Origin of the sequence: Desulfovibrio sp. SGI.102 (assembly GCF_050314315.1) — a bacterium.
Lineage (GTDB): Bacteria > Desulfobacterota > Desulfovibrionia > Desulfovibrionales > Desulfovibrionaceae > Desulfovibrio.
Genome location: NZ_JBNPNC010000004.1, coordinates 1 through 101,720, shown reverse-complemented (window position 1 = coordinate 101,720; position 101,720 = coordinate 1). Strand labels below are relative to the sequence as shown.

Here is a 101,720-nt window from a genome sequence, read left to right as displayed (position 1 = left end):
GACCAGCAGGGCCCGGTGCTGGCCGTGCAGCCGCAAAAGGCCATCGGCATGAGCCCCGAAAGCGCCAAACGCCTGGCCGCCGCGCTGGTGCAGACCATCCAGCAGTATGAAGCCCAGTACGGCGAAATCGCCCTGTACTAAGGCTCACGGAAACGCCCGGGATACAAAAGGCCGGAGAGGATAAAACCTCTTCGGCCTTTGTTGCGTCATCACGACCGTTCCGCCTTGCCGGGCAGCACCACCTGTTCCGTCTTCGGTACAACCGCTCCAGGAACAGACAGGCTAAAAATAATCCTTCACGGCCGCGCGGAATTGCTCGAGAAAGAGCTGCTTGAAATAGCTGACGTTGTTCTGCTCATAAAAAAGGATCATCGCTTTTTTGTATTCGACTTCATCCACACTTCTGTAGGATAGCGGACAGTAATCTGCCGCAACCAGCAAGGCGTTGCCAAGGATGCGTGACGTGCGCTTGTTGCCGTCTTCGAACGGCTGGATGTAGGAGATCATCAAAATGGCGAGCAGAGCCTTTTCCACGGCGTGCCGCGTCCTGTTGATCATATCTGACAACTTCTCAAGAGCATCACGTATTTGGAATTTGTTATCCAAAGGACGGTAGTTCGTCCCGACGATACCGACCATGCCGGAGCGTATTCCGGGAGCGACGTGCAGTCCTTCCGTCAGGAGGCTGTGGATCTCTTCCATCTTGCGGACGGTGATCTCTCTGTAGTACTCCGGCGCGGACAGGACATATTCCAGCGCCTGTTTGTGGTTGAGCAGCATGCGCGACTCTTCCACCGTCTTTCCGGCCGCGGTCACGTTGTCCCTGAGCAGCCGTTCCGTATCAAGAAGCGTATAGGTATTGCCTTCGATCCTTGAGGACTTCCATGCAAGCTCCACGGTGAGCCGTTCGTACTCCTTTCGCAAAAGGCCTGGAGATAACGTGGCTTTTTTCTGGCGGAACACGGCATTCAGGGCGTCCAGTCCGGCGATCTCGTCCTGCGTCAAAAGATGCTGCAATTCGTCGAACAGATCGAAATTGAAGTATTCGCTGCGCACAGAACGTTCGTCCGCGTCTTTTGAAAAATACGCGGCGACATCTACAGGCATGGTCTGTGCCGAATTCCGGCTGCGCGCATAGCGCACGCCCTTGCCGGTGCCGGATCTTTCCACCAGCCCGAGACCGGACAGGGCATGCAGCTCCCGTACCAGCGTCGTTTTTGAACAGGCGCTCCCCATCTGTTCCAGATAGCGCCCGATATCCTCCCGCCGTACGCCGTCCTGATGACGCAGGCAGGCCAGGATCGCATCCCGCCGTTTCGTTGTCATGGCCATCCTCCGTTTGCGACTCATCGTCATGCCGTTTGCGATTCATCGTCATGCCGTTTGCGTACCACTTCAGGAACGCGAACACAAACAGCGGCTCTGAACCGCCCCCGGCATACCGGTCAATCTTTCCGCATGGAAAGCATCGCCGCGCACACCGGTCACCCCGAATATTTCAGTACAGCCACGGTCATCACCGCCAATCCAGCCACCCTCACCTGCGACATCCTGAAGACGAAGGGCGGCATGCTCTACGGCGTGCCCATCCTCAACACCACGGGCGGCCTGCAGAGCAATGACGCCTCCTGGGCAAGCAACCTGCGCGGTGCCGTGGTCTTCTATACCTATCTCGACGGCCAGCCCTACATCATGGGCACCATCCCCGTGGCGGCAAAGCCGGGCGTGCCCACATCGACCAGCAGCACGTCCACGGACTCAGGGGGCGACAACAAGCTCACCTACGGCGCGACACGCCGCGACTCCTACACCTGCGGCCGCCCGGCCTCCTACATGCCCGGAGACAAAGTCTTCTCCACCGACGGCGGCGCGGAGCTCGCCCTGCTGTCCGAAGGCGGCATCGTCCTCAAAGCCTCCCCCATGAGCCAGATCATCATGGGCGCCCTTATGGACTTCGTGAAGATCGTCGCCCGTGAGCTGACCATCAGCACGGACTTCGGCGACATCAGCTTTTCCCACGGCAGTTCCGGCCGCACGGGCATGTCCATCGTAGGCGGCGCCAAATACGGCGACGAGGCACAGCCCGGCAGCGGGACGCCCACGACCCATTTTTACCTCGGCGATACCCCGGATGCCCCGGATTCCCGCTTCGGCGTGCGCGTCAACAGCGTGGACGGCGGAGACTACGGCGCCATCGTCATGGGCACTGACGGCAAGCTCGTCCTGGCCACCTCGCGGGACGCCCTGCTTTCGGTGGGCAAGGACAACGAAGTCCGCGTCATGGGCGATGATTACTACCAGGTGGACGGCAAGCGCTCCGTCGAAGTGGGCGGCGACGAGACGCGGGCCATTTTCGGCAAGCTCGATTTCACTGTCGGCAACAGGGAGAACCACTCCGTCGGCTCCGATCTCGACCTTCAGGTGGGGGGCGCCCTGCGCGTCGGCGCGGAAAGCATCACGCTCGTGTCCCGGTCGAACAGCGTGGGACCGGTGGACGTTACCTGCTCGTCCCTCAATATCAGGAAGGCATAGCCTCATGGCGACTCCCACGGCGAAAAACGGCAAATGCCCTGAAGGATACACGCATGTCTTCGGCCCCCTGTGCGTGGAGAAGACGACGCTCGACAAGGTCAGTGACACGCTCCCCGACATACCGGACGTGGACTTCACCTCCCCGGACTGCGAGATGGCCCTCGGCGCCCTGCAGCAAGTCCACAAGGCCGTGGAAAAGCTGATCCAGCTCCCAAAGCGCATCATGTCCATGGCAAAGAAGCTCCTTGACTATCCCTTCGACAAGGCCCGGGAGCTCATGGACGGCGCCTTGAAAGCCTTCGACGACGTTTCCGAAGCCATTGACGCTTTCCTGGACGGCCCCCAAAGCGCCGTTGCCGACCTCAAGCGGGCTTTGGAAAAGGCACTGGATTGCCCGTACATAGCGCGTACCGAACTCGGACAGCTCATCGAGGAAGTGCTGGATATGCTGGATGCCGGCAAAAAGGTCGATGCCCTTGTCAACCGGCTGAAAAACGCCCTGAGCTCCAAGGCCAATTCCGCCCTCGACGCTCTGGAGGAAACGCCCGCCGAAGCGCTCAGCAACGCGTCGAAACTCTTCAACGACGCCCTGGACCGCCTTGGGGTCAAGGACTGGCTGGACAAGCTGGAAGAGCTCGAACGCTGCGTGGAGGCCGCCTGCGCCATGTACGACGTGGCCAAACGTCTTCCCGGGACCAGCGCGAAACAGCTTTGGGAATCACTGAACGGCGCCGTCGACGAGGCCGGGAATCGTCTGGAGGCGGCCGTGGCCCGTCCGGTAGGCGCGGCCCAGGAGACAGCCATGAAGGTCGCGGAAGATTTCAAGCTGGCCAAAGCGAAGGTCACGACAACGACATAGTGAAGACACATAAGGAGCACGGCATGCCACAGCCTGTTTGCTGCGTTGGCGACCGTTTTGAGGGCTTTTGCCGGGTCTGCGACCATACGGTGCAGGGGACCATGATGACAGGTGAGTTCCCGCGTATTGAGGACAGGAACGTCTGCGTCACGGGCAGCCTTGGGCGCGGGGACTGCGGTCATAGCTGCACGTCCGTGGGGCGATCACAAGTTCTGTTTATCGAAGGCAAGCCCGTCGTCCGCGTCGGTGACCCCGTCACCGGTGAGATAGAGGGCCGGCTTGTCACCGGCTCGGATTTCGTTTTTTCAGACTGAGCATAAGGAGAGAGATCATGGATATTCGCCAAGCATCGCGAGGTCTTCACGGCACGGAAGCACGCGGCACCATCCCCCCAGCGGCCATCGCCGAGGAAAAAACGCCCCGGCCCGTACCTGAAGTGGACGGAGACGCCACCCTCAAAAGCCCGCTGGAGGAGTTCGGCCCGGAGTCCGTCATCAAAAGCTACCGGGACTTTCTCCACGCGCGGGACATCTCCGATGACGACATCCGTGACGTCCTGGAATACCTGATCACGTCCGGGAACGTTTCCTGGAAGTTCGAGCTGTTCGACCGTATCCCGGCGGAGTTCCGCATCCGCCCCTCCTGGGTCGACGACTACATCCTGGAGACCATCGACAGGGAGACCGCCGGTGACGAACGCCTGTCCATGATGCGTTACAACAACCTGGTGGCCGTCTGCAACCTGGCGGCGTCCCTGGTCTCCTTCAAGGACGAGACATACCGCGTCGAGACGAAAGAGGACTTCGACAGGGCCCGGAAGCGCGTCCAGGACATGCCGTACATCATCCAGAACGCCCTGGTGAACAAGCTGGCGGTGTTCGACAGGACCATCGCCGTGGCCACGTCCGACTGGGCCATCAAAAATTTTATGCGACCCCGGAAGGAAAAGTAAGGGCTGAGGTCCTCAGGCATTCCGGGGTGCAGTATGACAGGCGCAGCGTGGAGTTCCGCCTGCTGCGCGAGCATGTCACAGCCACACAGGCGTACAGGCACGGGCTGGGCCAGTGGTTCGGCGGGCGCATGCTCGATGTCTTCCTCCTCCTGTCCGTATCGTCCGGCCTGCGGGACGGGGCCCGGGACGACTACCTGAAGAACATGCGCGAGTACCTGGACGCCGTGTCCGCCCTCGTCTCTCCCTTCAACAAACAGGATGCCGGCCTCCCCCAACGCCGGGACATGCCTGGACGCAGGCAGGCGACCGATGAAGACAGAACCCGGTATCTCGGCCTTATGGCGGCCGGCATGCACAGCGCCGGGAAACAGGGCTTCACCTCGCTGAAGGAATTGCGGCAGGCCATGGACGCCCTGAAGGAAACCATCAACCACATCAGCAGCGCCACGGCAGGTGACAGCAAGTGATCACGCAGGAACAAGCACCTATCTTCACGAATTACGGCCCTCTCGCCACCCAGTACCTGACCGGCGGCCAAATGGGCTACATGCCGCAGGCGCAGTATCTTACTCCTGCCGAGTACGGCGCTTTCCGTACGCTGCCGGGGCCAACGCCGACCGGCTACCAGAACCAGATGCCCGGCCTGCTCCAGTCATGGATGATCCGCAACTACGGCGCGCCCTTCGGCCTGCCCAAGTACACGTTCAACACCTACAACCCGGCTGTGAACCAGCAGCAGTACATGAGCAACATCCGGCGCCATTCCGGTGACCAGATGCTGGCTCTCGGCGGCACGGTACTGGATTTTGGCGTGTCGTCGCTGGCCTTCGGCGCTCTGGGGGGTATCCCCGGCGCCCTCGCCGGTCTGGCCATGCCCAGTCTTGCCGAGCCCGTCGTCGACCGTGTCCGCGACCTGCGTGCGATCCAGAACCTTACCATGCCCAGGATCACCAGCGGACGCGACGTGAACCTCGCCACCGGCATGGGCTTCAACGCGGCATCCGCGCGAAGCATCGACAGCTTCACCCGTGCGAGCGCGGCCGGCGACGTCCTGTTCAAGGAAGGCGACTACCGGCGCATGCTCCAGCTCGGCGTCGAGAACGGCATGTTCGACTACGCGGGCAGTGCCGCCCAGTACAAGGACATCATCAAGAAGCTGCGCGATACCATGACGACGGTCATGGAGGTCGCCGGTTCGACGGACTTCAAGGACTTGATGAAGGAGTTCAAGCGCCTTCAGACCATGGGCGCGGACATCTCGCAGTTCCGGGACATCATGCGCAAGGAGAACATGTTCTCCCGCATGGCCGGCATGAGCCACAGTGACATGGTGAACACCTACGGGCAGCAGGGGGCCTTCCTGTTCTCGTCCATGGGCCTGAACAACTACCAGGGCTCCATCCAGGCCATGGGCAACGCGGCCATGATCACCCAGGCGCAACGCATGGGTCTTATCAACCCGGCCATGGTGGCCCGGCACGGAGGCGTGTCGGGCATGGTCCAGACCATGACGCAGCAGGATGCCGTGGCCCAGACGAAGATACAGGATCTGCTCCTGTCATATCTGGCGAACGATTCCATGACCGGGCTCGACAGGAACGTCAGTCCCATGGACATCCTCAACAGCAAAAATCCCATGAATCTCCTGGTGTCCCGCTCCGGCCGCCTGAACCATCTGGACTCCATGATGGCTTTCCAGCGCAACAAACCCGACCTCTGGGGCGAAGCCGTGGACAAATACGGCGGCGACGTACTGGGCGGCATCATGGCACATGCCGTAGGCAAGCAGGTGGGCAGGTCGGGCATGGCCGCCACGGAATTCGGCTATCGAATGGAAGGCTACTCACCCGAGATCGCCCGCATCAAGGCGCAGCAGCTCCACAGCGACGACTTCCGGGAGCAGGTGGCACGCGAAGCGCACCTTGCCCGGCAAAAGCGCCGTGAGGAAGAGGACCTTGCCGCCACCCCCTTCCGCCGCCTCGCCCGCGACTTCGACAAGACGCTCACCAAATTCAGTGAGGCCACCTTTGGCCGTATCGCGGGTGCCTACGCCGGGTATGTCGAGCGTAACGATGCTTTGGCCAATGGCTACATCCCGGACATCAATGGCGTAAACAGCGATGTGGGGCCTACCTCGTCCGCCCTTGCCGACGAGAAGACGCTCAGAAAGGCCGCGAAGGCCGCGCAGGGAATGTCTCTGTCCAGGGATGAATCCATATGGACGACCGGGGCTCTGGACCCTGACGAATGGGAACGACGTAATCCTGTCATGCTTTCCGAGGAGACAAGCGGCGAAGGGATGAAAAAAGTCAGCTTCCGGGTAAAAGGCGGGCAGGTCTCTGGGCGTGCGAAGAAAAACAAGAAAACGAGGGTCTGGCACGGCTACGCCGATACCGGAGGCTCGTCGTTCGGCTCCCACCAGTTCACGACGCAAAACCTGATCAGTTTTCTTAACAAACCGGAAAACAGGGACCTGCTCGAAGCTTTCCGGGCTGAGGGCATCGACCTTGCGAAAGACAGCGCTGATGTCGACGTGCTGGAGCGTGCCCGTAAAAAGCTTGGAGACAAGCGTTTGCGGAAAATCACCGGTAGTACCGAGAGCGAGGTCAACAAAAAAATAGAAGCCGCCGGTTTGGGGCTGACAGCTGCGGAAACTGAAAAACTCGGTCTGCTGCAGGGCGCCTGGGACAACGTCCTGAAGTCCGGCAAGAAAGACAGGCTGCGGCAGGCGTATTATGAGGAAGCGCGTGAACAATATACACACAGCCTTTACAGGAAGGCTGGCGGAAAGGAATCCTGGAGCCAGATCCTCGGCTTGATGCTCAAGGACGAGGGTTTCCGGCGCGTCCTGACGGACCAGGCCAATAACCGTGGTCCCGGAGGATGGAACAGGAAATACCAAAAATATACGGGCGCCGAGGCTGATTACCGTGTCCTTGCCAAAAATGTTTCCGTGGAGGAAGCCCGCAAGCTCCTGTCCTCGACGGAAGGCAAAAAGCAGCTCCTCGACCGCCTCTATGCGGCCGTTCGCAACAACCTGTCGCCTTCCAACGGCGCCTACGGACGTTACGAAGCCAACAGCAGGCAGACGCTGGCCTACAAGGCCGCGTTCGACATGCTCGACGGCAAGGCTCCGACCACAAGCCAGGCCGCCGTGAACAACAACCTCGACGAAGACATCAAGCGCCTTACAAGCGAGCTGTCCGCGGCCCAGTTCGCTCTGGACCCCCAGGGGGTGGACGGGACGGTCTACGATGCCATGAGCATGAATGCCTACTTCGGCTCGAATGTCCTCAGCCGGAAGCTGTCCGGAGGCTCCCTCAAGGATGATGCCGAACTGCTCTCGAAAAAGCTCGGGATGGATATCGGCCAGGACGCGCTCGATACCGCCTTGCGTGATACGAACGCCTTCGATGTCGACTACCGAGCCCTGAACGCCCCCGTGAGCCGCCGGAAAGAGGCCCGTAAAGCCCTGGACCGGCTCATCGCGCAGCAGCGTCCGGATCTGAATGAAAAGGCCCGTGGTGAGCTTGTAGACGCGCTTTCAGGGGATATGGAAGTCCAGGGCCTGCTGGCGACCGCATCCGTGCGAAGGGGCGACCTGGGCAAAGACGATGACGTGAGTCGCAGGCTCATCGACTGGAAGAGGGCGGAAGAGGACGCCGTAAAACTGCGCAGCAGGAAGCTGAACGAATTCTACGCCGGACGGTCTGAAAAAGCGTGGGAGGATTACTCGGGCAAAGCCCTGCGCGGTCTCGGCAAGGATGACCTGGCTACCGTGCAGGCAGCCATGTCCGCCGATCCCCGTTATGGCCAGCTTGTGTCCCTGCGTGCGCTCACCAAGTTCTACAACTCTTCGGCCAACGAAAAAGAGCGCGGGAACATCCGCACGGAGATCGACCGCATCGCCGGGCTCTACGGCATGGACGGTCAGGCGGTCGGACGCATGCTTCGCGACGGCACGTTGCGGGCGGACGAGATACGGAGCTTCTCCGCGGACCAGAAAACACTTGATGCCCTTGGCGACGTCGGCGCACGGCTCTGGGAAGAGAACAAGGTGTCCTCACGGCTGTTCATGACCCGTAACCGGGACGCGATGGGCGGAGCGGCAGGGAGCGTCGCGCTGGGGATACTCGCGCCCAACGTGGCACGCCGCTCTGCCGGCCTGAATGAGCTCGCGAAGAAGAACCGCTTCAACTCCGCGCAGGATGCCCTGTCGAATTTCGAGGAGTTCCAGCGTCGTGTCGCCATGTTCGGCACACCGGCCGACAAGGCCCTTGTCGCCCGAATGGCCGAGGAGAGGAAGCGTACCGGCTCCATCGATCCCGGCAAATACGGGGCCGATGCCTACACGGCAGGCGCCACCACGACGTTCGATGAGGCGTCGGCATCCGCCCAGACCGATCCCGGCATGGCGCAGGCCAACGCGCTTCGCGAGATACAGAAGCAGCAGGCGGACTACTTCGCGGGCCATAAAGCCGGAACCGCGTCCGGCACCATGACAGACACCATGCAGGGCCTTACAGGTACGCTCAACACTCTTAACGAGACGCTGAAAGGCGATCTTGTCACCACGTTGAACGGCGTCAGGCAGACGCTGGCCGGCCTGCAGAAAAAGCTGTAGGAGGCGCCCGATGGCTTTTGATATTCAGAGATCTTTCGATATCCAGGGATTCTACGACGAGGTCTACGGCTACAATACAGACGGACGCGACACTCCGGTGGATACGGTCTCCGTCTTCGATGCGGGGTACATCTCCTCGAGCAAGGCGGCGTCCCTCACCAAGGCCAGGACGGGGTATTTCGCGCTGGGCACCGGCGGTTCAGGAGGGCTGTCTGCTTCTGGAGGGCTGTCTGCTTCTGGAGGGCTGTCCGCTTCTGGAGGGCTGTCCGCTTCTGGAGGGCTGTTTAGCCCGGAAAGCGGGGGACCGGCGGCGAACTTCTGGCAGATCATCATCACAAGCATCACGGAAGGACACTCGGAGAAATCCCTTGTCCACAATACCCTGTCGGAGAACGTGTCCGTCTTCGCCGCCGGTGCCCTGCCGGTGCAGATCAACATTACGGGCAAGTTGCTCCGGACAGCGTCCAACGATCACCATTTCGAGTTCCTGCGGCGCTACGTCGATGAACTGCGCGCCAGAAAGCTGGACCTGGAGGAGCGCACCTGCACCTTCGTCAGCAAGGACACGACCTTCAGGATCATCATCGAAGCCCTCGTCCTCGAATCATCCGTGGAGAACGAGAGCTACGTCGATATCAGCATCCAGGGGCATGCCTATGGCTACAGGATGACGGGCAGCCGTGACCCCCTGAAGCTCGGCTATTACGGTACGGAGCCGTCGGTGGCGACGTCGGCTGCCGGGAAAGGTGAGCAGGATGTTCAACAAAAGGAAGACGGTCCCGAAGCCCTGCGGTCGTCCTCCGACCCGGAAACGAGTCTGAAACCTGTCGGGAGCGGTGCGCCGGCGTCCTCCAAACCTCGCGAAAATATTGCGGTCTAGCCATATGCCAGCAGAAGAACTTTCCACATCGATCGGGACATCGACCACAGACGCCTTTGACTGGCGCAAGCCGACCACTCCGGAAGACACGCTTTCGGCGCTCGATTCGCTGTACAGTCCGGACGATTTCACAGGCCGTGCGGCTTTTTACGAATCGGCGACGGCCACGTCCCCCCTCGACATCGATCTCCTCGTCCAGAGCGTCCAGTTCAATCTTGAAGAGCACCTGCAGCTTTCCCACTATGTCGGGGACATCTTCGGGGCGATATGTTTCGGCAAGAAACCGCTCCACATGACGGTCAGCTGCGTCCTCGTGGATGGCCCGGAGAATTACGGAAAGCAATACCTCGTTGACTGCTACAAAAACAGGCTGCGCCTTTCCGCCGTGGCCAGGACGGGCAATGTTCCCGTCCTGCGATGTCTGGACTCCGTTTACACCGGTCCGGTAACGGGCATGCAGCTGAGTGAGAGCGGAGCACAGGAAGACGTTCTTATCGTCACGTTCACCATGCTTGTCCTGTCACTCAATGTGTCCCACAACGGCAGCCTCGTGACGTTCGACTATCTGCACGGCACGGATGGCGTAGCTGACAGCGTATCGAGCAGCGCCACTGATGGCGGCGAGACGTCGAAGGCGGACGACGAAGTCCGGTTGCTGATGGTGTGATGGCTGAAACTGGTCCGGCAAATCAGTCGCCACCGCTTGACTGACCGGCAGCGCTCACGTCCCGGAGTACACGAATCTCCTCTTCGGGAAACAAGGTGAAGTCTCCGATGTACTCTGTCTCGGCACCTGTATTGTATTCGTCGCTAATGGTTATTTTCGTACACTCTCTTCCTCCGCGCAATTCAGGGAACGGAGTATTGTGTACAAGCTGCCGGGCATCTGAGATCCGGTCAGCATACACACTGAATTCTTCAATCTTTATAGTGTGCACCTTGACAAAATATTTTTCTTTACCGCCGCTTCGATAGGCCAAACCGTACTCCTGTGTCTTCTGTCAAACAGGTTTGTGTAAATATTGCGCAGTATTTTGTAGCACGAGCAGTTTTGGTACCACTCCAGCCTGCTGACTGTCTGATGGCTAAAAAATCGCCGCAACATCGCGGCGCCTTTTTGCAATATTTAGGCGAAAAAACGGGGCCGAAGATTTTAACCTGCCAACATTTCAAAATCCGGAATCCAGAAGAGGCATTCGCCGATGGCCGATCTCGATCAGACACCGCAAAACGGTACATTGTCCGCGGAGAACGCAAACATAAACCTTCTCCAGTGCCGGGTCTACATCGCCGGCATATTGCTGCCGACGATCTCGGTGAACATCCGCTGTGTCTTCAATGAACCTCCCACAGCGGAGATCGCCCTCCCGGCGTACCCGGAACTCTTCTCCCTTGGGGAGGCGGACCGCGTGCCCGTGCACGTTTTCGTGCAGGAGACCATGGTGGAGTCGCCGCACTTCATCCTGCTTTTCGAGGGATTCATCGAATCCAAGGTCTACATGAACAGCCCTCTCGAGCGCAGTGTCACCATCAACGCCATCTCGTACTTCGACATCCTCGGCGACTGCAAGGTGCGCTTCATGACGCAGCTCGACGACATGTTCCTCATGTCCGGTGCCGGCAACCAGGAACAGGCCGCCTACGTTGCCACGTCGGACATCACCTTCCCGCACTGCCTGTTCCGCTACGGGCTCAATCCCCTGGACAATGGCCTGCCCATCAAATACCCGTCGCAGTACCTGGAAAACATCTACGCCTTCATGCAGATGGCCGGGCAGACGGACCCGAAAACGGGCGAGGAGTACCACCCCCCGCTCGGGCAGCTCCACGCGTCGAAGCTGTCACAGTATTTCCGCGACCAGGCGGAAGCGCTCAGGCTGCTCGACCGTTTCGAATACCTCCCCTACTTCGACAAAGCCGGGAATGACGGGACCGCCTGGAAGATCGCCGGGCTGCCGGAAACGGACGATATGGCTACAGCTTTCCCGATGATCTATGGCATGCAAACGTTCCATGCCATGGAATTGCTGGTGCGTGGCGCCGTGAACGCTTCCGAGGAGCAGACGCTGCGCGAGCTGCTGACCTTCCTTGTGGACGAGATGGAATATGAATACCTCTACATCGCCAATCCGGCCTACCACGCGGCCATTCCCGCCGACGCGGGCTCCGGCACCGGGGAGAAAAACGGTGCGGAGCAGGCCCAAACCGGTATGAAAAACGGTGCGGAGCAGGCCCAAACCGGTATGGAGAAAGACACCGGCACGCAAGAAAAGGACATCCCGGCCAGGCTGGTGTCGTCCTGCATGAAACCGCTGCTGACGGATTCCCTTCCGCCACAGTGCAACGTCCTGCACCGTACCCTGGTGACGAGCATCCAGACCAGCCAGAAGTACAAAGGCTCCCCTACCCGCATCCAGATCCGCAACCTGTTCGGCCCCCTCGCCCAGCTGGTCAGCGGGAATACCAGCAGCAAGCTCGCCCAGACCGGCCTGCTGGATTTCTACCCTTCCGAGACATACCAGAACTTCGAGGTTCCGGACGCTCTGCTGAAAAACGGCATCCGGGCCCTGAGCAACGAGCTCCTGAAGGTCGAGGAATTCACGGGGCCGTGGGTAAGACAGGTCGGTACCCCGCGCTGGTTCCACTACATCCCCTTCATGAACAGCGGGGTACAGGACAACACCGGTTCGACACTGGCGACGGAGAAGATCTTCAAGGAGCGCTTCTGCCGGCGGCAGCTGCTCAACCTCAAGTACGCCCCGCGACAGCTCACGGCGACCTGCCAGTTCGCTCCTTACGTCACACCCGGGTTCCCCGGTGTCGTCTTCGACAACAACGATACCCACTTCGCCTTCGCCGGGCACGTCCTGGCTGTCGAGCACAGCATCTCCGGCACCGAGGTCAGGACGAGCATCAGCATGAACTTCGCCAGGCTGCTCAAGGAAGCCGCGACGATCCCCATCAACCACCCGCTGACGGCGGTGGACAACATCACGCAGTCCCAAAGCCGGATGACGGAGATCTACCAGACCATCCTCGGTACGCCGGGCGCTCCGGGAGTGCCTGGTGCCGATGCCGTGTCCTACGAAACCCTTCTCTCGGAACTGACGTCACCGGACACCTCCACGGCATCGCCCCACAGCAACCCGCGTGAAGCCTACAGGTACATGCGAAGGAACATCGTCACTTTCGAAGACTACTGCGCATTCATGGGTTTCACGGCGACGTACGGGAACGGTCCGGAGGGCCCGCAGACACCTCTTCAGTTGAATGGCGATTTCCTTGAAAAAAGACGTCCTCTGAAGATCTTCAGGACTGTCACGGGAAAGGAAACTGGAAAGGAAACTGGAAAGGAAGAGGAAAAGAGAGAAAAAAGCGGGAACGGTATGGAGGACGGTTCTTCCAACATGCCGGAAAAAGAGCAGGTAGGTTCTTTTGAGGAAGGTTCGAATGATTCCGGTACAGGCTCCATGATTGATTCCCGTATTGGACCCATAAACGGAACAGCTAATGACACAGCTTCCGGTACTGCTGACGGAACACAGGGAACAGGTGAAAAGGGGGCCGCGGACAAGATCATGGACAAGATCATGGAGAAAGCCCGGGACAAAGGCCGGGAAGGCACCAAAAAGGATGGAGCACAGACACTTGATGCCGGTGAGGCTATTACCGAGGTGGAATCCGATGTGCGTTCCCTGCTGCTTCAGATACAGGCGAAGGAGTTCGCGATGATGGTTTATGAGTAGTGCCGATCCTCGCGTGCAAACAGGCGTGCCCGGTCAAGCTGCAGTTACCTAGCGCGCTGTAAAGCCTCGCCCTTCAGGGCGGGGATATAAGGCGCGCTGGGTAAAACCATGTGGTTGAACTATATTATTCAGTGTACCTGAACCGCCTTCCCACCTGTATCCCCCCAACCTCCGCGGACAATCTTTCCGCGGAGGTTTTTTATGCCCGCAGTCCGACCCGTCCCTGTCAACGCCGCCTTCGTCGACGAAGACATGCGTCTCTGGAACGCATACAAGCGCGTCCCGTCGCCCGACAACCTCGGCAAGCTGCTGGACAGGTTCAGCGGCGTCATCAACAACCAGGTCAACAAATGGGCCGGGCCCATCCCGCGCGACGTGCTGCTCAACGAGGCGAAGCTGCTCACGAAAAAGGCCCTGGACAGCTACAACCCGCATTCCGGCGCCGCGCTGGCCACATGGGTGACCAACTCCCTGCTCCCCCTCAGCCGTATCGTCTATACGCACCAGAACACGGTCAGGATGCCCGAGAACATCACCATGAAGGTCAACACCTATAACATGGCCGTAGACCAGCTCACGACGGTCCTGGGCCGGGAACCGACCACGGACGAACTGCATGACGAACTCGGTTGGACTGCTTCGGAGATAACCCGTTTCCGGGACTACAACCGGCGTGACCTGCTGGAATCCGGCCCTGCCGTTTCCGGCGACTTTTTCTCCGCCAGTGACGATGCTGATGACGACATGCTGCTGTCCGGCATCTACATGGAGCTGACCCCGGACGAGAAGCGTCTTTTCGAACACACGACAGGCTTCAACGGCGCCGCCGTGCTCTCCAACGCGGAGCTCCAGAAAAAGCTCGGCATCACGCTCTCGCAGCTCTCCTACCGCAAAAACCTCCTGCGCAGGAAGATCGAGGGCATCATGGCCCGCCCCGGCATCCGCCGCAAATTCGCCTGACCCGGAGCCATACATGTTTCAATCCACAGTCGGCCTGTTCTAACCGTTCCGCCGACTGACTCCGCAGCCGACGGACAGGGGTCGTGCGGATTGCCTCTTCCTGAAGGGGGAGGTTTCAAACCACTGAGGAATTTTTGATGAGCATCGCCTCAGCCACAGACATAATCAAGTACCTGGGCTCCATGAGCTCCATGCTGTCCAAAGGGGACAGGACGGCCTCGGGGGAAACGGACGACAAGACGCCGGAAGAGCTCCCCCAGAAGGAAGGCATGACCGCCCTCTCCACGGACGGGAGGGCCATCGCCAACGCCGTCTTCACCTCCGTCCACGCCAAGATGCCCGCCGAACTGCTGGCCATGTCCGACGCCTACGACGCCACGCAGGCCTGCACCCGCATGGCCAAACTGTATAACCGGGACCGCAAGGATTTTTATGACCTTGCCTCCAGGGACCTCGATACGCGCAAGTCGCGTCTCGCCTACAAGCAGGGGCTGATCCTGGCCATGCTGTCCGGGACGAAGGAAGCCAAAGCGGCCCAGACCACGACGGAGGGATAGGCCGTGCTCGACCTCAGATTGTACAACCCCACGGGCAACTACACCGACCAGACGAATTCCAGCGAGTACATGCAGCTCGTGCGACCTGAGGACCCATCCGCCTCCGGCATCGAAGTCATTGCCGGCAAGGTCGTGAAATACCTGCTCACCGGCCGGGGCTCGGACGCCTTTGACCCCGGATACGGCGGCGTTTCCATGCACCATACCCAGATCTCCCAGGCGTTCATCCCGCAACTGACGCTCGAAGTCCATGACGACGTACGACGTTGTACCGAATTCATCAAAAGGACCGACGGGAACGACCAGGAGCGCCTGCTGCGCATCAACGTTCTTGACATCCGCTACAACGCCCGTCTGTCCCCGGACAGGGTGGACGTCTACCTGGAGATACTGACCACGAAGAACAACCGCGCCGTCGTGGCCCTCACGACAGACCGGCGCCGTAACTGAGGCTTCCTCATGAGCGATCTTATCCTTTCCAGAGAGCGGTTCGATTCCGCGGTCAACACCATCGTCCAGTTCCTTCGTGACTCCGGCTACTCCGGCTCCCTCGAGGACGGTACCGGCCTGCATGACGCCGTCATCAAGCCCAATGCCGTCATCTACGGCCTGTTCGCCCAGATGGTGGACAGGGCCAGCGCCTACCAGAGCCTCCAGAAAGCCCTGGAGCTGAAGGACACCATCGGTCAGGAGGACTACGACGACGCCGTGGACGGCATCCTGTCGAACTGGTTCGTGACGCGCAACGACGGCAAGCCTTCCTACGGTCATGTCCGCCTCTGGTTCCTGCAACCGGTCGACTTTTTGCAGTACAAAGACGGCCAGCCGGTCGGCACGGCTACAAAACCGGCCACCGCGCCGGTGGTCCCGGCCGCCCCCCTCTCCCTTGTGGCCGACGGTGAACAGGTCTTTACGGAAGACAGCTTCGGCTGCCTGTACAACTCCACGGACAACATCAACGAATACTATATCGACGTCGCCGTGCGCTCGGACGGGAACTCCGACCTTGCCCCGGACGTGACGGATACCGTATCCGCGACCGTCGGCGACATCTACTTCCTGCGCGCTTCGATACCGTCCAAATTCGTCGCCGGTGTCCTGGTGGAAAGCAGCGAGGATTTCATCCGCCGCGCGGAAAAAGCCATCACCACCCGGGAGCTTATCACGGACAGGGCCATCAACACCGTGCTGCGCGAGGAGTTTGACGAGATCATCGACCTCTATGTGGCCGGGCACGGGAAAAAGGAACAGCTCCGGGACATCGTGGATTTTCAGGGTGTGCGCGTCCATGTCGGCAACAAGGCCGACATCTGGATAGCCACGGAGCTCACACGCCAGATGTACGACGTGGCAGCGGACGCCGAAGGATATGTCAGCACCGGCCAGTTTCCTGGGGACGTCTCTGTCGCCGGGTTCTCGGGCGCGTATATCGACGGGACCCCCACCGGTCTTGAGGTCGCCTGCGAGGAGACGCTCTTCGGGAGCGGGAACTACCTGCCGGAATCCATCAGGGTCTCCGGAACGTCCGGCCTGGACAAGGTCACCCTGGAGATCCTTACCGACCCCGTGCTCAACCGGGTGAGCGACTTCGTCCGGGCCGGCGGGCAGCGTGTCGTCTGCTACGACCCCCTGGTGAAGCACAAGATCCCCCTGGTGCTGCGCCCCGTGCTCGATGTGACGCTCGTCCCCCTGCAGTCAGGCTACTCCGAAGAAGAGCTGGCTGATATTTCGACCCGCATCCGGCTGGCGGCCACGGACTACGTCTCCAACCTGGTGAAGACCGGCGCTCCCTGGGTCGCATCCGAACTGGTGGCCGCCGTCCACGACGCTGTGGATGCCGTCCACAAGATCAGGCTGCCTGTGGTCTGCAAGGGCTCTCTCTTCGATCCGCTCAACGGCAAAGTCCTCCGGTTCGACATGCCGGACAAGTTCTCCGTCGCCGATATCACGGAAACCCATTCGGCGCAGCTTTCAGACAACACGGTGCAGCTCTACACCGATGAGGGGCTCGTGACCGTGAATTTCTCCAAATCGTAAGGGGGCCGGCGTATGGCGATCATCCCGTACAAGGCGGAAGGTATCTCCCCGGATGTGGCCACCCACCTGCTGGAGATCAGCGACCACTCCCTTCAGGCCAGATCCATGCTTACGGCCCTGGGCGACTACTGGACGGCCTACTACCGGGACCTTGTCCCGGTCTCGCTTGCCGCGTCCGGGAGCATGGCCGCTGTTTCGAAGGAATATACGCGGCTGCTGGATCTCGTTCGGGCCTCGAACATCCTGGACGTGCCCATCACGGATGCAAGCCAGTTCGAACTGCTCGTCATCGACGCGGCGGACCTGCGTGCGGTATACACGGACGAGTACAGGACGGAGGTGGCCTGCTACGAGGTCGATTTCCCCGGTGTCGTCGACACGGCGTACCTGACCACCTCCCTGTTCGAGGCTCCTGTCGTCCTGGAGCGCGGCAGGCACTTCGATGTCATCCCCGGCAAGGGCTACCGCTTTTATGTCGACCTCTTCGGTGACAGGGGCATCGCCGATTACTCGTACGAGCTTGACATCAGCGGCCGGAAAAAGATCCTGCTCTGGGCCTGTGACCTGGCCCTGTCCAGCACGGTCATCTACAACCGTTACGGGCGGTTCCTGTACCGGAAGTCGAATGACGGCGAGCAGTACAAGTGGTTCGTCTCGGCGCTCATGCGCTTCTATGCCAACGCGAAGACGACAAAGAGCATCTCGGATGTCCTCAACATCATGTACGGTGTCCCCTATACCCGGTACAGGGATGAGACCATCGTCGACAGCTACTACGTCAATGCCGACCTTGAACGCGGCATCATCGACGAGGCTCCGTACATCTGCATCGAAACGGACAAGTCCAAATATTACACCTATGCCTTTTCGAAGCTGACGGCAAAGCCTGGCGATACCGTGCCGCAGTTCACGCTGCTGGCCACGTTCAACGAGGTACTCGACTACGTCAACGCACCGGGATGGTGGGAACACTCGATATTCCCCGATGCCCTGCTCGATGGGAACAGCGGGCTGAGCCATGAGCAAAAGATGGAGCTCATGGACAAGGTGCTCAAGTACAACACCGTCTATGTGAAGATCGGTGTCTCTTTCGAGACGTACCAGACATATCTCAGACAGGTCCGGGAATTCCACAAGATCATTGAGTCCGGATTCCCCGTCTATCTCTATCCTCTTGTCGAGCCCCTGTTCCGGGCCCTGTTCGTCGACACGGAGAAGGCCGAGGATGGCGACAACGACATGAATGCCGACATGGTCATGGCGTCGGCATACGACTACGGGCACTCGCGACGCTTCGACGGCGTCTATTATTACTACATGGATCCCCACATGGCGCATGGCAGGGACGCCGTCGCCGTCCCGATGCGCTTCGACGGCGGGCAGTCGTATACCTGCGCGCCGGAAAAGCAGCTTCGCCACCAGGAGACCATCACGGGCGCGGCCTTCCTCAACGGGACGATCCCTTACGATACAGGCTGGGACCTGTCCCACGACAACACGAGCGACATCCTCGAGATACTCGCCCGGCACAGGACCATTGAGGATACCTACTCCTGGGATACGTCTCCCTACCTCGACCGGTACGTCGTCCTGACCTACTCGGGCATGACCCATGCCGACGGTACATACCGCTTCGGCGAGAACCACATGCTGTTCGGCAATGACATACTGGACGGCGGGCATGTGTCGTTCGGCGCATACGCGGATGCATGCATGCCAACGCATGACGACTTCCGTGTGACAGTCACCAGAAGACCTTAAGGGGAAGGCATCACCCGCCCAATATTTAGCAACGTGAATCCACCATAGAGGCTACCATGTCTGCTAAATTTTCCATCCTGGACAAAACGGCCCCCCTCCGGGGCGTCTTTTCCATGCGGGTCATCGACCGCTCGGGGAAGGTCATCCGCGAGTACAGCGATCACAACATGATCGTGAACACGGCACGGGAAGCCCTTGCCAGGCTGGTGAGCGAGGGCGACCAGTCCAAACGCATCACCCGTTTCGCCGTCGGCGTCAACGACGAAACGCCTACCCCTGCGGATACCGTCATCACGGGCATGTATCGCAACGCCATCGTGGGGCATGATTTTCCGGAACCGGGCGTCGTACGGTTCAGGTGGCAGCTTGGCTATGAGGAGGCCAACGGCATGAATATCGTCGAGTACGGCCTGCTGTGCGACGACGACAGCCTGTTCGCGAGGAAGACGCGCGAGGCCATCTACAAGGCGAATGACATCGCCGTGGACGGCGAGTGGTCCATCATCTTCTAGGGGGCCCAATGGACGTTCTGAAAGAGTCGCCGGTCTGGGTCACGCCGGTCTACGCCATCGAGCGCACCGACCCCGTCATGGGCGGGGAATTCGGTATCAACAACGTGCAGGCACGCCAGCTTGCCTGGCGTACCCAGTATCTGCGCGCCCTGCTGGCCATGGACCACCAGCCGGACGGATCCCACCTGCTTTGCGAGCACCACATCGCCCGTCTGGCGGCCATCGCCGAAAGCAAGCTGCGCCTCTCCGTGCCTACCGGACGGATACGGGAGGGCATCGACAGGCTGGATGTCATCCTGGCCGGTATCAAACAGGGCCTGGACAGCATCTCGGGCACCATGGGCACACCGCTCAGGGCCATCTATGACGCCCTGATGATGTCCTGGGAGTACGGCTACACCCGCTACGCTTTCGAGCTGTTCACGGACAATTTCTCCCTGCGCGACGCATTCCAGGATGTACGGGTCATCGAGACCATCGCCGGTGACGATTCCATCGACCTGGAAAACACGGCCACCATCGCTTCCGGGGAAGCCTACCTCATCATCGACCGCACGACCGGCATGCAACAGCAGGTGACCATCAAGGAGATCCTGACCGAGCGGCGTGTGCTGCTGCACGAGATCATGCAGTTCTCCACGAACGATACGGCCGTTCTCACCAAGAGCGCATGGAGATATGCCGGGAACAAGGCGGAAGCTGATGCCGGTGCCACGTACATGACCGTGCTGACGACGCTGCTCGACGGCATCGAACAGGGCAGCCTCATCATCAGCCACAAGGAAGACGTTCGCTTCATGGTCGAATACCACCGGGAAAGCGACAGCCCCACCGACTGGACGGAAGTGCCCTGTACCCGAACCTATATGGATCAGGTCAGTGGCGATTACCGTTCCATATACGACGTCCCCGGCGGGCGCCTGGCTTTCCGCATCACCGCGCTGGGAGACACCGGCGTCGACCACATCGTCTTGATGTCCACCACGACGGGCGTGCTGCCCAGTACCGTGCGCACCCCTGTGGTGATCGCGCCCGACTTCAGGCTGCAGCGCTTCGGCGCCCTGTACGACGCGAAGCATGCCGGCACGGAGATCCAGTTCGCGCCGGACAACTACTTCGCCGACTCCGTCGAGACCGTGACGCTCCCGGCCTCGAGCGACCCAGCGCCTGTCTGGGGCCTGGAGGACACCGTGCTCGCCGCGCATCCCGTGGCCCCCGGGGAGTCCGTATGGTGGCGCGCCCGCTACAGGGCGGACGATGGTAATGTGTCCCTCTGGTCGGAAAGCGCCCAGTACAGCCGCGGAAACATGGAGGGCGGCGATGCCTGAAAAGAGAGCAATGCCTGAGAAAGCGATGCCTGAGCCTCAGATCTCATTCGCCGTTCCCTGCGAGCCGGTGTGGGATGAATACATCCGCCAGCTGGCCATCACGGACAGGGTGCTGGGCTACGACCCCCTTACAGGCGAGGACGGACCATCGAACATCCAGTGGCTCCAGCTTGGCAACCGTACGCTGTATCTGAGGAAGTTCCTGGAGACCGGACACAGCCTTGAGGGGCATCATGCCCTGAAGGACAAGGACTTCAAGCCGGGCATCAACATCCCGGAAGACCGTCTCGCCCTGGACCACGGCACGAAGGATCTGTATACGGCCATCGGCAAAGTCATGCTCACCGCCGAAGAGCTTCGTACCCGCGCCGACATGATGCAGGACGTGAGCCTGTCCTTCTCCGGTGCCATGATACGCCTCATCCCGCTGAGCCAGGAATACTCCGGGAACCGCAGTGCGTACGAGCTGTTCACGGACAGCGTGACTTCCATGCACTTCATGTCCACGAAACTGCTGGGAGAGATCGATGGCGACGAATCCCTGGACGTTGAAAGCACGGCCGGTCTCGAAACCGGCAAGTCGTACGTCGTATGCGACGAGGATGGCGGCAGGCCCGAAGAAGTCGTCATCATGTCCATCCTTACCGACAGGCGCATCCGCTGCACGGAGCGCCTGCACATCACCCGCGATCGTGGCATCTTCGCATCAACCAACCTGCTGGCGGATCCGGATAGCCTGACCGGCGCCGTGGCCAACGGTGACTTCACCTACATCTCGAAAGAGCTGGACGTGCTGGCGGACGCCTCTTCGGGCAGGCTGATCGTCTGCCGTGACAGCGGTGAGATAACGGCAACGGCGGAATACCGCCTGGCGGGAAGCTCCGTATGGCGCACCGCCGAGCCTCTCCCCGGACGTGAATACTCCGACGGGACGGTGGACGACAATTTCGCCCTGCCGCAGGGCACGATGACCATCCGCCTGCGCTACACAGGCGGGACGTATCCTTTCAAAGTCCGGTACATCGTCGTGCGCCCCGTGGTCGCTGTGACCTGGATCGAGGACATCAGGCAGCCGGAGATCTTTTCCGCCTCATGTCACGACGGAAATATAACCATCAGGGGAAGCAAATACGGAACCCTGTATGGAATCCCTATAGCGTACATGGAAGCCACCGTGTCCGCATCCGTGTACATGGGCGATGACGATTACAGCGTCACCATCCCGGCGGAAGACATGGAAGACGGGAGCATCACCTTTCCCCTGCCTCCTGAGCTGGCTGATGCGCCTGCTCTGTACCTGCGCATCCGGCATGCCGACACGGAAGGCAGCGTCTCCCGCTGGTCCGATATCTACATCCACATGGATCCCACGGTGTAACTCATGGCAGAGATTCGAGAAAAAGCCCGCTGGGTGGATGACATCTACCGCATCCAGAAGACGGATGCCATCCTCGGTGGCGAGGACGGTGTCATCAACATCCAGCCGACGCAGATAGTCCAGCGTACCGCTTTCCTGAAACAGAGCGCCGAGGCCGAGCACACGGAAGGCGGACGGCATCAGGTGACCAACGACATGGTCGCTGACGACGCGGCCATCGACGAGAGCAAGCTGCTGTTCGAGGTGCCGCTGAAGACGGTCACCCTGGCGCTGGAAGGAGCCACGAAAGAAGTCGGGGAGCTGAAAAAGGACGTCGTCGACGTCATCGGCAATGACGGCATCCTCATCCACGGCCTGACGAAGACGGTCCTGCTGGACTGGAAGTACGCGGACTTCGGCTTCGAATTCGAGATGTGGACCGGTGACCTCATCATGCGGGACATCGAAAACCGCACGGTCACCTGCGCGGTCGCCGACGACGACAGCGTCGATGTGACGGATTCGTCCGGTCTGCGCCGGGGCATGCGCCTGCTCATCTCCGACGGCGCCAGCGCCGAGGAAGTCGAGATCAGGGAGCTGCTGGACAAGGGCCGCATCATCCTCAAGGACGTGCTGAAGAATACCTACCGGACACCGGCGATCCTCGGCTACACGGACTGGGAGATCGCGGAAGGACTGGCTACGGGCGCCCCGGGAGCCGTGTACTACTCCAAGATCACGACCGTGCTGGAACAGTCGCCGCGCGGCACGCTCGTCATACGCCGTGACACCGGTTCCGGAAAGCTGGCCGTCCAGTACCGTGACGGCCGCGTTTCCGGCGCGTGGAAGGACGCCACGCTGCACAAGGTCTCCATGACGGCCGATGAGCAGTGGTTCGACGAATATTACCTTGTCGACGGCGGATTCACGCAGCTGCGTGTGGCCGTCACGAAAAATGCTCCCGGCGTGCGGGTGAAGCACATGGCCCTGTTCTCCACCCCGGTGAAACAGAGCGTGCGCACCATCAGGACGCCGGACATCACGAGCCCCACCCCCAACCAGCAGGTGTTCCGCGACCTGCTGGTGCTGGACAACACCGGGTACTTCAATGCCTATCGCGACCCGTTCACAAAGACGGAATACCGCATCTCTGACAAGGCCACGGGCACGCCTGTGGTCACGTTCACTACCGGCAGACAGGCACCAATAGACCTGATCGATCAGGGCACGCTGCCGGTCAACGGCGCATACACGGTCGCCTGCCGGCACCAGTCCGATATCGGTGAGTGGTCTGCCTGGTCGGAGCCCACAGACTTCAGCCTCGTCCCGATCGAGGTCTTTTTCGGCTTCCTGGGCGCCCTGCGGGCGACAGGCTTCAATGATGCAAGCTTCAACACCCTGGCGGCCGACCGTATACGGTTCGGCTTCTACGGCGCGGAGAGATCCGCTGGTTTCGGCGCCGCGTTGTTCACATCAAAACTTGAGGATTAGACATGCAGGCAAATGTCATCTGGGCGTCCGAAGCCCCGAAAAACAACGTGGCCGCCCCCAGCACCGACAAGCAGAAACAGGGCTGGATCAAGGAAGTCCCGCCCCACGAGTGGTTCAACTGGTACATGAACCGTACCGACAGCCGTCTGACACAGCTGGAAGAGCCGTGGACGGCGCATATCTTCACGTCCGCGGCCGGCTCACGCGAAGAGGCCATCCCGGCGAACGAAAAGTTCCAGCTGCCTGCGAAATACATCGTGGGCGCCGGTCAGATCCGCGTCTTCCTTGACGGCATCCTCTGCGAGGCCGGGGAACGGGAACAGTATGTCGAGGCCGGACAAGCCGGAGACCTTTCGGACTACATCCGCTTCAACGACACCATCGACCCGTCCCACGACATACGGATCGAGATCCCGGTAAGCGGGCTCCAGAACGCGGGCATCCTCGACGGGACCATCGTGACCGTCAAGGACCTCATGCGGCTGATCGTCCAGTCCGCCATGCTTGATTACGGCCTGGGCGTGATCACGGAACGCGCCGATTCCCTGCCGGGTACCCGTCTGAAAGAATACGCGGATGGCGATACGTATACCGTTCCCCAATACCTTGTCGGCGGGAACGGCCTGCAGGTGTTCGTGGACGGCCTGCTGTGCGTGCGCGGCGTCGATTACGACGAGGCCTCCGGCAGCGACGGCGACAGGGCCACGACCATCACCTGGCGCCGGGCCGTGCCCGTCACGTCCACCGTCTCCGTCATCTGCCGGGACGTCCGCGCCACCGTCATCCAATAGGACTTTCGTATGGCCACCTGGTCGACCTCCGATATGAAAAAAGACGGGCAAACCGGCTGGCTTGTCCGTCTTTACGAAAAAAGTGTCAACGGCGTGCGGGAGTTCGGTCTGCCTTCGGAGCACTCCCGGGGAACTATCGCCGTGCGCCTGCCAACTCTGGCCGAACAGGCGCGAACCATGCGTTACCGTGACCCGCTGCCGCCCGGGAACAATGTGCCCAGTGGAGTGATCGACTTTCTGGATTGAGCTGACAATCCGGCACCATCGCGTTAAGGTTTGCTGGTTTTCCGTTCTGCCTAATGCACAGGCACAGTGAAAAAGTCCCCGTACATCCTTGCCAGCTCGCAGGCCGAGTCGGCGGGGAAGGTGACGGTATACGCCACACAGTCCGAAGGGATCTCCACGACTGTCTCCGTATACGCCAGGTCGATCATGCCCTTCGGGACGTGCAGGTCGTCCAGACGCTCAAGGACGAGCTTCTCACCGTAGGCGAGCACCAGGGCGTTGCGCAACCGGACGTTTCCGGAATACGGCCTGGGGAGCTCCTCGCCTATGAAGTCGAACGCCCCCTTCTTCATGTCGCACATGACCAGCACGAGCTTCGTGCGGGAGTCCTGACATTCCTCACCGTATCCTTCCCGGGATGAACCATGCGTATGTCCGTTCAAAGACATTTATTTTTCTCCTTATACAGTTCCCTGTTTGGTTCCGGTTTCAATTTTCTTTAAATATCCCGTATTTTTCCCTGACGGATGCCGCGATCTCCAGCCGTGTCCTGAGCAGATCACTGCCGAAATCCGCTTTCGCGGCCTTTTCCGGCCCGACAACATACCAGGCGAGTTTCGCCAATGACCACGCGTCACAAACGTCTGACGTCAGCTGTTTTTCAGGCAGCTTCAGCAAGTCCGGGCACTCTTTTCCAGCGCGTTCCATGACGCTTTCCTTCCCTGCCCTGCCGTCTCCCGTGCCGAATTTTTTGTTCACGGTGGGGGCCACAAAAATTGGGATACCGCCAAAGACATCGAGCAGGCCGGCCTTGAGGATGCCGTTGAACTCGGCAAGCGTGTAGGCACGGTGGACGCTCCCGAAGGAGTAGTCCTCGTAGGCTATGGCGGCTATGGAGAACGCCGACAGGAAATCGCGGATGCCGGACGCCTGGGCAACGTGGCGCCAGATGTCGTAGGCCTCTTTCCCGGGGCTAAAAAAATCACGTCCGTTGACCGCGGCCACCAGCCGCCCATCCCCGTCCAGACAGACGACGCCGGTATTGCGTGACGAGGGGTCGATGCCGACAAATATCCGATTGGCATCAGGCTCCATGCGCGCCCCCCTGTACGAACTCACGTTTCGCACCGGCGCCGTGCCAGTAGCCGCGATTCCCGCACCGGAAGCAGTACCAGTCATCGTAGGCCTGTTCCCAGGCCATGGCACCACACTTGCGGCATGCGGCATACGGCGTGCGGTCATGCACCTTCCGCGCCGTGTGCCGTCTGTGTATGCGCTGGAAGACACCTGCGAGCCTTTCACGGTTTTCTACCTCTCCATCAGCTAAAATGTCTCCAGGCTCGCATGTATCCCTACACACTGTCTCGCACTGTTCTATGCACGAATTTGCATATTGTGCGGCAACTGTTTTCTCTTCCAACGCAAAGCTCCTAAACAAGTATGGCGAAGTCAGACAGAGATTGTCCGCCATCCGTTACTTGTTTAGGAGCTTTGCAACAATATAAGTATATTAACCTGTGATCGAGGTGATGCCGGCCATGAAGTCATCGTAGGACTCGTTGCAGTCCTTGTACTTTTTCACGCGCCGGAACATTTCCTCATTGGCGCAGGCAGGCATGCCTTTTTCGTCAAGATACAACGCAGCGCCCAGGAGCTTGTCGAGCCATAAGCCATGTTTGCTGTTGATGCGCTTCACATAGTTGATATGCCCGCGCATGATCTGCCGGAGCTTTCCTACTTTCATGCCGTCGAACATGAAGTCCCTGAGCTGGATACCCTCCTCGGACATGAACCGGTCGGCCGTGCACTGCCCCCCGAACAGGCACCAGTTGAACAGGATGGCCCGCAGCCTGTCGACGACGACCAATTCCACGCGGGCTTCGGCATTGAGGACGACGCCGAGGAACTTCTGGTTCTTCACCGGATTGGAGTCCGTGATGCAGTTCCATTTGTGCGTACGGAACCCGCCGCTCCTGAACGTCTCCCTGACGAATGACTTGAATTTGTCCGTGAATCCTTCCGGAACCCCGTCATGCAGGAAAAGCGCGATATTGTCACAGTAGCGGACATAGGTCGCACGCACATCCGGGAACTCCGATCCAAGCCATGCCCTGATCGGTGTATCGAAATAAAAATGCCCGACGATGTTCGAGATCGCCGGGCTCACGGGGCTTCCCTGCTGAAGCGTACAGCGCCCTTCCCTCCTGACAACACAGTATCTGCCGACCAGCCTGGCTCCGAGCGTGCGGAACCCGCATCCACGCAGGCACTCCTCGATGTGCCGGAGCGTCACGTTGTCGTAATACTTCCTGATGTCAAAGGTCACGAGCATCCTCGCATGGGGGATCTCCCGTATCCGGTCCGTCGCCGAGACTCCGGTGCGGTATGCGAGGGCGCATTCGTTGCCTGGAAGCGCATCGAAGAGCGGCTCCACAAGCGTGGTCAGCCTGCTCTGGATGACTTTCAATGCCCTTCCTGATTTGTACACGGTACGGTCACCGAGCCTTATCTTCGTCTGAAGTTTGTCCCTCTCCCGCAAGGCATACGACAAGGTCCCCGTTTTCAGACCAAGCACAGCGGCAAGATCGTACCAGTTTTCAATGTGGCTGACGGGATTGGCCGCCCCACCGGTGATATGGGTTCTCGTTATTTCCACGACGTTTTCCCTCACAGGATGGAATGTTTTTCCGAAGTGTTCGCACTGATAGCCCGTTCGATATCCGGCATCTTGATATCCAGATTACCGAGTACCGAATGTAATCTTCTCTGATTCTCCATCTTCGGAATTATCTTGCCGAAATAGATGAGATCAATAATCTCAAGATCATGTATTGATATTTTTGGTTTTCTACTCCTTGAGTATGTCACACCATCAAATTCAATTCCGTATGGTTTAAATCTGTATCCGTCGAAATTAAGCGGAATTACAAGATACTTGTCCATAGAAAAAATTATGAATCTGTCTCTGACTTCATCTTTCAATGACCTTACAAATCTCCATGTCACACCTTTCGCCACGGTAAAAACAGGACTAAAATCAAGAACGCTGTCCTTGTTTTTTTCATACATATCAACATCTATGAATGTAAGTGTTATTTTCTTTCTATTTATCCTTCCTTCAAAATCGTCTGCATTAAATGTCACTTTTGTGTAGAGCACATTCCTTTCATCATTTGATGTTGTTCCCAAAAATATATTTCTGCACGATTCGAACCTTACAAGCCTCGTCTCAGGCTGTTGTTCATCAAGACATATGTCGATTGACTGGAGCATGGGATCACCTCCGTTTAGTATTTTGTTGTACAAGCCCATTGCCATCACTTGCTTATAACAAGCAATCGTTGAAAAGACGGATTCCCGACGGACAATCTTTCCCCAAATATCTCCAAAAATCCGGGAGTTGCCATGTCCACAGCAAAACAGCATTCCGCAGTAAAACAGCATCCCATCGTTGACCAGCGCACGGACCGGTCAGGCGCGGCGTTTGTCAAGATCGCCAAACGTCTGGATGACCAGGATCTGGCCGAAGCCGCCATGAACACCCTTTTCAGCATGGAGCGTCCGGAGCCGCTGGACAAAACGGCGAGCTTCCCGACAGACACGCCTGAAGACACCATACTGAGCCGCATCTATTTCGAGGGGCAACGCGAGAAGATCGCAGCCGACCTGGCCGGGAAGATCGATGAACGTCTCAGGACCTTCGAGATCCTGCACGGTGTGAGCGTCAACGCCGCCATGCGCCCCCTGGAGAAGAAGGCCGCCGCCGTCTCCGTGATCCATGAACTCCTGCCCCAGTGCAAAGTTGCCTGTGAAAGCGAGCTGGTTCAGGCCGGCAAGGATTTTTCCACCGGATACCGGCAGCTCTCCGGGCGTGACAGGGTGGCGTTCGCCCAAAATTTCCTGAAGGTGGCGTCCGAAATGGGAGCTGACGTTCCTGACGAGGTCAGGCTGTACACCGGAGTACATGTCGTCCCGCGTGAGGACATGGCCGAACAGATCCTGCTGCGAAAGGTGGCCATGGACAGGATGGGTGAGGACAGCTCCGGCTATGCCGTCCTTGCCTCAGAACTGCGTTCCTGTGATGTGACGGCGTTTTCCAGGGACGACCTCATGAAACTGGCCGGGGCTGTCTGCCTGGCCGACGAAGCATGCGGTCTTGAGCGGGGAAGGTTCAGCCGGAGCATCCCCGATGCCTGGCACAGCGTCATGCGCCTGAAGACGGCCGGGGAACTCGCGTCTGAAGCGAAGATGGCCGCCGATGACGGACGCAAAGCCGAGGATGTGGCCAGGGCCATGGACAAATCCGACATCATCGGCCGCTTCGGCCCCGGAGTGCTGGAAGAGGTTGAAGATGGGGATGGGCGGATAGATACGGAGCGCCTTGCGGAACTCCTCGAGCTCTTCGGCGGCGCGCGCCCGACGGAGACCGAAGAGACGGAACGGGAGAGGAACGGCGATGCCCAGTGAGACCACGGCCCTCATGCGGGAACGCGACCCCCTGCTGGCCGCGCATCCCTTCGACATCTACCTGGCATGCGACCACGTCTTCGAGAGTGACGCCTGGCTCTCGTGGGAGCCGGAGACCCTGCTGCTTGAGCTGCGCTCCGATGTTTCCGACGCCGCCGTCGACAAGCTTCTTGCCGTGCAGGCCGTGGCCGCCAACAGCGGGGCCGTGTTCGAGTCAGCCGCCGCCTTCGAGAAGACCGTCAACGCCTTCGCCAACAACATCTGCGTGATGGACGTCATCCAGCCGCCGGAAGTGGAAGAGATGTGTTACGCCGTCGACCAGATCATGAAGATCTTCCACGCCGTCCACGGTGACATGGCTTGCGGTTTCACGGGCGAGGTGCCCGGCTATGTGGCGAGCGTCGCCCGCTTCCGCGACTGGACCATCCTGCCCAAAAACCTGGCCTTCGCCCAGGACATGCTCGACGAGCTCACAGGGTTGCGGAAAGATTCCAGATTACGGAAGGAGCACGGACACATCCTCGACGTCATCAGCGATTTCGCGAAGAATACGAACAAGGCCGACGCCGAGAGTTTCCTTGCCGACGACAGTATCAGGATGCTGGAAACCGACACGGAAGCCACGCTGCTCGTACGCCGCATGATCGGCGCCCTGCTCTACGATCCTACACTGCCTTACGCCCGGACGGATAATGCGACAGGTACAGACTGATTACACGGTCGCCGAGATGGCGCAGAAACTGCTGCGCCTTCAGGGGGAGCCGTATTCCCTGCGCAACTACCCCATGTTCGTGCGGGTATTCGATTCACCACACCCCAGGCGCGTCATGCGCTCCGGGCGCCAGGTGTCGAAAACGACAGTGATCGCTTCCGACATCATCACGCGCGTCACGACGTCCCCCTACAAGCAGGTCATCTACTGCAATTCGTCCGCGGCACAGACGGCCTCGTTCTCGACATCGAAGCTGAACCCCATGCTGCAGCAAAGCCCCTATGTGTACCACAACCTGCTGAAGGGGAAGGGGATCATCGACAACGTCTACAACAAGTTCCTGTCCAACTACGCCGAGATCATCATGAGCTATTTCTCGGAATCGGCCGACCGTGTCCGCGGACGTTCCGGGCAGGACATGTACCTCGACGAAGTCCAGGACATGCTCTGGGACGCCATGATCGACGCCGAGGAATGCCTGTCTGCGGCCCCAAGTCCGCGCTTCACCTATGCCGGGACGAGCAAGAGCCTGAACACGCCTCTGGAGTTCCTCTGGGGGGAATCAACGCAGAATACCTGGTGCATCAAGTGCGAGGGCTGCAATACATGGAACAGGCCCTCGCACGAGAACATCGGCCTGAGGGGGCTCATCTGCAAGAAATGCGGCCACGCGCTCGACACGTTCTCAGGCGTATGGATACCGTTCAATCCAGGCACGGAGGACAGGAAACCTTTCGCCGACGGCTACTGGATACCGCAGATCATCATGCCCATGCACTGCAACTCCGAAGAGAAGTGGAAGCGCCTTCTGGAAAAGCGCGAGGTCTACTCGGAGGTCAAGTTCGACAACGAAGTCATGGGCCTGCCCAACGGCGAGGGCACATCGCCCATCACGCCGGAGATGGTACGGGCCATGTGCATCCCCTCCCTGCCCCTTATGGACAGGTTGTGCCCCGAGAACGGGAGCGGCGCCAGGTTCATCGTCGCCGGCATCGACTGGGGTGGGGGTGGCGTCCTGGGCGTGAGCCGCACCGTCCTCAGCATCTATGCCTGCTACCCTGAGCAGCCCCTTTACAAAAAGATCTTCGGAAAGATCTACGGCGAGGGGGAGCCGGCCAACCATGTGGACGACATCGCCATGTGGCTTGTACGGTTCGGCGTCCACATGGTCTGTGGCGACCACGGCGGCGGCAACTTCGCCATGTCGGCCCTGTCCGGCAAGATACCGGCCCACATGCGCCTTATCCCGATCATGTATTCCGATGCCTCGGCCCCCTACAAATGGGATGAGAGGTCCATGCGCTATACCGTCAACAGGACGGCGATCATCGACGCCTTCTTCATGGATATGAAAGCGGGCTATGTCCGTACGTTCCGCTGGGAGGAGTTCGAGCCGTTCGCCAGGGACATCCTGAATATACGGCAGGAGGTCATCGGGGAAGATCGCGGCGTGAGCAAGCGTGTCTGGCGGCATGGTCCGGCGAATCCTGACGACTCGCTCCACAGCATGGTCTTCGGCTGGTTCGGATGCAGGGTGTTGAGCGGTCGCATGGGATTCACGGCCACCGTCTGACGACCGGCTAAAAACAAAAGACCTCGACGTATTTGGGGCCGGTACGACAGTATTGTCGTACCGGCCCCTCTGATTTTCGGACCGTTCTGTATCCTCTTGGGATCACAGAGGCGCCAGGGCGAAGGCTGTGAAGCCGGAGCCTGGTCGCCGTCGTGATCCGAAGGCCGGCAGGTGTCGCGGTTTCCGCGACCATGGTATGGCAGTACCAAAGCAACGATCCGAAAGCCTGTTCACGGACATTTCCTGTGTGCGCATGCACCCCGGCCGTATAAGCTCGCGCAGATGTCCCGCAGGGACTCGGAGCGGCTTATTCAGGCCTGGACTGAACATTGACCGGGTTTCCCGGCCCGCACGTTCCCGAAGGATCCGTACTTGCGAAATGCCGTTGATGTATTCCATGTTTCCTGTGCTCCATCCAGGTCGGAGGATCTGAAGTTCCCGATCGCTCCGCGATCAGGGACCTTGTGTGGACAGGTTTCCTGTCCAGGCCGAACGGCTTGCGAAACATTGGATTACATACGGGAGATGGAGATCACATGGTTGAGGTTGCACAACGAGCTTTTGCCGCTGCGTACCTCGGTGACTTCCACCCACCCGTCCTTGAAAGTGATGCGACCGGAAAGGATCGCACCATTCGCCAGGTAGACACGCACCTCTTTGCCCTCGAACTTTTCAGCCAGACGGGAAAAGGTGTCTTCTGATGTTTGTGCTCGCACATTCACCTCATTTGTCCACCATGCCACGAACGTGGAATGACCGGCAGGCTTCCTGCCATTCCGTCTTCTTATAACATGGATACGACGATTTTTTGACTATTCGACGTTGCCATGCGTATCCCCGTAATTGGGGCCCTTGCCGACATCGTACTTCCACTGCACGGGTAACCAGGGAGCACGCTGTGCCGTATTCTCCATGATGATCCTGTCCAGCTCCTTCTTGACCCCGTCGTTCCCCTTGGGAAGCTGGAAAGGAAGCGAGTCGTGGACAGTAAGCAAGACACGTCCGCCAAGCGGAAGGAGCCATTTTTGCAAGTCGATCAAGTTCGACATGACGAGGTCTGAAGACGTCGTCTGGATACGGGCATTGACGCCCTGCCGTTCGAACCGTGACATCTGCGACCGGCTGAACGCCGCGATGGCGAAACGTCTGAGCCTGCCTGTGTACGTCCAGGTGAATCCGTACCTGCGGATCATCCTTTTTGTCTCTTCGATATACTGACGCACGCCTGGATACGTCTCGAAGAACTTGTCCAGATACTCCTGGCATTGCTCAATTGATTCATCAATACGGAGCTCACTCCATAATTGCTGTTTGAGCCTGTCAGGACTCATACAATAGATTGTCAACCTATTCCCGTGTTACCACAGGGGTTGGACTATACCTTGTATGGCTGTCACCATACCGCACCGTATTGCGCCTTACGACGCCGCAGCCGCTTCCGGTCTGGAAACGCTGTCAGTCTCTGAACCATTTGAAGGTGTTCCCACCAACTCTGGCTGCTGATTGCCCTTCTTTGTCCATACAAAGTTAGGGTTTCCAGCAATTGAGTGCGTTTTACTTCGGCAACCGTTTACCGAAATTGCAATATGTTCACGCCGGTTCGTTACGCCGACGCCGCCCTTTCGAGCAGCTGCATGTTGCCATGCAGATCAGACTATATCTTTGCGCCATGACGGCGCACCCTGCGTTTCGAGCCACTTGGCCCTACGCCTTTCGGCTAGTCGTTGAACCTTTTTGCCCTTCTGGAGCAAACTTGGCTGCTGATTGTCGCTGTTCGATGTCCCAGCAATTAACAGGGTTTAGAGAAGGCCAATTCATTAACCTTCTTCGCAAGCTGACGCTTGCGATACTGGTCAGTCGTTTTGTCTTCCTTGTGCTCCTTGATATCATCATATGTATATTCGGAAATACCCGCAGCAGTAAGACAGTGCAGGTCTTTCCCGTGATTGAAAGCTCCAGTGAGAGCTTCATCTTTACTGTACCCCGTCAGCACACGCATCTCCGCGTTGCTGATATCAAGGTCATAGAGTTCATAACCATCACTGTCAGGTATAAACAATGCCTTGAGGTTCAGATTCGCTTCCTTGAGTGCGAACGGGACGTTTTGCAGGTTCCTTTGTGTTCGATACGGGTCGTTACTCCGTACCCGCCTTTTTCAAGGCTGCCGGACATTCCTGCCCGGAGCAGACTATATCATCAAGGGTCTATCTTTTCCGCACCCTTGCGACGCGCTTCCACCCACTTGAGTGTACTCTCTTTCGAGATAGTCGTTACACCTTTTCGCCGTCAGCTTGTTACTGCCAGCAAACTTGGCTCGGTGTTAACCGGTCTGGTCCTTCACCGAATTCACGTCGTTTTACAACCCCTAGCAGGGCAGAGGGTTGGAACTGCTCAGACGATACGTCGCCGTGCCTATCTGGTTGAACTTCGCATGGATGCGTCCATCATACCGGCTCATGTCGAGCCAGTTGTTGATGTACGTATGCAGGCATTTGTCCAGCTTGCGGTAAACCAGCAGGCTGCCCAGAAACGGCAGGTCGAACCGGTCCGACAGTTCTTTGATGGTCTCGGCGTCCGTGCTGGGCGCCCCGGAGTCCGTACTTTTCAGTACGGGCAGTTTCATTTCGTTGAAGAGGATCTTCCCCAGATCAGGCGCGCTCGAACTCGGGTTGAACTTCCGCCCGACCTCCGTGAACATGACGTCCTTTGCTTCGGCTATCTTCTCCACCAGGATGTCCCGGTAAGACTTCGCCTTCTCACGATCCAGCCGTACGCCGTGGTATTCCATGTGGGCGATGCACTCGCACAGCGGAATTGTGATCCTGTCCATGGCCTGGCGGCATGTCAGCGCCGGTACCTTGCGGCCCAGGGATGCCTCCATGTTTCGTACGCGGACGATGTCCCGGACGAAGTCACCATTCTGTGCCTCGCAGATCATGCGCGTCGTCAGGGCGTCGATGGCGGCATATCGCAGCAGGATACCGATATCGGCATCCTCGTACGAGTGCACGCGCAGGTCGTCCGGTATCTCCGGCGCCGGGATGCGGGCCTCTTCCGGCAACTCCTCCTGTGGGACGTTCGCGAGCAGCTTCGCGACGGCCTGCTGGTACTTTTTGGGGATGACCATCTCCCCCCTGAACTTGCGACGTTTCACCTCATGCAGCCCTGTGGTGTCGGCAAGAGCGAGATACCCTTCCGTCACCCAGTCGCTGAGCAGGGAAAGCCGCCGCTCCCGGTCAAGGCCGACCCACCAGTCGACGACCGCCTTGTCGGAGCGCCGCTTGTGCTCCGCGAGCAGCTCGTCCACCCCGGCATCCTTGGCGCCCCAGACTTCCTGAAGATGGGCCTTCAGCTCTTCCTCGTACTTGCCCATGCTCGGGAAGCGGTCACGGGTGATGTCCTTCAGGCTGTACTCCCCCTTCTTGTCCTCATCGAGAACATGCTCGGCGAGCATAACGTCGTATCGGAGCGGGCCGACATCCAGCCCATAGTGGTATTTGAGCCACTGGATATCGAACTTGGCATTGGCGTAGATCAGCGCCACGTCGGGGCTGGAAAGCACTTCCTCCGTCTTCTTCCGGATCGCTTCGGACTCGTCCGCGGTGAACGGGACGGCCCGGTGTTCGAAGGGATACGCGAGGCCGGTATTCCTGGCCCAGGACATGGACACGGCGATGACCCTGTCCTCCTGCACATGGGGCGTGAGGGACGTCGTTTCCGTATCCACCGACAGGCCCAGGGGACGCCCCGTCTCCTTCCGCCGCGCAGCCGCGACCTTCAGGACACCGTCCAGAGCTTCAAGGATCGCTCCAACCGTCGTGGGCGTGCTGATGTCCATTTCCGCATCGGTCATGCCATCCCTGGCCAGAGTAAAGGCTTTTTCAAGGTCCTTCTGGAAGGTCGGCACCAGGCCTGGGGATTTGGCCACTTCGACCACATGGTAGGTGGCGACGACCGGCACCCTGGCGCCGTCGCCGCGTGTGAAGTGGTAGATCCCGCCGCGCATGTCCCGCTGGTTTCCCTTGAATTCCAGGGCCCTGAGGGCATCAGCGCCCATGGCCACGATGACCGCGGGAAGCGTGCGGTCGATGCGTTCACGCAGGTACCTTGAGCAGCGTTTTATTTCCTCGGCCGATATCTGGAATTTCTTCTTTTCGTAGTCATAGGCCGGGCTGCACTGGCACGCATAGGCGTAATCGATGAGCAGCTGGTCTCCCGGGCTCCTTTTGCTTTGCATCGTCTGGATGAGCTTCCTCAGCAGACTGCTGTTTTTCCCCATGAAGGCCCCGTTTTTCACGTCGGTCTCCAGGGGATATCCCCCCACGAAGAGGACATCCGGTTTCTGGAAATGCGCGGCCGCCATCCGCGGCCTGCCGCATAGGGGACATTCCTGACAAAGTGCTGGTACAGACATGAATTTCCTCCTGTCTTCGCAAGAATTGTCCTTCGGTGGACAAAAGTTTAGCGCCCGGATTTCGCCGGGCGCTTCGTATGGTCACAGGGAAAACTGAAGGTCCTCCGATGGCGCGGCTCCCGGCCGCATCCGTGTGTTCCTGACATCATTACCGGAACCATTTAGGGAACCATACATGGAATTGCTTACGTCACATTCTGGTGTACTTTCATAGGCATCAACAGGTATTTCCTGACTGGCATAATCAAAGCTTCCATTATCATTTCCTTTCCCTCTACCGTTTCCATTTCCTTTTTTAGCATCGTTTCCGGCTCCTCCATTATTTCCCCTATTATTTCCACCATTATTTCCTCCAGAGAATCCGGAAAGCATTCTTTCTTGCTGCTCATCAGTAAGAAGATATGCGGAGTTTATGACAGAATACCCGGAGGAATGCTTTATGTCTCCACGTCCTAATGTTTCTACGATATATTTGTGGTCATCAGGTGTGATATCCGTGATGACATACACATTCTTTGCGATGGATTCCCTCAAGGCGGCTTCCGACATGTTTCTGTAGACGGTCGTACGAAGGAGTGTCTGTTTGGCATCACGCCAGAATATGACTATCCATTTCTTTTCGGGAAGGATCTTCACACCACAGCCGGAGTTGTTCAGGATGTGGAAATCCCCGCTCATGATGAGAGCCTTGGGCGAAGAGAAGCCGGCGATATTGTCGTCCAGCATCGTCTTCACTCCCTCCGAATAGAGTACGGCGTTGAGGATCTCGGACTGGAAATCCTGGTAGTTCAGGCTTTCCAGAAGCGCCCGGTTGTTGTCGACCATGCAGCGGAACATGTTCACGGCGTCGAACCCAAGGAAGTCGTACACCACGAGCGCAGGCAGCAGCGAGTTCACATACCGGCTCGTCACCTTCGTGGACGTCTCGACCCGGGAAAGCTTGCCACGCAGGTCGAGCATCCTCCGGCAGAGTTCCGGAAGGTGGGAGAGCATGCCTGTGGTTATCCCCGTCCTGATGCGCTGTATCTGGGTGTCCGTGAACCTGTCGGCGATGTAGTCGCCGATGTTCCGCCGCTGGAGGTCCTTCTGCGTGTAGATGACCACCACACGGGTCAGGAACACCGGGTCTGACGACATGTTGATGGCCGCCATGATGACGGGCATCTGCAGGAAGTAGTCCGCCCGCTGGTCCGCCGATGAGCCGCCTCTGGACATGCGTGCGCCGCCTGTGGGTATCGAGAACATCATTTGCTGGATGTCCGCCACCCTCGAGCTGTGCGCGTTGTCCTGCCTGGCCTCCGCCTCGTCGAGACTGAGGAGCAGGGCGGTCTGGTCCATTTCCTGGTAGATCCACGCCGCCGTCGCGTCGGAAGAGTACTTGGCGGACTCCACGATGTACGGGACATCGTAGCCGGAGCTGCCGTAACCGCCCAGAAGGCCGCGTACGAGGCTCGTTTTGCCCGATGTCGACTCACCGGTCAGGAAGGTGATGTTCACCATCCCCATGGCTCTCTGGATCGGCAGGGAGAGTATCCACGCCGCCAGGTAATCGCGCATCACGTCATGATGCTCGAATTTCCAGCCATCCAGGATATCCCGTACCTGTCCGAAGAGGGAGCGCAGGTCCACCTGCGTACCGGCGTAGAGCTCGGCCACGTCCTCCACCTCGGACCACTTCTTGCCGGGGTGCAGCGTGAAGAGCAGGTTGCCGTCCACAGCGCTGTTCACGAACTCCCATTCGATGGGTGCCCCTGACGAGGGGTTGAACTCCCCGCGGAACACCCGCGTCCCGTTGACGAAGTAGACATGCCTGTCCGCCTTGGCCCCGGGAAGGTCCGCGTAGTGGATACCCTGCCCGACGATCCGCAGCTTGCTGATCTGCCTGCTCTCCGACACCATGCTGAGCATGGTCCGCCGGAGCAGGAAGAGGATGTTCTGCTGGATGCGCTTCTGGTCGGTTATCTCGTCTCCCGAGCTCTTGCCGAGAAGCAGCGGGCTGCCGTTGAGAAGCTGCTTGGCCCAGACAAGCACGTCCTTTCCCAGATACTGGGAGAGAACGAGTTCCATGCCGGAATCGTTCATGGGGATGGACGCTGTCTCGAACTCCGTGCGGGACCAGAGGGTGAACTGACTCCCGGTCTTCGTGGATTCGTAGTACACGATTTCGATATGCTCGCGCAGGGCATCCCTGAGCCGGGCCACGGCCCCGTCCACCGTATCCAGGGCGTAGATGGACGTGTTCACCTCCTGCAGCTTCTCGAAGTCGATGCCTTCCGACATCGTGTACTTCTGGATGAAGGTGAGCCTGTCCACCTGCTCGTGAACACAGCCGAACCAGTTCTTGACGGTTGCCGCCACGCCGGCGGTCAGCGAGTTCTCAAGGTTCTCTTTTCTGTTCCTGTCCTCCAGGGTATCTTCCAGGGCCTTGCACTGGTTCTCGACGTCCAGCCGCATGGCGGCTATCTCGGCGTCGCATTTGCGCAAGACCCAGTTGTAGGAGTTGATGAAGAAAGACGACCGCTCGTTGTACAGGTAATTGAACACACGGTCGTACCCCATGAGCTGTATGGCTTCATCGAGGTCGCCGCCAAGCATCTCCGCCGTCCAGCAGAAGATCTTGTAAGCGAGCGGCCGGTTGATGGAGTCGCCTATGAAGTTCTTTTTGTTGAGGAGAAGACGCTTGGCGACGTCATCGCCATTTTTGTGCGGCGCGTCCTGAACGAACCAGAGTGTGCGTATGCCGAGCTCACGCAGGAAGGACAGTCCGCTGTTGCCATTCCCGCCGATGGCGAAGATCATGAAGTCGTCACGGCCTTCCTTGAGCTGTGAAGCCATCACCGCTATGGCGTCGAACTCTCCTTCGGTGATGTAGGCGTTGGCGTCAGCCGAGCCTATCATCCGGTTGTAGTGGTGCAGGCCGAACACGCCGAGCTCCGCTATGAACGGGTCGTCGACGATGACGAATGCCTTGTCCGCAAGGTTCCTGACAACGTCATACGGCATGTCGGAACCTTTCGCGTATTTCGAGCAGACTTCTTCAGCATCCAGTTGCATCTTCCGTATCTTGAACCTTGAGATGCACCCCGGAGCGTTGTTGTAGTGAAAACACACGCCGCCATAGAACGCCGGGCCGGAAACCCTGTCGAAGTAGGTGTCGTACAGCGCATGGTTTTCCTGCTTCATGTACTTCTTCACATGCTCCGGCTTGGCGAAGATCCCCAGCGGCAGGCTGTACAGGCAGTCCAGAGGGATCTTCCGGCCGTGCACGAGATAGCGCATGGCGGGGAGCAGGTAGTCAAGGTGCCTCGGCTTGTCACGCACGAACTCCTGCATGACCTTGCGCATGGCTTCAGCCGCATCCTTTTTCATTTCCTGCTGGGCATTGTATTCGACAAGGTCGTCGGCTCCGTCCCCTATGATCTCCTGGATATTCAGCTCGGTGTTCAGCCAGGTGAGGGCGGCCACATAGGAGCTTTTCTGGAGCCTGGCCACAAGCTGCACGAGGTCGGTGACGACCTTGCCGCAGGATCCGAAGCACTTCCCGATGCATTTGTCGAAATTCAGGAAGAAGCTCGGTGTCTTGTCGTCATGGTACGGGCAGCAGCCCTTGATGGTATGTCCGTTGATGGACCATTTTCCGTCACGATTTATCCGCTGCAGAAGCGTGAGCCATTCCTGGGGCGTCACCTTCCGCCACAACTGCTTTATGTCCTCCGGTTTGAGTGCTTTTCCCTGCTTCGTCTTCTTCGTCGCTTTTCGTGCCATCAGTCTCTCCAAGCGCCGGACAGTCTTTCGCGAACCCGCAATATTTGCAGTATCGCGACGGCCGCGGCTCCGCCGTCCCGCTTTCCAGCAAGTCCAGATACCTTGAGAACAGCCCGTGGACCTGCCGGCGCAGGACAGGGAACTCTTCTCTCCTGAAGGGCTCGTCAAGCCTGATGTCGTTGGACATCAGGTAAGCGCAGCCTGTCACGACCTCCCTGAGCTCCGGCCGCCGCAACATCTCCGCGTACGCGTACATCCCGGTCTGGAGCCTGGTCGCCCTCTCCCTTTCTTCCGAGTACGCCTCGGATTTGTAGTCCAGTATCAGCAGTGTATCCCGGCGTTCTATCTCCAGATCGACGACGCCGTTCCATCCCGTGCCCGCCCAGGAGCAGTTTGGTACGGCATTTCCCGAACGGGTGATGCGCAGCCTCTTTTCCGTGTGAAACGTCGTGGACGCTCCTGCGAAGGCCATGACCCTCCGCAACACCTGAAGGGATGGTTCGCGCAGCATGTCCAGCCGCTCCAGCACGCGTGCGTCCTCTTCCACCTCATGTACATGGTTGAAAAAAACGTCGTAGCAGGATCGCCCGTCCCGTCCGAGATCGGCGCTGCTCCTGACGCTCTTCTCGAGCACCCAGTGGATGGCTTTGCCCGCACGAGTGTTCGTCAGGTCGGTGATGCCGGCCGCGGGCATGTCCTGTTCCTTGAGGCCCTTTCGGTAACGCAGGTCCCACTGTCGCGGGCAACGTTCGAGCATGGCCATGCGCGACCACGACGCGGGCAACGCGCCCTTATATTTTTCGAGCTGCCTGAACAGCCCGCCCAAGAGTTTGTCTCGCACTGTGGCTTCCTTCAGTGGCTTCCTTCAGCCCGCCGGGATTTCCGTTGTTTCGTCAAAAAGGCCGCGTCCTCATACCCTGGGGACGCGGCCTCGATAGAGTACCTGGCCTGCGCCTAGATGGCTTTTCGGTAGACCACGTAGGACTTCTCGGGCACGTTCACGTCCTCACCTGTGCGCGGATTGCGGCAGACACGGGCCTTTCGTGTGACCCGCTTGAAGATGTGCTTGCCCATGCGGCTGATGCCGTCCCGGGCCGTGCCTTCATGAATGCCCTCGATAACGGCGATGATGACTCCCTCGGCCGCCTTCTTCGTCAAATCGAAGCTCTCGGCCAGTCTGTCGACAAGTTCTTTTTTGGTCATTGTCTTTTCTCTCAATGGGTTATGGATTTAGATGGTCATGAAAGAACGCTCGGAGGCGTCCTCCTCTTCAGCGGAAGCGACGACGGCTTCCTGGGCCTGCGTCACAACGGCACCGGAGGAGGAAGCCGCCGGGGTCTCCTCAGGCGCACGCATGAAGAGCTTCTCCATGTAGTACTTGCAGATCCGCGTGTAATCAGAGGACTTGCCGGTCTCAGCGGTCCCTTCCTTGAGGGTGAACACCGGAGTCACATAGGTACCGCTGTAGTCGACGGTCAGTTCGATGAAGTAGTCACCGATGGACTTGCGCTTCAGACGGGCGACGTTCTTGGCGGTACGGTAACTGCGCTGCAGGGCGTTCCATGCGCCGATGGCCGTGCCGTGCAGGCGCATGAGGATGGGGATCTTGCGGTCCATGTCGAAGAAGGCCACGGTCACTTCCTCGCGGCAGCAGGGTTTGTTGCCGTCCTTCCACACGGCCTCCGGGCACACGACCTTGCGCTGGGGCCCGTTTTTTCCCATGACGATCTCGGCGCAGCAGGGGTTGAGCGGCACTTCAACGCGATCCGCCGGGACGATGCCGTCATTGGAGTAGCAGAGCAGCTTCTTGTCGGACGATGCCGAGTCGAAGTTACCGAAATTGCGCATGGACGTCCCGACGATGGTGATGGGGGCGAGGTTGAGATGATCCGTGGATTCCTGGGTGGGGTCATTCTCGTCATAGATGACCAGGATCTTAGCCACATGGTCCTTCAGGACCTTGTTTTCCGTTACATGGCCGGGCTGGACGATCTTGATGTTGAAGGCGACGTCCAGCAGCGGAATCTCCTGACCGTCGATGACGGCAATGTCACCATCATCATCCTGCCGGATATCAAGGCCGCTGTAGTCCACATTCTTCAAAAAGCGGCCCTGCTGCGCTTTGACGAGAAGTTCTTTGCCCTGATCCTGTCCGGACACGGTTGCGGGTACATACATGGTGGTTTCTCCATTCAGTAAGTTTGTTGTTAAATAATGGCGCGACTCTCTAAAATATTCAGGATGGCGCGCATTCACCGCACATCTCTCACTTATAACATTAAATAAACTTATATTTTTTCGAATATAAGTTTATTTCTGTAGCAATTAAATCCTGAGTTTGCTAATGTTGCAGGTATTCGGTGATACTTTTCATCAAAAATTCCTTTGTGGTTTGAGACCTCCCCCCTTCAGGGAGGGCCGATCCGCACGACCCCTGTTCGTCGGCCGCGGAGTCAGTCAGCGGACGGGGCGACTGTGGATTGAAACGGAGGGTACATGCAGGAAACACACGCCACTGAATCTGGCATTACGAAAAGAGCGGCCATTTTTTCTGAAGAAAATGGCTATATGCCGGATGACGGGAATACCTCCGCATGCGGGGATGGTGAAGGATACGAAGAAGGATACGAAGAAGGATACGAAGAAGGATACGAAGAAGAATACGAAGAACTGGACGAATGTCCGGAGAATGTGAGGACTGACGAAGGATACACCTGTGATGATGCGGACGATTTCAATGATTATGAAGTCTCAAAAGATGCCGTAAGCTCCGTCAGCATCTACAAAAAAATCCGTGAACGGCATTGCCGGTATCCGGAATACAACGGTCTTTCCGTGGACAGACTGCTGTATATCTATCATATCGTGGAAACTGACAGGAAAAAACGCGCCTGGCTGCGCGACGAGATCTTCCTGCGTACGTATTTCCTCATTCCGTACACCATCAAGAAAAGTTATTTCATGACCGCTGACCTGTTCAACGATGCCTCGCAAAACATGGCGATAAGCATCCTGCAGGCCATAGAAGCATTCCAGCCGGGCATCGGCTTCTCATTCACCAACTACCTCGTGGGGTATTTCCGTGGCGCCATCGCACAGTCGTTTCGTGAAACAAACATTGTCTCGATACCTTCGGCACGCCGCAAGATGCTACGTTCCGTCACTGAGAACAGCGGCGGGACTCCTGCTCATGAAACTGTCAGCCTTTCCGGTATTGAAAATCCCGTCGCTGACGACGAGAGCGGCACTGCGGATGCCGGGGACGAGCCCAAAAGCGTAGATGTGGAGATGCGGGACAGCGGTTATGCGGCGCTGGGGAACACGCCTGCCACAGCGACGCTGTTCGACGACAGCCTCGCCTACCACACACAGCGCGAAGCCAACTCTCACACCATTGACTTCGACGCGCTGCTGCATGACATCCAGCTCGTCGAATTCCTGGAAGATGCCATAAGCCCTGAAGCCGGCGTCCTGACCGACGACGAGCGACGTGTACTTGTCCTGCACAACGGACTGTTCGGGAACAAGGAGACGGTCTACAAGGACATCGCGAAATTGCGCAAAGCGGAAGGAAAGGGATGCGCCCCGAGCCGCATATCGCAGATACACACCTCGGCGATCTCGAAACTCAGGGGGTACTTCAATTTGTGCGGACTTGAGGAATACTAGACAAATATAGGGAAATGGCATTCGTGCAAGATACAGGTATCCGGAACTACCATTCCGCGCAAAAGTGTGCTATCCTATGTCGTATTCCGGCTGGGGCACATCATGAAGGATGGCATAGCCGAATGGTTCAAGGACTTCGTCCGTCAATATGCTCGGAAAGGAGACATTATATAGACCACTGTCCGCGTTGCCGTGGACTCCGGAATTTGTTTGGCAGACGAGGAAGATAGGTAGGGCAAAAACAATAAAGGCCTGCATGGTTGGTATCCATGCAGGCCTTATTCTTAATCTGTGTGTTTAGCTGTCTCTTTTCAGTCCTTCCAGCAAGCCGTACTGGAAGTTGTCGAAGAACAGCACATGACACTTCGGGCATACCTGTATCAACGCCGAATGCGCCGCAAGCCGTTCCTGCGGCGTGGCCGTCGCCCGCGTCATGAGCATGGCCACAGCGTCGTCAGCATTGAAAACAGTCCCGCATACGGGGCACTTTCCCGGCTCGTCCTCCATCTTTTCAGCGCAGGGGAAGCACAGCTCTCCAGCCCCGAACCGGACTGACTCCACACGGGCCAGGTCGACCCCGCACCGGTCGCATTTCCGGCTTTTTTCCATGGTTACCTCCTGCCACGACACAGCCCCCAATAACCGCACCACTCGGGCGTACACGCCCAGGATGTCGGGTCGCACGGTACGAACACACCGGTAGTGATCAAACGTGCCGCTGATTCTACCAGCTGTTCGAAGTGGCCCGCCTGGCTCCCGTCGAAATGGTGCCTGAGCACACGCAGATTGGTGGCGTAGTCGGTAATGCCGGGATCCGTGCTCGGGCGCTTCATGGCCCTGCCGGATTCCTTGAGCAGATTATGGATCTCGATATCCCCGATCCCCGTCATAAGGGAGTAGAGGTTAAACTGCAAGGAGTTGCGCAGCCGCCCTGCATCCCAGCGCTTGCTGGTCACCTTGTAGTCCGCGATGCCTTCGCCGGCCTCTCCCGTCCCCGCATCGAACTTCTCGTGCCGAAGGTCGATGTACGCGAGCAGGGGGACACCGTCGCTGGTCTCGAACCGCACTTCCTGTTCGACTGCCAGCGGTTTTATGTGTCTGCCCACATTCTCCACATACAGGGACGTCATGCCGGGCAGGATGGCATGTGCTTCCTTTTTGTCAGCGTCGGTAAGTGTGTTTTCATTCCCGTCCAGCCACTCTTCGAATACGTCTCCGGTCAGTTCGGCCACCTGTGACGGCGTGAGCCTTGATGAACTCGACATGGCATCGGAATAGTACGTCTCGAACACCTTGTGGACGGATGACCCGAGGACAAGAGCTTTTCCCGGAGGAATGACGATATTCTTCACATACCGGAACTCGAACTGCTTCGGGCATGTCTGCAACATGCCGATGGAGCTCGCGGAAAGGTACCCGCGAGGAAGTTCGTACTTCATATTACAGCCACACTCCTTTCTTCGTCTCGGCGTTCTTCCTTTCCCCGAAATGGACACAGCCTTTTTTCAGGTATTCTATCCCTTCCTTCAGGCACAGCATGCAATGTTCACATGTTGGACAGCGGATGTCCTTTTGCATGAATTCCTTTACATCTTTCTTGTGTTCCAGCAGCTCGACGACGTTCTCCTCGACGGTCCCCTTTGCGACATAGTCTTTCACGATGACAGGCTTCGTCTGTCCGATACGATAGTTTCTGTCCATACTTTGCAGTCTGGGCTCAAGCGACATGCCGTGAGAGTAATAAATGGTGCACGTCGCGGCATTCAGCGTGATACCGATACCCTGTACGGTTTGTCCAAGGAACACGCGTATGCTGTTGTCAGTATTGAACTTGCGCGTGCAGTCCTTTGTTTCCGGGGTCACGAACCCTATGCCTTTTTTTGTCAGCATTTCGGCTATGACCTTGATGTCCTGACGATACCAGGCCCAGATGATGATCTTCTCCTCAGACCTCGAATCTGACAGGTCTTCCTCAAGGAGCGCCAGCTTGGGATTCTCCTTGAATACATGGACTTCCCTGTCCGTTCTTCTGGCAACCTGCTTCGTGCAACCTTTTCCTCCCGGATGGACACCTTCCGAGACGCAGGAAACGACGTGCCCGCATGAATTGCACGCATCATTGTCTTCGCCGACGTACAGGAAACCATTCAGCACCTGCATCGCCCGGGCTATTTTTACGACAGGCTGCTCCACGCCGAGAACCTTCCCCCCTATCCTGATGGTGTCGTTCGTACGGATACGCTCCAGGACATCGATGGCGGCGTCGGACGGCGTGTAATACCGTCTGACGATGGTTCTTTTGGGAAGGTCGATGCATTCGCTCCTCGACCGCTCGATGATGTGCGGCTGGATGTAGAGCTTGAGGATATCCAGGTTTTTGTACCCGGTGATCATGTGCGGATTATGTGCCGAGAAGACACAGAACAGCTGCTTGAACCTGTCGAACTTCATGCCGAGCATGGCCGGATCGAGGATGTGCATGGGCATGAAGAAGTCCGTGGGACGTCCGACACAGAGCGTGCCGGACAGCAGGTAGACGCGCCCGGCGCGTGCCGCCAGAGTGTCGATGGCCTGACTGCGCAGGGATTCCGGGTTGAGGCAGCGACTGGCCTCGTCGATGATGATGTTGTCGAAGCCCAGCCTTTTGAAGAACATCTCGTTGCTGGCGGCATCCCGGGCTTCACGGACGACAGAGCGCGGGAACGCATTTTGGGGGATCTTCGCCAGAATCTTGAGCTTGGCGGCTTTCGTCGCGTCACCACGCAGCGCGGCTTCCTCCCTGCTATCGAGCAGGTCGTCCTTGCGCCAGCTCTCCAGGTAGAAATCCCGCTTGTCCCCCAGCATCCACCATGCCTCCCACAGCTCGTCGTTGCTCATGCCGCAGGCCCGTTTTTTCGGCGATGCCCTCCTGTCAGTGAGCATGTCGAACGTGGTCAGGAGGATGTCCCACTCTCCTTTCGCTATGGTTTCACGCTGGGCGCGCCGTTGCTCAGGCCCGCCGAGGTAAGGGGCGATGCGAAGGCTCGAGTATTTTTCCACTTCGTCGATCCAGCTCTGGAACACGATGTGCGGGCAGATAACGATGGTCTTCTCCGGCCCGTTCAACTCGCGCAGCATGGCCAGGGCGTTGATGCTGATGAAGGTCTTGCCGAGCCCCTGCTCCAGCAGGATGGCCAGCTTCGGATAATACATCATCATTTCGATGACCTCGCGCTGGTGCTGGAACGGGGGCACGCGGAAGAGGCCATCGAACCTCCTCACATACCGTTCCTCTTTTATGGCGTCAGGCACCGCCCCGGCCGCGTCGATGACCTCGCAGGCTTCCGGGGACAGCTCACCGTCCGGGTAGAGTGCCATAAACCTGCGGTACCCTATAAGCGACACCGGGTACCTGGCGCTGCAGGACAGTGTGAATGAAGCGCCGTTCCTCCCCCTGGAGAACGGCGTACACATGTTTGATTTGTTGTGATCGAACCACAACCGGTCCTTTTCCTGATCGTAATGCATGATGTTCGGCATGGCCGGCTCCTGTCTGTTTGTCGGAAAACAAATTGCCATCCATGCGCATGACGTTCAGGCACATGGATGGCGTCGTATCGTTTTCTTATAACAAGGGCAGGCCGCTTTTCGGCATGCGGCACGGCGGCCGCTTTCCGTACGGCATGTCATGGACTGATCCGTGAACTGGCCGGGGCCCGGTGCCCAATATTTGGGGAAAGTCGCCGGAGCTCCAGCATGTCCATACCAATCATATCCCCCATCGCCGGGCAGGCCACCGTCCTCAATTCGCGGTACACACGCTTATACAACAACCCCCATTTCGATTACCTCTCCGAGATGCTCCCCAAGGACATCAAGGAGCTTTTCAAGTGGTGCGAGGTCGTGCACCAAAGCATGCCGACCATCTCCAACGGCGTCAGGAAGCTCATAAATTACCCGATCACCGACTTCTCGTTCACCAATGATGCCGAGTCGATCCGGGAAAAGACCCGCGAACTGCTCACGACCCTGAAGATGAAATCGGCACTGCTCGAGTTCGGCAGCGACTACTATGTATACGGGAACGTGTTCAGAACCATATACTTCCCGTTCAAGCGCATGCTCGCCTGCCCCCGGTGCGGCCAGAAGATCGCCATCGAAAAAGCCAACGTGCGCGTCAGGAAAAAGCAGATCGAGCACAAGTGCCCGAACTGTCAGGTGTTCGTTGTCCCGAAGGTGGAGGACACGGCGACCTTCGACCTTGAAAAGATCCGCATCGTCCGCTGGGACCCGAAGCAGATAGAACTCAACCAGAACCCCATCACCGGCGAGACGAAGTACTATTACGCACTGCCGCAAAAATTCGTCAAAGCCTGCCAGCGTGGCGACATCACCGTCTTGTGCGACACACCCAAGATATTCATCGACGCCGCGCTGGCCGGACGCAATATCGAGATGGGCGGCAATTTCTATCATGCGAAGACATCCGGGCTTGCCGGTTTCGCCAGCGGCTGGGGCATCCCACCCCTGATGCCAGCGCTCAAGAACTACATGTACATCGCTGTGCTCCGCCGGGCCGCGGAAGCCATCGGCATGGAGCACATCACTCCCAAGACCATCCTCTTCCCGCAGAGCAGCGGCTCCACGGACCCGTGCATCATGTCGTCCATCGACCGCTGGCAAAGAGAGATCACCACGGCCATCGAGCGCTGGCGCATGGACCCGAACTACGTGATGACGGCGCCGTACCCTACGGGCTTCACCAACATCGGTTCGCAGGGCAGGGCGCTCACGCCGACAGAGGAGATCAAGGATGCCCGCATGGAGATGTCCCTGGCACTGGACATCCCGCCCGGGCTCATCATGGGAGACACCAACATCCAGAACAGCGCCGTTGGCCTGCGCATCCTGGAAAACCAGCTTACACCCTACATTGAGCAGCTGACCGCGTTCATCAACTGGACGGTGAACTGTATCAACGCGCATACCAAGCGCGCCTACTGCGCGGTGAAGCTTGTGCCGTTCCGTCTGGCCGACGACATGATGAACAAGCAGATCCTCATGCAGGCCCAGGGCATCGTTTCCCGCTCGACACTGCAGGAAGCCCTCAATCTGGAGCCGGACAAGGAACGCGACCGTCTGAAGCAGGAGCAGCTCGACGACCACGAGTCCCAGCGCGAAGTGGAAAAGGAAATCCAGCAGCGGGAGCAGGACATCGCGAACCAGGCACGGGCCCAGGAGCAGGAACAGGCCACTGGCTTCCCGTCACAGTACAATCAGCAGAAGATGATAGCCGCGGCCCAGCAGCAGGCCATGCAGATGCTGTCCATACCGTACGAACAGCGGCGTTCGGTCCTCGCCCAGCTGCAGAACGAGGACTATGTGATGTGGGCGCTTGTGAGCAAGCAGCTTGAGATGATGCGTGACCAGCAGCAGCCGCAGGGCGGCGCACAGATATGACAGGAGACTCTATGTCTGAACTCAGACTCCAACCGCATCAGCAGCGTGTCGTCAACAGGCTGATGGCCAATGATGCCCCCCACGGCCTCATTGCATACCATTCTACGGGCTCTGGAAAAACGGCGACCGCTCTGGCGGCGCTTGCCAAGGCTCTTAAGGACAAAAACAGCCGCGGGCTGATGATCACACCGGCATCCCTCGTTACCAACGTCCAAAAAGAACGTGACAAGCACAGCATACGCCTGAACGGGACCTTGGACGTCATGAGTTATGAACGGGCGGTACGCCGGGCCGACGAGCTTCAGAACAACCGCTATGACATGGTCGTTCTGGACGAAGCCCACCGGCTCAGGAATGCCGGGACAAAAATGTCCCGGGAGCTGCGTCCGCTACTCGACAAATCAGGCAAAGTCCTGATGCTCACCGGTACGGCCAGCTACAACCACCCTGCGGACATGCTCCGTCTGGTGAACCTGATCGATAAAAGAGTGCATGCTCCCAAGACAAACACCGAATTCAACCGTGCTTACGTCGACGAAGTACGATGGCGCCTCAAGAACAAGAAGAAGCTGGGCGACACCCTCAGAAGATATGTCGATCTGTACGAGACGCCGAAAGATTCCGCCGATTTCCCAAGTATATCCCACCGTGTCGTCAATGTGGATATGTCGCCGGAGCAGATGAAACTCTACAGATACCTGGAGCAGAAGCTCCCGCTGCATCTGAGAGGAAAGGTCCGGAACAACCTGCCCATGTCCCTGCAGGAATCAACGAACCTCAACGTGTTCGCTACCGGCATTCGCCAGGCCAGCGACTCCGTCATGCATCACGACGTGAACGGCGATCCGTACAACAGTCCGAAACTTCGTATGGCTGCGAACAATATGGTAGCTGCCGCCAGGAGGACACCCGGCTTCCGCGGCATGACGTATTCCAATTACATCGATGCCGGACTTACTCCCTACGCCCAGATGCTTAAACGTCGCGGCATCTCACCCTACCTCTTTACTGGCGGACTTTCCGCCAAGGAAAAGAAGCGCATTATCGATGACTACAACACTCCAAGCAAGGACCCCAAAGTCCTTTTGGTGAGCAGCTCCGGCAGTGAAGGTCTCGACCTCAAGAATACGCGGCTCCTGCAGGTCCTGGAGCCCCACTTCAATCTGGCGAAGATACGCCAGGTCGAAGGACGTGGGGCCCGGTACAAGTCCCATGAGTCTCTGCCTCCCGAGCAGAGGAAGCTGCTCATCGAGGAGTATCGGGCAAAGTTCCCGAAGACGTGGGCCCAAAAGCTCTTCGGCCTGCGCCGTGATACAGCTATCGACGATTATCTTGCCGAGCTGGCTGAGAAGAAACAGGGTATCACAGATGAGATGCGTGGCCTCCTGGCCACAAAGCACTAATACGGAGGTATGGAGATATGGGGATCGAAACCAAAGCGGTCAGAGACCTTATGAACGAAGAGGACGGTGTCGAACCTCTCCTGGGCCAGCGGCGCAGGGACAAACGGTCGCTGCCGTATCCCGAGGAGACCGAGTTCCGTTTTTTTCTGGGCTGCCTCAACGACGAGGCCACGCGGCTGGAATATGAGTCCATCCTGACGAAATCCTTCCGCTGCCAGAACTACCTCAAAAACCCGGGAGACCTTGCCGTGCTCGACATGCAGGGCACCTTCGACAAGGAAGGATTCTACCATGTCGTCTCAAGGTATGCCATCATCCCGGAAAGCGTCACAAAAAAGTAAGACGACTCTCCAGATGTTTCCATTCATAATTCCATAGACGGTTCCCTTGTTGATTATATAACAAGACAAGCAACTCTCTCCACAGAGATATACGCAGATGACCCCATCCACGAATATACGCAGGATTATCACGAAGCCATCAAACATCCGTCAGGCCATCCATGAAAAAGTCCTGGAGGCCGTGCGGAAAAAGTTTCCCGTGGCAGGAAGGAACTTCACGGCAAAGCTCGTAAATGCGACCGTGAAGTTCAGCGAGCTCTCTCACGGCAAGCAGTCGGAGCTCCTGCTTTCCAGGCACAATGCGACGGACGGCGTCTACGCCGATATCGACATCGTGGAGAACTCCTCCGGCCGCACGGTGGGCAGGCTCATCAACAAGCGGATCTGCAACATACCGTACTATACCAACCGGTACACGCTGATGCTGGACGGCAACGAGTATGCTGTTGTGAGCCAGATGCGCACCAAGTCCGGCGTCTACACACGCAAGCGCGGCAACGACGAGATCGAGTCCTCGTTCAACCTGGCAAAGGGGGCGAACTTCAAGCTCATCATGGACCCGGACACGGGCATCTTCAAGATCGACATCCTGAATGCCACGCTGCTCGCGGTGGCCGTGCTCAAGATCCTTGGCGCCGGTGGACAGGACATCCTCAACGCCCTGGGCAAGGAACTCGCGGAGAAGAACCTTGGCCAGCTCACGGACAGCCAGCTCAACAGGGCCCGCACGACGCTGTATGACAAGCTTGTACGCTACCGCAAGGACGGCCCTGGGGAGCTCGTCTCGGCTGAAGAGAAGGACAGTGCCATACGCACCTACTTCAACGGCACCGCGATCGATCCGGAAACGACGGCGATCACTCTCGGCAAACCTTTCTCGTCCGTGGGGCCCATGTCCATCCTTGAGGCCATGAAGAAGATCCTGGCGGTCTACAAAGGCACTGAGGACATCGACGAGCGCGACATGCTGGAGTTCCAGAAGATCTACACCGTCGAGGATCTTTTGGCCGAGACCATCGACAAGTCGTCCGAAATCACCACGAAGCTCCGGCAGCGTCTGGACAAGCTGCGCCTCACTGACGGCAAGATCAGCGATGACGCTCTCGGCAAAGCCCTTGCCCCGGACACCTTCACGCGCCCGCTGCGCCGTTTCATCACCGGCTCGTCACTTTCACGCATGCCGTCGCAGATCAATCCCATGGAGTTCGTCGATACGGCGTCCATCATCACCCGCCTCGGGGAGGGCGCCATTTCGTCGGACCGTGCCGTGCCTTTCGGGACACGTGCCGTGAACTACTCCTATATGGGCCTTATTGACCCCATAGCGGCGCCGGAGAGCTTCAAGGTAGGTATCGATGCACATTGCACGTTTGGAGCGCTCAAAGGCAGCGACAACGAGTTTTACAAGGAGGTCGTCGACTGCCGTACGGGAGAGCGCACGACCAAACGCTCCATCGATCTGTACGATAGCTACCTTGGTTTCCCGGATCCCGTTTACAACAAGGGCGAGCGGAAGCCTACAGACGACATGGCCGCCATCTACCGGGGCAAGCTCGTGCATGTCCCAAGGAGCCGTCTCGACTACCAGATCGCCTCGCCGCACGACCTGGCCACGGTGACCACCAACACCCTGCCGTTCATGCCTGCCAACCAGGGCAACCGCCTGCTCATGGGCGACAAGCACATCCAGCAGGCCCTTCCGCTCAAGGAACCTGAGAAGCGCCTGGTGAAGGCCGTGCTTGGGGATGCTTCAAAGTACAAAAGCACCGTGGACGCCCTGGGGAGCTGGACACTGCCGACATCTCCCGTGGACGGTACCGTCGAGAAGATCGACGACGAGTACGTCTACATCAAGGATGCCCGGGGGAAGATGCACGCTGTCGACTATGAGAACAACCTCGCCCTGGCGACCAAGACCTTCCTCCACAACGACATCACGGTGAAGCCCGGAGAAAGCGTTAAGACAGGGCAGCCCCTGGGTGGGAGCGGGTTCAGCAAGGACGGGGAACTGACTATGGGGCGCAACCTGCGTATCGCCTATATGCCGTTCCATGGGCTCAACCATGAGGATGGTGTGGTCCTGTCGGAATCCGCGGCGAAGAAAATGACGTCCGTGCATTCGGACAAGATCACGCTTGTGGTCAGCCGCAACATCGTCATGGGCAAGGATAAATACCGCACGGCCTTCCCGACGACATTCAGCGCCGCGCAGCTGGCCAAGCTGGATGACGAAGGGCTGGCGAAGAAGGGTGCTGTGCTCGAGGAGGGTGACCCCATCATCCTGGCCATGGAGGACAACAGCGGCAGCAAGGTGAACCAGGTGCTGGGCATGCTGCACAAAAGCCTGAGGCACCCGTATCGTGACCGGGCCGAGGTATACGACCAGCATTACCAGGCGACAGTCGTTGCCGTCGCGTCCACTCCGTCCGTGAAGACCGTCGTGCTGCGCATCGAGAAGCCGCTGCAACTTGGCGACAAGATCGCCGGCAGCTACGGCAACAAGGGCGTCTGTGCCAAGATCCTGCCTGATGACCAGATGCCGCGCGATGAAGATGGCAACGTCCTGGACGGCATCTTCACGTCCGCCGGCGTCATCTCACGCATCAATCCGGCCCAGATCCTGGAAAGCGCGCTCGGCAAGGTGGCGAAAAAGACAGGCAAGGTCTACGAGATCGAGAATTACAGCAAGCCGGACTATGTGAAGTTCGTCAAGGACGAGCTGAAGAAGCACAACGTCAGCGATACGGAGACGCTTACCGATCCCGTCACTGGCAAAAAGATCCCCGGTGTCTTCGTCGGCGTCCAGCACTGCCACAAACTGTTCAAGACAACGGACACGAACTTCGCGGCGCGCGGCATCGACGGTGGCTACGACCAGGATGACGCGCCCTCGGGCAACGGTATCACGGGTCCGAAAGCTCTCGGCGGCATGGAAGTGAATGCCCTCATCGCCCACAACGCCCGCTCGCTGCTGCGTGAGGGGACGGTACTGCGCGGTGCGCGCAACCTTGACTTCTGGAAGCAGTTCCAAAGCGGTCTTCATCCGACGATGCCTGATGAAAAGAAGACGTTCACACGCTTCATCGCCATCCTCAAGCAGGCCGGGATCAACGTGACGCGCAAGGACAACGAGCTCGTGGCAGCTCCCCTGACGGACAAGGACGTATTGAAGCTCAGCTCCGGAGAGCTGCGGAATGGCCTCATGCTGAGTGCCAAAGCGTTGCGCCCGGAAGCCGGAGGCCTGTTCGACCCGACCATCACCGGCGGTATCCAGGGGACGCGCTGGGCACATATCAAGCTCGTCGAGCCGGTCGTGAACCCTGTCTTCACGGATGCCGTCCGATCCTTGCTGCGCATGGGGCGGAACGATCTTCAGGAAATGATTGTCAAACAGGGTGGGACGGCCATACGTGACGCCCTGAACAGGATCGACGTCACGAAGGAGCTCAAGGAGTCTGAAGATGCCGTCTATGAAGGTAAACTCGGCAAGGCGGACTTGGACAAGGCCGTAAAGCGGGTCAAATACCTGCGTGCCCTCAGAGACATGGACATGAAGCCCGGCGACGCCTACATCATGAGCGTTGTCCCGGTGACGCCACCTGTCATGCGCCCGATCACTGTGGGGGCCACAGGCGATATGATGACCAATGACGCGGATTTCCTGTACCGTGATCTCATCCTGCAGAACAACAGCTTCCGGAGCATGAAGGCTTCCGGCGCCTTCGGGCAGAAGGATATCGAGGAAAATCGCACTGCCCTCAACACTCGCATGCGTGAATTGGCAGGTCTTGTCGCGCCTGGCGATCCGCAGCTTCGTGGCCGCAGCGTGAAGGGGGCCCTGGACTTTATCGCCGGGGATACTCCCAAGGGAGGCTACTTCCAGCACAAGGTCATTTACGGGAAAATGAACCTTACCGGTCGTGCCACCATCTCCCCGGATACGACACTCGGCCTTGACGAGATCGGCCTGCCGGAAGAGACCGCCTGGCGCATGTACAGCCCGTTCGTCATGCGCAGGCTCGCCCAGATCGGCTATACCCCTCTGCAGGCCAGGGAGGCCATCGAAGAGAAAAGCCCGGCGGCCGTCAAGGCCCTCAAGGAGGACATGGACAAGCGTCCCGTCATCGTGAACCGCGCCCCGACGCTCTGGCGGCACGGCATCATGGCCGCCAAACCCCTGCTGCGTTCAGGGAAGAACCTGCGTGTGAACTCCATCTGGGAAAAAGGCCTCAACGCCGACTACGACGGCGACGCCATGCAGATCCATCTGCCTGTTTCCGACGAAGCCATCGAGGAAGCGAAGAGGATGTTCCCTTCCAGGCAGCTGTTCACGGATAAAAAAGCCGGTGACCTGCTGCAGGCTCCAACACGCGAGCCCATCATCGGCCTGTACAAAGTCACGGAGAATGTCGGGAAGCCACAGGGGAATGCCAAGGTACACCGTTTTCCCGATGTGGATACCGCATGGAAAGCCTACTATGCCGGGAAACTCAAAATGACGGACTACGTGGACATCGGTTGACGGTTCTTTCACAGAACGGCTTCGCGTGACGGTCTGCTCTACGCGTCCTGCGCTATGCGTCACGGCGCCGCGTGTCTGGAACAATGGCCGTCGTGGTCGGAAGTCCTTTCCTCACGGCCTGCCTTTTTCTCCCCTGTAGCCGAAGTTTCGGCCTTTGGATAGTACCCTGATCTTACGGTCAGGGTACTTTTTTTCTTAGACTATCAATGACTATATAGTTGGAAATTCTTCAATTATTTCCATATGTTTCTTGAACACTGGTGGCCCATAACACGTAAAACGGTGGCTCAAAACACGAAATCATGGGCAGTTTGGTGGCTCATAACACGTATGGCGGTGGCCCATAACACGTACAGGGTGATCCATAAAACGAAAGTGGTGATCCATAACACGACAAAAAATGCCGGGGTGGCTCATAACACGAGCTGTCAGGAAGCTGTCCTGTTTGGCATACCAGTCGGTATCGTCAATGATGTCCGATAGCTGGCATTACTTTGGGTGGCCCATAGTACGAAATAACGGTGGCCAAAAACACGAAGATGGTGGCTCATGGCACGAAATTTTGCCTGTTTTCGCTCTCTGACTGTGGTGGTCCATAACACGAGGGGGCGGTAGCCAGTTTTGCAGACCTGGTGGTCCATAACACGTTCAGGATACAGAGCCGGCGCACGATGTTTTCGATGATCGTGCGTAAAAAAGGTGGCCCATAACACGAAACTTTGGTTTTGATGGTGGTCCAAAAAACGAAATGCGGTGACCCATAGCACGAACGAAAAAAGGCGGGACATTTCGTCCCGCCTTGCCTGTCAGGTGGCCCACAACACGAAGCTTGGCTACGCCAGTTTAAGCTGCCGTGGAGCCTCTTTAGCAGAGCCCTTCACAGCTCTTTGCTTCGCCTTTTCAAGGATGATGATGTCGGTGTCATGCTCCGAAAATCCGCTTTCCTCCGTCAAAATGCCTTTTTTGACGAGTTCGGTGACGCCATCACGCAGTTTGCGGCGGATCTCTTTCCTTGGCTGTGTGAGGTTCATGTTCAGGGCCGCGGCCAGTACCATATATCCGCCTGAGTATTTTTCCCTATGGCTCTGGATGAAGCGGTACATGGCTTTCGAAATCGAACCGCTCAGGTCGTAGCGGCTCAGGGAGTCCAGGTAGGTCACGTTGCCCTGGGTGTAGGCCAGGTAAAAGAAGGGGCTCACCCGCACCTCGAGCTGTTTGGTCACTTCGTCCCAGTTGGCGTATTCGAGCATGTGACGCAGGAAGACCTGCTTCATCGGTTTGCCGTCACTGTCGACCTGACTGACGACACTCAGTTTGATGACGGCTGCCATCATGCGGTTGAGGGAGTCGATGAGCCGCGTGTAGTCGCTCTTGGAAGGGCGACGGTCACTTGGATACATGGTGCGAAGCAGGTCGGACGCGCTTCCCTTGAACTCGAATGTCGTCTTGTCGTCCACGACATGGATATGCTTGTGGTTGCCGCTGATGAGCACCATGAGCGCCACGAAGACGTCCTCATCGACGATGCTCAGCTGCGGCCCTGTGTAATGGATGCTGCCCCACGAGTTGTCGACGATCTTGACGTCTTCGAAATAACGCCTGTTTTTCCCCATTTCCTGCCGGTTGAGCGGAAAGAAGGGAGAAACCCGGGTGATGTCCGTAGGGTAGCCGAACCACTGCTTTTTGGCATTCTTCGTTTTGGCGGACGTTGCCGGCGTCGCGTCGTTCTTCCCCGACTGATCACCACTATTACCATAGAGTATACCCCTGATACGCACCAGGTATGCCAGGCCGACGGCATTCCCGGCCAGGATGCCGTCCAGCATGGCCGGGTTGTGCTCCATGATGTACTTCCGTTCTTCGGCGGTGAGTTCCAGGGACCTGTTTTGATTACTCATGCGCCGACACTAGCGGCAACAGGCTAAAAAAGCAATGCGGAGCGAGGTCGGTGAGGCAGTCAGACAGATGGTACGCTGTTTTGCCATAAGCCGAAATCTTGCAAAAGACGCTATATGCAAAAAGCCGCGTACAACGGTACGGAACGAAGATTATCGACCTGCCCAAAATTCTTCAGAGAAAATCGTGTGTTATATGTCGGCGCATACTTCCGGCTGAAGACATTCAGACTGCGCGAGCGCACATTGATTCCACTTTTTACCCAGCGCGCCGTAAAGCCTCTTTTTCCAATTCAAAAGCAGCGTTTAGACTTTTCTTTTCACGAACTCCGTCCTTTTTTCCTTTTTAGCCCAAGAGCCCATGAAAGTTAAGTTCGAAAAAATACAATTTTTCTGATTTTTTTGAACTTAAATATTTTTGCGCACTCCTCCCCCACCCAAAGTCGGAGGAGGAGTGCGGCCAGCCTACAGGAAGAACGCAGGATCGTCAGACAGTTCACCGTGCACCGCCGATATTCCGGCGTTCTCCGGCTTTCCGGCGTCCTCCCCAGACTCACCGAATGCCAGGAAGTCGAGCGTTGCCGCGTAGGACTCCTTCTCGATGAGCACGGAAGGCCAGACATACACGGACAGCAGGCCGTCCATATCACACTGTCCGGCCTTCATGCCCCGGTAGGCATCGCTGATGTCCCGCATGTACCTGGAGGGAAGTTCACGCATATCGATTAGCTGCCTGTTGCGCTCGTAGTTCTCCCACAAGCCATTGTTCCTGAGACAGGCTTCCAACCCTTCCATGGAAGCCATCATTTTTCGGGCCGCGGCCACACCACAACCAGGCTTGCGTTTGCCTGCGGACGTGTCCCAGTCCGTCGGCGTTTTGATGTTGTAGACATTGTCCTTGCCACCCTGGCCGGTGATGACGGCGTATTCCAGATACTCCGCAGCCGACTCGCACAGCACCTTGCCGCCTGACAGCGAGCAGATGTGCGGGAAGTCAACGAACTCCTTTTGCATGGGAGAATAGAGCAGCACACTGTCGGAGACCAGCTGCAGGTAGTCCGAGTCGCCGCTGTGGATGATGACGACACTGTCCGGGTGCTCAGTCTGATGGAGCTGGCTCAGGGTGTAGATGACATCGTCAGCTTCGCATTTGGAGGCGCGGACCACTTTCCACGGAGTGAAGCCGCCCACCGCGTCCGTGAGCCTGTCGAATTCCGCATAGGCACGTGGCCAGTCGATGCCGTCGGCCGCGCGCTTTTCAGCGCGGTCGGCTTTGTAGGGCGGGTAGAGGTCCCGGCGCCAGTAGCCGTCCTTGCTGTCCAGCGCCAGGACGACATCCACGGTGTCGCCCGGCTCAAACTGCTCTGTGCACTGGATGACGAAGTCGTACATGATGGTGAAGATCATGTAGGCCAGCAGGTCCCATGATCTCTGGTCGGCTCCGCAGCCAAGTCCACGCTGGTGTATACAGCGATGGGCCAGGTTGTTGAAATCAAAAAGGATGAGGTTCTTTGCCATAGACACTCCGCTTATTCCTTGAAAAGCTCAAAGCGATATTTTTGCTTAGCTTCCGGGTATTTTTCAGTGTCAACTTCAGACAGAAACATGGCTAGCGGACGAACATACAGGCCTTTTTCACCGTATAGTGCCTTGTAGACCATCAACTGTTCACGCGTTTCGCTATGTGTGGCGATGCCGACGATCTGGTAGAGATACTCCGTGACTGGATTATCGACCATATGTCGTTTGAAATGACATACAATGTCCCCAGGATTAAACGATCTCATGGACTTCCTCGATATATTTTAGTTTTCAAGGTCTTCAATGCATTTGGAAACATGCCTTGCCGCCATGTTCAGCCACATGCAAGCTGTCTCCATCTTTTTGCTGTTATTGCTACTTCTTTCCGCAATATCTGCCAACTGGTCAATCTGTTCAAGGACACTGATAGTGCGCTCTACAAACTCAGAGTATGTCATTTTCGATGAAATCCTCAATGGCGTATTTTCGACTTTTCAGCTCGTCCCTGATGATACCATCCATGTTCTTCTGGATCCAGGCATCGAGCCAGTTGAAAAAGGCCACGATGGTTTTCCGTGACGGACGTGCCTGGGCGTACACCTCCGTCTGTGTCTCACCTTTTTTCACAGAGCAGAGGGCCGCGTACCAGAGGTTCTCGATCCATACGTAGTATTCGGAGCCTCTGTACCTGACGCACAGCTGGTACTTGTCACTTTTCTCCGGCACGATCTCGCCGCCGGCAATGATTCCGTTGATGACCTTGTCCGCGAATTCCGAATAACTGTAGTTATACAATTCCAGGTAGATGGCGATTCTGTTCCAGATCGTGAACTTGCCGAACTTAAGCGCGAAGTTCCGGAATTCTTTCCCAAACGTATTCATACATCTTCTCTCCTTCTTCATCCTGTCCTGGGCAGCTCTCCAGCCACGAATCGACCCATATGTCAGACAGGGCGTACAAATCCCGCCAGGTACGCTGCTTCGCATATCTCGGACAGCGCGCGAGCACACCGCAGAGCATGGTGTCGGCCATGCAGAACAAAGCCACCCAGCTCTTCAGCCTGTCGTAGCCATTCTCCGGGAGCGTATACAGGCTGCCGGCAATGTCCACGAACCCATCGAATGCCTTCTTCGCGCGAACCGACAGGTGCTTCTTTCTGATGGAGTCCGCCAGGGCCGTCACGGTGTCATCCATCTTTTTCAGATGCTCCATGATGGCCGCGTCGGCGTCGCTTGCTTCCAGCTCCTCGCGAAAACGCCTGATGAGGGCATCGAACATGGTCAGTGTCATGGTGGCCCGTGTATGCTGTTCAGCGTCCGTCGGAAAAACGACAGGGCCAAGGTCGCAGGGCAGGTCGTCGACCAGGTTCCTGTCCTTCTCGGTCCAGATACGGCCGCATTTTTTGCAGCGCACCACACCGGCATCCTTCAGGATCAGTTCCAGATTTTTGGTCGGCGTCCCGCTACATTCACATCTCTTTGTCTCCAACACAGATGCATACCTCCTGCTTCGGTGTTGTTCTCTTGTGGATATTGCCGTCTGGCGCACAAAAAATAAGGGGGCGCAAAAACGCCCCCTTATTTTTCGCCACCATTACTGGCGAAAATATTTCCCTCTTCGCTCCATGTGGAACGACAGATATTTATGATTTCAAAATTTTTTTGATCCTGCCATCTGATATGATACTGATTGAGTCGCTATCATATAGACTTTCTATATCAAATGGAATCCTGCCAGAGTCATATGCGCAGCAACTTAGTGTTTTGTCTGTTGCGTTCAATACTTTCTTCAATACATCACGTAACAGAAGGATTTCAATCACGAGGCTATGCACAGTATCATTGTTTTCTATGGGGATGAAACGCCCAAATTTATTTACTCCTGCGTACTCCTCCCACCCAAACGGATAGGTAGCATGAATAGTAGTCTTCTCGTTTACATCTCCAGCAGGTACATTCACCAGCACAGGGTAAATTCCATTTCTCGCATCTTGTAACACAGCATATATATTCATAAAGCTCCTCTTCTACCTTAGCAAGAAGCCGCCATTGTTTACTGCTAACTAGCAGCCAGTCGCATAAAAAGCGTCCTCAAGTGCCTCTACAGTGCACACAATAAGATGATTTCCCCTTGTTTTGAGAATGATCCACTCTGGCGGTACATGATGGCATACCGTCTTTTCGATTACTGTACCTTCATGGCGTTTCGTTATGAAAAGTCATCCATCTTCATCTACGTGCATGCTGAATCCGCCACCAAGGAAATCCTGTATCTTATTGAAGGATTCTTTTGAGTTCCTATGCCATTGAATAGCCTCCACCCAATCTGTGTCCCTCATCGCGTAACAACATGAGTCATACCGAGATGCCATATTCTGCCCCCTAGCTATTCCCCACGCTGTACCCAATCCACGATATCCTGAACCGTCTCTTGCCACTCTTCTGATATCCTGAGTTTCAGAAACTGATCATACAGACAGTCCAACAGGTTGAGGCACACTTCCATCAGGTAAAATTTCTCCAGAATGGTGGCATCCGGGTCATCACCTTCAGATGGTTTTTCAACTTTTGGAGTCTTGAATCCACCCAAGGAAAAGTCTTCAGCACCTATTGTTAACTGGAAGGCGAGTTCGTCTTGCTCGATTCTTATCAAAGCACGTTTGACCTTCTTCCCTGTGCCAAGCCCAAAACGGGCTTCACGAAGAGGGGAGAGCGTTCCGGCGACCGTAGCCGTCTCTTTTGCATCACCTTCGCCACCCTGGATAACGATCCGCTGTTCCATGGACACGGAGAATGGATGCCCGTCCTTATCTACAAATGCGCCAGGTGCTGTATCGCTCTGGAACCACAGCCAAGTGAGAAATTCCTGGCCAAGAATCGTATCTTTCGAGTCCAAACAAACGGCACTCATATCTTTCTCCAGTTCAGGAAATAGTGGTAAATTCGGAGGCTTCGATACTGTCGAGTTGATCCATAAGATCAGCTTCTAGCAGTGACTCCGCAAGACTGTATGGGGTAAGTTGCTCGAGGTGTAGCTCAAACGAATTGAGGAATATGTCCATGAACAAATCGATCATCTTCCTCTGTGTTGAGGCGAACCAGATCTCGTTTTTCTCCGGATTCCACACGACATCAAGCTTTGCCGGCGCCGGCAGGAAACGCTGCCGTAAACGCAGGATGACCTGCTCTTTGAGCTCTCTTTTACGCTCGCGAGAAATAAACCTACCGCCTTGCTCGTGCACGCGCTCTCTTTCGGCTCTGATGGCCAGCTCAACGTGCTTCTTGATAATAGCTGGTGGTATGCGCCTGGTATCTACGCGCAGTGAGAAAACGAGATACTCACCTTTCTGCGGTGGGGCTGTCCGCCATTCGGAGTCCAGCATGTCCTCAAAACATACCCATCCATACGTCCTCATTTCAGGCAGATCATCAATATCCCTGAAAGCAAACTGGCGCAGCTTGTCAGAGATTTGCCCCCAGAATTCCAAAGGGACTTGGTCAATGACCTTGAAACGAGTAAAACTAGAACTATTTCCTATGATGTTCATGATTTCTCCTACACGACATAAAGTGCTATCCGCAGTCTAAGGTTGTCGTACACCCGAAGACATGTATTTGGGACTGGGTCATCCTCTGTGCAAAGAGCACCAAGAATCAGAGAGACATACCCACGTTGATCGATTACATATTTTGCATCAGGAAAAACCTTTTGTATTTCGCGCAAATGTTTTGCAAGTGCATCCATGTGCTTATCGATAGTATCAAGCTTTCTTGGGAATCTTTCTCTAAAAAAGTCATATACATCCCCTTCGCGCTCCAGAAGTTCTTCATCATTTGTTGGTCTAGGAAACTTTTCATGTAAGAAATCACTATCGTACATAGCTCCTCCATGATAATTTGTCATTACCTGTGTATTATTTTTAACGTATGAAGAATATACGCAGCAGCTTCTTTGTGACACTCACTACAATCTTTATATTTCCCCAAGCATGTTCCTTCTTCAGAGCATGAACTGAACCCTTCTATGTTTGGGCAATACATTGATCCGTCTGCGGATAAAATTCGCACCCTGTTATCCATGAATACATTATACAAGTTGTCATAGGACCTTTTTATCTTGCTATATTCTCTTTTGAGTGCGATACCCTTATTCCTTGAGTCACGAATACCGCTTACGAGGCGCCTTATTGCTTTTTCTGCTTCAAGGGCGATCGGTGACCCATCTTTTTGGCATTTATCAGCAACCAGCGCGAGATTGGCTATTTCATCTAAGGTCATCCTAAGGCTCCTTCTTATCTGGATGCGCTTCATACATATTGAGCAACGCACCGCGAAAAATAAGGGGGATCACGAAGATCCCCCGCGAAAACCGCACAAAAAAGGCGACGTCTACTAACGTCGCCTTCTACTTTTCATGTACTCCTGCCGCTGCTTTTTGGCGCACTCTGGGGAACAGAAGTATCTTCTTCGGCTTCCTGGCGGTATGACACTTCCGCAGACCAGGCATTTGATTTCTGGTCGCATGCTTTGCTCTTTTTTTCTTTCCAGACGTCTGCGGTTACGCCACGCGCACCTCTTGCAACAAAAGAGCTGATTATGTGCACGCGGAGAAAAGTCTGTACCACATTCTTTGCATTGCAAGATATATGTTTTTGTTGTGCGCATATTCGACCTATGAAGTTGTTTTCTTGGCATCAGTATTTGCATCGTCTAAAACGATCAGCCACCTCTTGGCGTCTTCAGAGCCGTCTACCTTCATCCAGTCCAGCAAGGCCTCACGAAAAGTTGTTCGAAAGGCAAGCAGGCCTGGAAGTTCAGTAGTTCCTAAGAATCCGTATGGGGTGCATATGGATTCAAAGAATTTTTGTGCTGACACAGTAGATGGAAAATAGTCCACCCATTGGTGTTTCTGAATGTACATAGATTATTCCGTTCACTTAAATGTTCAGGAAGTCTAGAATCTCTCTTTCAGATTCAAATTTTTTCAGGTGGAAAGTTTCAGGTATACGGCGTATCGTGTCCCACCATGGGGGTGTTCCTGCTTCAAATCCACGCAGCATGATCACGGCATCACATTGTGACATCTCATTTATGCATTCTCCTAAATATTTCATCCTTGCAGAATAGCTCCGCATCTGCTCTGAATTATTGACAAGTTTTCTGACGATTGTTTGATGTCCAAGTGCTTCCAAAATCTTTCCAGCAGCCTCAATACGCATACTATATTTCTTTCCCAGGCTCGAATTAGCATCGACATCGAACTCTGCTGGATACAGTATGTAGGTTCTCATCAACAATCATCCTCAAGTTTTTCCACATCAAAGTCGAACTCAAGATGGCCTCCAGCTTCCTGCATATACCTTTCTGCAGCGAAGTCCTTAGCCATCCATTCATTGTCCGCTTCGATGATGTACTCTCTCATAGACAGTATCGCTATTGGCTCTACTGATACCATGTATTTAGGCATGATATACCTCTAGTTTGATATCACTTGTTGCAGGATTCTTTTTCTCGCCAGCTGGCTCCTTCTCGCCAATCTCCTTCTTTCCTCAACGCCTCACTTTCGCAAAAGGTCAAAATTATGTTGTATAGCATGACCGTCATTACCGTACATCAAATGGCGACAAATATATTTACATCGAATCTGCCTACTCTTGCGATAGTCTGACATACGGTCACTACAGTACACAAGATGCATGCCATAAATTCAATGATGAGAAGAAATATCATCCATGTCCTGCCTGTCTCATTATCAACCTTTGTTTCTAACTTCGACAGGACAGAATCGAATGCGTATTCACATTTGGATAATATGAATCTAGGTCAGCCAAATATATTTTCTATCATATTAATATTGCTCATCATGATTGACAGCAAAATCAATAATATCCCACCCAGCTTCGATCATGCGTGATTGGAGAATTTCCTCAAAATCTTCAAGAAGGGCCTCTGCCTCCTCACGACTGAGTTTCGTCCCAATAATACCTTCTGCTGCATCACTCATGAGGTCTTCAGCAGTCCAGTAGGCAGTGGCATATCGTTTTTCATCATGAAGAGTGTGCTCCGCTTCAGAAAATTCTGCTTCAGGCTGCTCTTCGTAAATGATCTTGATGCCGTACTCTTTTGCTATCCTGTGTTCGGCTCGGCATCCGCGAGTATCTTCCCATCCTTTGCAGAAATAGACAGTATGGCACCCAGCCATGCTCTCAAATGACTTTGCAAGAAAATAGAGGGGAATATTTTCTACCCCACGTTCCTGCATACTCTGCCGGGCGTACCATTCATCATCGAAGTATGTATCAACAACTTCGTAGCCCGCGGCTTTAAGGGCAGCGACGGCCTTGTCCCGTGTAGCGAGTATTTCTTCTTCAGACTTTCCAGCCATAGGCTGAGATACCATTGCTTTTAAAGACATACTCTCCTCCTGGTTATCCATGTGACTTTGGAAATGAATTCGCTGGTTGGTCCAGCGGGTGGTGGAGCCAACGGGACTCGAACCCGTACTTCTGCCGTGCAAGGGCAGCGTTCTCCCAAATTGAACTATGGCCCCGGGAGATGGTCTGGGCGGCCTGATTTGAACCGACGATTTCCTGCTCCCAAAGCAGGCGCACTACCAAACTGTGCTACGCCCAGATGATATATACGTAATGGCCGAGGTGGCAGGAGTTGAACCTGCGACCGCATGAATCAAAGTCATGTGCACTACCCCCTGTGCTACGCCTCGGTCCTGATGTGTTGTCTTGGCGGAAGGGGTGGGATTCGAACCCACGGGCGGCATCACACCGCCGGCGATTTTCAAGACCGCTGCATTCAACCGCTCTGCCACCCTTCCGTGGGGCCGGTGCGGGGACTCGAACCCCGAACCTTCGGATTACAAATCCGCTGCTCTGCCAATTGAGCCACACCGGCGTGGTTGGCCGGGCGCATATCCGCCCGGCCTTAACCTTTTTGGCGCCGTTTTGCCTTTTCCTGATACTGGGCTGCACACCTGAAACCTACACAACGAGGCGGCTTTTCACAGGACCGTCACGGACGCGGACGCGGATACTTCCATATTGCCGGAATTTTCCCGGTTGTTCAGCGTTTGCGGAAAAAATATTGCCCACCGTATGGCGGGCAATATTTTCGCATTATTTTTCACCATGGTCTTTTGTCTTTGGGAAGTCTTGCCGCTTTCCGGCGAGCCAGCCTTGCGTCGACAGCCAGTCCTGGGAATCCCTCGTGATGAATACGGCTCCGCCTCCGAAGCCGTCAGTACGCGGCTTGCTGCAGGTATATCCCCATTCAAATCCTACAGAGCACTTTGATTTATGCTCTCGCATAACCGCCTGGACCGCGTTCACGATCAGTTCGATATTCGGACTTCCGTCGCTGTATAACCACAAGGAGTCAGGATTATTGATGACCTTGATTCCCAGCATTCCCTCAAAGTAATCGTCATTGTCGAAGTTTTCGGGGAAGGTATTTTTGTAGACTTCTGGCAACTTGTTGAAGTCATTTTCATCCATAGCCGTCAGGATTGCGTAGAGATCATCAAGAGGAAAGTCAACATCCTTCTGGAAGATCTCGACGCTTAATTCAGTATAGTAATCAGCCATTACACGCCCAAATGTGTTTTCAGTTAGTTTGTTTTATCTCCTCTGGTCGTCTTTACGTTGTCATTCTTCGTGAATATCTGCGTCAGTATTATCTTCACCATGCTCGTCATCCTGAACGACGAGCATTTCACGAAGCTTGTCCAGTACACCAATTTCGACAAAAGCGACGTCCTGTACATCCATGTCCGGAAAGATGTCTTTCGCGACATGCCGTTTGAGATAGGCCGCATTCCCCGTTCTGTACGGGTCCTGTCCTTTTTGGGGACGTTTCCTCACCTCGACAAGAATCACATAGCCGTCTTCGACTACCTTCTTGTGCTCTTCACACAGCCCGTAACCGGTAACGGTATATTTCTTAAACACATCACGAAGTTTGTCATCAAGCAGCAGATTTCCCGTATCAAACGTTTTCAGGCAGACGGGGCAGACATGCTGCTCAAGAGTTACATAGCTCTTTTCCATATATGTGATACCTCCTGCGAAATGATGTCCTACGCAAGGATGCAGAGTTCATTCTTCGCCCGGGTGATGCCCGTATAGAGCCAGCGTCTGTACTCGGCTTCCGACATCTTGAGCGAATGGTCGTCGTAGAACAGGACACTGTCCCATTCGCTGCCCTGGGCCTTGTGGACGGTGGACGCATAGCCGAAGTCGAACATGGCGGCTTCTTCCTGTGTGCATGTCTCCTCGAACAGGCAAACGCGGATGTCCGCGCTGTCTATCTTGAGACGCCGGCCCATTTCCATGCCGTCGGCGCAATTCAGGCACCCGGCCCAGGCGATGACGGGGTATTCCCGGTCATCGAGCCAGACCTTGTAGCAGGCGTCGTTGGCACACTCCTCGATACGGGAAACGGTGTAGGTGTTTCCGTTATAAAGACCGAAGCCCTTCATGTTCCGCAGGCACATGAGCCTCTCTCCAACCATGGGAAGTTTGCCGGAGAAGCCGGCGGCCGCGCGGACAAGCCCGTTGAGTTTCACCCGCAGGCTGTTCTTGCAGCAGAGGATGGCCGCCTTGCCAGATACGGCGTCATCAGCGAATCCCCTGAGCATTCCCCGCCCTGCCGCGGACGACATCCTGATGCGGATGCACTTCTCATCCTCTGACCAGGGGACCGGCGTCCACGGCAGTGCCCCGCCACCGCGTACGTCCGTGGCCCATTGCACGATGGGGTTCTCCAGGGCCTGCCGCATGACCTCCGTCAGCACGAAGGGCGTCGTGTGCAGGATGTCGACAGGCTTTCCCTCCACCGGTGGGAGCTGGCCGGGATCGCCGACGAAGATGACGGGGATGCTGTAGGAGAGCAGGTCGTTGAAGACCTTCTCCGTAAGCATCGAAGCTTCATCCACGATGATCAGGTCGTAGGGGAGTACCTTTTGTGACTTCTTTTTGAAGACCAGCTCTTCACGGGGGCCGTTCTTCTTTGTGGTATCGAGGGTATAGATCGCGGAGTGGATGGTCCCCACCGTGCAGCCGTGCCGGAGGAAGGTAAGCTTGGACTTCATCACCTGCGCCGCCTTTCCTGTAGGCGCGCAGAACAGGATGCGCTTTTCGGGATCCTCGTCCAGGATGCGTTGCGCGGCTTTGCTGATGACCGTCGTCTTGCCGGTGCCGGCATATCCGGACATGGCGATGTACCATCTGTCCCCCGGGTACAGGGCAAAATCCACAAGCGCATCGTGGATCACCTGCTGGCTGTCGGTAAGGCGGATGTCGTCAGCGTTGTCTTTCTGTGCCGCGGCAATGATGAAGTCGGGAGCCTCGAACCCGACGCCGCGTTCGAACTCCAGAAGGTCCATATCGGTAAGTTGCCTGTCTTGTTTCGTGTCTTGTACTGTCAGGGACATGTGTTGCTCCTTTGTTGCTCCTTGTGCGAAAAAAGCCGGCAGTGATGCCGGCTTTCAGTGCTATGGACGTAACTGTTGACGTGCCTGTGTATGGCATTCGCCGCCTACTGGGCTTTCGCGTTGATCTTGATTTCCGGGATCTTGCGGGCGGCGCGCGCGCAGCGCAGGGCAACGGCATTGTCCTCCGAAATGCCGGCGGCCTTGTAGGCGTTGATGGCCTTGATGTCCTGCTGTATGCAGATCTCGTTCATCCGGCAGCAGAATCCGAGGAAATCGTCTTTCCATTCCGTCAGGAGCTCGTTGGTATGTTCGCCTCCCTTGATGTCCCGATATGTGGTGAGGACAGAAGCAGCCACAGGTTCGATCAGGGGGATGAACTGCCTGACCGTCATGAACATGTCGACGATCTCCTTGATGGTTTCGGAGTCGATGGACAGCCTGGTCTGTTCGCTTTGCGTCTGTTCGCTTTGCATTTGAAGATACCTCCGGTTAAAATGTTCGATACTTAAACTTGCCCTGATTTTTGGGCTCGTTCAGTATCTGAGAGAAAAAAGGAGCGGCCGGGCATTCACATACCCGGCCGCTCGCGCTGTGCTATCTATGGTTATCAATTATTATCAGCGTATTACGCCACTTTTCGTTTCCTTTGATTTTTCATTGCCTGCTTTTTGGGCTCAATGCCCGGTTTTTGTTGTGCGGCAAGACCTTCGGACATCGCCGTCCTGATCTGTGCCCGTTCCTCCTTCGGCCTGGGAACGAGACGGATCTGTTTTACCAGGACCTTTCCAACCACCAGGACTTCCTCGACATCCTCAAGCATGCCGAGATCAGGTTTGTCCACATCGAAGCCCCTTGGGGCTTCTTTGTAGGAACCATCCGTCATATGGAACAGGAGCACCTTCTTCCTCCTCGTTAAGAATCCGTTGAATTCCGTCTGTACGAAAGGAGACCGTTCAAGGACGGTCATCCTTTCGTCGTTCATGGCCGCACAAGGGAATTTTTTACATGCCAGGCATCCCAGCAGCGGCTTTTGATACCCTCTGTCCGGACAGTGTATGGCCTGCTCGGAAGGGTCTTTGTATAAGGCCATAACCTCTCCATTTGGTTTTGTTTGGGCCTGTTTAGCTGTCGCATGGAGACAGAACGACAGCACCTTGTGCGAGAGATTCGGATACATCTATCACACGCTGGTTACTCGACCCCTTATAACAAGCCGATGTTGTTTTTTGTTCCTCTATGAATGGGCCATCGACAAGTATGTCGATGTACTGAAGCAGAGCGAGCTTATCATAGTCGTTTACTATTTCTTCAAATGTATAACCTGTATAGGCCATAATATGGTAGTCGTGAACAGTAAGCAGGATAGCAAGATTGATAAGCTCATCTGCCTGATCAAAAGGTTCCCCACCACTGAATGTAACATTTTTACACACAGTGGCAGTTATTTTACTGAATGTTTCTTCAAGAGACATCAGCTCTCCGCCAGAATAGTCATGTGTCTGCGGATTATGACACCCTTTGCAGTTCCTGCCACATCCCTGAAGAAAGACAGTTGTCCTCAAGCCCGGCCCGTCGACGATGGAGTCATAAACGATACCTGCTATCCTGAGACCTGACATTGTTATCATCCTCCTTCAAACAGAACGGGGCAGGGGAGTGCCCCCTGCCCCGGTATGCTACAGGCTTCCGTGTTTTACGCGGTCGTGCTCTTCAGCCCGTTTCGCATCATTGAAGCGTGCCTTGACGTCACCGACCAGGTAACCTGTGATGCGCCGGATCCTGTTGAATCCCACGCCTGTGCCCACAACAGCACCATCTGTTTTTCTGCCACTTGCCATATTCGCGCCCGGTACATGTTCTTTGCCGGGCACATTTCCTTTATCCGGCATAACGGCCTCCTTGGGATCTACTTTCCGCCGTTCTGGCGGCGAAGTTCTTCCAGGCGACTCAGTTCGATACCTTCTCCTTCACGTCGTCCGCAACGAGGGCAGACATCATTAATGATGCCAGTGTACCCGCACACAGGATCATAATCCACAGCATGATTGATGCTGCCATAACCGATGCCCGCATGACGCATGTAGGTGATGATCTCTTCAAAGGCTTCGGGGTTCTTCGAGACATCTCCGTCAAGTTCCACATAGGTGATGTGTCCTCCATTGCAGAGTGCGTGGAACGGCGCCTCAAGGTCGATCTTTCGGAACACGCCCACCTGCTCATACACCGGTACATGGAAGGAGTTCGTGTAGTAGGGGCGGTCTGTCACGCCCTCGATCTCACCGAATTCCTTTCTGTCGATGCGGACGAAACGCCCGGAGAGTCCTTCAGCCGGCGTGGCGATCACCGAGAAGTTGAGATGATACGCTTTCGTCGCCTGGTCAGAAAGATTGCGGATGCGTTCCACCACCTTGTAGGCGTGATCCCAAACCTCTTTCGACTCCGCATGGTTCCTGCCGAAGATGGCTTTCATGGCTTCGGCAAGGCCGATAAAGCCGATCCCCAGGGTCCCGTGCTTGATGACATCGCGCACGGTGTCCTCTCTTTTCAGTTTGTCCGAATCCATCCAGACGCCCTGCCCCATGAGGAAGGGATAATTGTACACATGCCGTTCAGCCTGGATCTCGAAGCGCTCCAGGAGCTGGCCGATGACGAGGTCGAGCGTTTCATCCAGCTTGTGCATGAACAGGGCGTAGACAGCCCCCGCCGTCGCGCCGTCCCCATTTCCAGGGTTGGCTTCGTTACTGGCCTCGATGGCCAGACGCGGCAGGTTGATGGTCGTGAAGCTCAGATTCCCTCGACCGGACGTGGTCGAAGGCCCGTTGATATTGGCCATAACGCGTGTACGACAGTTGTGGCTGACGACACCGTTCACGTCAAAGTAGTCGCTCTCGGTTTCGACATCATAGCTCAGGGCGTCGATGTCGATACTCTCGATGTTCATGATCCTGCTGAGTGTTGGGACGGTAGGACACAGTGGGTAGGCAGCAGCTGCTTCAGCAGCTTTTTTCTTTTTACCACAAGCAAGCGCATTGATAATCTCGGATGAAGCAGCAAACTCAACCCGAAATGTTGTTTTGTGGTTATCTTTATTATAACGTGTTTCATATATCTTCGCCTGCAGACCAATACTTTGTGCGAGCATAGCCTGCTGCACAGCAAGCTCACGGTTCACACTGCCTATTTGTATCCTTAGTCCAGTACCGCGACTATTAATATGCTTGTTGATATATCCGTCAGCATCTATCATACCTGCCAAGAATGCAATACGCTGCTCTCTTTTGCAGTTGAATATAGACTGAGGAATATGCCTCTTATTCTTTTCAGCACCTTCAAACAATGAGCAAAGGCAGCTTTCGCACTCAGAAGCACCAAGCATAACTTCGTAGTAGTTTCCTTTTTCACCCCTTGTGTGTGTCTTTATTTTTCTGTTTTCTGATCCTGGAAGCTTTTTTGCCACATCGAGAACTTTTGATGTCACATCATACTCATCCATACCAAGTGTGACTGATGGCGTTCCACTAAGAAGGCATCCATCACAGACGATCACACCAAGCAACCAGGCAAGGTCTTCGTCAATTTCGTCGGCATTTGGCACAGGCACATATGTAGAAATAGGCGCGATGTCGCCTGCCTTGATATCATCAACGAACACGCGACCACGGCCGTCAATAGGTAAAGGATGATCTCCTGTGGCGATAAGGATGCGCCCATTGGCATACGTTACCTTACGCCAGTTATCGACATCCCTGTTCCGCAAGACGGTTTTGACACACACAAAAGCATTGCTGTGGGAGTCCCATATCTTGAGGTCGATCTCCGACGTTGGCATGTATTCGGACTTGCCGCGCTGTTGTGCCGGTACGATGTCCGCAATCCTGTCGTACAGACGAGCTATGCTCTCAACATAGGTCATGCCGTTGAGACGATATGTCACAACGGAATCACCATGAACGCAACCCATGGTAGCCACTTCCGTGTCGGGGTCGCCCTCCTTGTAGAACTCCAGGTTGAAGGGCGCGTCCAGGAATTCGAAGTTCGGGAACAGGCGCTTTGCCGATACCCGGCAGGCCAGCTGGAAGAGGTCGTAGTTGGGGTCTCCCAGCTTGGCGTTCACGCCGTCCTTTACCTTATATATATGGATGGGGAAGATGGAGGTCTCCCCATTGCCCAGTCCGGCATCCAGGGCCCGGAGGCATTCCTCCGTCACCATGCGCTGTTCAGGCGATGTCCCCGTGCCGTAGTTGATGGAACTGAACGGCACCTGGGCACCGGCTCTGGAGTTCATGGTGTTCAGGTTGTGGATGAGGGCCTCCATGGCCTGATAGGTCGCCTTTCGGGTCTTCTCCATGGCGGCGAGCCAGACACGTACGAAGCGCATCTCTTTGCCGTCATCGCCCGCGAGCACCTTCGAACGGATGACGAGCTGGGTCGTCCGGTCGAGGACCGTCACCCCCTGGGCGATACGGTCATTGAAGGTCTCTTCGATCTCGCGAATGTTCTCCGTGGTCACGATGCCTTCCAGCTTCCCGTACTCCAGGAACGTCGTCCGGAAGGTCTTGGCTACGCCCGGTGCCATGTAGTAGTCGAATGCGGGGATCGACTGGCCGCCATGCTGGTCTGACTGATTGGCCTGGATCACGATGCACGCCAGCGAGGCGTACGAGCCGATGCTGTTGGGCGTGCGGATGTAGCCGTGCCCGGTATGGAAGCCCTTTTCGAAGAGCTTGCCGAGGTCGATCTGCGTGCAGGTCGTCGTCAGGGCGAAGAAGTCCAGGTCATGGATGTGGATCCGGCCTTCCCGGTGCGCCTGGGCGAATTTCGGATTGATGATCTCCTTCAGGTAGTATTCCTTGGCGATCTCGCTGCCGTACTTGAGCATGGTCCCCATGGAGCTGTCGGCATCGATATTGGCATTCTCGCGCTGGTTGTCGCTCTCGACAGCGTCCCGGAAGGTAAGGTCGAACATGGTCTTCATCATGTGCGACCTGCTTTCCCGCACATCCGTACGCTTTTGCCGGTACAGGATGTACGCCTTGGCCACGGCGCCGTAGCCGGATTCGATAAGGGAGGATTCGACAAGGTCCTGGATGGATTCGATGTCGGCCCTGTCGGCACGGACCAGTTCAAGCTGGTCTTCGACCTTGCAGGTGACATCCCTGGCCACGGACCGTGATACCTCGTCATTGAGGCCGCAAGCGACCGCCGCCTTGCATATGGCGTCCTCGATCTTGGATGCTTCGAAGGGGACTTCGGTGCCGTCCCGCTTGATCACTTTGTAGATCACAATTCTTCCCCGTTTTCTGTATGTTCCGTATTTTGTGCCGCCGGAACGTCGTCATACATGGACAGGACCGCGTGGATAGCGGATGCCCCGGCCTTGAGCAGACTCTGCTCCGTATCCGTGGCGACATAGACGCCGTCATCCGCCTGGACGAAGAACCCGTCATCCCAGGCAAGCCGGATATTCAGCTTGCGTTCCTTGACCGCCCGTTTGAGCAGGGTGTTGAATGAAGCGATATTCTTCGAAGGTCTCGGTATGTTCTCCGTGCAGCAGGTCTCCGGAGATTTTCCGACCACAGCCCCGAAGTCCGTCTGCTCGATGTCCGTCCACCCGAAAATCGCGGCCAGTCCGGCATCGACAAGGTTCTCCTCCGACATCTCGTTCTTAAAAGCGTCCTGTGTGGCCATAACCACCCTCCCCGCGCTCGGTTTTTGAAAGCGCATCTGTCTCGATAAGATTCATGTGCGCTACAGGGCAGAGCACCGCCTGGGCGATGCGCTCGCCCTTCTTCACCATGACGGCGTACTTTGTCCCGGCATTGAAGAGGATGATGCCGACAGGCCCGCGGTAGCCACTGTCGATGGTGGCCGGCGCATTGGGCATCACCAGGGTCGTATGCATGGCCACGCTGGAGCGGAGACGGATCTGGATCTCGAATCCCTGCGGGATCTCGAAAGCGATGCCGGTCTCGACTTTGACCGTGCCCTGGGGCGGGATGAGGTAGTCGTCGACAGCGAACAGGTCGGCCCCGCTGTCTCCAGGCTTGGCGTAGACAGGGATGGCCGCGTCGGGGTGTGTCTTCTTGTATCTGAGGTTGATGTCGCCCATCAGGCGTCTCCTTCAGGTCGGCAGATGTCGTTATTGCCGGTGTCGTTCTTGCTGGTATCGTTATTGCCGGTATCGTTATTGTCGGTGTCGTTCTTGCCGGTACTGTTTGCCGTCATCATGTGATAGCGTCGCAGGACTTCTTCAAGGATGCTGTCGGCGACTTCGTCCGCGGAAAGCCTCATGGCGTCGACCCTGAATCCGTCGACCGTGTCGGACAGCGCACGGTAGCAACGCACCCTGCGTGCCCACTCTTCGAACTCCGCCTCTTCGTACTCGTCTTTCACATGTGCTGCCGACCGCTTCATGGCCACACGCGCCGGTACATCCAGCAATGCGACCAGCACCGCGGCGCGGATCCCCGACTCCGACTGCATCATCAGATCGTTGACGCGGTCGAGGATCTCTCTGAGCACGGAGGACTCCAAGTCATCACCACCTTCCAGATCAATCAGTCGCTGGTAGACGAACGTGGACAGGACGGACCTGTCCTGGATGACGACCTTTCCTTCCCGCAGATGAGGCACGACGATGTTTTTGCACGACTCCAGCATGTCGGCAGCGTAGAGCAGCACCTTGCCGGGACGTGAGAAGCTGTTTCGGGAGAGGAGATCCCGGAAGCGTTCATCAGGGGCTTTGACGATGATGGCCTCGAACCCATGCTCGGCGAATTTGTCCACAAGCAAATTTGCCACTGTGGACTTGCCGGCGCCGTCGACGCCTTCGAGGAGCACGTTAATTCCAACTTTATCAGTAAGGATACTCATATCCATTCTCCTTTTCCGTTGCAAAAAACTCTCCAGAGATTGGGCGCGTCACCGGCAAGGTTCAGCGCCCGGTACAAACAAAAAATGCCGGTAAGGTCTGAGACCTTACCGGCAAAAGTGTCATAGTGCCGTTTTTGGGTTTTTTCGACACCCCATATGGAGTGTGTCGAAAAGGTGTACCTTTTCGACGCGCTAGATACTCTCGAAGCGCTGCTGTGCCTCGCCGATAATCATACCATTTTCGTTTGTTATTTGCACATTGACGATCCCGCCGAGAGGTTGATACCCGGCGGACTCCGGATCCTCCTGTGTCATGCCTTCTGCCGGGGCCACGGTATCACCATCCCTGTTCCGCATGCCGGCCATGACACCGGCGGTCTCCGCGGCCGGGCCGGTGGACGGTGCCTCGTCCGTCGCCTTCAGATAAGGTTTGTTGGGTGCGCCTCTCAAGACCCACTCCGGATTGATGCCCCACGTCGCCAGCTGCAGGAGCCAAGTGGTCGGGATGCAGCGCCGTTTCGTGGCATAGCAGATGGACGGCTGGCTTACACCGAGGATCTTCCCGACAGACACCTGCCGTCCCGCACCGAGCACTTCACACAGACGGTTGAAGGCATCATTGAAGTCATACCCTCTGTCGCCGGTGTCAGCCGCTTTTCCCTCCATGTTCACCTCCCGGTTTTCCCTGACCGATCTGTTTGCATAAGCAGCCATAGCCTACCTCCTTCTGTAAAATATGTTCGGCAAAATATACAATGCGGTCCTTTGTGAACCATCAGGTTTTTCGTGAACCATCAGGTTTTTTCGTGAACCGCTAGGTTCTTCGTGAACCGCCATCTTATAACAACGGGCTTCCTCAATTTTTGCCCTGCCCGGTCCCAATGTTTAGGGTTAGAACAGGAATACGGCAAAATAATCTTCCCAGGAGTACGGCCCGTGTACACATGCAAGTATTTCGGCATCAAGGAACTGGTGTGCCCTGACTGGTACCACTTCGCAAGCAAACGTGGTGGTGTCGACAAGCTGTGGGTGATGCTCGACGAGCGCATTCTCCGGACCATCGACAAGCTGCGTGACAAGTTCGGTCCCATCACCATCAACAACTGGGGTGCCGGGGGCCCGCGCAAGGAATCAGGGCTGCGCGTGTTTGACACGCCGACCGGCGCCGCCTGTTCACCGCACAAGGTAGGAAAAGCTGTCGATTTTCTTTGCAAAAACTGCTCACCGAAAGAAGTTTACGAAGAATTTGTCGCTGCAGGATGCACGAAGCCCGGGTTTCGCGACCGTACTGACGATGCGGCAGTGCCCTGGAAGCTGCTGGCCAGATACGAATACTTTCCCGGCATGACGTGGACGCACATCGACGTCATGGATGCCCTCGGCAACGGGGATGGAAGCATCCGTGTGATCGCAGGGTAGGTATTAGAACAGGCACAGCTTGCCTAAACAGCCATGCGCAGGTACTTTTGGCGCCATGCAACAGGAGTACCCAGCATGGCACTTGGCGCAGACATCGGATACATACGCGTGAGCTCAGCGGACCAGAATACGGCCAGGCAGCTCTCCGACATACATCTCGACAAGGTATTCGAAGATCACCTTGGCGGCAATTGCCGCAACAGGCCCGGTCTGGATGCCTGCCTTGGATATCTGCGTGAGGGGGATACGCTCCACGTCCACAGCATAGACCGCCTGGCCAGGAATCTCCTCCACCTGCAGCAACTCGTGGACTCCCTGACAGACAGGGGGATCAGCATAGTATTCCACAAGGAAAACATGCGGTTTGCCCCAAAAGAGCAGGGGGCCGCCGACCCCATGAGCCGGCTGATGATGCAGATGCTGGGGGCATTTGCCGAATTTGAACGTGCGCTGATACGCGAGCGGCAGAGGGAAGGCATCAACGCCGCGAAGTCCTCCGGAAAACACCTCGGCCGCCCGAAGCGCATCCCGGAAGAGATTATCGAGCGTGTACGTCAGGATGTGGAACTGGGTATCCCGCTTGCTAGGATAGCTAAAAAAATTGGCGTACCAAGATCCACCCTTTACAGCAGGCTTGGCAATAGCAGTGCCAAAACGGGTGGTGGCATGACCGGAGAAGAATGACAGGCTGGGCCGGAAACTGGTAAGCGCATTTTTGGCATATTTATCTTGATTTAGGTAGATTATATGCAAACTAATAAGCCCCCCGCAGGCGGTACGCGGGGGGCTTATCGAAAGGGAATGGGAACCGTGACGTCAGATTATGTGCTACTACGTTGGGGTATGCCTGACGTCTTAAGCAGCACAGGCGTGTCATCAGACCCGATGGATGGAGTCATTGGGACCAATGGAGGTGTCCTGTTAAAGACAAGATGCCAGTAACCTGCCGTTCTGTCAACACCTGTCAATTTTTTCCAGAAATGGCGGCCAGTCGCACATAAATCCGCAGGCGCCAGGGTGTCCTCCTCCACCATATTCCTTTGCAATGACGGAAAAGTCCAGGGAGGCTTTCTTTTCCTCCGGAAGGGAATCATGGCTGTACATGGAGACCTTCCAGGGCTTCTTCCCGTGCCCGAGGCAGGAAAAGAGCAGGACACCTTCATGGACGCTCGGAACGAAAGCACTGTCCGCGATCTGTGAGTTACCAAGGGTGTTGGCCGCGAGCCATGTATGCCCATGCCATTCCACAGTGAAGGCAAGGCTGGACATGACCTCGGCATTCATGCGTTCCTGATAAACCTTGTACTTCTTTCCTTCCTCCACCAGTTCGTTGGTACGAAGGTGGGCCTTTTCTTGGGAGGGATAGATGACTTCCTTCCAGAACGGGCTCGCGGGATCGCGCACATCATGTATCTTGCAGGCAAGCTGCAGGGCCTCGGCATCCTCACGGACATCTTTGTCGCTCATGTCCCAGACATCGTACCTGTCCGCCAAGAAGATGAAGTAAGGACACATGCACTCATCAGGGAAGAGCATTCGGTGCAGCAGGCGGCAGCCGGCCCATTGTTTTCCGAGGAGAACAAGGTTTTTGGTGTTCAGGTGATGCTCTTGCTGGGAATGCCAATCCCCGACAAGAGGCATGAGCCTGCGGTGCAGGAAGTCCCCCTGTTCGAACGCGGCATATTCGTCGTCGAGGAATATCGCTTCCTTGTGCCAGTCACGTACCGCTGAGACATGATGGTCACACCAGAGGAAGTCGAACGGTACGTCGCATTCGACACGGGTGTCACACAGCTCTCTATATTCTTTGACGGTCAGGGAGTAGTCAGCCACGATGAAGTATCTTGGCCGGAAGTTCTCGATGATCTCCCTGCAAGGGACAGGAGCATCATGGTTCATGGGGAAGAAGAACGGCATCAGGCCATTCTCTTCGGCCCAGCGTTGCACCAGGGCCGCCGACGTCCATCCGTCAAGATCCGTTCCGTGGTGGACACAGACGACATACGGGTTGCTCAGCCGCTCCTTGTCGTCATCCGTATTTTTCTCCATATATTTCTCGTCCGTTCTCAGCATAGCATCTCCATTTGTCTGTTAATTTTTTGCAGGCTCTTGCCGTAACCAGATTGCCCGGCTCCCGAAAAATGTTTAGGGGCCGGCGGAATATGTCCGCCGGCCCCGTTTTATCCAACGCTCCGTAGAGCCTGCCTTTGCTAATGCGCGATAACGCTCGCTTTCATGACGTCACCACTGATCCAGTGGAAAGCGATGAGCTTCTCGGCATTGGTTCCTATGGCTTTGCTGTGTTTGTCCAGCATGTCATATATCGACATGTAGATCTTTTTGAGGTGTATTTTCTTCGTTTTGTACATGCCAACGATCTGGTTCAGGACAAGCTGGCTGTCCATGCATATGTGGATCGTGTTTCCCTGAACGAGCAGACCGCCGGATATGAGCCAGGCAATGGCCGTCTGCAGGGACACCGCTTCGGCGTAGTTGTTCGTTGCCTGCTCCTGCTCGGAGACAACAACGGCAAACTCGCTGTCATGATACAGAGGCATTCGCCTGGCCAGACGGACATGCAGACTGTCATCCACTTTTTCGCCCTTTTCGAGCCTGTATACGGCGAAGCTTCCTCCGGCCTCCGCGTCACTGCTGCCGTTTCGCTTGCACAGACCGTCAACGTACACGAGATAGTCCATATCAGGCTTCTCCTCTGGTGTTTGTCATTTCTACCGGTGCCCAACTTTCTTCCGTATATCTGATGACGGGATGCGCGAAGTGCCTGCACAGGAATTCCTCCCCTGTGGCAAGATCCTTCAGCCTGAGCTGTCTTCCGATGGCGAGGACCGTGTAATCCTCATTGGGAACACCGAGGTTTATCCTGTCTCCGGCCACAAGTTCCTGCGACGTGACCTGTACGGGGACCGACACCGTATCCTCAGGCACGGAAGACAAGTTTTCCACCGCTGGCTCTTCCGCGGTCATCTGGGTGGAACTCAGCCTGTCGATCTGGCGTTGCGCGGCGTCCAGCCTTGCTTTGAGCAAATCAAGTTCACCCCGGGCGGCTTCGCGTTCACAGCGCGTGGTTTCAAGTTCATCCCGGGCGGCTTCGAGTTCATCCCGCGCGGCATTCAGCCTGCCCCTTTCCTCGGCCAGTTTCCTCTCAAGGAACAGCTCGCGTCGTGTCGGCGTGACGGATTCCCAGTCCCTGGAGCTGTACGACATCTTCCAGGTGAACTTCGTGTTGCCGCCTGTACGGAGGAATTCCTTGTAGAGCATGTTTCCATCCTCCAGTAACCCGTTCCTCCCGCCACTGAACCACCAGTGGAGCAGGGCGCCGGTGAAGGACGCCACGCTTGCCCCGGTGTAGGATATCGCACGCTCCGTACAAGCCTCCTGGACAGCATCCTCCGCCTGAAAACAGGCCTCATCCATGTAGGTGCTGAAAAACATCGAGGCGTCCCTGAAGCTTTCTCTTTCCGACAACCCCATGTTCCTTGCCGGGATGATGTAAGCATTCCAGTCTCCAAGGGACATGCGGTAATCAATGAACAGTTGGGGCAGTTTGTCCCTTACCGTATTGCCGGTACCATTCCTGATGTGTTCCATGACGGATTCCCGCAACTTATGTATGAAGCTGTTGCGGAACTCCGCGCTGTCCGTGCATCCGATGATGATGTCCGGGACAAAGCCGAGATCGTCCGCGATATCGGCATGCGTCATGACACGCTTTTGCCGTGCCACGATACTGAGTCCTCTGTACTGCAGGGCCGCGCGCCTGACAGCCTCCACCTTCGGCAGGCCGATGTCAAAGATGCTGTGTGCCTGCGGCCCTACATTCTCGATACCTACGGTGTCATCGTCGTAGATGATGACCTGCCGGAAGCCCATGGACAGCAGGATGCGCCATTGCCAGTTGCCAAGGCCCCCTGCGCCGATGATGCAGCAGGAGGCCTGCTTCACGGCGCGCAGGTTCAGCGCCGTGGAAAAGCGCGTATCCGCGTCGTCCATGTTGAATTCCGGGTCGTCCTGGAGGCGTACGGCCTTGTCCCGCAGGGCGGCATAGTAGGCATCGGACGCCTGTGCGAACAGGGCATCTTTGTTACGCTGTTCGTTACGCTGTGCATTGGAGCCGGTTTCGGAATCAGGCAAGGAATCAGATACAGTTCCAGATACAGACTCTACAAGCATCTCAAGGAATGAGGCGGCGTCCTGTTCTTCGTTGGATGTGACTTGTTCTTCGTTTTGTGTAACATGTTCAATTGTTGTGGTCGTCTGTCCTGTTTGTGTCATAACTTCTGTTTGTGTCATAACTTCTGTTTGTGTCATAACTTCTGTTTGTGTCATATCCCACTCCATTTGTTTGTTTCACAAAAAAGCGGCGTACATGTTACTATGCACGCCGCTCCCAAGATTACTGCTTTCGAGATTACTGCTTTCGAATTTCGTGGCTGTTGCCGAGGTCGATGGCCTTGCACACGATGTAGATGATGTCATTGCACAGGGCGTTGGTAACGTCGTTCGCGTAGTCCTCAGGATCCTGGTAGGATTCAAGGCAATCATCCGGGAAGGCAAGCAGTTCGGATACGGAAGGGGAAGGGATCGTTGGGTCGTTCAGAGGATCGTTCATAGGATCGTTCATAGGATCGTTCAGATCATCCTGGCTATCCTCCCGGCTGTTCGGCACGGCGTCCAGTTCCCCAGCCCCGTAGAGCCGGGACACATTGCGCATGTACTTCGCGAGCGTCGTCCCGAGGAAGCGCAGCTTGTTCTCATCCTTGAGATCCTGGTCTCCGGCACGTTCCGCCCAACCTCCGTCAAGGCTAAGCAGCCACATGGTGATACTGAACAGCTCACCCATCTTGTCTTGCTCGTAGCGTGACGCCGCCTCCTCGCGAGATGCCGACCCCTCATGGAGTTCCCGCATGAAGTAGCCTCCGACAGTAAGGTAGAACGGATCACGGGCATCAAGATCCACATCTTCACCAATGCCGATGTCCTGAAGAAAGTTCACCAGTTCCGCCAGATTCGATGCAGCCCCTCCCACGGTTTTCAGGGCGTGTCCCCCGTCGGGAGCGGCTGTGTCTCCGGTGCAGGCGAAAACGGGACGCGGCCTGGACAGGACTCCCGGCTTGTATGTCCAGCTCCTGAGGCTGTCCCCGTCAGTGTTGCCGTCCAGAGGCATCACCTTGCCCCGGCCGGGTATGTTGAGGCCGTCGTGCAAGCTGTCGCCAGCAATGTCACCGAACAAGTCGACTACAGTCGCCACCGACCTGCCTCTGACCATTTCGCCAACAAGGTCGTCCAGTTCCTTCTTGCGGCTTCTGGAAAGCCATTCGATGTATTCGGGACGGTTGCACGCGATGGCCACGGCGGCATCGACCCTGGCAAGGACAGGCGTGTAGGTCACCAGGCTGCACTTGATGCCGCCGTCGGCGTTGACCACGACGTAGAAGCGGTAGTCGTCCATGTACCCAAGGTCATCCCTGGAGAACTGCTGCTCATCGTCGATGCCGGACCAGAAGATACCGTTCCTGCCGTGGCTGTGCAGATGACACAGATGCCTGTGCAGGCCGTTCTCTTTGTAGTAGGGAACATCCTTCAGCGCATCGAAGTACTTGCGGCAGTCATCGGCATCGAGGGAAACACCGCCCACACTCGCCTCCTGGCCCGGCATGAAGAAGTCGAAGGCCAGGAAGACGGGCTTGTGCGCGTGGAGACGCTTCAGCGTAAGGAACATGGCCAGCTCGCTGTTGGCGTTCCGTTCCACCATATGGCGGATCTCCCGGTACAGCGTCGCCGTGAAGCACAAGACCGGTACACGTCCTTCGTGGATGAGTGTGTCGAGACTTTTGACAGGGACGTCCTTCTGCCCGGGAATGGGGAAGTACATGGCATCCTCCGATACCAGTTCCGTATCCCAGTCGCTGATGCGCAAAGGATTGGGGTCATGGAAGGGGTAGTGAAATGCGGACGGCTTCGATTTGTTTTCAGCCTGCTTGTTTTCCTGCTTGTTTTCCTGCTTGTTTTCCTGCTTGTTTTCCTGCTTGTTTCCAGCGGGTTTTCTCCCGGTGAGAGCTCCGGCAATGGTTTTCTGGATGTTCGTAATGCACGACATGAGAATTTCTCCTTTGTTTGGTGGTTGCCCGCGGGTAACTTTGTCACGCTGCCCGGAAAAAATTCAGGGCCGCCGGGTGATGTCCCCGACGGCCCTTCGGCTGTTTTTTGTGGTGCTTTGCATTTGTCTTATCGCTCTTCGTCTCTGTTCTCCTCTTCGTCTCTGTTCTCCTCTTCGTCTCTGTTCTCCTCTTCGTCTCTGTTCTCCTCTTCGTCTCTGTTCTCCTCTTCGTCTCTGTTCTCCTCGTCTGTGTCCGCAGGCATGCCTGTGCCCACACTGTTCCCGAAAGCCGTATCCCATTCGTGCAGCCGTGCCTCGATCCATTCATGTCCGGGATCAAGATATCTGCGGAGTGCCGACATGCTCTCACCGCCAATTCCCCATGCCGGGCCGTAATCAAGCAATGCTGACGGCGCGGCAAGCATGGTGGCCGGAGACATCCAGGGCCTGTATATGCACGGGGCGGCTACTTCGTTCGTGTCCTTCAGAAGCCTGATGTCATTCCGCATGGCGTGCATGAGGCAGTCCCTGATAAAGGCGTTACTCACGCCTCTGGACGATGCCCAGCTGTGCAGGACGCTCGCCCAGAGGAAAGCGTACGCATTCATATATCGCGCCAGAGCAGTTTCCGGATCGGCTTCGGCAGTGTTTGCCGCCACGCAATACAGTCTGAGCGGATCAAGGAAGTTGTCCTGCACGTCTTTGCCGACATTGTCGGAAAAAACGGTCACCCTTTCATGCAGCCTGTCCATAACGGCATGTACGCCAACGCGTTCCTGCAGTATCGCGAGGAGCTCCGATGACATGTCAAAGCACGTACGCGTGTGGAAGAACGTCATGCTGTCCGGCAGGTTCACGATCCCGCAGGGTGATGTACCATACATGTCCGACAGATTGGCCTCCAGGAACCACAGGCAGATCTTTCTGATGACCAGGATGAGGGTTTCCGGCGTCATCCGTCCCCTGCACCCTTCGTCGTACAGCCGCATGAAGTCGTTGTTTCCCTGGCATACGGAGCTGAACCAGCCCTGCCGGTCATTGATGGCATGCGGGTGCCCGACCTGCCCTTTCCTGAGCCTTTCCTCGCCATTTTCCACAACATACGCGGAACACTGTTGCATCCTTATCCCGCCGTTTCGCTGCAACCTTGCCTCGAATTTGTACACAGGCAACGTCATGTAGATGATCTCGCGGTTTTTTACGAGATCATTGCCGGATGTGCCTAACACGTTCCTGTTCCCGTGGAACAAAAGAGGTTGCCCGACGGTAAGGATAACAAGTTCGTTCGTTTCCGTGCATGTGTACACATGGAGCCAGGGGAACAGTCTTTTGAGTTCTTCCAGCATACTGGAAGTGACGTTCCTGACGTCTCCCATTTTTTCAAGGGTATCGAGCTCGTTCTGCAAGAGGATGACGCGTCGTCTCGCAGCATTGAGGTCGAACACAAGCTGCTCCTTTCTTTGCTTCGTGCTGACAGTTGTAAAGAACATGCGATTGATGTTCTCGCATGCGGCATTTTGATCAGTCGGCATAAAGTCTCCTTCTGGTCGTTGTTTTTGGGTCGTTGTTTTTGGGTCGTTGTTAAAGCAGATATATTTTGTGGAACAGATTCACGGGGTCTACCGTATTCGCAGTTCCTGCCGTGCCCGTATTGCATCCAGAATCGCCACACGTTCCTCCAAGAAGAAGCGATTGGTCTTCACGACCGTTCTTGAGATAGGTGAGCACGTCGGTAAGGCCACAGTAAGAGACGATACCGGGCTTGCGCTCCCTGAGAAAGCCCGTGACGACGTCCGGGAAAGACAGTGATTCAGGATTCATGAGTACGTTCTCTTCCGTATTCAAACTGACAAGCGGGTCGTAAGCCTCCATGCCGTACAGGTTTCTGAGGAGTGCCGCGACTTTTCGAGCTGACGGGAAGAGAAGGCAGATCATGCCGGTGTCATCCCTCCCGATGAAGGCGGGGACAAGCAGGCGCGGGGCCTTGCGCAGCTCCACCCCGACGCAGCACCCGGGCATGGTACCGTTTTTCGTGCCCCTGTGGTGAAGGAAGATTGTGCGGTTGTTGTCGATGAACCTGATCCGTTCGAGATCCGCGGCGTCATCGATAAGTGAACAGTGACGCTCGGCCGCTTCCGGACCGTCACCGGCATACTGGTTATTCACGACGTCACCATGCAGCTTTCTGGCATTGAGGATGATATTTTTCGTGGCTACCAGATTTTTCATGCTTATGTCAGGCAGCAGCATCCTTCCATACGTCGGGACTGAGTATTTGAGTACGTTGTATACTCTTTCGTATATATTCCAGACGCTGGCAGTGACTTCTTCGTTGAGCATTCTTGAAAGTACCTGGAAGTCTTTTATGACATACGATTCGAGTCTGAAATATTCCGTGACAAGATCGTGTGTGTCCATCTCTCCAAAGCCTGTTTCCGGGCGTGCGCACGCGAACGCCTGCATATGGAAAGCCATGAACAGCGAACAGGCTTGTTGAATGCCGCCAAGCGTATAGAGTTTGCTGATGTACTCCATGTGCCCCAGGAGTTCGGACATGAAGGATATGCTCCTGGACAGGATGTATTTCGTGATGTGCAGATTTTCAGGTGACTTTTCCTCAATGATGTCGACGCCGTTTTCCAGACAGCGATTGCCGTAGTAGTTGACGTAGTTGAAGGGAACGAACCCGTACGGATAAAGATAGGTCCATCCTTCCTGGTTTAGCATGAAGACGGCTTTGTTGATCTCGTCCTCAAGCGTAAAAAGGGTGTCCCATTCATAACCTTGCAGAGTCGACAGGGCTTCGAGGATGTCCATGTACCTTATGGTATGATTGTCCGCGAGATGACTAATGACCTTGTCCAGGATGTTTCCGAGGCAGTGTCTGTCCATCGCAAGGGAGGCGCATTTGTACGGGGAGGTTGGCGGGATTGGGGAAAATTTTCTCTGCGCCGTTTCTTCGGCGTAATTTTCTCTGATAACGTGTGCAAGCATGATGGAAATCTCCTTTTTGCATACTTATAACAGAGGACAAAGAGTTTTACGGAAAATACGGCTAAAAATAAGCAGGTTTCGGTAACAGGCGTCTACTATATGGAGGACAGGCCGGTGACCCGGAAAAGGATCACCGGCCTGTTTGTTCGCGGCACGTAGGGTTGCGGTGTCGGGGAAAGAGCCTCAGAAACCGGGGCTCAGGAACCGGAACTAGGCCGCGGCGTTGCCGGACGAGTACTTCTTGGTGGCCAGGACGATGCTGTCGCCGTTGTTCACCACGACATCAAGATCCCCGGCCGTGATGCCGTTGACGAGGACGTCATGCTTGGAAGGGTTGACGCCGAGCTCCTCAGTAAGGACCTCGCGGAGGGTGATGCCCTCTTCAGAGCGGTACTGGACGGGTTCACGGCCTTCGGTCACGACGGTGTAACGGACGAAAGTGATAGCGGGCATGAGATGCTCCTTTGATTAAGGTTGTTTATACGTGGCCCTGTCGGGCTGCCAAAACGAAAGATGCAGGATATATCCTTTATCTTCAGTGACTTATAACATTAAATAGTAATAATTACTAATAATGAGGTCGAAATTTCCGCAGTTAACAGGCATTTTTCGTTAGTTGTGTTGTTTTATTGAATTTTTTCGACCGATTTTTTGCGGTGATTGTGTAGTAATTCCTCCTATTTGTGACGTAACTATATAAAATTTATCACTATCAAATGCGTAAATGACTCTTTTTTAATAAAAACAAGTAGATAGCAAAAATATAATGTTACTTAAGACAGCAAAAGTACACTATAACTTTTATTATAGGTACAATCAGGAATTTCTACTAATAATTTGTTTACGCATTTAAATTTTCGATGTAGTAAAATCAATATGTTAAAAATATATCTATATTTTGATTTTCAGCAAAAACTAAATGCGGAAAAATTCTTGCTGAGTGGGCAAAAATTGTTTAGCGAATCAGTCCCAAAAAATAAGGGTTAAATGAGTGTTTTGATGAGGCCGATTCTAAATGCGGAAATATAATCTTCTCTAACGGCTTCTAAATGCGTAAATGAATTTAATAAGGTACTCTATACTATAGTAAATTGCTTGGTTAGCACTTTAGAGGTACTGTAGTTGAAATCTATTTTCAAAAAATATGGCCCTAGAGCCACAACGATTTGCGGGAATATAATTATATTGAATTATATATAAGCTATTTTGCAAACTCTAGAAAAATTTCAAATGCGGAAATTTTTGAAAACTGTTTGCGCAGTGAATAAATTACGGACTAATATACCGGCAAAATTGCATACGTAACTACCTGTATTAACTGATATTTAAAATGCGAAAATAAATGCGGAAATGGCTAATACCTAAGTATTTGAAATTATGCATTATCCTAAAAACAACTACTTTCCGGAAAAAATGCATACCCCCACGGGCGTGAGGTGTGATGTAAGCGATGATATGCCTGTATACGCGGGCCATGTGTTAAAGTAACTTATAAATACGCCTCTTGTATTTTTATGTATTACATATCATATGGGAGAAATATAATATATATTATATAATATATATTATATATGTATATCAAGATATATTGATATAATATACTTTAACACATGCCTGTGTGTGACGCATATATACATGCACCACGGGACGTAAAACACGTTACGTTTCCCGTATGGGTGTGTGTTTTTTTCGGAAAGTAGTTGTTTTTTGGATAATGTGTAATTTCAAATACTTAACTATCCGCCGTTTCCGCATTTAAAATGGCCTCCGTAACTACTTAATTTTATAGTAGTTTTGGAGGCCATTTTTACAAAATATTAGTTTGTAATTTCCTCACTGCGCAAACAGTTTTCAAAAATTTCCGCATTTAACATTTTCGATAATAAAAGTTATAGTGCTATAACTTTTATTATTTACCATAGATAAGTATTTGAGAACGTTAATGAAGTCCTCCTACTTTGGTCAAAATCCGAAAATATAGATAAGTTTAAGTACGTCAGCAGGTTCACAGCGAAGTCCTCACGGGTGATCTCCCGGGTCGTGATCTTGTACATCGGCCAGGCCCTTCTGAGCAGCAGCATGAGCAGCAGCTTGCCTGTCCCCGTCGGGACGGTCGTGAAAAGCATCGTACTGGTCAGCGGATTGATATCGCTAACGCTTGCCGTATGCGGGTTTTCCGCCGTTCCGGTGACTGGCGGGAGCGCCAGGCCCACCAGCGGGGCCGCCGCCGTGATCGCCTCGCTGACGCGTGCGTTCTCCGACTTCCCGATCTTCCCGCAGGCCGCGAAACACAAGGCCGTCAGGATCATGTTCAGCCGGTGGAACGTCCTTCCGTCGGACCGCCTGAACGACTTTTCCGGCGCCGCCAGGACCTTGCGTGAGCCGACCGACAGCGGCATGTCCCCTTTCGGCACCGAGAGCGCTGTTTCCCTGGCCCTGCAGGCCAGCGTCGCGGCATGCGCCAGCCCCATGTAAAGCCGCATGCCCTCTTCCTCGTCGCAGCCAAGGGCGTAGAGCCAGAGCACGTAGTTCATGGGCATCGTCACCCAGTCGCCGGCACTTTCCGGGAGCCGCATAAGCAACTCCTCGAATTTGTTTGCGAAAGAGACACCGGGGACTTCGAATTCCGCCCTGTACCCGTCCCTGGTCACCTTGGCCAGCTCCACCAGCCGTCTGGCCCAGGCAGGATCCTCCGTCCTGTTCCTGAGCGAGACTTTCCCTGCATCCACGCGTACTTTCGCGCCCTTGCGCATAATAACCTACCTTTTTGCTATGAAATATGGCAAAATCGCCGATTTCCCAAGATTGGCAAGGGGTTTCAGGCATTTTTACCCGGCATTCGGACGTGGTCGTTTGCCGTCTTCCCGGACACCCTCGGGTTCTTATAACGCGCGGCTACCTGATTTTCGACGGACGTGGCATCGGACATGGCAAAATTTCGCACAGAATTGCTTCTGTGAGCTTTCAAATGCAATTTTGCATACCGGGATAGCTGGCAAGTCAAAAAATCGCTTAGAATTTAAATACGAGCGATTTTTTGGCATATCGCATTTTCAGCACGAGACGCAGCATCGGACATAGCCCAAAACGGGCCGCAAACGGCCCAAGGAGCTTCGAAAGCGCTCTGTCCCGTACCGAGTCACGGACACGGCCCTTTTGGCGCTCAGGACGCATCCTCACGCGATTTCGCCGACTGAGCCTCCGGCATCGTCAGGTCCCCGATACCGCTGAGCCCCGGACACTGTCTCCGGCAATCTTCTTGGCAGCGTAATATCCTGAAAAATCAAGGAGCCCCGGATGTTCAGAAGAGCCCGCCGGCTCGCCGGCACAGCGGCGCAGATCTTCGCTTCGCCAAGCGTCACCCCCGAAACCCCCGTTAACAGTGACAGCAACTTTACTTCAACTCTTAATCAGACTGCATCTACTGCAATTCGAACTGCAACTCAAAGTAACAGTGCAACTATAAACGGCAATGATATGAGTAAGACAAATATCTTTCAGACCCCCGTCCCTCCCCAGGCGACACCTTCCACCGGACATGGTGTGAAGACGGCATCAGGTGCTGTCATGCACTCCGTCCTCGAAGACATCCTGTCCAAGACGGCGAGCCGCGAAGTCCTCGCGGGCTGGGCCGCTGGCAATTTCGGCACGTTCACCAATACGGCGGGGACGGGGTTCAAAGACACGTTCAGAAACACCGCCGGACGCGTCAATGCCGGCGCGGCACGGGCGGCGGAAGCGGCACAGGAGCGTGCGAAGAGAGCCAAAGAGTTCCTTGGCAGGCACAAGCGTGGCGTCGCCGGACTCGGCGGTCTTGGGGGCGTAGGCGCCGGTGCCGCCTTCCTTACCCCGGAGATCGCGGAGACACTGTCCCAGACGGCGCGCAGCGGCTACGTCTACGGACGTCGCGCCATGCGTCTGGACGATGCCGTGAGCGCGGCCAACGGGACAGACAGGGAGGGGCGGTAGATGGCCAAGACATTCGCCCAGTATCTTATCGACAAGACCCTGCCGCCGGACATGGCCATCACGAGGCAGGTGGACAAGTCCTACCTCAACGAGCTGCTCGGCGAGGTGGCGCGCCGGTACCCTGACCGCTACGACGCGACCGTCTCGGCCCTGAAAAAGCTCGGCGACACCTTCTCCACCATGGAGCCCGTGACCATGGGCCTTCGGGAGATCGAGGTGCCGAACAGGGAGAAGCGTGACGCCATCATCAAAAAGTACACGGAACTGGTGAAGAAGGATCGCGGTGATGACGACAAGGTCATCGGCCACCTTACGAACCTGCAGATGGACCTGGCGAAGAACGATCTGGACGGGTCGAAGGACGACGCCTCCGTCATGGTCCGCTCGGCCCTGACGGGGAACAAGACCCAGCTCATGAAGCTGCGTACCTCCCCCGGCGTCGTCGGGGCCCATGACGGGAGCGTGGTGCCCGAGATCTTTCCCAAGAGCTATGCCGAGGGCGTCGACCCGCTCCATTTCTGGCTCGGTGCCGTGGAATCGCGCCGAAACATCGCCCAGGGCGCCGTATCCACGGCCAAACCCGGCGAGATGCTCAAGGTCTTCAGCAATACCCTGTCCACGTCGGTGGTCTCGTCCGAAGATTGCGGTTCCGAACGCGGCATCCTGCTCGGCACTCGCGATGACGACATCATCGACCGCTACCTTGCCCGTGACGTCGCAACGTACAAGCGCAACGACCTCGTCACGCCGGACATGCAGAAGGACCTGCTGGCTCGCGGCATAACGCAGGTCCTCGTACGCAGTCCGGAGACCTGTGACGGCAAAGGCGGCTCCGTATGCCGGATGTGCATGGGGCTGCGTCCCGGGACAGGGAAGAAGTGGGAGATCGGGGACAACGCCGGTCTGGTCACCGCGGGCAGCCTTGGCGAGCCGCTTACTCAGATGACGCTCTCTTCGAAACACTCCACGTCCATGGCCGTGAAGCATGAGGGCCTGCGTGGCGAGGCGGGCTTCCGCCAGTTCGTGGAATCGCCGAAGAACTACCCCAACGGCAAAGTCCTGTGCGAGGTCATCGGCACTGTCTTCCGCATCAGGCAGGCGCCGCAGGGCGGCAAGATCATCACCATCCGGCAGACGCGTCCCGTCCCTGAACGCTACATCGTCAATGCCAATCCGACGCCGGGCATGCGCAACCACTGGGACTACCACATCCCTCCGAACCTCAGGCTCGCGGAGGGCGTGGAAGAAGGCGTCGAGGTCTGGCCGGGCAAAGAGCTTTCAACGGGCGTCGACAACCTCAAGGACATCGCCCGCCTGCGGAATCTCGGCTTTGCCCGCAGCGCGGCCGCCCAGAACATGTACGACATCTACAAGGCCTCGGGCATGAAGATGGACCGCAGGCACTTCGAGCTCCTGGCCAGGAACGCCCACGCCTATGTGAGGATCATCAAGGCACCGAGATCGTCAGACCTGCTCCCTGGAGATGTGGTCACGTACCAGGAACTTGTGGAGAAGGTGAGATCGCTGCCGTACAGGACGGTGAAGACGGACGCGGCCCTCGGCATGGTCCTGGCGCAGGGTGTCCTGGACCTGACTGTGGGAACTGAAATCGATGCACGCACCCAGCAATATTTACAGCAGAACATGGTCAATGAAGTTCGCGTGACGCAGGAGCTGGAAGTGGCACCGGAGACGACGCCCCTGACGCGGGTGGTGACGAAGTCGCCCGACTGGCTCTCTGCCATGAACCACCGCTACCTCAAGGACCAGCTTCGTGACGCGGCATCTTACGGCAAGAAAAGCGATATCCACGGATACAATCCCATCGCCGCGTATGCGTACGGCACGGAGCTTGGCCACGGACAGGGCGGGACGTACTGACCCGGCCATGGAACAGGCCGCGCGCCCAGCAGCGCGGCATAACGAAGCACCCAGACAGAGAACACGACATGGCCCTGACCCCAACCGTATTCGTATCCACCGTCGTCAAAGACCAGGTGGGCAAGCCTGTCCAGGGCGCCGTGGTCGAAGCGAAACTCACAACGGTCGACCGCTGGCAGGGCTATGTCGTCCCAAAGAGCTACAAAGGCTTCACAGGGGCTGACGGCATCTGCCGTCTCGCTGTCTTTCCGAACGAACTCGGCACGGAAAGCAGCGAGTACCTCTTCACCGTCAAGCTCCCTGACGGTACGGGCTTCAGCGCTCTGGCCACCGTCCCCAACCATGACTGCCATCTGCACGACATCACGGAACTCGAACCGTACGAGCCGCGCGGTACCGGCGCCGTCATCACACCGGAAGTGGCTGCCTACGCCGACACGGCGGCGAAAGCTTCAAGGGATGCTTTAAAAAGCGCCCAGGAAGCGCGTCTCTTCGCCCTGGAAGCAGTACCGGACGAAGACGATCCGCAAAGTTTCGGCTCGGCCAAATACCATGCCGAACACGCCGCCCGATCCGCGAAGGCTGCCGCGGATTGGGCGGAGAGCGGGAACAGCCCCGGCGGTGAAGGCACGAAGTCTTCGAAACGCTGGGCCGAATCGATGACGGAGCACGGTAACTTCTCCGTGTTCCGCATCATCTTCGTCACAAAGCTGTGCCTGCACCGTCTGTCCGTACGTTTCCGCGAGCTCCTGGCCAAGGCCGAGGAAAAGGTCAACGGCTTGATCCTGTCTGTGGAAGGGACGCTGCAGGAGCTCGTCGGCACCGCGTCGTCCCATGCCGACAGGGCGGAGAAGGCTGCTGAAGAGGCCGGTCAGGCACGCGATGAGGCCCTCGAGGTCCTGGACTCTGTCGACCGCTATGCAGCCAGCGCCCAGGAGCATGCGGACAGGGCGGCGAACAAGGCGAACGAAGCTGCGGACAGCGCGAAAGCTGCCGCGGGAAAGGTCGAGGAAGCACGTGGCGTCGTTGCCGATGCGAAGCTGGCCTTCGAGAAGGCTTCGTCAGAGGCGATATCCGAAGCGAAGTCCTGGGCTGACAAGGCTGAAACGCAGGCTGGAGAAGCCCGCGTACAGGCCGGCAGGGCACTGGAACACGCCGGTACGTCCTGCGAGTGCGCCGAGGATGCGAAGACAGCCAAGAAGCTCGCCGAGAAAGCCCGGGACGACGCCGTCGCCTTTGTCGACAACCTGGTCGTCGCCCGGCGATACAACTGGGTGCAGCAGGCCCCGCTGGCTGAGGGAGATCTGGTGGAAGTGCCGGATCACACCGTCAATGACGGCTCCCTCCTCGTCTGGTGCTCAGGCATGCTGCTGCAGCCCGTTTTTGAATATGAGGAAGTGGACAGGACACATATCCGCGTCCTGTCAGACGTGCCGTACACCACCTTCTGGTGCGCGATCGTCGTCACCGGTCTGGATTACTGGGAAAAGCCGCTCAGTCTGCGCTGGATCCTGTGGGACGACTACCAGAAGGTCATCGACCCGGACTTCCTCTTCGACAGCGGAACGGTCGTCCTTCCTGAAGAGGAAGTCGACTTCTTATACAGACAACCATAACCTCCAAGGTAACTACCATGACTATCATCAAAGGTTTGCTGAAGGACAAGCTGGGCAACCAGCTGTATCCCGAAACCAGTTTCGACCAGGTCAAGGACGATGACGGCAAGACCCTCAAGGTCTGGCGTGGCGAGATCGACGGCAAGGTCACCACCTATGACGGCCTGCTGGGCCCTGACGGTAACATCAAGCTGGAAAAGCTGCCCGAGGTCCTGAGCAAGTTCAAGGGCAGCTTCGCCAATGCCGAAGCCCTGCCCAAGGAAGGCACCGCCGGTGACTACGCCATCTGCAACGACACCGACACCATCTGGGTGTGGGACGCTGAAAAGGCCGGGGCCCCCGGCTGGATCGACACCGGCAAGAAGGGCAACGTCACCAGCGTCAACGGCAAGACCGGCGACCTGACCATTGAGCTGGCCGACCTGGGCGTGACCATCAGTGCCGCCGACATCAACGGCCTGCCTGCCAAGGTCGACACCAAGGTGGCCACGGCCGACATCGTCGACAACGTGACTTCCACCGATACCAACAAGCCTCTGTCCGCCAATCAGGGCAAGGTGCTGGACGGCAAGATCACCGCCCTGTCCGGCGTGGTCGACACCAAGGTGGCCACCGCTTCCATCGTCAATGACCTGGCCACCGGCGGCGCCGCCGTGCCCCTGTCCGCTGAACAGGGCAAGGTGCTCGACGGCAAGGTGGCCGCCGCCGCCACCACAGCTGCCGAAGTCGACTTCGCCGTGGTGGAGAACGGTGCCCCGGCTCCCGCCACCCTGCGTGAAGGCGGCATGTACTTCGAAAAGGCTTCCGCGTAGCTGAGGCGTATCCAACCGGAGCATCGAGATATGAGAGGAACCCTGAAGAACAAGCTCGGCTCTCCCATCTGGCCCGAAACGGTGGCATCCGCCGTCACCGTCCAGATGGATAATGAGCAGTACCCCCTGGACGCTGTTCTTGCCGCGCTGGATACCGATCCGGTGGAGCATTATTCCGCGTCACGATCCAACGACATCGCCGGCGGCACGTCCTATACCGTGCCGCAATACATCGTCGGGGCCTCTCATATCTCGGTGTATCTGGACGGGCTGAAGTGCGCCCTTGGTACCGACTTCCATGAGGCCGGTACCGAGGGCCAGCCTTCGACCAGTATCACGTTCACGGACACCGTGGACAAAACGACAAGCATCCTCGTCCGTGTCGGGAGGTAAACATGGCCGGCGCTTTTCAGATCCTTAAGCAACTCAAAGAGGCCGGCGATTATATAGCGAACGCGCCTCAGGCTTCCACCGTGGCCCCGAAGGCCCATGGAACGGCGGCGCCCGGCGTGTCCCGAAGCTACGCCCGTGAGGACCATGTCCACCCGAAGCAGACGACGGTGTCCACAGCCTCGAAGCTGGCGACGAAGCGCAATATCGCCCTGACCGGCGCGGTCACGGGGAGCGCCGACTTTGACGGTTCGGCCGGCATCTCCATTGCCGCCACGCTGACAGGTTTTGATGCTTCAAAGATCACGTCCGGCACCATCGACATCGGGCGTATCCCTGCCGCAGCGCTGGAACGTCTGGTCGTTGTCGCCGACGTGGCCGCTCTGCTCAAGCTCAAGAGCACCGATGTCCAGACAGGGGACACCGTACAGATCACGGCCGCTTCCAGTATCAACGGTGTATCCTACCCGGCCAAGGCCATGTTCCGCGTGACGGACGGCGCTGTTTTTACCGGGTCGCAGACAGAGCAGACGGTGAGTGGCGCCCTTGTCGTGTACACGGCAGGTGCCGCGGCATCCGTGCCGTGGTCCGGCGTAACGGGAAAGCCGTCGACGTTTGCTCCGTCCGCGCACGATCACAGCGCGGATAACATCACGTCCGGTACGCTGGCCACCGTCCGTGGCGGAACAGGGCGTACCGACGGCAAGGCCGTGGCCCTGGCCACAGCCCGTACGATCTCCCTTACCGGGGACGTCACAGGATCCGCGTCGTTCGACGGTTCGAAGAATGTCAGCATCACGGCGAAGCGGAAGAACGACACTACGCAGCACTCCGCGTCCGGTACGCGGTCATCCGTCATCGCCGCCAACGCGGACTATACCGTGCCGTCGTACATCGTCGGTTCCGGGCACCTGAAGGTATACCTTGACGGCGTGATGTGCGCCGGCGGCGATAACGCAGATACGTGTACCTACAAGGAAGTGGGGACGTCCGGCTCGGCCTCGACGCTCATTCGGTTTTACCAGGATATTCCCGCGACGATGGACGTGCTGGTGACCGTGTAGGAGCCTGTTGAAAAATGCGTCGATGTGATTGATAATCCATCCAGTCAGGTGTGCGACGGACGGTCGACGAAGAGCCGGAAATGTCGGCAATAATGTCGCCGGCAAAAAGGCCCCATTCACGACAGAATGGGGCCTTTTTGTTTTGATTACGGCATGTTGCAACTATGTGGTTTGACTTTATAGTTGAATAGGCCTTGAAGGTAGGCCGCCTTTTTCTTATACTCCGCCTGCCTCCACAGACAGCGCGAAGTCCTGCCCCGTGAGGAGGTGGTGCACATGCTGAAGATCAGCGTGTCCATCAAGGTCACTGCCGGAGCTGTGGCCCTTCTCCTGACTGTCCTGCTGCGTTCGTGCAGCTAGCGATATTGGATAAGGTTCGACCCCGGTAGTTCGGCAAAAACTACCGGGGCCGCTGAAACTTGAACCCTAACAGGTTTGGGTGAGGCGCGGGGTTCGCGCAGGGCGGTGGGTGTTAGCACCACTCACCGCCCTTTTTTTGTAAGCATACCGGCAAAGTCATGTCAAGTATTTTGCCTGACGCGCCGCTCTGTCAGGCCTGCCACAAACAGCCTCCGTTCCATGAAGAGACGGCTTTGTCGGCGAGAATGGCCTGTCATCCAGCTCGTTTCTGGTGATATAGGCGATATCATGAGGAATATTTTCAGGCATCTGACTGTCTCCGTTTGGCGCTGAAGTATTCCTTCATCTTTGCCAACGATACACGGCCGCAAACACGGTACCTGACGAAGAGTGCAACCAAGTGTCCAACTTGCACTCTTCCTTGCACTCTTCGGACAGTTCGTGCGCTGAAATATTTCATAACTTGCTTATTTTAATGAATAACAGCAAAAATACGAAGAGTGCGACCAAGTGTCCAATTTACACTCTTCTTTGCACTCTTCGGACAGTTCGTGCGCTGAAATATTTCATAATATACTCATTTTAATGAATAACAGTAAAAATACGAAGAGTGCGACCAAGTGTCCAACTTGCACTCTTCTTCGCACTCTTCTTTGCACTCTTCCACCACGCACGGCTTTCGGAGTGTTGACAGAATTGGCAAAATATGTACTTATATCTGTACAAAAGGAGGTGCATATGTCGCAGGCCATCACCTACACCGAGGCACGGCAGAACCTTGCGGAAATCATGAACCGGGTCTGTGACCACCACGAACCCGTCATCATCACACGCCAGAAGTCTCCCTCCGTGGTGCTGATGTCCCTGGAGGACTACAACGCCATCATGGAGACAGCCTACCTGCTGCGTTCCCCGGCCAATGCCGCCCGGTTGCGGGATTCATTGCACGCCGCTGACACGGGCAAGACCGTACAGCATGACCTTAAGGATTAGCACCATGCTGCTGACCTGGACGCCCCAGGCGTGGGACGATTACCTGTACTGGCAGGCGACCGACAAACGGACGCTGAAGCGCATCAATGAGCTGCTGCGTGATGCGCTCCGCAATCCGTTTGAAGGCCTTGGCAAGCCGGAGCCGCTCCGCTTTGACCTTGCGGGATGCTGGTCCCGTCGCATCAATCAGGAAGACCGCCTTGTGTATCGCCTTGACGAGCAGGGGGCGGCTCTGATCGTCCTCCAATGCCGCTACCATTATTGACCGCTCGCACACGACGCGCTTTCATCTCCTGAATCTCTGTCTCCCCGCAAAGCAATATTTATCCGGCAACCACCTGGTTGCTCAGAAATTTTGCCTACCAGGAGACATATCCCATGGCTTTCCCCAATCTTCTCAAGCGCCTTTTCGATACGAACGGAGCAGGCGTCACCCTGCGTGGCGACATCATGCCATTCAGCGCGGAAGCGCCCAAGGCCGGCGGTACCGCCTCCGCGGGTACGTCCAACACCGTTGCCCGTGCCGACCATGTGCACCCGGCACAGACGATCGGCACGGCGTCCGGAACTGTTTACGGTACGACGAAGCTCAGCGATGCTACCAACAGCACGTCCGGTGCCGATTCCGGTGTGGCTGCCACTCCTAAGGCCGTAAAGGCTGCGTATGACAAGGCCGTTGAGGCGAAGAACGCCGCTGATGCAGCTGCCAGCTCTATCGATCCGTGGAATATTTTCCCCATGCGCGTGCCTATTGCCATCGACGGCGTGACCTTCGGCGGGAGCGACGGCCGCCGGGCCATCATGCCTGGGGAGACAGAGGCCCGTGAGGACTGGATACTCTGTGACGGTGGCAGCGACGGCAAGGGCGGCACCGTGCCCGATCTGCGTGGACGCATGATTCGGGGCGCGTCGGATTCCGTGCCCGCTGGCTCCACTGGCGGATCGGAGACGCATTCGCACAGTATTTCCGGCACTGTCGGGGCTACGACACTGTCCACGAGCCAAATGCCGAGCCACACGCATAGCGTCCCCAATCAAACCGGGCTTAATACCAATGGCCATCATCTGGATGGCTGGAGCTGGGGGAACCCTTTGAATACTGATTCAGCTGGCGGTAGCCAGCCCCACACCCACACACTGGACGGCGCGTCTGGGGAAGCATCCTCCCTGCCCCCGTACTACACGCTTGCGTACATCATGCGATGCGCATGATCAGGGCCAGGGCGTAATAGGGCGGCAGACTATCGGAAGCGCCGGATGCTCCCGATAACGTATGTGTATGGGGCTGGGAGCCACCGGTATTTTCCGTTAGCCGGATTGTTCCTCCGGTCGCCTCCCAGACCTGCAGGGGTGTTATCGTTCCGATGGCACCCGCGTATGTCTTAATATTGTGCCTGTGGCTGGCCAGCTGTGCTTCCGTGAGGGTCGTGGCCCCCACAGTGCCGGAAATACCCGGCCACAACCCTCAACCCCGTGTCTGCCGGGGCTCAGACGCGGATTACATAGTGCCCCGCATAGTACGGCGAAATATGGTTGGCCTCTGTTGACGACACGTCAGACAGAGAATGGCTGTGTGATCCACCGCTGCCGACAGAAAACGTGTCGCTGTGGGAGTGAGAACTACTTCCACCAGTAGTAGATGTAGAGCCAGTAGTTTCTAAAAATTGAGATGCGCCTTGTGACCATGTACTGCCAGGATAATGAAATTTAGCATAGGTATGTGAGTGTTTCGGCATCTGCGATGTGGTCAAAGTCATGGCACTCACACTGCCTGAAAGCGTGTGGCTATGTGACCCGCCCTCCCCGACAGTGCCGGAAACACCCGGCCACCACCCCCAACCCCTCGTCTGTCGCCGCTCAGACGCGGATCACATAATGGTCAGCATAGTACGGCGGCAGGCTGCTGGCCCCCTCGGAGCTGACCCCGGACAGGCTGTGCGTGTGAGGCTGAGAACCGCCGGTTGTACCTGTTATCTGAGAGATAGGTCTATACGCAGCATCAGCATCAGTGGAGCCGTTTCTCATCTGATAGGTGGGAGACCCCATATACGCATGCTCATGGCTTGCCAGCTGCTCCACACTCAACGTCGTGGCGCCGACAGTGCCGGAAAGATTTTTTAACCCGCCGCAATGCGGCAAAAAATAAGGAGAAAAGACATGTCCAGAGTAACCGTTGTGCCTGCGGACAGGCTCGTGATCGTGGACGATCAGGCCCTGACCTTTGATTTCAACGCTCCGGGGCGCATGCACGCGCTGCAATGGGATGGGCTGCAGGGCCACATCGAATGGAAAGGCTACGGCCATGAGCAGCCCCACAATGAGCCCCTGGCCGCCGACAGCTACGCGGATCGGGTCGCGCCGTATGTGGCCCTGTGGGAAGAGGAGAAAAGACGGCTGGAAGCCGAAGCAGCAGCCGCCGAGGAAGTCTACAACTCCCTGGAGAACGTGAAGGCCCGCAAACTCGCCACCATCGACGCCGAGACCTCTTCTGCCATCATGGCCGGGTTCGAGTGCGAGGCCACCCCGCCGGATACCAACACGCTGGAGCTGCTGCACTTTTCCTATGACAGTTTTGACCAACAGAACTTCGCCGACGCGGCTGTGTCCATGCAGCTCGCGACGGCCAGCGACGGCGGTATTCCCACTACCACGCCCTGGAATGCCTACCGTAACCACACGGCGGACAGCAAAGGCGACCTGGTTATCTTGCAGTTGACCGCCGAGACCTTCCTGCCCATCTATGCGGCCGCGCTGAATCACAAGGCAACGAAAATGGCCGAGGGCGGGCAGCGTAAGGCCGCCGTGGCCGCTGCGCAGACGGTGGAAGAGGTGGAGACTATCTGATAGGCCATTTAGCGATCACTTTATCAGCTGGTCCTAATTTTACAGGCAATGCAGACAAAAAAGCCCGGTCCTGGGGGGACCGGGCAAGGAGGAGCACCACGGGCGGTACAGGCATGGTGCTCCTTATCGTCTAAGGCTGCCACATTTGGAGACGATTATCTTATTAAAGCGCCTGTTCCATATTTTGTCAAATTTTTACCGCAATTTTTTGACAAAAAATATATCTTGGCGATTTTACTCCGCAAAAAACATATACCCGCCTCTTCAAAAGAGACGGGTACAGTACCACACACGCCATGTATGTATGGATTTTTTCTTGCCCAACCACGACAAGAGGATGTTTCAATCCACAGTCGCCCCGTCCGCCGACTGAGTCCGCCGCCGACGGATAGGGTGGCTGTGGATTGAAACTCCCTTTGATGAAACGCATTTTAAGGTAAGCATACAAACATTTTTTTGTCAAACCAGGTGGGAAATTTTTTCAAAAAAGCAATGGCCCGGTCCACGATAGACCGGGCCAAGCACGATATGCCGCACCAGAACGGCATCCAACAGGGAGACCAACGCATCCAGTATGCTCGTATTTAGAAAATCATGCGTATTCTGTTTTGTCAAGGTACAAAAAGAAAAAACAGATTGTCCAACTATCTACACACGGTGGATCTTTTTTCGTCATGACAGTTGAATCCACGGCATCTTCGCGGCAATATCTTTGGAAATCACGCGGAGAGATCCATGCACAAAAATTTCACGTCCGTTGAGGCGAAATTCGCCGTCATCAAGCACAATATCTGGCAAACGCTCATCTGTTTCGACCAGATGTTCAACTGCCTTTTCTTCACTGTCGTCAGCTTACTCATCAGTACCGGCAATCCGTCATCCGGCAAGGTCTGGGCCGACGAGACTCTGTCCAGTCGCTGCTGGCGCCTCTCTCTGGCAGGCACGGACTGGCCACGGAAGATCGTCGACGGCCTGTTCCTGCTTTTCGGTGATCTCGATCATTGCCGTGAGGCGTACGAATCTGAACGTCTGGGAAGGCAGCTGCCGCCGGAGTTGAGACGCTAGGCCAGAAAGGACTATCCGGAAAGGCCTGTGGACGCGGCAGGTACGCTGTCACCATGGGGTGCGGAGAATAATGTGGCAGATTCCGCGATCTCTGCGGTGAACATTGTGTTTGCGGCGAATATCACGCATAATCACCGCAAGGAGTGCGGAGAATATGCGATACATACACGAAAGGCCGGATTGGCCTGACTTCAGATGGGATCTCTCCGTCCTTGCGGAGCCTTTGGCAGCTGTGAGGTACCGGCAAGGACTGCTGCTCGGCCGCATGAGCACTCTGGGATTTTATGTCCGCTCTGAGGCCGGGCTTGCGGCCATGACCATGGACATCGTGAAATCCAGTGCCATAGAAGGTGAGAGGCTCGATGCCGCGCAGGTAAGGTCATCACTGGCCCGCAGGCTTGGTCTGGAAATGGCCGGAATGGTGCCGTCCGGAAGGAACGTGGTTGATAAAACTCTCCTCGTATCATGCATGCTTGAACTGGTTATTCTAGTAGATACCCCTGCTTAGTTCGGAGCTAAGTGGGGGTTTTCTCATTTACGAAGTTATACTTTCTTAACTGATTCATGCCAGCTATGGCCAGCATCACTAGATAAGCTACTGACGTTTTGTATACGTACCATCTAAGTGTGCTCCAATGCCACACCAGCCAAATTCTGGAGTCTCTATTATACTTATTGTTTTATTGCCACTGTTATCAATACCGACATATCCAGTCACAACAGCATATTCTTTATCCCCTAAATCGTTATATGCCTTGCATATAAGTATATTATCAATCACAGTACATGGTGACGCGAATTCACAGGATGAACCTCGCGGAGAAGAGTTAGAAACACTGATATTTATCTCTGAATTCAAAAAAGAAATCACAGTCTGTCCGTATTCTGGATATCTTGTCATTCCATCCATATCAAACTGCTCACCATCAGGTTCGCCATATGTATATTTTCCAGACCATTGAACAGCGAACTCAAGGAGTGCAAGTCTGTCCTCGATAGACATCTTTCTTTTTGTATCACCAAGATCGTGGTTTGCAAATTTAAGCAACTTGTCTGCTTGCTGGTTTGTGACTATTGTAGCAGCCGCAGCGAGTGATGCCCCATTTTTAACGATAGCATCAATACGTTCACTCCTGCTGTTTAGCCACTGTCTTTGCTCAGCAAGAGCAATTTTAAAAAATTCAGTTCCTTTTAAGTCTTTACGAATCCTGTCCCAATTTTTGTTGAGTATGTCATTTGCTTGTTTGTATCCATAATCTTCTTTCATAAGTTTTTCATGGTCACTTTCACTGAAAGAAAACGCCACAGTCGGCATAAGGAATATAACTGTAAGAAGTACCATAATAAATTTTGACATCTTGCACCTCTACTAATTCTGTTTTTTGTCAGTTAGCAAATTCTTTCTGAGAAGCGAAACGACCGTGTGCACTTGGCTGAGGATCTAATGCTGACAACCATCTGTCGTGATCCCCATACCATTTTTGCTAAACATATTTTACCGAGAAGACAACGTTTAGCTATATGTGATATGAGGAGGCACAAAC

General features: G+C 56.3%; 96 protein-coding genes and 5 tRNA genes. 44 read left to right on the top strand and 57 right to left on the bottom strand.

All coding sequences use genetic code 11. The annotated features are described in order from the left end of the window. The first annotated feature begins 15 nt into the window (after positions 1 to 15). Positions 16 to 141 carry a DUF3467 domain-containing protein gene (locus ACQRCJ_RS02225; RefSeq protein WP_427799283.1) on the top strand — a complete coding sequence of 42 codons (126 nt, stop codon included), beginning with the start codon at positions 16 to 18 and terminating at the stop codon, positions 139 to 141. A 141-nt stretch (positions 142 to 282) separates the two neighbouring features. On the opposite strand, the gene ACQRCJ_RS02220 is transcribed toward ACQRCJ_RS02225, so the two are convergent. Then, positions 283 to 1,236 (bottom strand): Fic family protein, encoded by a 954-nt coding sequence (locus ACQRCJ_RS02220; RefSeq protein ID WP_427799281.1) that lies wholly within the window; start codon positions 1,234 to 1,236, stop codon positions 283 to 285. 222 nt (positions 1,237 to 1,458) lie between these two features. Between ACQRCJ_RS02220 and ACQRCJ_RS02215 the strand changes: the two genes are divergently transcribed. Genes ACQRCJ_RS02215 through ACQRCJ_RS02180 form a run of 8 tightly spaced genes read left to right on the top strand, consistent with a single transcriptional unit; the run spans position 1,459 to position 10,514 of the window. Continuing rightward, positions 1,459 to 2,532 carry a bacteriophage T4 gp5 trimerisation domain-containing protein gene (locus tag ACQRCJ_RS02215; RefSeq protein ID WP_427799280.1) on the top strand — a complete coding sequence of 358 codons (1,074 nt, stop codon included), beginning with the start codon at positions 1,459 to 1,461 and terminating at the stop codon, positions 2,530 to 2,532. A gap of 4 nt (positions 2,533 to 2,536) precedes the next feature. Beyond that, a complete protein-coding gene (locus ACQRCJ_RS02210; protein WP_168936372.1) occupies positions 2,537 to 3,391 on the top strand; it encodes a hypothetical protein in 855 nt (284 codons plus the stop codon). A 23-nt stretch (positions 3,392 to 3,414) separates the two neighbouring features. Beyond that, complete coding sequence (locus ACQRCJ_RS02205; RefSeq protein ID WP_168936371.1) at positions 3,415 to 3,705, top strand: hypothetical protein; 291 nt, start codon at positions 3,415 to 3,417, stop codon at positions 3,703 to 3,705. Between the two features lie 17 nt (positions 3,706 to 3,722). After that, a complete protein-coding gene (locus tag ACQRCJ_RS02200; protein ID WP_168936370.1) occupies positions 3,723 to 4,343 on the top strand; it encodes a hypothetical protein in 621 nt (206 codons plus the stop codon). Between the two features lie 26 nt (positions 4,344 to 4,369). Beyond that, entirely contained in the window at positions 4,370 to 4,810 is a 441-nt protein-coding gene (locus tag ACQRCJ_RS02195; RefSeq protein ID WP_427799279.1) for a hypothetical protein, read from the top strand. Further along, positions 4,807 to 8,967 carry a hypothetical protein gene (locus ACQRCJ_RS02190; RefSeq protein ID WP_427799278.1) on the top strand — a complete coding sequence of 1,387 codons (4,161 nt, stop codon included), beginning with the start codon at positions 4,807 to 4,809 and terminating at the stop codon, positions 8,965 to 8,967. The genes ACQRCJ_RS02195 and ACQRCJ_RS02190 overlap by 4 nt, the downstream gene beginning before the upstream one ends. Before the next feature lie 10 nt (positions 8,968 to 8,977). Then, positions 8,978 to 9,847 (top strand): hypothetical protein, encoded by an 870-nt coding sequence (locus ACQRCJ_RS02185; protein ID WP_427799277.1) that lies wholly within the window; start codon positions 8,978 to 8,980, stop codon positions 9,845 to 9,847. A gap of 4 nt (positions 9,848 to 9,851) precedes the next feature. After that, on the top strand, positions 9,852 to 10,514 hold the full coding sequence (locus tag ACQRCJ_RS02180) for a hypothetical protein (protein WP_427799276.1): 663 nt from the start codon (positions 9,852 to 9,854) through the stop codon (positions 10,512 to 10,514). Between the two features lie 22 nt (positions 10,515 to 10,536). Here the strand turns inward: ACQRCJ_RS02180 and ACQRCJ_RS02175 are convergent, their stop codons facing one another. Beyond that, positions 10,537 to 10,827, bottom strand: a complete 291-nt coding sequence (locus ACQRCJ_RS02175) for a hypothetical protein (protein WP_427799275.1) — start codon at positions 10,825 to 10,827, stop codon at positions 10,537 to 10,539. Between the two features lie 222 nt (positions 10,828 to 11,049). Between ACQRCJ_RS02175 and ACQRCJ_RS02170 the strand changes: the two genes are divergently transcribed. The 12 genes from ACQRCJ_RS02170 to ACQRCJ_RS02115 all read left to right on the top strand — a co-directional run bounded on the left by ACQRCJ_RS02170 (position 11,050) and on the right by ACQRCJ_RS02115 (position 24,633). Then, the gene (locus tag ACQRCJ_RS02170) at positions 11,050 to 13,593 is read left to right on the top strand and encodes a hypothetical protein (RefSeq protein WP_427799274.1); all 2,544 of its coding nucleotides are present in this window, start codon (positions 11,050 to 11,052) and stop codon (positions 13,591 to 13,593) included. Between the two features lie 201 nt (positions 13,594 to 13,794). Then, positions 13,795 to 14,553: a hypothetical protein gene (locus ACQRCJ_RS02165; RefSeq protein ID WP_427799273.1), complete on the top strand. Its 759-nt coding sequence runs from the start codon at positions 13,795 to 13,797 to the stop codon at positions 14,551 to 14,553. A 137-nt stretch (positions 14,554 to 14,690) separates the two neighbouring features. After that, entirely contained in the window at positions 14,691 to 15,110 is a 420-nt protein-coding gene (locus ACQRCJ_RS02160) for a hypothetical protein (protein WP_168936384.1), read from the top strand. 3 nt (positions 15,111 to 15,113) lie between these two features. Then, a complete protein-coding gene (locus tag ACQRCJ_RS02155; protein ID WP_303934109.1) occupies positions 15,114 to 15,560 on the top strand; it encodes a hypothetical protein in 447 nt (148 codons plus the stop codon). Between the two features lie 9 nt (positions 15,561 to 15,569). Further along, positions 15,570 to 17,147: a hypothetical protein gene (locus ACQRCJ_RS02150; RefSeq protein WP_168936386.1), complete on the top strand. Its 1,578-nt coding sequence runs from the start codon at positions 15,570 to 15,572 to the stop codon at positions 17,145 to 17,147. A gap of 12 nt (positions 17,148 to 17,159) precedes the next feature. Continuing rightward, positions 17,160 to 18,908, top strand: a complete 1,749-nt coding sequence (locus tag ACQRCJ_RS02145; protein ID WP_427799272.1) for a hypothetical protein — start codon at positions 17,160 to 17,162, stop codon at positions 18,906 to 18,908. Between the two features lie 56 nt (positions 18,909 to 18,964). Then, positions 18,965 to 19,420, top strand: a complete 456-nt coding sequence (locus ACQRCJ_RS02140) for a hypothetical protein (RefSeq protein ID WP_168936410.1) — start codon at positions 18,965 to 18,967, stop codon at positions 19,418 to 19,420. 8 nt (positions 19,421 to 19,428) lie between these two features. Further along, on the top strand, positions 19,429 to 20,748 hold the full coding sequence (locus tag ACQRCJ_RS02135) for a hypothetical protein (RefSeq protein WP_168936409.1): 1,320 nt from the start codon (positions 19,429 to 19,431) through the stop codon (positions 20,746 to 20,748). Positions 20,749 to 20,773: 25 nt separating this feature from the next. Then, the gene (locus ACQRCJ_RS02130; RefSeq protein WP_427799271.1) at positions 20,774 to 22,126 is read left to right on the top strand and encodes a hypothetical protein; all 1,353 of its coding nucleotides are present in this window, start codon (positions 20,774 to 20,776) and stop codon (positions 22,124 to 22,126) included. Between the two features lie 3 nt (positions 22,127 to 22,129). Next, positions 22,130 to 23,596, top strand: a complete 1,467-nt coding sequence (locus tag ACQRCJ_RS02125; RefSeq protein ID WP_427799270.1) for a hypothetical protein — start codon at positions 22,130 to 22,132, stop codon at positions 23,594 to 23,596. Between the two features lie 2 nt (positions 23,597 to 23,598). Beyond that, a complete protein-coding gene (locus tag ACQRCJ_RS02120; protein ID WP_427799269.1) occupies positions 23,599 to 24,387 on the top strand; it encodes a hypothetical protein in 789 nt (262 codons plus the stop codon). A gap of 9 nt (positions 24,388 to 24,396) precedes the next feature. Next, entirely contained in the window at positions 24,397 to 24,633 is a 237-nt protein-coding gene (locus ACQRCJ_RS02115; protein ID WP_168936405.1) for a hypothetical protein, read from the top strand. Positions 24,634 to 24,683: 50 nt separating this feature from the next. On the opposite strand, the gene ACQRCJ_RS02110 is transcribed toward ACQRCJ_RS02115, so the two are convergent. The 4 genes from ACQRCJ_RS02110 to ACQRCJ_RS02095 form a co-directional block, all read right to left on the bottom strand. Then, complete coding sequence (locus tag ACQRCJ_RS02110; RefSeq protein WP_303934092.1) at positions 24,684 to 25,061, bottom strand: hypothetical protein; 378 nt, start codon at positions 25,059 to 25,061, stop codon at positions 24,684 to 24,686. A gap of 40 nt (positions 25,062 to 25,101) precedes the next feature. Continuing rightward, entirely contained in the window at positions 25,102 to 25,707 is a 606-nt protein-coding gene (locus tag ACQRCJ_RS02105; RefSeq protein ID WP_427799268.1) for a crossover junction endodeoxyribonuclease RuvC, read from the bottom strand. Positions 25,708 to 26,122: 415 nt separating this feature from the next. Continuing rightward, positions 26,123 to 27,268, bottom strand: coding sequence for a reverse transcriptase domain-containing protein (locus ACQRCJ_RS02100; RefSeq protein ID WP_427799267.1), 1,146 nt, complete (start codon positions 27,266 to 27,268; stop codon positions 26,123 to 26,125). An 11-nt stretch (positions 27,269 to 27,279) separates the two neighbouring features. Further along, positions 27,280 to 27,885, bottom strand: a complete 606-nt coding sequence (locus tag ACQRCJ_RS02095; protein WP_427799266.1) for a hypothetical protein — start codon at positions 27,883 to 27,885, stop codon at positions 27,280 to 27,282. A 132-nt stretch (positions 27,886 to 28,017) separates the two neighbouring features. Here ACQRCJ_RS02095 and ACQRCJ_RS02090 point away from each other — a divergent pair, with 132 nt between their 5' ends. Genes ACQRCJ_RS02090 through ACQRCJ_RS02080 form a run of 3 tightly spaced genes read left to right on the top strand, consistent with a single transcriptional unit; the run spans position 28,018 to position 31,364 of the window. Further along, entirely contained in the window at positions 28,018 to 29,079 is a 1,062-nt protein-coding gene (locus ACQRCJ_RS02090) for a hypothetical protein (protein WP_427799265.1), read from the top strand. Continuing rightward, entirely contained in the window at positions 29,069 to 29,791 is a 723-nt protein-coding gene (locus tag ACQRCJ_RS02085) for a hypothetical protein (protein ID WP_168936207.1), read from the top strand. The genes ACQRCJ_RS02090 and ACQRCJ_RS02085 overlap by 11 nt, the downstream gene beginning before the upstream one ends. Beyond that, positions 29,772 to 31,364: a phage terminase large subunit family protein gene (locus ACQRCJ_RS02080; protein WP_168936208.1), complete on the top strand. Its 1,593-nt coding sequence runs from the start codon at positions 29,772 to 29,774 to the stop codon at positions 31,362 to 31,364. The genes ACQRCJ_RS02085 and ACQRCJ_RS02080 overlap by 20 nt, the downstream gene beginning before the upstream one ends. 512 nt (positions 31,365 to 31,876) lie before the next feature. Here the strand turns inward: ACQRCJ_RS02080 and ACQRCJ_RS02075 are convergent. From ACQRCJ_RS02075 to ACQRCJ_RS02040, 8 genes are all read right to left on the bottom strand, one after another. Then, positions 31,877 to 32,080, bottom strand: a complete 204-nt coding sequence (locus ACQRCJ_RS02075) for a hypothetical protein (protein WP_303934081.1) — start codon at positions 32,078 to 32,080, stop codon at positions 31,877 to 31,879. Positions 32,081 to 32,176: 96 nt separating this feature from the next. Further along, entirely contained in the window at positions 32,177 to 32,695 is a 519-nt protein-coding gene (locus ACQRCJ_RS02070) for a DNA polymerase (RefSeq protein WP_303934078.1), read from the bottom strand. 458 nt (positions 32,696 to 33,153) lie between these two features. Next, a complete protein-coding gene (locus tag ACQRCJ_RS02065) occupies positions 33,154 to 33,474 on the bottom strand; it encodes a DNA polymerase (RefSeq protein WP_368491555.1) in 321 nt (106 codons plus the stop codon). A 255-nt stretch (positions 33,475 to 33,729) separates the two neighbouring features. Then, on the bottom strand, positions 33,730 to 35,727 hold the full coding sequence (locus ACQRCJ_RS02060) for a DNA polymerase (RefSeq protein ID WP_427799282.1): 1,998 nt from the start codon (positions 35,725 to 35,727) through the stop codon (positions 33,730 to 33,732). A 132-nt stretch (positions 35,728 to 35,859) separates the two neighbouring features. Beyond that, positions 35,860 to 39,477: a CHC2 zinc finger domain-containing protein gene (locus tag ACQRCJ_RS02055; protein WP_427799264.1), complete on the bottom strand. Its 3,618-nt coding sequence runs from the start codon at positions 39,475 to 39,477 to the stop codon at positions 35,860 to 35,862. Further along, positions 39,419 to 40,384, bottom strand: coding sequence for a PD-(D/E)XK nuclease family protein (locus ACQRCJ_RS02050; protein WP_427799263.1), 966 nt, complete (start codon positions 40,382 to 40,384; stop codon positions 39,419 to 39,421). Before ACQRCJ_RS02050 ends, ACQRCJ_RS02055 begins: the two co-directional genes overlap by 59 nt. Before the next feature lie 113 nt (positions 40,385 to 40,497). Further along, complete coding sequence (locus ACQRCJ_RS02045) at positions 40,498 to 40,746, bottom strand: HU family DNA-binding protein (RefSeq protein WP_168936212.1); 249 nt, start codon at positions 40,744 to 40,746, stop codon at positions 40,498 to 40,500. Positions 40,747 to 40,773: 27 nt separating this feature from the next. Continuing rightward, positions 40,774 to 41,721, bottom strand: a complete 948-nt coding sequence (locus ACQRCJ_RS02040) for a hypothetical protein (protein WP_168936213.1) — start codon at positions 41,719 to 41,721, stop codon at positions 40,774 to 40,776. Between the two features lie 318 nt (positions 41,722 to 42,039). Here ACQRCJ_RS02040 and ACQRCJ_RS02035 point away from each other — a divergent pair, with 318 nt between their 5' ends. Beyond that, the gene (locus ACQRCJ_RS02035) at positions 42,040 to 43,212 is read left to right on the top strand and encodes a hypothetical protein (protein ID WP_427799262.1); all 1,173 of its coding nucleotides are present in this window, start codon (positions 42,040 to 42,042) and stop codon (positions 43,210 to 43,212) included. Between the two features lie 297 nt (positions 43,213 to 43,509). Here ACQRCJ_RS02035 and ACQRCJ_RS02030 read toward each other — a convergent pair whose 3' ends face one another. From ACQRCJ_RS02030 to ACQRCJ_RS02020, 3 genes are read right to left on the bottom strand one after another with little or no spacing between them, the layout of a single operon-like run. Beyond that, positions 43,510 to 43,821 (bottom strand): hypothetical protein, encoded by a 312-nt coding sequence (locus ACQRCJ_RS02030; protein ID WP_168936529.1) that lies wholly within the window; start codon positions 43,819 to 43,821, stop codon positions 43,510 to 43,512. Between the two features lie 2 nt (positions 43,822 to 43,823). Then, a complete protein-coding gene (locus tag ACQRCJ_RS02025; protein WP_168936530.1) occupies positions 43,824 to 44,651 on the bottom strand; it encodes a RecB family exonuclease in 828 nt (275 codons plus the stop codon). 1 nt (position 44,652) lies between these two features. Further along, complete coding sequence (locus ACQRCJ_RS02020; RefSeq protein ID WP_427799261.1) at positions 44,653 to 46,731, bottom strand: SNF2-related protein; 2,079 nt, start codon at positions 46,729 to 46,731, stop codon at positions 44,653 to 44,655. A 216-nt stretch (positions 46,732 to 46,947) separates the two neighbouring features. Between ACQRCJ_RS02020 and ACQRCJ_RS02015 the strand changes: the two genes are divergently transcribed. From ACQRCJ_RS02015 to ACQRCJ_RS02000, 4 genes are all read left to right on the top strand, one after another. Beyond that, entirely contained in the window at positions 46,948 to 48,651 is a 1,704-nt protein-coding gene (locus ACQRCJ_RS02015; RefSeq protein ID WP_427799260.1) for a hypothetical protein, read from the top strand. Positions 48,652 to 48,662: 11 nt separating this feature from the next. Beyond that, positions 48,663 to 50,054 carry an SNF2-related protein gene (locus ACQRCJ_RS02010; RefSeq protein WP_427799259.1) on the top strand — a complete coding sequence of 464 codons (1,392 nt, stop codon included), beginning with the start codon at positions 48,663 to 48,665 and terminating at the stop codon, positions 50,052 to 50,054. A gap of 50 nt (positions 50,055 to 50,104) precedes the next feature. Further along, entirely contained in the window at positions 50,105 to 50,395 is a 291-nt protein-coding gene (locus tag ACQRCJ_RS02005; RefSeq protein WP_303934057.1) for a hypothetical protein, read from the top strand. Positions 50,396 to 50,576: 181 nt separating this feature from the next. Then, positions 50,577 to 54,917, top strand: a complete 4,341-nt coding sequence (locus tag ACQRCJ_RS02000; protein WP_427799258.1) for a hypothetical protein — start codon at positions 50,577 to 50,579, stop codon at positions 54,915 to 54,917. Positions 54,918 to 55,750: 833 nt separating this feature from the next. Here ACQRCJ_RS02000 and ACQRCJ_RS01995 read toward each other — a convergent pair. The 6 genes from ACQRCJ_RS01995 to ACQRCJ_RS01970 all read right to left on the bottom strand — a co-directional run bounded on the left by ACQRCJ_RS01995 (position 55,751) and on the right by ACQRCJ_RS01970 (position 60,348). Continuing rightward, entirely contained in the window at positions 55,751 to 56,815 is a 1,065-nt protein-coding gene (locus tag ACQRCJ_RS01995; RefSeq protein ID WP_427799257.1) for a hypothetical protein, read from the bottom strand. 462 nt (positions 56,816 to 57,277) lie between these two features. Further along, positions 57,278 to 58,330: a hypothetical protein gene (locus ACQRCJ_RS01990; RefSeq protein WP_427799256.1), complete on the bottom strand. Its 1,053-nt coding sequence runs from the start codon at positions 58,328 to 58,330 to the stop codon at positions 57,278 to 57,280. 11 nt (positions 58,331 to 58,341) lie between these two features. Beyond that, a complete protein-coding gene (locus ACQRCJ_RS01985; RefSeq protein WP_427799255.1) occupies positions 58,342 to 58,599 on the bottom strand; it encodes a DUF1653 domain-containing protein in 258 nt (85 codons plus the stop codon). A gap of 178 nt (positions 58,600 to 58,777) precedes the next feature. Then, positions 58,778 to 59,215, bottom strand: a complete 438-nt coding sequence (locus ACQRCJ_RS01980) for a hypothetical protein (protein WP_427799254.1) — start codon at positions 59,213 to 59,215, stop codon at positions 58,778 to 58,780. Next, the gene (locus ACQRCJ_RS01975; protein ID WP_427799253.1) at positions 59,175 to 59,825 is read right to left on the bottom strand and encodes a hypothetical protein; all 651 of its coding nucleotides are present in this window, start codon (positions 59,823 to 59,825) and stop codon (positions 59,175 to 59,177) included. Before ACQRCJ_RS01975 ends, ACQRCJ_RS01980 begins: the two co-directional genes overlap by 41 nt. A gap of 151 nt (positions 59,826 to 59,976) precedes the next feature. Beyond that, positions 59,977 to 60,348, bottom strand: coding sequence for a hypothetical protein (locus ACQRCJ_RS01970; protein WP_427799252.1), 372 nt, complete (start codon positions 60,346 to 60,348; stop codon positions 59,977 to 59,979). Between the two features lie 150 nt (positions 60,349 to 60,498). Here ACQRCJ_RS01970 and ACQRCJ_RS01965 point away from each other — a divergent pair, with 150 nt between their 5' ends. Continuing rightward, positions 60,499 to 60,627: a hypothetical protein gene (locus tag ACQRCJ_RS01965; protein ID WP_427799251.1), complete on the top strand. Its 129-nt coding sequence runs from the start codon at positions 60,499 to 60,501 to the stop codon at positions 60,625 to 60,627. Positions 60,628 to 60,719: 92 nt separating this feature from the next. Here ACQRCJ_RS01965 and ACQRCJ_RS01960 read toward each other — a convergent pair whose 3' ends face one another. The 25 genes from ACQRCJ_RS01960 to ACQRCJ_RS01840 all read right to left on the bottom strand — a co-directional run bounded on the left by ACQRCJ_RS01960 (position 60,720) and on the right by ACQRCJ_RS01840 (position 75,365). Further along, positions 60,720 to 61,244, bottom strand: coding sequence for a hypothetical protein (locus ACQRCJ_RS01960; RefSeq protein ID WP_427799250.1), 525 nt, complete (start codon positions 61,242 to 61,244; stop codon positions 60,720 to 60,722). A gap of 13 nt (positions 61,245 to 61,257) precedes the next feature. Then, positions 61,258 to 61,881, bottom strand: a complete 624-nt coding sequence (gene rdgC, locus ACQRCJ_RS01955) for a recombination-associated protein RdgC (protein ID WP_427799249.1) — start codon at positions 61,879 to 61,881, stop codon at positions 61,258 to 61,260. 8 nt (positions 61,882 to 61,889) lie between these two features. Then, positions 61,890 to 62,213, bottom strand: a complete 324-nt coding sequence (locus ACQRCJ_RS01950; protein WP_427799248.1) for a hypothetical protein — start codon at positions 62,211 to 62,213, stop codon at positions 61,890 to 61,892. A gap of 23 nt (positions 62,214 to 62,236) precedes the next feature. After that, positions 62,237 to 62,611, bottom strand: coding sequence for a hypothetical protein (locus ACQRCJ_RS01945; RefSeq protein WP_427799247.1), 375 nt, complete (start codon positions 62,609 to 62,611; stop codon positions 62,237 to 62,239). Between the two features lie 394 nt (positions 62,612 to 63,005). Continuing rightward, a complete protein-coding gene (locus tag ACQRCJ_RS01940; protein WP_427799246.1) occupies positions 63,006 to 63,254 on the bottom strand; it encodes a hypothetical protein in 249 nt (82 codons plus the stop codon). Positions 63,255 to 63,270: 16 nt separating this feature from the next. Continuing rightward, positions 63,271 to 63,624, bottom strand: a complete 354-nt coding sequence (locus ACQRCJ_RS01935; RefSeq protein WP_427799245.1) for a hypothetical protein — start codon at positions 63,622 to 63,624, stop codon at positions 63,271 to 63,273. Then, positions 63,624 to 63,800: a hypothetical protein gene (locus tag ACQRCJ_RS01930; RefSeq protein WP_427799244.1), complete on the bottom strand. Its 177-nt coding sequence runs from the start codon at positions 63,798 to 63,800 to the stop codon at positions 63,624 to 63,626. Before ACQRCJ_RS01930 ends, ACQRCJ_RS01935 begins: the two co-directional genes overlap by 1 nt. 381 nt (positions 63,801 to 64,181) lie before the next feature. Continuing rightward, positions 64,182 to 64,748, bottom strand: a complete 567-nt coding sequence (locus ACQRCJ_RS01925) for a DUF4406 domain-containing protein (RefSeq protein WP_427799243.1) — start codon at positions 64,746 to 64,748, stop codon at positions 64,182 to 64,184. A 59-nt stretch (positions 64,749 to 64,807) separates the two neighbouring features. Beyond that, positions 64,808 to 64,883 (bottom strand) — tRNA-Ala (locus ACQRCJ_RS01920). 6 nt (positions 64,884 to 64,889) lie between these two features. After that, positions 64,890 to 64,966 (bottom strand) — tRNA-Pro (locus tag ACQRCJ_RS01915). A 15-nt stretch (positions 64,967 to 64,981) separates the two neighbouring features. Continuing rightward, positions 64,982 to 65,057, bottom strand: a tRNA-Gln gene (locus tag ACQRCJ_RS01910). Positions 65,058 to 65,074: 17 nt separating this feature from the next. Then, a tRNA-Ser gene (locus ACQRCJ_RS01905) sits at positions 65,075 to 65,165 on the bottom strand. A 1-nt stretch (position 65,166) separates the two neighbouring features. Beyond that, positions 65,167 to 65,242, bottom strand: a tRNA-Thr gene (locus ACQRCJ_RS01900). Between the two features lie 221 nt (positions 65,243 to 65,463). After that, a complete protein-coding gene (locus ACQRCJ_RS01895; RefSeq protein WP_427799242.1) occupies positions 65,464 to 65,931 on the bottom strand; it encodes a hypothetical protein in 468 nt (155 codons plus the stop codon). Positions 65,932 to 65,991: 60 nt separating this feature from the next. Continuing rightward, positions 65,992 to 66,393 (bottom strand): hypothetical protein, encoded by a 402-nt coding sequence (locus tag ACQRCJ_RS01890; protein WP_427799241.1) that lies wholly within the window; start codon positions 66,391 to 66,393, stop codon positions 65,992 to 65,994. A 29-nt stretch (positions 66,394 to 66,422) separates the two neighbouring features. Continuing rightward, positions 66,423 to 67,778 (bottom strand): ATP-dependent DNA helicase, encoded by a 1,356-nt coding sequence (locus ACQRCJ_RS01885; protein WP_427799240.1) that lies wholly within the window; start codon positions 67,776 to 67,778, stop codon positions 66,423 to 66,425. A 104-nt stretch (positions 67,779 to 67,882) separates the two neighbouring features. Continuing rightward, positions 67,883 to 68,251, bottom strand: coding sequence for a hypothetical protein (locus ACQRCJ_RS01880; protein ID WP_427799239.1), 369 nt, complete (start codon positions 68,249 to 68,251; stop codon positions 67,883 to 67,885). Between the two features lie 152 nt (positions 68,252 to 68,403). After that, entirely contained in the window at positions 68,404 to 68,868 is a 465-nt protein-coding gene (locus ACQRCJ_RS01875; RefSeq protein WP_168935911.1) for a hypothetical protein, read from the bottom strand. Positions 68,869 to 68,899: 31 nt separating this feature from the next. After that, entirely contained in the window at positions 68,900 to 69,397 is a 498-nt protein-coding gene (gene nrdG, locus ACQRCJ_RS01870; RefSeq protein ID WP_427799238.1) for an anaerobic ribonucleoside-triphosphate reductase activating protein, read from the bottom strand. A gap of 57 nt (positions 69,398 to 69,454) precedes the next feature. After that, complete coding sequence (gene nrdD / locus ACQRCJ_RS01865) at positions 69,455 to 69,616, bottom strand: anaerobic ribonucleoside-triphosphate reductase (RefSeq protein ID WP_205906076.1); 162 nt, start codon at positions 69,614 to 69,616, stop codon at positions 69,455 to 69,457. A gap of 68 nt (positions 69,617 to 69,684) precedes the next feature. Continuing rightward, complete coding sequence (gene nrdD / locus ACQRCJ_RS01860) at positions 69,685 to 73,062, bottom strand: anaerobic ribonucleoside-triphosphate reductase (RefSeq protein WP_427799237.1); 3,378 nt, start codon at positions 73,060 to 73,062, stop codon at positions 69,685 to 69,687. Next, on the bottom strand, positions 73,059 to 73,466 hold the full coding sequence (locus ACQRCJ_RS01855; protein WP_303996347.1) for a hypothetical protein: 408 nt from the start codon (positions 73,464 to 73,466) through the stop codon (positions 73,059 to 73,061). The genes nrdD (ACQRCJ_RS01860) and ACQRCJ_RS01855 overlap by 4 nt, the downstream gene beginning before the upstream one ends. Further along, a complete protein-coding gene (gene dut / locus ACQRCJ_RS01850; protein ID WP_168935917.1) occupies positions 73,444 to 73,887 on the bottom strand; it encodes a dUTP diphosphatase in 444 nt (147 codons plus the stop codon). The genes ACQRCJ_RS01855 and dut overlap by 23 nt, the downstream gene beginning before the upstream one ends. Further along, a complete protein-coding gene (locus ACQRCJ_RS01845) occupies positions 73,887 to 74,651 on the bottom strand; it encodes a dTMP kinase (RefSeq protein ID WP_427799236.1) in 765 nt (254 codons plus the stop codon). Before ACQRCJ_RS01845 ends, dut begins: the two co-directional genes overlap by 1 nt. A 192-nt stretch (positions 74,652 to 74,843) precedes the next feature. After that, on the bottom strand, positions 74,844 to 75,365 hold the full coding sequence (locus ACQRCJ_RS01840; RefSeq protein WP_427799235.1) for a hypothetical protein: 522 nt from the start codon (positions 75,363 to 75,365) through the stop codon (positions 74,844 to 74,846). A 222-nt stretch (positions 75,366 to 75,587) separates the two neighbouring features. Here ACQRCJ_RS01840 and ACQRCJ_RS01835 point away from each other — a divergent pair, with 222 nt between their 5' ends. Continuing rightward, a complete protein-coding gene (locus tag ACQRCJ_RS01835; protein WP_427799234.1) occupies positions 75,588 to 76,070 on the top strand; it encodes a hypothetical protein in 483 nt (160 codons plus the stop codon). A 75-nt stretch (positions 76,071 to 76,145) separates the two neighbouring features. Continuing rightward, complete coding sequence (locus tag ACQRCJ_RS01830) at positions 76,146 to 76,754, top strand: recombinase family protein (RefSeq protein WP_427799233.1); 609 nt, start codon at positions 76,146 to 76,148, stop codon at positions 76,752 to 76,754. A 270-nt stretch (positions 76,755 to 77,024) separates the two neighbouring features. Here the strand turns inward: ACQRCJ_RS01830 and ACQRCJ_RS01825 are convergent, their stop codons facing one another. From ACQRCJ_RS01825 to ACQRCJ_RS01790, 8 genes are all read right to left on the bottom strand, one after another. Further along, positions 77,025 to 78,119, bottom strand: a complete 1,095-nt coding sequence (locus tag ACQRCJ_RS01825; protein WP_427799232.1) for a hypothetical protein — start codon at positions 78,117 to 78,119, stop codon at positions 77,025 to 77,027. Between the two features lie 161 nt (positions 78,120 to 78,280). After that, positions 78,281 to 78,769: a hypothetical protein gene (locus ACQRCJ_RS01820; protein ID WP_303996364.1), complete on the bottom strand. Its 489-nt coding sequence runs from the start codon at positions 78,767 to 78,769 to the stop codon at positions 78,281 to 78,283. A 1-nt stretch (position 78,770) separates the two neighbouring features. Next, on the bottom strand, positions 78,771 to 80,417 hold the full coding sequence (locus tag ACQRCJ_RS01815; protein ID WP_427799231.1) for a ThiF family adenylyltransferase: 1,647 nt from the start codon (positions 80,415 to 80,417) through the stop codon (positions 78,771 to 78,773). A gap of 82 nt (positions 80,418 to 80,499) precedes the next feature. After that, positions 80,500 to 82,188, bottom strand: a complete 1,689-nt coding sequence (locus ACQRCJ_RS01810) for a hypothetical protein (protein WP_427799230.1) — start codon at positions 82,186 to 82,188, stop codon at positions 80,500 to 80,502. A 128-nt stretch (positions 82,189 to 82,316) separates the two neighbouring features. Next, the gene (locus ACQRCJ_RS01805; RefSeq protein ID WP_427799229.1) at positions 82,317 to 83,720 is read right to left on the bottom strand and encodes a hypothetical protein; all 1,404 of its coding nucleotides are present in this window, start codon (positions 83,718 to 83,720) and stop codon (positions 82,317 to 82,319) included. Between the two features lie 49 nt (positions 83,721 to 83,769). Next, complete coding sequence (locus ACQRCJ_RS01800) at positions 83,770 to 85,182, bottom strand: hypothetical protein (RefSeq protein WP_427799228.1); 1,413 nt, start codon at positions 85,180 to 85,182, stop codon at positions 83,770 to 83,772. A gap of 210 nt (positions 85,183 to 85,392) precedes the next feature. Continuing rightward, positions 85,393 to 85,635, bottom strand: coding sequence for a hypothetical protein (locus tag ACQRCJ_RS01795; RefSeq protein ID WP_168935928.1), 243 nt, complete (start codon positions 85,633 to 85,635; stop codon positions 85,393 to 85,395). 1,460 nt (positions 85,636 to 87,095) lie between these two features. Next, on the bottom strand, positions 87,096 to 87,935 hold the full coding sequence (locus ACQRCJ_RS01790) for a hypothetical protein (RefSeq protein WP_427799227.1): 840 nt from the start codon (positions 87,933 to 87,935) through the stop codon (positions 87,096 to 87,098). A gap of 814 nt (positions 87,936 to 88,749) precedes the next feature. On the opposite strand from ACQRCJ_RS01790, the gene ACQRCJ_RS01785 reads away from it, so the two are divergent. From ACQRCJ_RS01785 to ACQRCJ_RS01730, 12 genes are all read left to right on the top strand, one after another. Next, on the top strand, positions 88,750 to 89,151 hold the full coding sequence (locus tag ACQRCJ_RS01785) for a hypothetical protein (protein WP_427799226.1): 402 nt from the start codon (positions 88,750 to 88,752) through the stop codon (positions 89,149 to 89,151). Then, positions 89,152 to 91,032, top strand: a complete 1,881-nt coding sequence (locus tag ACQRCJ_RS01780) for a hypothetical protein (protein ID WP_168936273.1) — start codon at positions 89,152 to 89,154, stop codon at positions 91,030 to 91,032. It abuts the gene before it with no gap. 68 nt (positions 91,033 to 91,100) lie between these two features. Beyond that, positions 91,101 to 92,648, top strand: a complete 1,548-nt coding sequence (locus tag ACQRCJ_RS01775; protein ID WP_427799225.1) for a hypothetical protein — start codon at positions 91,101 to 91,103, stop codon at positions 92,646 to 92,648. Between the two features lie 17 nt (positions 92,649 to 92,665). Next, positions 92,666 to 93,460 (top strand): hypothetical protein, encoded by a 795-nt coding sequence (locus ACQRCJ_RS01770; RefSeq protein WP_427799224.1) that lies wholly within the window; start codon positions 92,666 to 92,668, stop codon positions 93,458 to 93,460. 30 nt (positions 93,461 to 93,490) lie between these two features. Then, positions 93,491 to 93,853, top strand: coding sequence for a hypothetical protein (locus ACQRCJ_RS01765; RefSeq protein WP_427799223.1), 363 nt, complete (start codon positions 93,491 to 93,493; stop codon positions 93,851 to 93,853). 2 nt (positions 93,854 to 93,855) lie between these two features. Beyond that, positions 93,856 to 94,914 carry a hypothetical protein gene (locus tag ACQRCJ_RS01760; RefSeq protein WP_427799222.1) on the top strand — a complete coding sequence of 353 codons (1,059 nt, stop codon included), beginning with the start codon at positions 93,856 to 93,858 and terminating at the stop codon, positions 94,912 to 94,914. Positions 94,915 to 96,012: 1,098 nt separating this feature from the next. After that, the gene (locus tag ACQRCJ_RS01755) at positions 96,013 to 96,267 is read left to right on the top strand and encodes a type II toxin-antitoxin system Phd/YefM family antitoxin (RefSeq protein ID WP_427799221.1); all 255 of its coding nucleotides are present in this window, start codon (positions 96,013 to 96,015) and stop codon (positions 96,265 to 96,267) included. 4 nt (positions 96,268 to 96,271) lie between these two features. Beyond that, the gene (locus ACQRCJ_RS01750; protein ID WP_168936265.1) at positions 96,272 to 96,532 is read left to right on the top strand and encodes a Txe/YoeB family addiction module toxin; all 261 of its coding nucleotides are present in this window, start codon (positions 96,272 to 96,274) and stop codon (positions 96,530 to 96,532) included. Between the two features lie 113 nt (positions 96,533 to 96,645). Beyond that, complete coding sequence (locus ACQRCJ_RS01745; RefSeq protein ID WP_427799220.1) at positions 96,646 to 97,479, top strand: tail fiber protein; 834 nt, start codon at positions 96,646 to 96,648, stop codon at positions 97,477 to 97,479. Positions 97,480 to 98,424: 945 nt separating this feature from the next. Next, on the top strand, positions 98,425 to 99,111 hold the full coding sequence (locus ACQRCJ_RS01740) for a hypothetical protein (protein ID WP_427799219.1): 687 nt from the start codon (positions 98,425 to 98,427) through the stop codon (positions 99,109 to 99,111). A gap of 735 nt (positions 99,112 to 99,846) precedes the next feature. After that, positions 99,847 to 100,176 (top strand): hypothetical protein, encoded by a 330-nt coding sequence (locus ACQRCJ_RS01735; protein WP_427799218.1) that lies wholly within the window; start codon positions 99,847 to 99,849, stop codon positions 100,174 to 100,176. Positions 100,177 to 100,330: 154 nt separating this feature from the next. Continuing rightward, the gene (locus tag ACQRCJ_RS01730; protein ID WP_427799217.1) at positions 100,331 to 100,684 is read left to right on the top strand and encodes a DUF4172 domain-containing protein; all 354 of its coding nucleotides are present in this window, start codon (positions 100,331 to 100,333) and stop codon (positions 100,682 to 100,684) included. An 87-nt stretch (positions 100,685 to 100,771) separates the two neighbouring features. Here ACQRCJ_RS01730 and ACQRCJ_RS01725 read toward each other — a convergent pair whose 3' ends face one another. After that, entirely contained in the window at positions 100,772 to 101,533 is a 762-nt protein-coding gene (locus tag ACQRCJ_RS01725; RefSeq protein ID WP_427799216.1) for a hypothetical protein, read from the bottom strand. Positions 101,534 to 101,720: the final 187 nt, after the last annotated feature.

Bases quoted from the DNA above. Each gene is read 5' to 3' on its own strand.
- ACQRCJ_RS02030 (WP_168936529.1), bottom strand. From the start codon at position 43,821: ATGGAAAAAAGCCGGAAATGCGACCGGTGCGGGGTCGACCTGGCCCGT.
- ACQRCJ_RS01940 (WP_427799246.1), bottom strand. From the start codon at position 63,254: ATGTACATTCAGAAACACCAATGGGTGGACTATTTTCCATCTACTGTG.
- ACQRCJ_RS01950 (WP_427799248.1), bottom strand. From the start codon at position 62,213: ATGTACGATAGTGATTTCTTACATGAAAAGTTTCCTAGACCAACAAAT.
- ACQRCJ_RS01765 (WP_427799223.1), top strand. From the start codon at position 93,491: ATGAGAGGAACCCTGAAGAACAAGCTCGGCTCTCCCATCTGGCCCGAA.
- ACQRCJ_RS02080 (WP_168936208.1), top strand. From the start codon at position 29,772: ATGCGACAGGTACAGACTGATTACACGGTCGCCGAGATGGCGCAGAAA.
- ACQRCJ_RS02185 (WP_427799277.1), top strand. From the start codon at position 8,978: ATGGCTTTTGATATTCAGAGATCTTTCGATATCCAGGGATTCTACGAC.
- ACQRCJ_RS02210 (WP_168936372.1), top strand. From the start codon at position 2,537: ATGGCGACTCCCACGGCGAAAAACGGCAAATGCCCTGAAGGATACACG.
- ACQRCJ_RS01960 (WP_427799250.1), bottom strand. From the start codon at position 61,244: ATGAGTGCCGTTTGTTTGGACTCGAAAGATACGATTCTTGGCCAGGAA.
- ACQRCJ_RS01855 (WP_303996347.1), bottom strand. From the start codon at position 73,466: ATGGCCACACAGGACGCTTTTAAGAACGAGATGTCGGAGGAGAACCTT.
- dut (WP_168935917.1), bottom strand. From the start codon at position 73,887: ATGGGCGACATCAACCTCAGATACAAGAAGACACACCCCGACGCGGCC.
- ACQRCJ_RS01970 (WP_427799252.1), bottom strand. From the start codon at position 60,348: ATGAATATATATGCTGTGTTACAAGATGCGAGAAATGGAATTTACCCT.
- ACQRCJ_RS02120 (WP_427799269.1), top strand. From the start codon at position 23,599: ATGCAGGCAAATGTCATCTGGGCGTCCGAAGCCCCGAAAAACAACGTG.
- ACQRCJ_RS01775 (WP_427799225.1), top strand. From the start codon at position 91,101: ATGGCCCTGACCCCAACCGTATTCGTATCCACCGTCGTCAAAGACCAG.
- ACQRCJ_RS02005 (WP_303934057.1), top strand. From the start codon at position 50,105: ATGAACGAAGAGGACGGTGTCGAACCTCTCCTGGGCCAGCGGCGCAGG.
- ACQRCJ_RS01770 (WP_427799224.1), top strand. From the start codon at position 92,666: ATGACTATCATCAAAGGTTTGCTGAAGGACAAGCTGGGCAACCAGCTG.
- ACQRCJ_RS02025 (WP_168936530.1), bottom strand. From the start codon at position 44,651: ATGAAGTACGAACTTCCTCGCGGGTACCTTTCCGCGAGCTCCATCGGC.
- nrdD (WP_205906076.1), bottom strand. From the start codon at position 69,616: ATGGCAAGTGGCAGAAAAACAGATGGTGCTGTTGTGGGCACAGGCGTG.
- ACQRCJ_RS01785 (WP_427799226.1), top strand. From the start codon at position 88,750: ATGCACTCCGTCCTCGAAGACATCCTGTCCAAGACGGCGAGCCGCGAA.
- ACQRCJ_RS02180 (WP_427799276.1), top strand. From the start codon at position 9,852: ATGCCAGCAGAAGAACTTTCCACATCGATCGGGACATCGACCACAGAC.
- ACQRCJ_RS01725 (WP_427799216.1), bottom strand. From the start codon at position 101,533: ATGTCAAAATTTATTATGGTACTTCTTACAGTTATATTCCTTATGCCG.
- ACQRCJ_RS02105 (WP_427799268.1), bottom strand. From the start codon at position 25,707: ATGGAGCCTGATGCCAATCGGATATTTGTCGGCATCGACCCCTCGTCA.
- ACQRCJ_RS01795 (WP_168935928.1), bottom strand. From the start codon at position 85,635: ATGCCCGCTATCACTTTCGTCCGTTACACCGTCGTGACCGAAGGCCGT.
- ACQRCJ_RS01890 (WP_427799241.1), bottom strand. From the start codon at position 66,393: ATGGAAAAGAGCTATGTAACTCTTGAGCAGCATGTCTGCCCCGTCTGC.
- ACQRCJ_RS01735 (WP_427799218.1), top strand. From the start codon at position 99,847: ATGCACAAAAATTTCACGTCCGTTGAGGCGAAATTCGCCGTCATCAAG.
- ACQRCJ_RS01945 (WP_427799247.1), bottom strand. From the start codon at position 62,611: ATGACCTTAGATGAAATAGCCAATCTCGCGCTGGTTGCTGATAAATGC.
- ACQRCJ_RS02200 (WP_168936370.1), top strand. From the start codon at position 3,723: ATGGATATTCGCCAAGCATCGCGAGGTCTTCACGGCACGGAAGCACGC.
- ACQRCJ_RS01790 (WP_427799227.1), bottom strand. From the start codon at position 87,935: ATGCGCAAGGGCGCGAAAGTACGCGTGGATGCAGGGAAAGTCTCGCTC.
- ACQRCJ_RS01780 (WP_168936273.1), top strand. From the start codon at position 89,152: ATGGCCAAGACATTCGCCCAGTATCTTATCGACAAGACCCTGCCGCCG.
- ACQRCJ_RS01930 (WP_427799244.1), bottom strand. From the start codon at position 63,800: ATGCCTAAATACATGGTATCAGTAGAGCCAATAGCGATACTGTCTATG.
- ACQRCJ_RS01965 (WP_427799251.1), top strand. From the start codon at position 60,499: ATGGCATACCGTCTTTTCGATTACTGTACCTTCATGGCGTTTCGTTAT.
- ACQRCJ_RS01830 (WP_427799233.1), top strand. From the start codon at position 76,146: ATGGCACTTGGCGCAGACATCGGATACATACGCGTGAGCTCAGCGGAC.
- ACQRCJ_RS01990 (WP_427799256.1), bottom strand. From the start codon at position 58,330: ATGGCAAAGAACCTCATCCTTTTTGATTTCAACAACCTGGCCCATCGC.
- ACQRCJ_RS01995 (WP_427799257.1), bottom strand. From the start codon at position 56,815: ATGAGTAATCAAAACAGGTCCCTGGAACTCACCGCCGAAGAACGGAAG.
- ACQRCJ_RS02140 (WP_168936410.1), top strand. From the start codon at position 18,965: ATGTCTGCTAAATTTTCCATCCTGGACAAAACGGCCCCCCTCCGGGGC.
- ACQRCJ_RS02070 (WP_303934078.1), bottom strand. From the start codon at position 32,695: ATGAGTCCTGACAGGCTCAAACAGCAATTATGGAGTGAGCTCCGTATT.
- ACQRCJ_RS01825 (WP_427799232.1), bottom strand. From the start codon at position 78,119: ATGGAGAAAAATACGGATGACGACAAGGAGCGGCTGAGCAACCCGTAT.
- ACQRCJ_RS02045 (WP_168936212.1), bottom strand. From the start codon at position 40,746: ATGACCAAAAAAGAACTTGTCGACAGACTGGCCGAGAGCTTCGATTTG.
- ACQRCJ_RS01880 (WP_427799239.1), bottom strand. From the start codon at position 68,251: ATGCAAAGCGAACAGACGCAAAGCGAACAGACCAGGCTGTCCATCGAC.
- ACQRCJ_RS02125 (WP_427799270.1), top strand. From the start codon at position 22,130: ATGGCAGAGATTCGAGAAAAAGCCCGCTGGGTGGATGACATCTACCGC.
- ACQRCJ_RS02135 (WP_168936409.1), top strand. From the start codon at position 19,429: ATGGACGTTCTGAAAGAGTCGCCGGTCTGGGTCACGCCGGTCTACGCC.
- ACQRCJ_RS02115 (WP_168936405.1), top strand. From the start codon at position 24,397: ATGGCCACCTGGTCGACCTCCGATATGAAAAAAGACGGGCAAACCGGC.
- ACQRCJ_RS01750 (WP_168936265.1), top strand. From the start codon at position 96,272: ATGCTGCTGACCTGGACGCCCCAGGCGTGGGACGATTACCTGTACTGG.
- ACQRCJ_RS02145 (WP_427799272.1), top strand. From the start codon at position 17,160: ATGGCGATCATCCCGTACAAGGCGGAAGGTATCTCCCCGGATGTGGCC.
- ACQRCJ_RS01985 (WP_427799255.1), bottom strand. From the start codon at position 58,599: ATGAGATCGTTTAATCCTGGGGACATTGTATGTCATTTCAAACGACAT.
- ACQRCJ_RS01815 (WP_427799231.1), bottom strand. From the start codon at position 80,417: ATGACACAAACAGAAGTTATGACACAAACAGAAGTTATGACACAAACA.
- ACQRCJ_RS01840 (WP_427799235.1), bottom strand. From the start codon at position 75,365: ATGGCTGCTTATGCAAACAGATCGGTCAGGGAAAACCGGGAGGTGAAC.
- ACQRCJ_RS02165 (WP_427799273.1), top strand. From the start codon at position 13,795: ATGCCCGCAGTCCGACCCGTCCCTGTCAACGCCGCCTTCGTCGACGAA.
- ACQRCJ_RS02170 (WP_427799274.1), top strand. From the start codon at position 11,050: ATGGCCGATCTCGATCAGACACCGCAAAACGGTACATTGTCCGCGGAG.
- ACQRCJ_RS01755 (WP_427799221.1), top strand. From the start codon at position 96,013: ATGTCGCAGGCCATCACCTACACCGAGGCACGGCAGAACCTTGCGGAA.
- ACQRCJ_RS02215 (WP_427799280.1), top strand. From the start codon at position 1,459: ATGGAAAGCATCGCCGCGCACACCGGTCACCCCGAATATTTCAGTACA.
- ACQRCJ_RS02085 (WP_168936207.1), top strand. From the start codon at position 29,069: ATGCCCAGTGAGACCACGGCCCTCATGCGGGAACGCGACCCCCTGCTG.
- ACQRCJ_RS02160 (WP_168936384.1), top strand. From the start codon at position 14,691: ATGAGCATCGCCTCAGCCACAGACATAATCAAGTACCTGGGCTCCATG.
- ACQRCJ_RS01980 (WP_427799254.1), bottom strand. From the start codon at position 59,215: ATGAATACGTTTGGGAAAGAATTCCGGAACTTCGCGCTTAAGTTCGGC.
- ACQRCJ_RS02010 (WP_427799259.1), top strand. From the start codon at position 48,663: ATGTCTGAACTCAGACTCCAACCGCATCAGCAGCGTGTCGTCAACAGG.
- ACQRCJ_RS02095 (WP_427799266.1), bottom strand. From the start codon at position 27,885: ATGCTCCAGTCAATCGACATATGTCTTGATGAACAACAGCCTGAGACG.
- ACQRCJ_RS02035 (WP_427799262.1), top strand. From the start codon at position 42,040: ATGCAGGAAACACACGCCACTGAATCTGGCATTACGAAAAGAGCGGCC.
- ACQRCJ_RS02205 (WP_168936371.1), top strand. From the start codon at position 3,415: ATGCCACAGCCTGTTTGCTGCGTTGGCGACCGTTTTGAGGGCTTTTGC.
- ACQRCJ_RS01810 (WP_427799230.1), bottom strand. From the start codon at position 82,188: ATGTCGTGCATTACGAACATCCAGAAAACCATTGCCGGAGCTCTCACC.
- ACQRCJ_RS01740 (WP_427799219.1), top strand. From the start codon at position 98,425: ATGTCCAGAGTAACCGTTGTGCCTGCGGACAGGCTCGTGATCGTGGAC.
- ACQRCJ_RS01800 (WP_427799228.1), bottom strand. From the start codon at position 85,182: ATGCTTGCACACGTTATCAGAGAAAATTACGCCGAAGAAACGGCGCAG.
- ACQRCJ_RS01925 (WP_427799243.1), bottom strand. From the start codon at position 64,748: ATGTCTTTAAAAGCAATGGTATCTCAGCCTATGGCTGGAAAGTCTGAA.
- ACQRCJ_RS01760 (WP_427799222.1), top strand. From the start codon at position 93,856: ATGGCCGGCGCTTTTCAGATCCTTAAGCAACTCAAAGAGGCCGGCGAT.
- ACQRCJ_RS01875 (WP_168935911.1), bottom strand. From the start codon at position 68,868: ATGGCCTTATACAAAGACCCTTCCGAGCAGGCCATACACTGTCCGGAC.
- ACQRCJ_RS02060 (WP_427799282.1), bottom strand. From the start codon at position 35,727: ATGGCGGCCGCGCATTTCCAGAAACCGGATGTCCTCTTCGTGGGGGGA.
- ACQRCJ_RS01935 (WP_427799245.1), bottom strand. From the start codon at position 63,624: ATGAGAACCTACATACTGTATCCAGCAGAGTTCGATGTCGATGCTAAT.
- ACQRCJ_RS01805 (WP_427799229.1), bottom strand. From the start codon at position 83,720: ATGCCGACTGATCAAAATGCCGCATGCGAGAACATCAATCGCATGTTC.
- ACQRCJ_RS01820 (WP_303996364.1), bottom strand. From the start codon at position 78,769: ATGGACTATCTCGTGTACGTTGACGGTCTGTGCAAGCGAAACGGCAGC.
- ACQRCJ_RS01845 (WP_427799236.1), bottom strand. From the start codon at position 74,651: ATGAGTATCCTTACTGATAAAGTTGGAATTAACGTGCTCCTCGAAGGC.
- ACQRCJ_RS02130 (WP_427799271.1), top strand. From the start codon at position 20,774: ATGCCTGAGCCTCAGATCTCATTCGCCGTTCCCTGCGAGCCGGTGTGG.
- ACQRCJ_RS01730 (WP_427799217.1), top strand. From the start codon at position 100,331: ATGCGATACATACACGAAAGGCCGGATTGGCCTGACTTCAGATGGGAT.
- rdgC (WP_427799249.1), bottom strand. From the start codon at position 61,881: ATGAACATCATAGGAAATAGTTCTAGTTTTACTCGTTTCAAGGTCATT.
- ACQRCJ_RS02090 (WP_427799265.1), top strand. From the start codon at position 28,018: ATGTCCACAGCAAAACAGCATTCCGCAGTAAAACAGCATCCCATCGTT.
- nrdG (WP_427799238.1), bottom strand. From the start codon at position 69,397: ATGTCAGGTCTCAGGATAGCAGGTATCGTTTATGACTCCATCGTCGAC.
- ACQRCJ_RS02040 (WP_168936213.1), bottom strand. From the start codon at position 41,721: ATGTATGTACCCGCAACCGTGTCCGGACAGGATCAGGGCAAAGAACTT.
- ACQRCJ_RS02020 (WP_427799261.1), bottom strand. From the start codon at position 46,731: ATGCCGAACATCATGCATTACGATCAGGAAAAGGACCGGTTGTGGTTC.
- ACQRCJ_RS01895 (WP_427799242.1), bottom strand. From the start codon at position 65,931: ATGGCTGATTACTATACTGAATTAAGCGTCGAGATCTTCCAGAAGGAT.
- ACQRCJ_RS02150 (WP_168936386.1), top strand. From the start codon at position 15,570: ATGAGCGATCTTATCCTTTCCAGAGAGCGGTTCGATTCCGCGGTCAAC.
- ACQRCJ_RS01745 (WP_427799220.1), top strand. From the start codon at position 96,646: ATGGCTTTCCCCAATCTTCTCAAGCGCCTTTTCGATACGAACGGAGCA.
- ACQRCJ_RS02220 (WP_427799281.1), bottom strand. From the start codon at position 1,236: ATGGGGAGCGCCTGTTCAAAAACGACGCTGGTACGGGAGCTGCATGCC.
- ACQRCJ_RS02015 (WP_427799260.1), top strand. From the start codon at position 46,948: ATGTCCATACCAATCATATCCCCCATCGCCGGGCAGGCCACCGTCCTC.
- ACQRCJ_RS01885 (WP_427799240.1), bottom strand. From the start codon at position 67,778: ATGTCCCTGACAGTACAAGACACGAAACAAGACAGGCAACTTACCGAT.
- ACQRCJ_RS02110 (WP_303934092.1), bottom strand. From the start codon at position 25,061: ATGTCTTTGAACGGACATACGCATGGTTCATCCCGGGAAGGATACGGT.